Raw genomic sequence first — 114,421 nt, 5'->3', positions numbered from 1 at the left:
GCACGCCAGGACCCGTGAGGCATGGGACCTGCGGTACCACCCGACAACGCGCCGCATAAGGCACCATCTAGGAGTGAACCGTGCCGAACTCGCCGAAGTACTCCGCACCGCCCGAGCCCGTGTGCGGCCACAGGACGTCGGCCTGCCCGCGGGGATACGCCGCCAGGTGCCCGGCCTGCGCCGGGAGGAAGTGGCCATGCTCGCGAGCCTGAGCGTCGACTACGTGGTACGGCTTGAGCAGGGGCGCGGGCCACGGCCTTCGCGCCAGGTCATCGCCGCGCTCGCCCAGGCCCTGCGGCTCGACGACGACGACCGTGACCAGCTATTCCGGCTTGCCGGCCACGAGCCGCCCCAGGCCGGACACATCGCGACGGTCGTACGACCGAGCGTCTTCCGACTGTTGGACCGCATGGCTGATCTGCCCGTGCTGGTGCTGTCGGCCAAGGGCGATGTGCTGGCCTGGAATCCCCTTGCGGCGGCGCTTCAAGGCGACATGTCCGCCTGGCCGCAGCGACAACGCAACCTCATCTGGCAACGTTTCCTCGGGAGCAGCCGCTGCCTGGCCGCCGCGGGCCCCGACGAGGACGACGCCGCCGCCCGCGCCTCGGTCGGCACGTTGCGTGCCGCCCACGCCCGTTACCCCAATGACCCAGATCTGGCACAGATGATCACGGAACTACGTCGTGGCAGCCCACGATTCGACGAGCTCTGGCGGGAGGGGCGATCCTCCCCATGGCGTACCGCGGCCAAGAGCATCAGGCATCCCACGCTGGGGACGATCACCCTCGACTGCGACGCCCTCCTGCTCCCGGACAGCAGCCAGACCGTGCTCGTGTACTCTGCCGAGCCGGGATCCCCCGAAGCCACGGCGCTCGACCTGCTACGGGTGACCGGCCTGCAGAATTTCTGAGGCGCAGCCGACACGTCCGCGAAAGACAGAGGCCGCAGGTTGCACGCAGGTCTGGAGACGGCGTCCACCGGCTGCGAGCTCGGAACAGCAGGATGTCGACGGTGCTCGGCGTGTGACCGTGGTGGCAGACGTCGCCGCCGGCCGCGGCCTGGCTGAGGGCTGCTCCAATCACTGCCGCAGCCACGCCACATGTGTCACCCTGGTCGTCAGCCGTACGCCCCACGCCAGACCGCTGCCGCACTCAGGGACCAATGCGTCTGGGGTCGGCTACGGCAGGATCTCAGCTGTCTAGCGTTGGTCGAGGCGGAGTGCTTCTTTGCGGGCCTCGGCATGGATGGACCGCTCGCGCTCCAGCCACGCCGGGTTCTCCGCTTTCAGCGCCTCGATCTCAGCGGTGGTGAGCGGTCCGGTGATCCCACCCCTGATCAGGCCGGAAGTGGAGACCTTGAGCTTCGCGGCGATGACCTGCTTGGGGTGTGGGCCGTTGCGTCGCAGGTCAGCGAGCCAGGCGGGTGGCGTCGACTGCAACTCGTTCAGCTCGTCCCTGGAGACGACACCCTCCTGGAACTCGGCGGGAGTAGCCGAGAGGAGGACACCCAGCTTCTTGGCCGCGGTCGCGGGCTTCATCGTCTGGATGGTCTTCGATTTGGGCGCGGTCATGGCGCCAAGAGTAGTCAGTCGGAACGGGTTCCCCTGACATCGCTACCCTGAGAAGGTGACTGATAGTGAGACCGGCAGGGTGTTTCGGCTGGCGTACGTGCCCGGGGTGACACCCGCGAAATGGGTGAACGTTTGGACCGAGAGGATGCCCGGCGTGCCGGTTACCCTGGTCGCGGTTCCCGCCGCCGAGGTGGTGAAACTTTTGCGGAATGGCGACGCCGACGCCGGATTCGTCAGGCTGCCGGTCGACCGGGACGGGCTCAGCGTGATTCCTCTCTACATGGAGACCACGGTGGTCGTGGTGCCCAAGGACCATGCGGTGGCCGCCGCCGACGAGGTGGCGATCGCCGACCTTATCGACGACGAGGTGTTCCATCCTCTGGACGACACCATCGAGTGGGCGGTCCGGCCCGGGCTGTCCGCGTTCACCCGCCCGGCCACAACGGCGGACGCGATCGAGCTGGTAGCGGCCGGCGCCGGGCTTCTCCTGGTTCCGCAGTCGCTGGCACGCCTCCACCACCGCAAGGATCTCACTTACCGGCCGGTGCCGGACGCGCCGCAGTCTCAGGTCGCACTGACCTGGCCCACGGACGCGACCACTGACCTGGTGGAAGATTTCATCGGCATCGTCCGCGGCCGAACAGTGAACAGCTCGCGGGGCCGTACCCCCGCCTCCCCTGCGAAGAAACCGGCACAGCGGCAGGCACAGAAGCCCGCACAGAATGGCTCCAGTCGCCGGGCCACGCCGGCCGGCCGTAAAAGGAAGGGCCACCGGCCTCGGTGACCTGCGCAGCCCCGAACCTCCGGTTCGGCCCCGCCACGGCCGAACTCATTGTCGTCAGACACCACCAAAACGCCCCGGCCATGATCGGCTCGGGGCGTTGATGCTGCTCAGCCGTTGTGGTCAGGGGCGGGGTCGAACCGCCGACCTTCCGCTTTTCAGGCCGGAGACCCACCCGCTTCCTGAGACGCGACTACGTCCCGCCCCATCGACGCCGATGCCCTGGCAATTCATGTCTTGCGTGGATGAGACGCGGGCCGGCTCCCCCGCGCGCCTGCACGGCGTGCGGGGGAGCCGGGAGGTTGGTCAGCGGCTGAACGATTTGGTCCTGCGATTTACCCAGGTGCCGCGCTCGCCCCAGTACGTCGCGGCGGTCACAGTGAGTCTGGTGTCCTCCCTGTAGTTCGTCAGGTATACGCACCTGCCGCCCGAGTGGCCGTAGTAGTTGTTCTTGTCAATGAACGCGATCGTCGGCTTACCGACGGCGGTAACCGTCACTTTAACCTGGCGGGCGCCCTCGGAGTCGTACGCCCGCGCGCAGAACTTGTTCTTGCTGTCGCTGTAGGAGATGGCGCCATCGCTAACGTTCCACGAGAGGTCACTCGCCATCGCCGGCTGCGTCATCGCAACACTTGATGCGACCAAGGCAGCACCGACCACAGCGACCTTGAGCAGATTCCTCATCATAATTTTCCTTCCGTCCGGACAGATCCTGATTCCGCCCGAGACGGAGCCTGCGTCAAGGCCGCGTCCGACGAAAGACGTCTTGAGCACAGTTCGTCGGCTGGTCGCGCAAACGTCGATCGCCGGCCGCCGGTTCGTCGAAGATCTAGCCGCCGACTAGCGGCGCCCTAGCGCCCCGCAAGCGCGGCGGCCATGCCGTTCGGCACACCTTGCGCACCTCTTCCGCGGCGGTCTCGAAGGCGTCGACGGTCGCGAGATCACCGGGTACGGCTCTGCCTAGCTCAAGAGACAGAGGTATTACGTCCGCTTCCACGTCGCGCGTGAGCACGAGCGCGTCCAACACCCACTACCAGTCTCTTAGCCTGACTACCGGCTCCCTGAGGAAGAGCCGCACCCATCTCGGAACTTCGCCTGAAGGTCGGGGAAGGCGTGTCAGCACCGCGCTAACCACGCGCTAATGGCCGGGTCGACAATCATCGCAACCGTCACATCGGCATACGAGGAGGCAAGACGTGAGCGTGCTCATCGACAAGCTGCTGGCGCTGGTGGTTCCGGAAGAGCAGGCGTCGGCGATCTGCGGGTATCAATACAAGTGCTTCGGCATCAGCTATTCCAGGAGGCTGTGCTGCTCATCCTCCGGCGACAACTGCGGGCCTTGGATTCGGGTCGGCACCTGCTAGAGATCAGGCGGTGGCGAACCCGCGGCCGCCGTGTCCGTGGCCTGGCAAAAGTAGCCGCAGGTGGGCCTGGGTGAGGTCACCGCTGGTGGCCAGATTCAAGTCCCCACGCCCGCGCGTGCTCATCGGCGTGTCGTGGGAAGAGGCATGCCCCTGAGCAGTGCTCGTGACGGTGTCGGCCAGTCACGTGATCACTGCTCAGGGAGTCTGCCGGGCCATGAAATCTTCGGGGGAAGTCATGGACATCATCGCCGCCTGCAAAAAGCGCCCCGTCCATATCGCTTCCGTTCCAGCGGTCGTGGGGATCGCTCTCGCACAGGTTGGTCGCTGAGGAATCTGACAGCGCCGCACGCTATACCGGCGAAATACCGACGTTCCCTACGCTGACGAATCCTCGCCTCGGATCATGCTGAAGGAACCTCGTGTCCCGTCCAGTGCTCGTAGTAATCGTCGCCCTGATGCTGTCAATGCTCCCCGGCGTCTCCCACGCCGCTGCCCCAGGTGTGGTGGGGACTGCGGGAAACCTCATGCGGGAGGTGGAGCCACGGGCCGACGGAATCAAGCACGTCGACACCAAGGGGCTGATCTCGGGGTTGCAGGCCCTCAACGCGAACACGTACGTCTACCCGATGGCCGGCGACAACGTGCACTGGGAGGACCTGCGTAACGAGTTCCTGCCGGCCGCCGCGGACGCTGGGATCAACGTCTGGGTTCTGGTGTATTCGCCGAGCCAGGCGGTCTGTTGCGTCTCCCGGCCGTACAAGCACGACTACGTCGCATGGGCCCGCGAGCTCGCCACTCTCTCCAAGAGCCACCCGAACCTGGTCGCCTGGACAGTGGACGACTACGGCTACGACCTCAAGACGTTCACTCCGGCGTACGTCAAGGAGATGCGCGCGGCCGCCAGGGCGATCAACCCCTCGTTGAAGTTCGTCCCCACGGTCTACTACAGCCAGTTCACCGATGCGTTCATCGCCGAGCAGATCCCGCTGCTGGATGGGGTGATCTTTCCCTTCCGGGACGAGCCGCACCGGGACACGTCGTGGACGTGGAGCCTGTCCTACCAGGTCAAGCAACTCACCACGCGCCTTCCCGACACCGACGTCTATCTGATGCCGTACGCTCACCCGCTGAGCCACGCCGCCCAGAAACCGACGGTCGCCTACGTCGAGGCGGTCACCAAGAAGGCACTGGAGCACGTCCGCACAGGGGAACTCGCCGGGGTCGTGCAGTACAAGCTCCCCTTCCTGTCCCGTGACTCCGGATGGACGCGCCCGGCGACCGACAACCTTGCCCGCACCGGCAATGGGCAGCTCAGCTTCGTCGTCCAGGCCGACACCGCCACCAAGGCCGGGATGTGGTGCAGCGCCTCGCGGCCGGTCCAGATCACGCCCGGCGCGACCAAGCGCACGGTGAGTTTCTGGCACCGCGACAACCGCGGATCCACAAGCCCTGCCGGCTACCACATGAAACAGCTCCTGCTCAACGGCAAGGTGGTGTGGGAGCGGGACGTCGCTGCCGACAATTACGCGTGGGGGCAGGCCACGATTGACCTGACGGCCAAGCTGGCCGGGTCGACGAGTGCGACGCTGCAGTGGCGGCTGTACGAGCGCAAGGGCGTGGGCAACAACTTCGTCGACGTGCGCGTGGACGACATCGTGGCCACCGGCCTGCAGCTGAGCGACCCCGGTGTGGAGAACGCCGCCACGTGGACATCCGGCCTGGCTCGGCAGGGCGGTCCGGTCTACTGCTCAGCCCAGGTCTACCACCAGAACTATGGCGCCGATCTCGGCGCGCGCATCACCAAGCTGTACGCCGGATAGTCACGACATCCTCGGCGGGAGCCCCTTCCTGGGTTCAGCCGCCCGGAGATCTTCCCTGGAGATCGAGAATGGCTTATCCGAGGTACGGCAACGCCGTACCTCGGATAGTGCGCGATTCGCATCCGCATCGAACCGGCTACTGTTTCAGCAAAAGCTGACCCAGTAAAATCTGAAGCCATCGGATGCGTCAGGGTTAAGGTTAGCGAGATACCACTTCTCTCCTTTCCGTACGGGAATTGTATAACAAGACGGACTCCCCTTTATATTTACGGCTATGATCGCCCCGGTATTCTGATCCTCTTCTAGCACGAAGATGTAGGGCGCATTGCTCCCGTAATACTCGCCTGTATAGGTATTCTCGATAACCAAGATGCCGTCGTGATCTACATGGACATAGTCTGTTGAACCTCTATTGAATACGGGTTCAAGCTTGATCGCTTCCTCGAACAACGCTGTGAGATTGGCTTTTCCGAAGACCGTCGCATTATGGTCAACCTGCAGGTTGCTCCGAGCGTAGAGGTCGCCTTGAGCGGTCATGCTCCCGGAGACGTTGAGCGAGGACTGCGCGGCCAGGTCTCCGTTGACGATCAAACCGTTGGAGCCGACAGTCGTGAGCTTGTTCGCGACCTTCAGGTCATCGAGGGTGGGGTTGGTGATGGTGACGGTGATGGTGGCGCACCGGTAGCTCGTGTCGAAGCCGGTGGTGACGGACGCCCTGAGGGTGAAGGTGGTGTCGTTGAGGATCTTGTCCCTCGGGATGGTGTAGGAGGTGGCGGGTCCTTCGTAGAGGGTCGTGCCGTCGCCGTCGTAGAGCTGGAATTCGCTGCCGTTGCTCTCCCAGGTCAGGTAGACCTCGTCGCCCGCGTTGAACTTCGTCCTGGGGACGGTCGGCCTGTCCGGGGCGCCGGCCAGGAAGTTGTGCAGGTAGAAGACGGGCTCCGCGGTGTCCCAGGTCAGTTCCTGGGGTGTCTTGCGGGTGTATTTGCCGCTGGTCGTGCCGGAGGTTTCGGTGGTCGGGCAGGCGAGCGAGCTGCCGGGGGTGGCGGCGACGTTGCCGGTGATGCTGATTTTCAGCGGTGTGTCGATGAGGTCGAATCCCGGTATGGGCGGGGCCTGGAAGATGACGTGGTAGTAGTTCGTGGCCGGTTCGAGTCCGAGTTCCTGCCCGGTCTTCATTTGGGCGGAGGCGGGGCTCCATTTGCCGGTGATCGAGGATTGCGGGGGCTCGGTGAAGTACGCGCCTGCGTCGTCGGGTGCGCTGATCGGGACGGCGACGTCGATCTTGCTGCAGTAGATCTTCTGGCCGGCCGGGCTGGAGACGGTGATGTCGATGGTGTTGGCGGCAGGCTTGTCGGGGGTGCCTGCCTGGAGGGGCGCGGTGCTGGTGCTGTAGTGCAGCAGAGGGGCATCGGACATGGGACATGGCCTCCTTGGGGCGAGTCTCATCCAGACGTCCAAAGGGGATGTGAGCAACCGTGATGCGTGACGGTTCGGCCGAAATCCCCGTTGGTGACGCACCGCGCAGAAGATCACCCCCTAGATCCAATCGCCGGCATTGGAGCGTGACAACAGCTCACAAGGAGGCGATAAGGGGCGATTCAGTAATACTTTCTGCGTCTTGACACCCCTGTGATGTCGCCCGATCCAGCGCTACGGAGGTGCGCTCGACCAGCGTGACGATGGCCGAGTTCTGGTTCTTGCCGATGATGAGGTCACCTTCCCAGTGGCCGGGACGGCGCGGTCGTCGGCCTCGGCCGGCCGCTCGCTGATCATCACCATGGGCGTGCTGTAGCGGGGCTGGCGCTGCTGGGCCAGGCGGCGCGGCTTGCGCATGGCGCGGCCGGTGCGCAGCGCCTTGGTCAGCTCGCGGCGCAGCTCGCCGCGGCCTTGGACGTAGCGGGCTTGGTAGATGGTCTCGTGGCACACGTGCATCTCCGCCCGCTCGGGAAAGGTCCGGCGCAGGCTCTGGACGATCTGCTCCGGGTGCTCTTGATGTAGGCCCGTAACTCCGGGTTTTGTCCGATCTTGCTGGGCTTGGGGCGGGGCCGGCGCGCGTCGGCGCGAGCCTGAGCCGCGTGCGGCCGGTACCGGCCGTTGGTGGGATGCCCGTTGCGGCAGATCTCCCGGCTGATGGTCGAGGGCGCACGGCCCAGCTCGCGCGCGACCTCCCGGATCGACGCCTTCTCCCGCACCCGGTCAGCGATGTGAATGCGCTCGTCCTCCCGCAGGTAGCGGGACACTGATCAACGGCACTCCACCTCGATCGTCACCCGAAGTATTTTCCAAGCACGAATCCGAGTCCGAGAAACACTGCGCCGACGATGATCTCGACCGCCCAGTCATCCTTTGTTCGCCTCCAGAAAGATGGATGATCAACGTAATAGGAATTCACTAGCCGAACCACCGGCGGAGCGAACTTGATAGGCGCCAGGAGACCCTGAAATTTAAGAGTCGGCCAGCGTACACGCCGCCGACCAGGCCGTCGGCAGATCGCCTGAACTCCCCCCACCACGCCACGGCAAAGCGTGTCTGCCTTGAGCACTGTCACAGATGCTGTCGTCTTCGATAGATCCACCTTCACGGCACGGCCGTCATCAGCTACCCCGGCTATCGAGAGAGCACCCATGTCGCCCGGCAGGTCAGCGAAGTCATCACGGGTGCTTGCGATGAACGTGTCATCACACTCGATGATCAACGCTCCGAGTTCAGACACGGCTTCCGCAATGTCTTCCAGGTCATCGCGAAACAGACGCAAAGCACCTAAGTCGAAAGTTTCGGCCTTGTCGCGAATCCGATTCACTGCCACGTACGAAATCGTCTCCGATCCGCCACCTCGCCGCCGCAATGTGACCCAATTGAAGCGCACCCAGAGGATGCCCCACGCTCGCCATGCCCACCCCAAGATGACCGCCTGACACTCTGACCTCGCCCCGCCATCCGCCGGCGCCACAGTGCAAGGCACCAGACCACATCTCTCCGCCAGTGCGGAGAAGCTCAAGCCACCAGACCTAGAGACATCTATCCGCGACAACTCCAAGGGGGATGATCACAGGCGGGCGCTCTCCGTGAAGAGAACGCCTTGGTGAGAAGTGGAGCTGCTTAAGGGCACCGAACCCAGACCTACGCATTACGAGTCCTCGAACCGCCTACTCCGAGGCGTCCGTGAGCGTTCGCCCGTGTCCGTAGGGCCAGGTCAGGCACCGTCACGGACTGCCCCGGACACGAGTGATCGCAGGCGAAATGCAACGGGAACTGCAACGGGGCAGGAGCCGTCACCAGAGTCATTCGGGGGCAAGTGGACCCGTATCGCAGGGCCGCCAGGCCCGAGAAACGGAAGCCGCGCGGCAGAGGTTGAACTCCTCCGCCATACGGCGGACTGCCTTTCATCACCCAGCATGCAGGATCCTCATGGCCTCAAGCACATCAGAGACAACATGCTCCGCGGAGTGCTCCTCACCGGCCAGGTGCCACGGTCAACCCAGATCGTCCGCAGCCCTGCCGCATTCCCTCCGGCGATGTCGGCGACGAGGTTGTCACCAACCAACCAACCAACCCCCATCGGCGAGGTTCATCCCACACCGCTTGGCAGCGATCTCGAACAACCCGACATCCGGCTTACGGAGGCCCTCGACGCCTGACAGCGCGTACGCGTCAACGGCAACGGCATCGGCCTGTCCTGTCCTGTCCTGTCCTGTCCTGTCCTGTCCTGTCCTGTCCTGTCCTGTCCGCTGGAGCTTAACAAGGGCAGAGCACGGGCGGTCTGTGCCGGTGCTGCTCCTTGGTGAACCTGCTTGCAAACGGGAGCCGGCCAAGCCGTTGAGCTGTCCTCATCCTGGTCGAGCGGCAGACGGTGAGTGATGGCGTGTGCTCACGCACGTCGACGTTATCCGGTGGCAAGGGGCCCCGTGCCACCGGGCCGCAAGGCCCGAGGAGCGGAAGCCCTGCGCTGTCAGCGCTGCTGTCACCTCAGCCATGGTCACCTGGTGGCAAGGACCGACGGAGGAGGGCCTTGCCGGCGATCGCCCCAGCCCGAACGACGGGCGCCGAAGTCCGCGATCGTCACGGCGTCAGCCAACCGACACCCGGATTAGGAGAGCGGAGGCCGGAAGGGCTCGGCATCCCACCTGGCCTGCGAGGATGCGGCGAGGCGGATGGCGATGGTCCACCGCAAAATACACACCGCCCGACATGTTGAGCGTCTCGAAGGACGGTTCCTTATTGCGCAAAGAGTACAAGTGAGCCAGACCCTACTTTTCGACTCTCTTCAAACGTTCCTTTATCCTAGCTCGATCCTCGCTCGGCTGCGGATAGGCAAGTAATGCTTCGAGTATGATGGGCTCATACTCGGCCACGGCAGCCTTAAATTCTCTCCTGGTCTCGATGCTGGCAGTGTCGATCGCATTGAGTGATTGCCATAGGAAATATTCGTGACTGTATGATTTCCCATCGAATTCTAGCGGCTCAACGCCTTGCTCGGTCGCTGCACACACCAAAGCGCCGAGACTCAACAATGCGAGAACATGCCCCTCTAAATCACTAGCATTTCGCGATACGTTGAGCATGCGCCAATAGTATCCCTTGGATTTCTCCAGGTCGCCTAATTCTTGTGCGATCATCCCTAAGGTGTTAAGTGCGAGAACCTTCTCCCTCGCGTATCTCTCGTCAACCTCTCCGACCTCTTTGAGAAACTTCGTCAGAAGCTTCCTCGACCTATCGAAGTCTTCATGGTCTTCGTATGCAGCGTAGCCACGATTGAAGAGGTCCTGAAGCCTGTCCATGCGTGCGCCTTCTCCTTAGGTGGAGGTATCCCGAATAGGCGTATATCCGCGATTGCGAACGAAGGGCATTTCGGAGCCTTGCTGATAGGATTTAAAGCTCGGAAACGGCACGCCGGGATTCACCTCCCGCCGCCTTTTCACCCTTTTTGAAACTTCACGATAAATGTCGCCCGGCGTTAGCATTTGGGCTCTTCCTGGTACGCCATCCCGCAAAACTCTAATAATCTCTCCAGTAAATTCCGTATATTTCTCTCCAGGGAAAGCCATTGCTACCCTGGTTGCACTTGAAGCGGTCAGCATGCAGGATCCCTGGGACGCCGAACCATCTAAGGCGTCAGTGTCCGAGGTTGCGACGGAAGCGGCACCGCTATAGCAACAGTCTAAGATCACAATCGTTTGTTCGCGGAAGTCTCGGATCGGCGTGCCGTTACTATAGACTTCAAATCGCCTGCAAATCCTTTTCTGTAGGGAAGCATATCGGAGGCCCTCGTCGAAATCTTCTATATCCTTAAGTGCGAAATAGAGATCTCTTCCTGGGGGTACTATGGCACCGTGTCCAGCAAAATAGACAAGTAGCATGCCTGTCGCCTTCTTGGCGATTTTGGACACCTCGCGAAGTATTGATTTTGGGTCTTCGCGGTTGAAAAGATGTAAGCAATTCTGCTCAGGGAGCCCCAGTACCTCTTTGTCTGTCAGTATGCGGCCTAAATCCTCAAGATTTTGCTCAACCGCTTTAAGGGCCGGGAGTTCAAGTTTTGCTTCTTTCAGCGAAGTGCCGATTAAGATTGCATAGGAGGAATCTACGTTAGAGATCTTCATGATCTTTGGTAGCCGCCACTTCTGTTGCGTCGCTACTTTGCGCGGCCCGCAGGATCGATTGAATTATTTCTGTCTCTTTCGAATCATAGGGGAGATCGACGAATATCTCTTCCTCCTGATTTTTCTTTTTGACGTATATAAATATGCGAGGTTGAGAGTTGTTGCGAGACCTTGATTGCCTCCAAGCCAAAATAGAAGTAATGAGCGCACCCAGTCCGGTGACATTATCAAGAGTCGCCTGTATGGTATCGGCGATGCCCATGTCTTCTGGGCGGGCAAGGGGAGGGGAAAGGCTAACATCTGGCCCGAGATGATCTCCTTGCAGCCAGGCAGGTAGGCCGTCTTCCTGGTCGAAATCCTCATCCTCGACGGTGACGAGCACTTGCAGGAAGTGGCGACTGCGACTATCCGATTGGCGATCACGTGTCATGAACGACATATACACGATAAGTGGGACTAATGGCTAGTGCGGTGACCACGAACGTTCACCGGGTTGGTTGATCACGCGACTCGGGTTTTGGGGCGTCCCCATCGGCGTTGTTTCTCGCTTCGGACCCGGGCGCGTTCTCGCCGTTGTGCGGCCAGCACGTCGGGATGGCGGGCGTTGGCGTTGCGCCAGCGCAGATAAGCCTGGAGTCTGCGGGCCAGCACGATGTGATTGGGATGGTTGGAGCCACCCATCACGAAACTTCGCAACGGGCCGAACTGTGCCTCGATCGAGTTGGCCCAGGACGCGCTGGTCGGGGTCAGACACAACCCGACCTTGTTCTTCTTAGCCCAGGCGCGGATCGCGGGCGTCTTGTTGGCCGACAGGTTGTCCATGATCACGTAGATCGGGGCGCAGTCCGGGCGTGCGGCCCGAATCGACTTCAGCGCGGCCAGGCTGTGATCTGCGCCCTTGCGCCGCCGCGCGATGCCCCACAGTTGATCACCGCCCAGGCTGTAGCAGCCGTGAAAGTAGCGGATGCCGTGGGTGCGTGAGTAGGTGGCCGGCAGCCGATCCGGTCTGCCCTCCTTGGCCCAGCCGCTGCCATGACAGGGCCGGATCGACAGTGGCCCAAACTGGTCGAAGGCGAAACACCGGTTCGGGAAACGGCTGGTGACCTCCTCGATCCGGTCCAGTTTGGCTTCCCGCTGCGGATCGGTGGACTCCTTCCAGGTGCGGGTCCGCTGGAAGGAGATCTTGCCGTGGCGCAGGATCTGCCGCAGCCGATCCCGGCCGATCCCGACGATGCGGTCGGGGTTGTCGGCCAGGTAGGCCAGCAGCTTGCGGATACTCCAGTGTGTGAACGGACGGCCCAGTCTCTCTGGGCGCGTCAGGGCCGTCTGGGTGATGAACTCCACGTCATCGGTGCTGATCAGGCAGGGACGGCCACCCGCCCATCTAGGGTCCAGGGCGTCCAGCCCTCGGGCGTTGAAGGCGTGGATGACATCACGGACGGTGTCGTCGTCGGCCGCGACCAGATAGGCGATCGCCGCGGCCGTGGTTCCGCTGGCGGACGCCATGATGATCAATGCTCTGCGCACCCGGATCGAGCCGTGGTTACCTCGCCGTACCAGGCGTTGCAGCGCCTGGCCTTCGGCGTCGGTTAATCGCCGGGCTCTGACGGGTTCAGCCATGTGCTGCTCCATGTGTCGGTACCGATCGGGCCGGTACCGACAGTGAAGGAGCGCATCAAACAGCGCAAGCCGTACGGCCTGCAATGACCCGGTGAACCTAAGTGGTCACCGCACTAGGCTACTTCGCCGCACGTGGGCGGTGCTGGCCGCGACCGGCCGAAGAGCCTGGACATGGGCCGGCTCCCGACCTCCCAGCGCTACAAACGCCACGACCGGCGCTGGAAGCGATACGAGAAGCAGCTGCCCGGCCACCGCGTCCAAATCGACGTCAAGTTCATCGAGCCCATCGCCGGCGTCACCGGCCGCAAGGGCGGCCGCAACAAGTACTACCAGTTCACCGCCATCGACGACTGCACCCGGCTGCGAGTCCTGCGCATCTACCCCCAGCTCAACCAGAAGACCGCCATCCAGTTCCTCGACTACCTCCTGCAGCGCCTGCCCTTCAGGTGCAGGTCATCCAGACCGACAACGGCGCGGAGTTCCAATCGGCCTTCCACTGGCACGTCCTGGACCGGGGCATCGCCCACACCTACATCAAACCGCGGACCCCACGCCTCAATGGCAAGGTCGAACGCTCACACCGCATCGACGCCGAGGAGTTCTACCGAATGCTCGACGGCGTCGTCATCGACGACACCGAAGTGTTCAACGACAAACTCCGCGAATAGGAGGACTACTACAACTACCATCGACCCCACGGCGGCCTCGGCGGCCAGACCCCTTACGAACGCCTCAAGCAGAAGACCACGACCCAGGCGTAAACGATCATCGTCGGTTGCACATCCTCACGACTTCGTTACTCCTGGAACAGGCTTGCGACAGTCTCCGCACATTCGCCGCTAGATCGTCGGTCCGCCCGAACGATCCCGAACGATGACGCCATGCTTCGCTACGGCCGCCAGGTATGCACCAACGATGGCCACACGTTGGGGGTTGTCGTCAGCGTTGTCGTCAGGCACAACCAAAAACGCCCCGGCCATGATCGGCTCGGGGCGTTGGTGCTGCTCAGCTGCTGTGGTCAGGGGCGGGGTCGAACCGCCGACCTTCCGCTTTTCAGGCGGACGCTCATACCGACTGAGCTACCTGACCTCGGTGGTGACACCTACCAGCGGTCCTGACGGGACTTGAACCCGCGACCTCCACCTTGACAGGGTGGCGAGCACTCCAAACTGCTCTACAGGACCTCGTTGTTCGGCTTGCTTAGCCTACCAGGCTTTCGGACGATGTTGACCTGTCCGATCTTCTGGTGAGCGTGAGCTCGCCGGTGCCCCCAACGGGATTCGAACCCGTGCCGCCGCCTTGAAAGGGCGGTGTCCTAGGCCGCTAGACGATGGGGGCTCAGGACCGGAGTCCTGCGTCCGTGACGCCTCCGTCGGGGACCTGTTGAAGCATAGGGGACTTTGCCCCTGATGCCAAAGCGGTTAACCCTACTTCGGTGTCGCGGTGCTTTCGAGTGGTCCCGTTGGCGACGGGGCGCTCGATGGCTCCGGGAAGATTCTACGCTCTGGCGCGGTCTCCACGTGACGTTGGATCTGGACGGATTGCTCGCCGAGTCCTCCCATCGTGATGTCGTCCCAGGCCTCAAGGCGATGGGTCTCCTTGTCGAAGTAGAGAACGGAGGCGGTGACCGGGGTCGGCTCCTCGTGTTCGAGGGCGCGCAGGCCGGCCCCGCCGGTGGAACCCTGGACCAGGACGCGGGTCCCGGTGGGCAGCACCTCGGTGGAACGGGCATGAGCGTGACCGGCGAGGATGGTGGGCACGACGCCGGAGAAGCCCTTGCCGATCGTGGAATCGTGCACGGCGACGAGGTCCACGGGAGCGGGGAGCCCGGCGTGGCGGCGGCCGAAGTCGAGCAGGCCGGCGGGGTCGGAGTCGACGGCCACCGACTTGTCAGGGGTGAACCTGGGATCGCCCAGCCCGTAGATGCGCAGGCCGGCCACGTTGGTGGTCTTGTCGTCGAGGACCACGGCGTTCTTCTGCCTGGCCACCGCACGCTCGGTGGCCTTGGAGTCGTGGTTGCCCCGGACGAAGACGTACGGCACGTCGAACCGTCCGATCTCCTTGACGAAGTTGTCCTCGGCCCTGGTGCCGTGATCGGTGATGTCCCCGGTGTCGAGGATCATGTTGACCTTGAACTGGGTGGAGACGGAGCGGATGAGGTTCCAGGCGATCGGGTTGATGTGGATGTCGGAGACGTGGAGCACCCTGATCGAGGTCGGGTCGGCGTCGTAGACGGGCAGGGCCGAGACCGTGTCGTACAGCTGGGAGACGTTGGTGACCAGTTTGGTGAGCTGGAGGCGGTACGACTCGAAGCGGGTGACGATCGACTCGGCGCTGCCGACCAACGAGGGCGCGCCCGCGAGCAGACCCGTGTAGCGCGGCTCCACGAGGGCCTCGGGACGGAAGCTGGTGACCACCGCGGCCCCTGTGCCCGCCATGGTCGTCACGGCGGCCAGGAGGGTCAGCAAAGCCGTCTTGACCCGTCTGAAGACGACCAGGCCCGCGATGAGGGCTCCGCAACAGGCGAACAGCAGCGAACGGATCACGAGATCCCTGATCCCGTCGCGCAGGTTCTCCTCGATCAGGCCCGGCAGCCGGTCGGCCAACAGGGGATCCTCGATCATCTGCTTGGCCTGGTCCTGGTTGATGTTCTCCAGCGTCGCGCGCAGCCGCAGGGGCGCGTCGTGGGTGTCGAACAGGAGCGTGCCGAGGGGGTGCGCGTCGACCACGGTCTGTCCCGACCAGGCCGGCCGTACGGAGAGGCCGAGGTCGACGGGGCCGATCGACGACTGGACGCCGCCGCTGACCGCGATGCCCAGCCAGGCGCCCATCCCGGCCACCGCGACGATCGTCAGGAACTTGGAGGTTCGGCGGACCACGCGCCGCTGGGCGGTACGGCGCGCGGTCTCTTTCGTGCGATTCAACGTTCGTTTGAGGTCCATGCACCTTCCTGCCTACCCCGGCTCGGCACCCGAACCACTCGCGAAGAGGCAGAATGGCGGGTGTGATCGAGGTGTCGCGGGAGAAGTTCGAGGAGCTTGTGGCCGAGGCGTTGGACACGATCCCCGCCGAGTTGACGCGACTGATGGACAACGTCGTGGTGGTGGTCGTGGACGACCCTCCCGAGCCCGATCTGCTTGGCCTTTACACCGGGATCCCCCTCACCGAGCGCGGCGACTGGTACGCGGGAGTTCTGCCCGACCGCATTGAGATCTACCGCAATCCGACCTGTGAGATCTGTGACACGGATGAAGATGTGGTCAAAGAGGTGCGGATCACCGTAGTTCATGAGATCGCCCACCATTTCGGCATCGACGATGAGCGGCTCCACCAGCTCGGCTGGTGAAACGGTCACTGTTTGCATCTTTCTGGCTTCGTTCGGTTGCGAACCCGACTCGGCTCCGGCACCGTAGGTCACACGGCAGATACATTCAGTCAGGTTGGTCTGCAAGTAGCGGAGTCCTATGGCGGCCACGAAGCCCGACAGGCTGCCCGGGAGGCATCGCCGTGCACCCGAGCGCCAAGCTAGATACGGCGAGGTCATCGCCATCCGAGAGTTCCGCGCGCTCTGGTTCGGCCAGGGGCTCTCCCTGCTCGGCGACCAGTTCGCCCAGGTCGCGCTGGCCGTACTCGTCTATGACCGCACCCAGTCCCCACTCGCGACGGCGGCCGTCTACGCGCTGACGTACCTGCCGCCGATCCTCGGCGGGCCGTTGCTCGCCGGCCTCGCCGACCGGTATGCGCGGCGGCGCGTCATGATCACCTGTGACGTCCTCAGGGCGCTGCTCGTGGCTCTGATGGCGGTGCCCGGGATGCCGTTCGCGGTGCTCTGCGGACTCGTCTTCTGCGTGGTCCTGCTCAGCGCCCCGTTCTCGGCCGCGCGGGCGGCCCTGTTGCCGGAGATCCTGGAGGGCGACCGCTACGTCGCCGGCTCGGCGTTACAGAACATGACAAACCAGGCAGTGCAGATGCTCGGATTCGCCGCCGGGGGCGCGTTGATCGCGGGGATGGGCCCCTACCGGGCCCTGGCGCTCGACTGCGCGACGTTCCTCGCCTCGGCCCTGATCCTGGTCTCAGGGGTACGGCGGCGCGGCGGGCCGGAGCGGAGCGAGGGCGGCCAGCCGTCCATCTGGACGATGACCAGTGCCGGAGCCAAACTCGTCTTCGGTGACCGGCGACTGCGCACGCTCGTGCTGTTCGCCTGGCTGTGCGGCTTCTACATTCTTCCCGAAGGGATCGCCGTGCCGTACGCCGCCACCTTGAGTGACGGCTCGATACCGGTTCCGGTGATCACCGGCCTGCTGATGGCGGCCATGCCGACCGGAACCGTGCTGGGGGCCTTCCTGTTCAGCAGGTTCGTCTCCCCTTCTGGCCGGCTGCGCATGATGGGGTGGATGGCGGTGCTCAGCTGCGCGCCGCTGATCGCCTGCGCCATGCGCCCACCGCTGGCCGTGGTGCTGGCGCTCTGGATCCTGTCCGGAATCGGTGGCGCGTATCAGCTCGCCGCCAACGCGGCTTTCGTGCAGTGCGTTCCGGCTGCCCGGCGTGGTCTGGCCTTCGGGCTGGTCCAGTCGGGCCTGCTGGCCGCCCAGGGCATCGGCATCCTGATCGGCGGAGCCGCCGCCCAGGAACTCGGCCCCGAGCCCGTCGTCGCCCTGGCCGGGGTGGCCGGGGCGACGGCAGCCGTCCTGCTGGCCGTACTTTGGACCGAGTCACGTGGTGCGATCATCGCGAAGGTTCGCGCCGAGGCGACCACGTGATCAGAACTGCGGCCGCTGGTCGCTCGACGGCGGGGGTACGGGAGCGTCGACAGGCTCGCTCCAGTGGTTGTTGTTTGACGTTCCCTGGTGCTGCTGCCAGGGCGCCTGCCCGGACTTCTGCTTGTCGACCAGGTCCTGCACGATCGAGGAGTCCTTGTCCTCATCCGGCAGGAGCAGCCAGCCGATCGCGTAGATCCCCACGCCGAGCCCTCCGAAGAAGGTGGCGATCGCCAGGGCGATACGGATGATGTTGGCATCGACACCGATGTAGTCACCGACTCCGGAACACACACCGGCGATGACCCGGCCCCGACGAGTACGGCGCAGCTTCTTGACGTTCGTGTTCTCGTTCATGTCTCCAGACTGCCCCCAAAAACCGCTGCCGCACATAGGGATTCCCCCTGGCCCGACCCTGGCCCATCCCCTTACGCCCCGACCCGCCCTCCGGAGGTACGGCCGGCGTCACGGTTGAGGTGTGTCGCCCCTGGGCCCCAGTGCCAACCGGCCGACGCCATGATCACGGCTGGGTCTCGGTGTCCCGGTCTGTTCCCAGCAGTGCGGTAAGTTATCCTCACGACGAAAACACCGTCGCCTGAGACGGAGGGCACTCTGTACCCTTCACTCAAAGGGGCGTTAGCTCAATGGTAGAGCTGCAGACTTTTAATCTGTAGGTTCAGGGTTCGAGCCCCTGGCGCCCCACCCCCTTGACCTGCTGTCTTTCGCTGCGCGGGAAAGATTCTTTCCGATCGTGAGACATGGATGAGTCACGTTGGTCAGGCCGCTATCCTGCGGACGTTTCGAGTGGTCTTGCGTGCCCGAGCCATGACCAGCCGTGCGGTTGCTGTGGCGGCCTGGTGGTAGGTCTCGGGGAGCACCGAGGTGTAGATGTCCGCAGTCACCACGATGCTGGAGTGCCCGAGCGTGTGCTGCACCACCTTCAGATTCGCGCCCGAGGCGAGAGCCAGGGTGGCCGCCCCATGGCGGAGGTCGTGGAGCCGGATCGGCGGAAGCCCGCTGACCCGCATCAGGAAACGGAATCGGACGGTCAAGTAGTCCGGTCGTAGCCAGGACCCGTTCGGCCCGGTGAAGACCGGTCCCAACTCCCGCCAGCCCTCGCCCAACTTCTTGCGTTCGACCTGCTCGTGCCGACGCAGCAGGCGGGTGGTTTCAGCGTCCAGGGCGATGGTTCGCCGGCTGGCAGCGCTTTTCGGCGGATATGCGATCAGCTCAGTACCGGTGTGCATGAGTTGCCGGGTCACCGTGAGCTCGCGCCGGTCCAGGTCGAGGTCCACCCAGCGCAGCCCGGCGGCCTCTCCGCGGCGTAGCCCCCGCAGTGCGAGCAGCCACCACAACGCGTACAACTGGTCTTGTCGCACGAAGTCGAGGAAGACGGCCAACTGCTCAGTGGTCCACACGGCTACGGCGGGCCGTTCCCCGGTGCGCTGCCAGGCCGCGACCCGGCGGTCGGTCGCCGGGGTGAGGGCAGCCGGATCAACCGGGCCGGGTTGGATGCGATCAGACCTTCGCGGACGGCCGCGTTCAGTGCGGCGCGCAGCGTCGCGCGGATCCGGTGCAGCGTGGAGGCCGCGATCGACTCCCCGTACCGGTTACGGCGCTCCGCCAGCGCAGTGAACATCCGCGCCACGTCCCGGCTGGTCAGCTGTGACAGCTCGATCGGGCCCAAATGCGGAATCAGATGCAGCCGTACATGATCGGCGTAGCACCTGCGCGTATTCGGCCGCAAACCCTGCTGCATCCCCAGCCAGCAACACAGCCACCGCGCCATGATGAACCCTCCGCCCGCCGACCCGCCCTGATCCGCGACGATCACCTGCCGGCCCGCTTCCTGCGCCTCCCCGGCGCTGGCAAACCCGCCGCGCCGCATCCGCTCCCGCCGTCCGGCCAACCCGACGACCTGCGGGAGAAGTTCTCCACCGTCAGTCTGGTCTGGGCCGACGGTGGCTACGCCGGACGGCTGGTGACCTGGGCCAAGCACGTTCTCGGTCTGGCCGTCACGATCGTCAAGCGCAACGACGACAGCCGCGGCTTCGTCGTTTTGCCCCGCAGATGGGTGTAGAACCGGCGCGGCTGCGGCGCGCACGGGTGTCTTCCCGCCGACCGGTGCGCACCCCGCCGGTCAGGGACGGTCAGCAGCAGGTCGACGACTGGGTCTGCCCAGCGCCCGGCCTGGCGCTGCTCCGGGCACTGATCGCCTCCACCGAGGCCGCAGACATCTGAACGCTTCAGCCCGGGATCTTCCCCGAGAATGCCGCCAGCCTGGCCCTGCACGCCCGCGCCGAGTTCCGGACGATCGGCGTACGCAGACGAACCGAATCTGCCCTGTGGGCTTGACCTTGACGCTGCGTCAGCCCTCCATGCTGGCTGTCATGAGCATCCCGCCAACAAGCAATCAGGTCCAGGGGCCTGCGATCCACATGCAGGGCCTGAAGAAGTCGTACAACGAGCTGCGTGTCCTGCGCGGCGTGGACTTCGACGTGGCACGGGGCAGCCACTTGCGTGTCTTCTGCGAGTAGGCGGTCCGGTTGGACGGGCCCCGGGAGGGTGCTGGAACACCCCTCCGAGGCCGCGCCCGCTACAGCAGAGCACGGCGAACGGAACCCGATCCGCGAAGTCGTCCGGGGAAGACCCTGTGGAGCTCGCCGAGGAGTCTCTTCGGAACACCCGGAGGGTCAGTGAGTCGGTCCGAGCGGGAACGGCTGACCAACGCCATCGATGGCGGCACCCGGGCGACAAACCGTAACGAGAGAATGGATATCCGAATGACAGCCAATCAGGGCCGCGGCAACGCCTCCGTGAGCGGTGGTGGTGACGATCTCGAGCACGGTGTAGAGGAAGGCTGGGGAAAGCTCGCTGACGCGTTCCGCGCGAACTTCGAGGCCCCCGGCGAGGTCGGTGCGGCGTGCAGCGTCTACGTGGGCGGCCGCCCCGTCGCCAACCTGTGGGGCGGGCTCGCCGATCGCGAGGCGAACCGACCGTGGCGCAAAGACACCATCGTCCAGGTCGCATCCACGACGAAGGGCGCTACCGCGATCTGCGCCCATATGCTGGCACAGCGCGGTGAGCTGGATCTGGACGCCCCGGTGGCCCGGTACTGGCCGGAGTTCGCCGCCAACGGCAAGGAACAGATCAAAGTGCGCTGGCTGCTGTCACACCAGGCCGGTCTCCCGCTCGTCGACGGGCCGCTGACGTTCGAGCAGGCGTGCGCGTGGCACCCGGTCATCCGTGCACTCGAGGCGCAGAAGCCGCTGTGGCAGCCGGGCACCGAGCACGTCTACCACGCCATCACCTACGGATTTCTGGTCGGGGAGGTCGTGCGCCGAATCACCGGCAAGTCACTCGGCACGTTCTTCGCCGAGGAGGTGGCCGCCCCGCTCGGGCTGAGCGCCTGGATCGGGCTGCCCGAGGAACACGAGGAACGGGTGGCCCGGCTCCACTACGCCGCTCCGTTCAGCGTGGAGGAGCTGCTCGCCGGGATGATCGCGACGACCGGGCTCGATGCGGACACGGTCACCGCATGGGTCGAATCCATGTGGAGTCCGGGCTCGATCCAGATGCGCGCCGGCGAGCTCGGCGGCGCCTTGGACAACACGTCCGACTATCCCAGCACGCGCGCCTGGCGCGCGGCGGAGTTCCCGGCCGCGAACATGCTCGCGGACGCGCACTCGCTGGCGCGGATGTACGCCGCCACGGTCAGCGACGTCGACGGGGTGCGGCTGCTCGATCCATCAACGGTCGAGAGGATGACAGCCGTCCAGACCGACAAGACGCAGATGTACGGACTGCCGCCGGGCCTGGACATCCCAGCCGACCGCTCCTTCTACATGTCGATGGGGTTCTGGCGAGCATGCCCTCCGGCGCCGATGGTCGGGCCGGGGTCGTTCGGCCACCCGGGCTCCGGTGGATCGATCGGCTTCGCCTACCCCGATGCCGGTGTCAGCTTCGGCTACGTCACCAACCTCTGGAACTTCCGGCCCGACGACCCGCGGGCGTCGAACCTGGCCAAGGCCGTCCGGTCCTGCCTTGGTTGACGACAGCCCTCGCGTGACGGAACTCCAGGCGACGCTGCAGGAGTTGGCAGACCGGCATGACATCCCCTGCGCCGTGGTGGGCGTCGCCGAGAACCGACAGATCGAGGCCGCCGCCATCGCCGATCGCCATGATGCTGCTGTTCGTCTACGTGTTCGGCGGCGCGATCGACGCCGGGTCGGTCTCGTATGTGAACCACGTGCTTCCCGGCACCTTGCTCATCACTATCGCGTCGGGCATCGCCTACACCACACTCCGGCTCTTCCTGGACATGAAGAGCGGCATCTTCGAGCGGTTCCAGTCCATGCCGATCGCACGGTCGTCGGGTGCTGTGGGCGCACGTGCTGACCTCACTGATCGCCACCCTGATCTCGCTCGTCGTCGTGCTCGTCGCCCTCCTCATGAGCTTCCGCTCGTCGGCGGGAGTGCAGGCGTCGCTCGCGGTCGCCGGCATCCTGATTGTGTTCACCCTGGCGTTGACGTGGATCGCTGTCATTCCCGGCCTGACCGCCAAGACCCCCGACGGGGCGAGCGCGTTCTCCTTCCCGCTCATCTTCCTGCCGTTCCTCAGCTCGGCGTTCGTGCCACCGACACCATGCCCGGCCCGGTGCGCTTCTTCGCCGAGCACCAGCCGGTGACATCCATCGTCAACACGATCCGCGCCCTGTTCACCCAGCAGCCAGTCGGTACCGCCATCTGGATCGCCCTCGCCTGGTGCGTCGGCATCGTCATCGTTGCCTACATCTCCTACCGTCACAGGATCTCCTGAGCCGACGTCAATCGGGTAGAGCGAGTTGAGGGCAGAATCAATGCATGCTGACGATCGGTCAACTGGCGGCGTATGCCGGCGTCACGGTGCGGGCGGTGCGGCACTATCACCAGATTGGACTCCTGCCCGAGCCGGAGCGGGATGCCTCAGGTTACCGGCGGTATGGCGCAACGGCAGTCGTGTCCCTCATCAAGATCCGCACCCTCGCCAACGCTGGCGTGCCACTGTCTCAGATCGGTCAGATGCTCGAAGCCGACGCATCGGCCTTTGCCGAAGCGGTCCAAAGGATCGACAGCCATCTGCGCGAGGAGATCGAACGGCTTGAAACCAGCCGCAAGCAGATCGAGCAGCTCGCTGCCGGGGACAGCCTGGCGCTTCCGCCGGAGGTGGTCGCCTTTCTCGATCGGCTTCGGGAGATCGGGGTGTCAGAGCGGGTGATGGAGGGTGAGCGGGACGGGTGGATCCTGGTTGCGGCTCGCTGGCCCGATCGCATCCGCGAGGTTATGCCCGGAAAACACGCGCAGCTCGATGACCCGCAACTCGTTCGGCTCTATCGGGTCCTGTCGGAGATGTCTGAAAGCGACGCAGGCGACGACCCGCGTCTGGAGGAAGCCGCCGACATCTTGGCCGGCCTGGCCGAGCAGGCATACACCTCCGGCGAGATCAACCTCGGCGACGTGTCGCACGACGATCTACCGTTTGACCTTCTGGACGCACTTGCCGTCGAGTACGACCCGCGGGCGGAGCGGCTTCTGGACCTGATGCGCGAGCGTGGCTGGGCCAGTTGGACGCGGCCGGAGCGGCTGGCGGCGCCGCCCGACTAAACCGGGCGTCGGGGTTCTCGGCCGAGGCGACGATCGCCATGGTGCCCGTCAGCGACCATGCCGAATGATCGCCACCCGAGCAAGCAATCAGCTGCCGGTCGCAATCCCGCGGTCGGCCAGGATCCGGTAGACGCTGGTCACCGAAGGATGAGCGCCCTTGTGAGCTGCTACTGATCCGTCGCTCCGACAGCCGCAATGAGGCCCTACCCGGCGGCGCCACAGACCGCGGCGAGTCCATCCCCCGGGCGGCCATCCGCGAAGAGACCGGTATCACCGTGATTTCGGATGCGCGGGACAAGGATTCGGCTTCCTTGTGCGGTCCATTTGGTGAACAGGGCGTACTCCGGCTGGAATACGCCCTGTATGGCGATACATATCGCGGTGGCCGTGCGTCCTATCCGCTATCCGCGTCTCAGGCCCGTCGGCGATCGGATGGTGTATGGCACGCCTGACCAGTCCTCGACTTCACGCTGGAGCCGCGAGTCCTTAGCCGCAGTGAACGCCGTTGAGCGCGCGTCTGGCCACGCCCGCCTGCGCGACGACGTCGATGCACGAGTCCTCGGCAGAGATGTATACCGGTCCCGCGTAATACTTATAGAACCCCTCGTCGTAGTCGTAATGGGACGGTGCACCCGTCAGGCTCACACGTACCATCTTGAGGGTTTCTGCGCCGTAATAGCTGCCATAGCCGTAGGTGAGCGCGCAATTCTTTCCTGTGCCGGCATTGTAATGAACTTCGAGGGTGCCTCTCCTCGTGCCTCCATCCATGACGCTATACGTTCCGACCCGGCTGTAGCCGCTTCCGCAGGGGCCGGCCGCGCTGGCGGGCGAGGCGGTGACCACGGGCGAGGCGAGAACTACGGCCGCGCCGATTGCGGCGGCAACCTTGCTACGAATCTGCATGCGCTTCTTTCTGTTGACCAAGGGACGCCGCCTGCCATGAGGCATCGCGAGCTCGCGCGGGGCAGACGGTCCGCAGGAGCAAAGCAGATCAAACCTGCCCACGTCTAGTGTTTCGGGCACACTTCGTGATCATGACGACACATGGCGCGTTCAGTCGGACAGGCCGCGCATGCTCCACCGCGCTCGGCGACAGCTTGAGCAGCGCCGCGCACAGATGATGGCAGCGCGGGCGTCGAATCGCGGAAGTCGTACGGCATCGCAGCCGGTCTGCGCTCCCGGTGCCCGCCCGTCTCGAACGGTGGCCGCATGCCCAACGACCGCACCACTAACCTACGCTTGGTCAACGGTGACGCCGGTAGTTCGTCAGGAGGCATCGCTCGCGTTACGGCGCTGGACAGGCGGGGCCGTCTCACGCGTATTCCCCTCCGGGGGGCGACACCACTTGGTGTGGCGCAGGACGATCTGCTCGGGGCAGACGGCGCTGAGGAATCGGCCGACGCAGGTGGCATTCGAGGCCGCAACGGTCGCGTTGCGCGCTGCGACTGACGAACTCCCAGACCAGCCGGTCTTGGTCGTGACCCAGACCGCGAACGAGCGATCTCTGAAACTCGCCGCCCGTCTTGGCTTCCGCCCCGTCAGCACGTTCGAGGAGTTCGGCGCTGAGCACCGATCAGCGTGATCCTTTCAGGCTGTAAGGCCATCTGCTCCGGGTTGCGCAGGAACGCCACGGTCGACAGCGAGATCATGTTCGCCGTCGTCTCGTGGCCAGCCACGAGCAAGGAGCCGCAACGGACCACCGGGGACCGACAACATCGGTGGATTCAGACTCGACCCGTCCCCTCACGGGCGAAGTGCGGTTCCGCCGCTTCCAGTCGCGGTACCGAGATGCCCAACCGTCGCGCTTCGGCGAGGGTGTCCCGGCAGACCTCACGCGGCTCCTCGGCGTCGGGGTCGGAGTGCGCCGTGAGGCTCACGCGCGCGGGCGCGACATGAGCGGTCAGCCAGGCGAGCACGGGTGCCGTCAGCCAGGTGGGCGCCCGGAACGGCAGCACACCGCCCCGGTGCCGTCGCAGGTCGAGGCCGCGCGCCTGGAGGAGCGGCAGCAGTTCGCGGCCGGCCAGCAGCGCCTCGCGCAGGTCGCCCGTTGCCCCGGCCAGTTGGGACAGGGATCCCAGCCGCAGGCCCTGCGAGAACATGCCGACATCCGACGCGAAATGGACCCACAGCCAGCCGCGGAAGTCAGGCCGCTCCTTGATCCGGAGCCCGGCCTCGCGAAACGCCTGGCGCACGGCCCGTTCCCGGCTGGTCGGGGGCCGGTCGAGTGTGCCGAAGACGACCGACGGCAGCAGTGCCCCGTGGAGTACGCCGTCCGCGCCGAAACCGCCACCGGCCTGGGGAAAGCCCCAGGCGATCTGGTCGGCGGGGAGTGCGCCGATGGCGGCGAGCGGCTCGGTCCAGAGGTTGCCGAAGATCAGCACCGTGGCCTGGCCGACACGCGGGGCCAGGAAGGCCGTCGCGCCCGCGAGGCGATGGTGGGGCACGCTGAGCACGATCAGGTCGAAGTCGTGGTCCGGCTCCAGCGCCTCGCGGTAGCGCACCGGCCACTTCTCGACGACGCGCTGCCCCCACACTCGGCGCCGCATATCGAACAGGTCGAGGTCCACCGCGTCCCCGTACGTCGCCGCGCGACCCGGTCGGACGTAGAACTCGACGTCATGTCCCGCCTGTTGCAGAACCCAGCCGTAGATGGTGGCGATCACGCCTCGGCCGAACATCAGGATCTTCACGCTGCACCTCGTGGGGTACGATCGATTTGGAGGTCATCTCCACTTTTCAAAAAATATGGAGGTCATCTCCACTTGTCAATGCGAGGGAGCGCATGATCGCCGACAAGCCGCTGCGGGCCGACGCCCAACGCAACCGCGATGTCCTGATCGCCAAGGCACGAGAGGTCTTCGACGCCGGCGACTTCTTCGACCTGCGCTTCGATGACTTCGCCCGCCTGGCAGGGGTGGGCACCGGCACGCTGTACCGCCACTTCCCCACCCGGGAGGCACTGGCCGAGGCGGTCTACCACGGGGAAGTCGCCGCGCTGTGCGACCGCGCCCGCCAACTACAGGCCACGCTGCCCGCGGCGGAGGCTTTGGCGACCTTCCTACGCGGCATGGTCGACCACATAGATGCCCACGAGGGCCTGGCCCGGACGCTGGCCACGCTCATGGCCGATCGCTCGGGTGCCCTCGCCGAGGGCGGCCGGGCGCTGGAGCAGGTTGTCACCGACCTGGTGGCCGCCGCCGTGCGGGACGGCACCGTTCGCGACGACGTGGATGCCGGTGCCGTGATGATGGCGCTGCATGGCATCAGCGCGGCCCATGACCGCCCCGGTTGGCGGGCCGAGGCCGACGATGTCATCACCCTCATGCTGGACGGGCTGCGCCCACCCGCTATGACAAGGTGCGACACGAGGTCGCACGCCGCGAGCGAAGGATCCGGTTAGTGATACGGCGGCGACGATACGGTCCGGGGGTGGTCACCCGGCTGATGCCGGCTACACCTGTGAAGTTTCAGGATGCGTGCGAGAGCCTGTGCACTACCACCAAGACCACCTTCAAGTGACCCAGCCGGCCGCTGTCGTCCGTTCGCCCTGGCTAGGGAGCGCCGGACAGCTCAGAGATGGACAAGCGCAGCCACGCCCAGAGTCTTGAGTTCGGATCCTCCAGATCCAGTTCGAACTCCTCTGCCAGTCGCGTCATCCGGTAGCGCACGGTGTTGTTGTGCACTTGCAGGCTCGCAGCCATCGCGGAGATGTTCGTGTTGTGGACGAAGTACGCGAGCAGCGTCGGCAGGTAGTCAGTGCCGTGCTCCTGGTCATGTCGTCTGAGACGGTCGATTCCATCGTCGAAGTGCAGGCCTGCGTCGGCGACGAAGTGACCGATCTTCAACAGGCTGAGCGGTGCCCTGTGATCTTCGTACATCCCGGAGATGTGTTGGGTGTCAGGCCATGCGCCCCTCCTATACAGCTTGCCCAAGTAGTGCAGCGTCTCCAATGCCTCGTCCTTGGACTGCGCCACCTGCTCGATCTTCGGCGCGATGCTGCCAACGGAGGCGATGAGGGGACACGTTGTGATTGTGTGCGCGTAGGTGCAGATCTCCTCGATCACCCGCCGTTGCGTTGCTCTGGGGTTCGCGCCGTCGGCGGGCAGTAAGGCGTAGACCACCGAGTCGATGACCGCGCTGTGGCTTGTTCCGAACTGGACATTGCAGATGGTCGTGATCAGATGCAGCAGACGTCGGACCTCCCGAACCGCGTCGAGGTTTCCGCGCTCGGGCCGAACGATGCTGAATGCGGCGACCGCGATCTCGTGGGCGCCATCCAGCCCCAGTTGGGCGGCTGCGAAGGGAGCGCTGGGCGGATCGTCCACGAGCGTGCGGATCAGATCGCTGCTACGCCGTTGACCAAAGTCAGATTCTGAACGCGCATGGAGCATATGCAAACCCGCCAGGTCCCCCATCCTGTCCAAGGCCTGCAGCGCGGCTGCCCGCTTCTCATCGCCGGGGTCGATGACCCAGATGGACCCGAGCAGTTCTCCGCCTGCCCGCACTGCCAACGCGAGTCGGTCCATCCCTGCGTAGGGGGAGGGCATGACCAATGCGTTGTCAGAGGCGTAGACCTTTTTGAAGCCCGGGTCGAATGCGGGGGGCTCGGCCTCCTGCAGGGTCAGGGTAGTAAGGCGCCGGATCTCGTCGATCGGCTGTCCGGGCAACGTCGAGTAGCCGACGACATTGCCGAACGTGTCCACGATGCTGGCTGCGCCGTCGGTGATCGATGCGATGGCGTTGGCGAATGCGTACAGGTCACCGAGCCGGACCCCTGACACGGTGTCGACTGCGGCTCCTACGACGGCAGATCTCGCGAGGGCGGCCAGACGGGCCCAGTCGGCGTCGTGGGGGGCGACCAGCATCGCCATGCTGTGCCTGTCGGCGGCTGAGCCCAGGAGTTGGAGGTTTGCGCTATACGCCTTCACCACGACGGCCGCGGCGTTTCCCGCAGCAGCTCGCTGCAGGAGTGTGTCGAACTCAGGCGAGCCGTAGGTGCAGCCGACCGCGAGGATGATGCGCCCGTCCAGGCTCGTCCAGTCGTCGACGGGGTCGTAGAGCATGACGTCAGTGACGGGCCGCTCGGTGGTGTCCGAGCGGGGGTTGGCGTGTACGAGGTCGGACTGCATGAGTCTCACGCAGTCGGCCAGGCGAACGATCGATCTCGCTTCGTCAGAGCCGTGCGTCACGCTGACCGCCGTCGACTGTCGCGGATGCAACCCACCATCAGCCATGGGCTTGGACGCTAGCACAATCATGATGCGTAGTTTCTGGACATTTTTACATTTACCTTGGATGTGACGAAAGTCATTGTTGGGGCGGGCCAACCCCACATTCACCAGAGAGGTACTACGTGAAGTTCAAGGACCTGCGGACCCTGGCCTCGGTACAGGCCCCCGCCAGATCCGTCTCCGAGCGCCTCGAGAGGAGCTGCTTCAGTGTCGAAGACGTCCGCCGCATCGCGGCCCGCCGGCTCCCCAAGAGCATCTTCGACTACATGGAAGGTGGGGGAGAGGACGAGGCCTCGCTGCGACGCAACCAGGAGGCCTACTCCGACTGGTCATTCGTCCCGAGGTGGGGCTCTGTTGCGAACCTCGACATCAGCAGCTCGTTGCTCGGCGGACCGGCTTCCATGCCCCTGTACCTCACACCCACCGGTGGTACTCGCCTGTTTCACCCCGAAGGCGAGATCGCAGTGGCCCTGGCAGCACAAAAGGCAGGCCTGCCCTTCGGACTCGCGGGCCTGAGCAATACGCCCATGGAGGCCGTCAGCGCTGCTGCGCCCTCGTTGCGCCGGTTCTTCAACTTCTCCCTCACGACCGACAAGGGCCTGCTCCAGGCGCTCGTCGACCGGACGGCAAGCGCCGGCTACGAAGGTCTGATCATCAACGTGGACTGCCGGGCGATCGGGCACCGCGAGCGCGACTACCGCAATGGATTCACGGCTCCGCCGTCGATCCGCGGCAAGACCGTCATCGAAGGGGCGCTGCACCCTCGATGGGCCCTGCGCTTCCTGGCCAGTGACGCGATCGCCTTCCCCAATCTGAGCGGCGAGGCCTCGACCGGCCCGCTCACGAGCACGCCGGACATGTGGCGCTCACTCCTCGCCGGCAGTTACGAGCCAACCGACTGGAGGGACATCGAGGACCTGCGCGAGCGATGGCGCGGTCCCATCATCGTCAAGGGCTGCGTCAGCGCCGATGACGCCCTGGTCGCCGCTGGAATCGGCATCGACGCCGTCCAGGTGAGCAACCATGGCGGCCGCCAGCTCGACCACATGGCCGCACCGCTGGACGTCTTGCCCGAGATCGTCGACAAGGCCGCAGGCCGCGTGGAAATCATCGTCGACGGTGGCATTCGTCGCGGCACCGATGTGGTGAAGGCCCTCGCGCTCGGGGCTGATGCCTGCGCCATCGGCCGGCCCTACCTCTACGGCGTGGCGGCCGCCGGGCAGCCCGGCGTGGAGCACGTCCTCAACCTGTTTCGCGCCGAAATCACCAGAACGATGATGCTCCTCGGCGTCACAAGTATCAAGGAACTGCGGACCCGAGGCAGGGACCTGCTGCGACACCGTAGCGACGCACCCGGCCCCCGGGCACGCCCCACAAGCACCCACATTTAGGTCCGCCATGCAGCACCAAGTGCAATGGAAGTTTCAGATGAACACCCTCTTCACCATCAAGCGCCCTAGTCGCCTCCGGGCCGTCGTGGCCACGGCCGTCGCGCTGCCCCTCCTCTCCTTGCTCGCAGCCTGTGGTTCAGGTACCGACAACAAATCGTCGGCGTCGGCGTCGGCGCCGTCCATGGCTGCCGACTCGAAGGCTGCGGGACTGCTGCCCGGCTCGATCAAGTCCAGCAAGGTCCTTCGGGTCGCCATCCCCACCAACGAGCCTCCCACGCAGTACTACAAGGAGGGTACGAAGGAGATGACGGGGATCAACCCCGACATCGCTCGCCTCATCGGTGACGCGCTCGGCGTTGAGGTACAGATCGAGGTGGCCAACTTCGACTCCATCATTCCGGGGCTCGCGGCGGGCCGATACGACATGACGGTCTCGTCGATGACCCCCACCGCGGAGCGGATGAAGGTCCTCAACTTCGTCGACTACCTCTCCATCGGCAACTCCATCGCTGTCGCGAAGGGCAATCCGGTCGGCATCAAGGACGAGCACGGCTTGTGCGCGAAGCAGGTCGGTTTCCTTACCGCTTCCTACCAGCTGACGACCCACGTTCCCAAGTACAACAAGGAGTGCGCCAGCAAGGGCGAGAAGGACATCACCACGTACCAGTACCAGGACACTCGTCAGGCCATCTCTGCCCTCACGAGCGGACGACTCGATGCGGTGCTGGCCGACTCGCCGATCATGGGCTACGCGGCGACGCAGAACCCGCAGATCCAGGTGGTCGCCAACTACGGCGTGGACCCCGTCGGTGTGGGCATGCCGAAGTCCTCGGGCCTGATCGATGCAGTCGGTCCTGCCGTGGCCGCCGTGATCAAGAGCGAGGGATATGCAAAGGTGCTCAGCACGTACGGCATCGAAAGCGCAGCAATCACCGACGCTCGCGTCAACTTTGCTCAGTAGTGGTGCCTGACATGCAGAAGCAGTCCAGGTCCCCAGGAACGGTCACTCCCGATGCGGCGGTTCGTGATGCCACGGACGAGGCGACCACGGTGGTGCCGCTCAAGCACAACGTCCGGCTGGCCGTAGCAATCGTGCTGCTTGTCGTGGCAGCAGCTGTCGCCTTCAGCGTGGCGACCAACGAGAACTACCGATGGGGGGTCGTTCGCTCCTACCTGTTCAACGATCAGATTCTGGCCGGAGCCGGCCTTACGCTCCTGCTGACCTTGATCTCCATGACAGCCGGCATCCTCCTGGGCACGGTCCTGGCGATCATGCGTCTCTCGGCCAACCCCATCGTCAGCACGCTGAGTCGCGGCTACATCTGGTTCTTCCGCGGTACACCGCTGTTGGTGCAACTGATCTTCTGGTACAACATCGCCGCGCTGTACCCCATCATCAGCATCGGAGTCCCCTTCGGAGGGCCTTCGATCGGGATCGCCTCGGCCAACCAGCTCATCACCCCGCTCGGGGCGGCCCTCCTAGGCCTCTCGCTCAACGAGGCTGCGTACATGGCGGAGATCATCCGAGGTGGAATCGGATCGGTCGACCGCGGTCAGACCGAAGCCGCACGAGCTCTGGGGATGAGCGGCGGCAAACTGATGCGGCGCATCGTGCTACCCCAGGCGATGCGGGTCGTGCTACCCCCGACGGGCAATCAAGTCATCTCGATGCTCAAGGGCACCTCGCTGGTCAGCGTGCTCGCGATCTCCGACCTGCTCTACTCCGCGCAGATCATCTACGCGGCGAACTATCAGACGATCGCGCTGCTCATCGTCGCCAGTCTCTGGTACCTGCTCATGACGACGATCTTGTCCTTCTTCCAGAACAAGATCGAGCGCCGCTACGGCCGCGGATTCGACACACCACCGCGGCGTGTACGCCACAAAACGAGGACGGCCTCATGAGCACCCCGATGGTGGCAGCCCAGAACGTTCGAAAGAACCTAGGCTCCACGGAGATCCTCAAGGGCATCAACCTCGAAGTGGCCAAAGGTTCAGTTACCTGTCTGATCGGGCCGTCGGGTTCAGGCAAGACGACCTTCCTGCGGTGCATCAATCACCTGGAGAAGGTCGATGCCGGGCGGCTCTACGTCGACGGGCAGCTCGTTGGCTACACCGAGCGCAACGGGAAGCTCTACGAGAAGAAGGAGCGCGAGACCGCGAAGTCGAGACTCAGCGTCGGCATGGTCTTCCAGCGCTTCAACCTGTTCCCGCACATGACTGTGCTCGCGAACGTCGTAGAGGCGCCGATTCAGGTGCAGCGTCGTCCCCGCAAGGAGATCACCGCCGAGGCTCAGACGCTTTTGGACAGGGTCGGGCTCGGGCACCGCGGCGACGCGTACCCCCAAGAACTTTCCGGTGGCCAGCAGCAACGGATTGCCATCGCCCGGGCACTGGCCATGAAGCCGAATCTCATGCTGTTCGACGAGCCCACCTCGGCTCTGGACCCCGAGCTGGTGGGGGAGGTCCTCGACGTGATGCGCGACCTCGCCGAGGCCGGTATGACCATGGTCGTGGTCACCCACGAGCTGGGCTTCGCCAAGCAGGTCTGTGACCAGGTGGTGTTCATGGACGACGGTGTCGTCGTCGAGAGCGGCCCCCCCAGCCAATTGCTCGACTGCCCTCAGCACGAACGGACTCAGGCTTTCTTGTCCAAGGTGCTCTAGCCACCCCACCCACGACGCCGAAGGCTCCACATGTCGATCCAGACGATCAGCACCGACCTCGCTCCGCGCCCGGCAGGTCCCTACTCCCAGGCCATCGCCGTCAACGGATTCGTGTACACGGCTGGTCAAACCCCTCACCATCCCGTGACCGGAGAAGCGATCGGCACGACGATCGAGGAACAGACCCGGCAGACCATCGAGAACCTGAAGGCCGTCCTGGCCGCCGGCGGACTCGCTTTGACCGACGTCGTGAAGGCGACAGTGCACCTCCACGAACCGGAGCGTGATCGCTCAGGTTTCAACGCCGTCTATGGGGAGTACTTCAGCTCCCCCTACCCGGTACGCACCACCGTCGGGTCCTTCCTCGGCAACTTCTTGGTGGAGATCGACGTCGTGGCCGCTATCCCTGCGACGCAAACGACGACGACCAAGGCAACGCCCCGGGGGTAGTCCGGCCAATCCGACATGTGGGAGTGGGGCGACGGGGGCATTTTGCGGTTTTGTCGCCCCGGCCAAGGCACTCCGGGCAGGCGACATGAGCCAGGTGCGAGCCAACCCCGACGACTGGTAGAACCGCGATCTCGTGACCCGTTGGTGAGCACAGCTGTCTCATTCGGTGAGCTCTGAGAACGACGGCATGATCGGCACGTGGGTCTTCTACCACTTGCTGACCACCTTCGACTACGCGTGCCGGTGTGGCGGGCCATCTCGATGGCCGAGATCAGCAAGACGATGGCCAGGATGGGGATGAGGACCAGGTTCGGCATGACGCCGAGCAGGAGGCGGCCGAGCAGAGCGCCGGTAATGGAGCCAGGCGATGACAGATGCTCTTTCCGAGCACGCACGTACGGGGTCCCCGTAGTTCTCAGGAAATTTCGGGCGGATATGTTGACCTGCGGTGATTCTGATCAGTGCGTGACCATGCGGGCGGCGAGTTCCTCCGCGCTGGGCGTTTAGGTTGCACGTCCCCTGGATCGACCCGACCCACCCGGCCTGACGAACGGCCTGGTGTCAGCGGCTTCACCGATCAGAAATCCTCCGCCACGTCGTCAGTTCTGGTAGCCCCTCGCACCGGTGGAAGGATTGATGACCATGACCGACGCCAGACTGCTGGGCGCCGACGAGGCCACGTTCATCGCGGCGGTCCGCTCAGACGACACGGCGAGTTTCGCACTCCTCACGGAGCGCCACCGCCGTGAGCTGCAGGTGCACTGCTACCGGATGCTCGCGAACTACGAGGACGCCCAGGACATGACGCAGGAGACGTTCCTGCGAGCGTGGAACAAGCGGGAGTCGTTCAAGGGCCATGCCGCGCTGCGGACCTGGCTGTACCGGATCGCGACGAACGCCTGCCTCGACTTCCTGGAGAAGCGCAACGACCGCACACCCATACCATCCGAGCTGCCGGACCCCGGCTCCGAGATGCTGTACCTGCAGCCGTACCCCGACCGGATGCTCCCGGAGGACCCGCAGGAATCGGTGGTGGCGCGGGAGACGATCGAGCTGGCGTTCATCGTCGCCGTCCAGCACCTGCCACCGCGGCAGCGGGCGGTGTTCATCCTGCGCGACGTCCTAGGCTGGCCGGCGTCGAAGGCCGCCGACGCCCTCGAGCTGACCGTCGCATCGGTGACCAGCGCACTGCAGCGGGCGCGCGTGACGATGCGTGAGCAGCTACCCGACCGCCGCCTCGACTGGCGGAGCCCCGCCACCCACGAGCTGTCGAATGACGAGCGCGGCGTGGTGAAGTCGTATATCGACGCCCATGAGCGCAACGACCTCGACGGGCTGATGTCCCTACTGCGCGACGACCTGCGCTTCGCGATGCTGCCCGAGCCGGGCACCTTGATCGTCACGGCCAAAGACGCGGTGGACGGCTGGGTCTCCGCTGGGCTCTTCCAGCGCGGCTACGACGACTGGCGCTGCATCGCCACGACGGTCAACCGCATGCCTGCCGCCGCGCTGTACCTCCGCACCCCCGGCGACCCGGAGTACCGTTTGTTCACCATCGCGGTCCTGCACATCGTCGACGGGAAGATCGCCGAGCTCACCGGATTCGACGCCACCGACAAACCATGGCTGGGCCTGCCCCCGACACTGTGATCAGACAAGTCCCCATCGTCGACGAATCCAGCGCACGGGCCGCCATCACCGAAGTCACCGCGGAATGAGCACCCCGACCAGCTGAACACCAACGCGACAACTCGAACACCACCGCCCCGCCGGCGTTGCCGGCGGGGCATCTTTATGCCCCGAAGAACATCGTCATGATCAACGACGCCGTCGTCCTCATCTCCAGCGAGTCGGTCAACAGCTCACTCGGAACGCAAGGAAGGGCCGGGAAAAGGTTCCCTCATCGCCGAGGGTCACGGTGAGCACGCCAGGAAGGATTTCGACCCGGCCTCACGAGCCGAGCATTTTGGCCCGTGCTCATCGCCTCGTCTCGTATCGAGTCAGCACCACGCCGCCGGGAAACGTCCGCGTCTCCACCAGGGTCAGGTTCACCCAGCTGTCCAGCGCCGTGAAGAACGGCGTGCCGCCGCCCACCAGGACCGGGTAGGTGGCCAGGGCGTACTCGTCGATCAGCCCGGCCCGCATGGCCGCCCCGGCGAGCGTTGCGCCGCCGATGCCCATCGGGGCGCCGTCCTCGGCCTTGAGCCGGGTGATCTCGGCGACCGCGTCGCCGGTGACCAGGCGGGTGTTCCAGTCGACCTTGTCGACCGTCGAGGAGAACACAACCTTCGGCGTGTCCCGCCAGTTCCGCGCGAACTCGATCTCCGCCGGGGTGGCGTTGGGCTGCTGGTCGCCGGTCGGCCAGTAGGAGCTCATCGTCTCCCACAGCTTGCGCCCGTACAGCGACAGGCCGCTCGCCCGCTCCCCGTCGAGCCACCACTGGAACAGCTCGTCGCTCGGCGGCCCGCCCCAGCCGATGTCGTCGCCGGGCGCGGCGATGTAGCCGTCCAGGGTCACGTTCATGCCGAAGATCAGTTTCCGCATCGTGCCAACCTCCCGTGAGTCGATCTCACACGTACAGACGGGCCCGGCGCGGAAACCTAATCGGTGCGCGATCTGCGTCCGCAGATGGTCCCCCGGGTTCCGGACTCAGCACGGCGTACCCGGCGGGCTCGAGCACCACCCACCGGATCTCGATTTCACCCTCGCACGGGCAGCGGCGCACCATGGCCGACTCTCCCCGACCGCTGTTGCAGGTGGCCGGGGAAGGCCTTCCCCGGCCACCTGCAACAGCGGCGATCGCTGCGCTGGCCGGGCCCGTGAGGGATGGGTCTGGGCGACCAGCTCGCGCAACGCGTCGTAGAGGCTGGAGGGCATGGTGTGGGCGCGGTTGACCACCACGGCGTGCAACCGGTAGCCGAGCGTCCAGGACACGGTGCACTCCCACGTCAGCCTGGGCAGGCGTCCGTCGACCCGCTCGGGCAGGACTTTTCCGAGCGCGTCGAGCACGCTGTAGGTCAGGTCGCGGACCGAGCCGATGTAGGGCATGGAGCCCAGGACCAGCACCCCGGCGTCGGGGTCGTTGAGCCGGCGCAGCGCTGAGGCTCAGGATCGGAACGTGTACTCGTGCCGGTCGAAGTCCAGCGTCCAGGCGTACTCGGCGAAGAACGCCTGCGAGAGCAGCCCGTCGATCGTGACGCCGCCGAACCGGGACCAGGGCGCGGTCCTGCCGGGAGCGACCGACATGAGGTGCCCCGGCTGCTCCAGCGCCCCCAGCCGCAGGGGATGGGCCGCCTTCAGGTGGGTGGCGGCGAGGTCGGCGCGTGGGATTCCCCACGAGCGGTACTGGGATCTGGTGGCCAGCACGGCCGCCTGCCGGGTCGTACCGTCCTCGTCCTCCAGCACGTGGACCAGGCCTGAGTCGACGAAGAAGGTCAGGTCGCGGTGGTGGCCATAACCGCCCCTAGCGAACATGAAGTGGTCGCCCCACAGGTAGAAGGGCACGCGGGTGCCGTCGGGCGGGGAGCGGTGCCCGCACGGGGCGAGGAGCAGGTGGCCGGCCGGGGTGTCGATGGTGGGCAGGAAACGCCGCAACAGGCAGGTGCCCATGATCACGAGATCTTGGGGGCCGGTCAGGGTGGGGACGACGTCCACGGGCACGTTCGTCAGCATCGCGCCGCCGAGGGCCAGCTCGCGGGCGATGCCGGTGCGGACCGGCGTACGGGTGACGCCGTGGAAGCGGCGCCCGTTCGGCACGGTCTCGATGCCCGTCGCCGCCGCCCGCTCGGTGCCCATCACCAGGAACGTGCCCCCGGTGTCCAGGTGGAGCAGGGTCCGGTGGCCGTTCAGCGTGCCTTCGACGGCGGGCAGGTACGCGGCCAGCGGGTGGTCGCCGAACGGGAGCCGGACGGGCTCGGCCGCCTTCACCATCATCGGGTGGTCGCGCCGCAGCGCCAGATCGGGCGGGATGCGGCGGCGCCGGCGGCGTAAGTGCTCGCAGGCCCGGTCCACCTGGTCCAGGTGCAGCCAGGCGTGCGCCACCGGCTCGTCGAGCGCGCGGAGCCGGAGCCCGCCCGCGAGGGACTCGTAGCGGGCCAGCGCCCGCTCGAACCGGCCGCGTACCAGGTCGGCCAGAACCAGCAGGTTCTGGTCCCCTGCCTCGGCCGCCAGCCGCGCGGCCTCCTCGACATGCCCCGAGGTCCATGCCCGCCGCGCCTCGGTGGGTCGTGATGGCGTCATTCCGGCTCCTGTCCCGGCTCGTCCGCGAGCGTGCCCGGGCCGGCGTCGAGCGCGGCGGCGAGGATGGCGAGCAGCGGGATGACAGCCCGCGCGACGACCTCGAACGCGCCCCGCCGCCGCTGCGTGATCAGTCCGGCCCGCTGCAGCTCGCGCAGGTGGTGGTACAGGTGGCCGGTCGAGCTCTCGCCGCCCAGCGTCTCCTGCAACTCGGCCCGGCTGCGGGGCCCGCCGACGAGCGCCGCGAGCAGCGCCAGCCGCCGTTCCAGCGCCGCCAGACGATCCTTCACGTAACCTCCTCCGCTTTTCCGTAATTACGGAAAAGCGTACGTAGGTGGTGACGTGCCGTCAAGCAGTGGGTGAGCGGCGTATGCAGCGTCTCGGCGGGCTCAGCGGTACGGCACCAGGCCAACGCGGCCAGCAGCGACGGCGACCGCGGAGCGGGCTACGGCTGCGGCGGTTTGCTGGCGCTGTTGGTGTGGTTGAAGGCGGACCGGTGGTTGGGGTGTGTCCCGAAGTTGGCCGATGTCCCGGGGGTGGCCTCCGAGGCTGCCTGCCCGTGATCTGAAGGTGGCTCAGGTGACGCTGTCGCGGTCTGCGGTGTCTCCACGATAGCGTTCACCCTCAATCCATTGCAACGAACAGATGAGCGTTGTTGCATTAGATTCTGAAACCATTGCAACGAATCACCTACCTACACCTGCGACGATGGCCAGTGCACGCAATGAATCGGTTGCCTCATCTGGAAATGCAACGTAGTGTTTCCCTCATCAGAAACAACAAGCCGAAGGAAAACACGATGCAGAAGTTCGACACCCCCACCCCGATGACCGCCATCCTCGACATCCCCGCCGGCCGCATCCAGCTCATCGCCGCCGACCGAGCCGACACCACAGTCGAAATCCTCCCCGCGAACGCCTCCAAGAGCCGCGACGTGAAGACGGCGGAACAGACCGAGGTCACCTACCGCGACGGCGTCCTGCAGATCAAGGCCCCGGAGGCGAAGAACCAGATCCTCGGCCCTTCCGGATCCATCGAAGTGACCGTCCAACTGCCCGCCGGCTCCCGCATCGAAGCGAAGACGGCCCTCGCCGAGTTCCGAGGCGTCGGACGACTCGGCGACATAACCTTCGAAGGCGCGCAGGGCTCGATCAAGCTCGACGAAGCCGCGAGCGCCCGCCTCACCCTCCAGTCCGGCGACATCTCCGTCGGCCGCCTGAACGGCCCCGCAGAGATCAGCACCCAAAAGGGCGACCTCCACATCACCGAGGCCGTGCGCGGCACCCTCACGCTACGCACCGAATCCGGCGAGATCTCCGTCGGCGCCGCCCGCGGAGCCTCCGCCACCCTGGACGCCGGTACCACCTACGGCCGGATCCACAACGCGCTCAAGAACACCGACGGCGCCGAGGCCGCCCTGACCATCCACGCGACCACCGCCTACGGCGACATCACCGCCCGCAGCCTGTAAGACAAGCACCCCTCAGACGCGGCGACCCCACCCGTTCAGGTGAATTTCGTACCAGTTCCAAAGGAGCACACCACCATGTCCACCACCCTCACCGACCAGGACCGCCCGGAACTGCAGAAAACCATCGAGGAAATGGTCGATTCCGGCTTCACCGGGGTGACGCTGCGCGTCCACGACGAGCAGGGTGAGTGGATCGGCAGCGCCGGGGCGGCCGAGCCGGGCGGGACCGCGAAGCCCCCGACGAACGGACACGTCCGGATCGGCAGCAACACCAAGACCTTCACCGCGACCCTCGTCCTGCAACTGGTCGCCGAGGGCAAGATCGAACTGGACACCCCGGCGGATCACTACCTGCCCGAATTCGGGCTGGACCGGCGGATCACAGTGCGGATGCTGCTGCAGCACACCAGCGGGGTGTTCAACCACACCGGCGAATACTACGACGACGGGACGTACGCACCGGGGATCCCCGCCACGACCGCGGGCCAGGAGTGGGTGGACAACCGATTCCACACCTACCAGCCCGAAGAACTGGTACGGCTGGCGCTGTCCAAACCGGCACGGTTCGAGCCGGGAACGGACTGGAGCTATGCCAACACCAACTACGTGCTGGCCAGGCTGCTGATCGAGAAGGTCACCGGCCGCACCTACGCCGAGGAGATGCAGCGGCTGATCCTGAGGCCGCTCGGCCTGTCGGGCACCATGGCGCCGACCACCCAGACAGAGATCCCCGAGCCGCACGCCCACGCCTACTACCGCTACGAAGAGGACGGCGAGCAGAAGACGATCGACGTCACCCGCCAGAACCCCTCCTGGATCTCCAGCGGCGGCGACATGATCTCGACCACCCAGGACCTGCACACGTTCATCTCCGCGCTGCTGGGCGGCAAGCTCCTGCCGCCCCCGCTGCTGGCCGAGATGTGCACGCCGGAGCCCAAGGTCGGCTACGGCCTGGGGGTGTTCGTGCAGAACACGGGCGAAAACGGCGGCACCGTCATCACCCACAACGGCGGCATGGCGGGCCACGGCGCGCTGATGTACAGCACACCCGACGGCAGCAAAACCCTGACCGCCTCACTGAACTACGTCGACGACGCCGCACTGTCCCTGGGCGAGGCGTTCCAGAAAGCGACGCAAAGGCTCGTCAACGAGGTGTTCGGCGGCGGGCAGACCGGATCGGCTGACGAGACGGCCGAGCCGGCTCAGTAGAAAGGGTCGAGCGGCGTGGACCCGCACGGACCCAGCTCGCTTACCCTGGCCGGCGCCCGCCGGCATGGACGACCAGGTCCACCCGGACCACACGCTGCGGCAGGTCGACGTCGAAGTGCACCCGCAGGGCCGGACGATCGAGTACCACCGGGCACAGGACGTCAAGGCGGTGGTCGTCGGGGTCGATGTACGGCTCGTAGCCGTCCATGGGGTCGGTCATCGGGGCCTCCTTGTGCGTCGCGTCGGACGGGCGTCAGCCACGGGGCCGACGGCAGCGCCGGAACGACAAGCCCCGCTCGACCTGGGAGTTCACAGATGAGCACGATTGAGAAACCGCCTTTGGGGAACATCGCTACAGCGGTTATCGGTGAGACTGATCTTGAACGGTGGAGCATCCCGGCGAGGACGTGACCGCCCGGGGTCCCCGCCGTTCTGGCGACCGGTCAGTGACGGGGGCACCAACGGGTGAACATGCGCTGGTCGTCGCCTGCGCCGAGGCTGAAGGGCAGGGCGACGCAGCCGAGGGGAAGCTCTGGCCGGGGTGTGGACAGCGCGGGCCGACATGGTGCGCATGGCGTCATGGCCGCCCCGGCGGCTTCCCAGGTCAGGTCGTGCGGAGGCGGTGATCGGCGTGGGTGCAGGAGCGAGGGGGAACCCGGCCATGGGCGAGGAGATCGTGGACCGGTCGGAGGGTTTCGGCGAGCGTCTGCTCGGCCTGCTGCTGGACAGGGCGCGGCTGATGCCGCCGCAGCTGATCGCCCCGCTGGTCGCGGAGGAAGTGGCCAGAGTCGGCGGCCGTGACGTCTCCATCCTGCTCCAGGACTACACGCAGGAGCTGCTGGTGCCGCTTCCGGGCAAGAAGCTGTACGTGGGCCAGCCCGAGCCGATGGCCGACTCCCCCGCCGGCCGGGCCTTCCTCCGCATGGAAGTCGTCGAGGTGCCACAGGCCCGCAGCATACGAATGTACCTGCCCCTGCTGGACGGAAGCGATCAGGTGGGGGTGATGGCGCTGACCCTGGACGCCGTCACCGACGACGACCGGCGCCTGCTGCGTCGGCTCGCCGCCCTGGTCGCCGACATGCTGGTCACCAAGAACTCCTACACCGACCAATTCTTCCTGGCCCGGCGTCGGGAGCCGATGACCGTGTCCGCGGAGATCCAATGGAGCCTGCTGCCGCCGCTGTCGATGTCCGTGCCGCAGGTCGAGGTGGCCGGCATCTTGGAGCCCGCCTACCACGCCGCCGGCGACAGCTTCGACTACGCCCTGAACGACAACATCCTGCACGTGGCCGTGATCGACGCGATGGGCCACGGCCTGGACGCCGCCTCGATGGCGACCATCACCATCGGCGCCTACCGGCATGCCCGGCGCGTGTTCGTCAGCCTGGCCGAGAAGTACGCCTTCATGGACGATGCCATCTCCCAGCAGTTCGGGCCCGACCACTTCGTCACGGCGCAGCTGATGCACCTGAACATCACCACCGGTGAGCTGGAACTAGTCAACGCGGGCCACCCCGCGCCGCTGCTGATCCGCGGTGGCCGGGTCGCGCACAGGCTGGAGAGCACGACGACGTTGCCCGTCGGCGTCGGCGGTGAGGTGCCCCGGATCGCAGGACACATGCTCCAGCAGGGCGACCGGGTGCTGTGCTACACCGACGGCATCATCGAGGAGCGCGTCGCCGGCGGGGAGCTGTTCGGTGAGGAACGTCTCATCCGCTGCATCAACCGTCTGGGGGAAGAGTCATCAGAGGCGCTGCGGGCGGATCTGCGTCGGCTCTCCCACACGCTGAAGCGGGAACGGGGTGGGCGCACCAGCGACGACGCCACCCTTTTCATGATCGAGTGGCACGGGGGCGCCGCCGACCACCTCGCGGTTGTTGACTGAGCGTCTCGACGTCAACCGAGTCCGCACCGGCCGGCGCCGCCCACGCGGACGACAGCCCGAGGTGCTGTATCGCGAATTGCTGGCGACGCTGCTGCCGGGAGCGGCCCCGTCGACCGGCTGCCGCGGCTGCTGCGCCGATGTCCGGATGAGGCCATGCGATGGAGCTGTTTGCGGCCCTGCTTCCGGGGGCGGGAGTGACGAAGCCGGCTGTGCCGTACTGCTCGCTGGGCCTGGACCTGCGGCTTCGCATCGGCTCAGGAGAGGTGCGTGCACTGCCTGGCCCTGGCGGGGTGGGTAACCGATGAGGTAATGGGTGATCCGCAAAGAAAATGAGGTGTTCTTCCCGTTTATTTTGGTCCGACCTGACATTTCGTGTTCATTGTGAGTTTTTGCAAGAGTTCTTAGCGTCAGCGGCATGGGCCCGCAGGGCCCGGCCGGGAGGCGCAAAAGATGGGGTTCGTACGGACGAAGACCACTGGGTTCACCGCGATCATCCCGACGCGGAAGGACCCATGGCAGGCGCTCTTCCTGCGCGACGACCAGGTCGCGAAGATCGACATACAGGGCCTGATGTTCGAGGGGCCTCTGGCAGAGGCGTACGGGACGGATCTGGCGGGGCTGCCCGAGCCGTTCGCCAGCTGCACCGATGCGGCCTTCCAGCTCGGCGACCGCGGTGTCCATCGCGAACGCACCCTTTTCATCGCCGGGGACCTGTGCCTGGACTGGCTCTGGGGTGTCGGCCCCCAGTACACCGGACCGGTCACCGGCCTCCCCGACTTCGGGCCCTTCATCCCGCCCGCCTACCGCAGCGAGGTCGATGTCGCACTGCAGTTGCCGGGCGAGTCGGTCGACTCCCGGCGGACCCTGCTGTTCAAGGGCGACCAATGCGTCCTGATCCGTTGGGGCCATGGAGTGGAGTACGAGGGACCCATCACCGGGTTGCCCGACCAGGGATGGAAGTCGCTGCCCAAGCAGCTGAGCGGAGACTTCGACCACGCCGTCCACCTGGCGTCGGAAGACCAGCAGGAGACCCTGTTCATCAAAGGCGACCAGGCGATGATCTTCCACTGGCATATGGGCTGGCGGACGAAGGGCTCATTCGCGCAGGTGCTCAGCGGGCTGGGTTTCCTGCCCGCGCCCTATCGGACCCCCCGGCTTCCGGCCGCCGGCCGTTTCATCGGTACCACCGGCGACATGCGGCTCGACCTGCGGGTCGACCTGGAGGGCGAGCTGCCGGTCGTCAGCGGGGATTTGTTCGTCGTCAGTAGCGGCGGGTACAGCAACTCCTTCGTGTTGAACGGTGGCCAGGCCGTCGCCCTGCCCGCCGCCATCAGCGGCACCGCGACGTTCGCGTTCCGCGCCGCGAGGCAGGTGTCGGTGGCGGTGGACAAGCTCGCCCCCGGCGGCACCGCCACCGCCACGATCAGCGAAACGGACGGCACCAGCACCGTCTACACCTGCTCCTATGTCTCCCGGTTCCTGCGGACCATCGACTGGGAGGTCGACGCCATCGCGGGCACCAAGCTGGCCGGCCAGTACGCCACCACCGCCGACCCCCGCCCGCCCGGCCTGGCCAAGCGGGTGATCACCGTTCAGGCGGTCTACGCCGAGGCCGGGATCGAACTGCGCACCTCCGGCACCCCCAATGAGGTCGCCGTAGGCGCGGCGGGCGAGGACCTGATGTGGTCCAACGCCGAACTGCACGCCGCGATGCTCAGCAACTTCAGCGGCCACGAAGACACCGAACAGTGGAAACTGTGGAGCTTCATGGCCACCCGCCACGCCGACAACGACGGCACCCGGGGCATCATGTTCGACGCCGGAGCCGGAGACAACTTCCAGCGGCAGGGGATCGCCCTGTTCTACACCGACCTGCACCAGCAGGGGTACGCCGGAACCCGCAAGGAACTCCGCACCCACGTCCACGAGATCGGCCACGCCCTCAACCTGTACCACTCCTTCCAGAAGAACCTGGCCCGTCCCCCACAGCCGCTCGGGCCGCGCCAAGGCGCCGGCGACCTGTCGTTCATGCAGTACGTCGACGGATACGAAGGTCCCAACGGAGAGAAAGGCGAGGAGGCCTTCTGGGCGGCGTTCGCCTGGCGGTTCACCGACAATGAGCTGCGGCATCTGCGCCACGGCTTCTACTGGGACGTCGTCATGGGCGGCTTCGCCTTCGGGCAGAACGCCGCCGACCGCCCCGCTGCGCAGCCGATCGATCTACCCCCGCCCGGCCGATCGGGACTGCGGCTGGAGTTGTCCGGACGCGACACCTTTTCCCACGGGGAACCCATCGTCACCGAACTCAAGCTCTCTCTGGACGGCAGTACCCCCCAGGCCGACGCCTTCCCCAACATCAATCCCCGCGGCGACAACCTGACCATCCTGATCACCGACCCGGCCGGAGCCGCCGGCCCCTTCCGTCCGATCGCCCGCGCCTGCGGCGACCACGACCGCCGCGTCACCCTCAACGCCGACACCCCTGCCCTGTACGACAGCGCCTACCTCGGCTACGGCGCCGACGGCCTCACCTTCGCCCAGCCCGGCACCTACCGGCTGCGCGCCGTCTACCGGGCCCCCGACGGCTCCACCGTCACCTCACCCGAACACGCCATCGAGGTCAGCCCGCCACGCGACGACGCCGACCAGGAGGCCGGCGACCTGCTGATGGGCTCCCAGCAGGGCACCCTGCTGGCCCTGCTCGGCTCGGACGCCCCGCAACTGCAAGAGGGCAATGACGCCTTGGACCAGCTTCTCGCCGACCACCCCGACCACCCACTGGCCGTGTACGCGCTGATGGTCAAGGGCACCAACGCCGGCCGCCACTTCCTGACCCTCGGCGAGAACGGCATCGACGTCCGGCCCGCCGAAACCACCACCAGCATCGAACAACTCGGCACGGTCGTGGCGACCACCCTCGATGAGAGCACCGACGCCGGAGTCGACAACATCACCCTCAACGCCACCATGCGCCGCCTGGCCCGCGCGCACGCCCGCGACGGCGACCTCCACCAGGCCGACGCCGTACTGGACCAGCTCGTGGACACCTTCCGCGACAAGGACGTCCCCCCGCCCGTCCTGGCCACCATCGCCGAACAAGCCGAAACGACCCGCATCCAGCTCCACGACCAGGCCTGACGGCCCCCGCACACCCACGCCTCGTCCGCATCGCCCGGCGCCACCGCAGACGGTGAGACCTCATCTGCGGTGGGCCGGCTCACGGTGCGAGCGAGATCGACCCCGATCTCGGCGGCCAGCCGCTCCAGGGTGCCGAGGTCGGCGATGTTCAGTCCGTCGGTGAAATGGTGTTACTGGATGGGGACCTGGAGATCGCGGAACGGGCCGATCTGGACCTTGAGGGTGTCGGCGGTGTCGGGCAGGGCGAAGAGGTTCCAGAACTCGCGGGTCTGGCCCGGTGCGAACTTCTCGGTGCTGATGCGGACGCCGGAGACGTCTGTGCATGCGCAGTAGAGGTCCACGCCGTCGTCGGTGGGGACCTCCAGGCGGCCGGGCAGGTACTGGCGGCGGGCGGCGACATCGGTCACGCGGACGTTGCTTGCGGCCTGGTACTTGTACGCCTCCCAGTCCTGGGCGCGGTGAAGGTCGTTGAACCAGGTCTCGGCCGATCCCTCATTGGTGATCTTGTAAGTGAGCAGGCCGAGACCGCCGGGCAGCCGGCGCAGGCCCGTGACCTCCATGGCGATGGGCTGGCCGTCCGCCTTGGTGGTGCCGGTCAGGCCGGTCGCGCCGGGAGAGGTCGTGGCCACCGGTTCCTGGGCGGCGGGCTGAGGTTTGGGGAAGGTCACCGTGACTCGGCGGTTGCGGCGCTTGCCCTCATCGCTGTCGTTGTCGTACAGCGGGCGGCGCGAGCCGTACCCCTCGGCCTCGAAGCGGACCCCGTCCCGGGACAGCAGCGCCGACAGGGCGCGATGCACCGCCTGGGCGCGGCGCAGCGACAGTGGGTCGTTGATGGCGTCGTTGCCGGAGGAGTCGGCGTGGCCCGCCACCGTCACCACTGTGGCGGGGGAGGCGTCGATGAGCTTGGCCGTGCGGGCCATGATCGACTTGGCTTTGGGAGTGAGGGTGGCCTTGTCCACCGCGAACAGCACGTCGGAGGAGAGGTTGACCTGCAGGTCCTTGCCGTCGTCGGCGGTCTCCTCCGATTTGTCCAGGGACTCGGAGGGGAGGATGAGACGGCGGGTGACCGGGGTGACGGGCTCGGCATCGGGGTCGGGAAAGTCACCGGTCGGAGCTTCGTCGCTGATGGGCACGTTGAGCATCGGCGGGCCCACGGGGGTGACGACGGTGGTCGTCGCAGGGTTGCCCGACGGTGCGGGCAACACCGCGTAGACGATGATCGACTGGCCGGGGTCGATGAAGTAGCCGAGGCCGTCGCGGTCCTGGTCGCTGCAGAGGCAGGGGGACTGGGCGGGTTTGTACGGCAGGAGCCAGGTGCGGGCCTGCGCGTCGAGGACGCCGATGCCGGAAGCCCACTTGATCTCGCCGAGGGGGCGGGTAGGATCGCCCATCTCGCCGGCCCAGGACAGGTTCTTCTCGGTGCCGGTGTTGGACAGCCGGATCTGGGCGATGAGGTGCTTGCCCTTGACACGGTTGAGGCCGACGACCTCGACCTTGAGGTTCTCGGTCATGGTGCTGCGGGTTTCGGCCAGGGCCGGCCGGGTGTCTTGACCCGATGCCGTGGCGGTGGCGGTGGCGGGCGGAGCGCTGGTGGCCGGGGCACTCGACGTCGGCGCGGTGGTGGTGGGCGGGGGTGCGGCTTCCTTCATCGGCAGCACCCCGCATCCCGCTGCGAGCGTGAGTACAGCGGCCAGGGCCAGCGTCCGGTTCGGCATGGCAGAGATTGTGTCATGTCCGAAATGGCAGAACATGGCCGTGGTCCTCAACTGCGGTTGATGAGGTCAGAGCTGCCCGCCCCCGGGCCGGAGGGGGTGGCGAGCCAAACTCGAACTGATCTCCCGCCGACAACGGGAGCTGGAGCGCCGACGTCTCTGGCTGCCCAGGGCCGTCTCCTTCACGCGCCCCTTTCGCCGCCATGCTGGAGAGAGAATCCCGAACATGACCTTTGGCATCGGACAAACGCTCGAGACCGCCGAGCTCAGCGCGTTGCCGAAGGGTCGCCATCGCTCCGTTGCATCGTCCTGCCATTGAGCAGCATGGTGCCGAGGGGTGTGAGGGTGTGGAGGACGGTGTTGCGGTGACGGCTGGTGGCGATCAGACCGGCCTCCCGTAGCACGGTGGCGTGCTGACTGGCGCTGGCCGAAGAGATGCTCAGGTGGCGGGCGATCTGGCCGGTGCCACGGCCTTCGGCGATGGCTTCCAGCACCGCGGCCCTCGTTGGGCCGAGCAGTGCGGCCAGTCGGCGATGGGCCGACCCTTGCGGCGACGTCCACAGGGCCAGCGCCGTACCGGGATCGGGAGACGTCGGCAGCACCAGGGTGAAGGAGCTGTGCTGATCGGCGGGGATCAGCATGCTCAGATCGTGGGAGAACACCGACACGTAGATGTCCAGGCCGCGTCCGCCCAGGTGAACGTCCTGTCCCTGCCTGGGTAACGGGACATCGAGGTAGGGCGGCCGCCACCGTCCGCGCGTCCGCTGTCGCTCCAACAGGCCGGAGAGGCCGTCCGTGGCCAGCCGCATGGCGGCATGAACCGTTTCGGCATGCAGGTGAGTGTGAATCCGGTCCCAGTACGGCGCCACGGTCGCCTGGTGGCAGGCGCGTACCGCCGCCATCAGCGCGAGGCGTGCCTGGCGGTCGTTGTCGGCGAGGCCCCGTACGGGCGCGGGAAGGATGTGCCGGTTCGGCAGCGCTTCGAGTTCCTCGCGCACCCAATGGTCCGGCGCCGTCCGCACCGTGTCCAGGGCCTCGTCGATGTCGGGCGTGTGCCCGGCCAGGGCTGCCAGATCGAAGGGGATCCGGCTGGCGGGCGTGAGGAACCGCATGACGCACGCGCCGGCCGGGCTCAGGCTCCGCAGCGAGCGGCGTCGCCATTCACCCTGGACCGCCCCGTGGTCGGGCCGGTGCAGCGCGCACATGGCGAACATGGTCTCCGCCAGGGGACCCAGTGGCCCGCGTACCCGGACATTCGCCAGATCGTCGCTGCTCAGGTGGAAGCGTACGTCTCCCGGTGCTCGGCGCATACTTCATCTTACGCGGAATTTCAGGCAGGCCTGAAAAACGTTGCTCCCTTGGTGAGATTCCTGCAAAGGTCAGTGCGTGAATGTCGATAAGGATCAAATGGTAGCCCTTGTCGTAGGCGCTTCGTCGGGGGTGGGTCGCGCGACTGCCGAGGCTTTGGCGAAAAGAGGCCACGCCGTATTCGGTTCGAGCCGTACGCGGCTTCGCGTGAACAGCCCGGGTATTACTCCGGTCGAGCTCGAAGTCGGCAGCGAGCACTCGGTCAATTCGGCTATTCAGCACGTCCTGAAGTCGACGAACCGCATTGATGTGGTCATCTACTGCGCGGGCGCTTATGTGGCGGGCGCTGCTGAGGAAACGTCGGACGAGCTCGCCATCGCTCAATTGGAGACCTATTTCATTGGAGTCCACCGCGTGGTGCGCGCGAGCCTGGCGACCATGCGCGAACAAGGCAGAGGGCGGCTGGTTCTGATGAGCTCCAGCGCCGCCGTCGCCGCCATTCCCTTCCACTCCCTCTATTCCGCGAGCAAGGCCGCCCTCAACCACTACGCTGACGCATTACGCTACGAGGTCGAGCCCTTCGGCATAGAAGTGACGTGTATAGAGGCCACCAGCGTGCGCACGGGGGCGGTGGACACCATGAGCACGGGCAAGCCGATCCGCGCCTACGAACCCGGGCGAACGCGGGTCATCGACCGCTTCCGGCAACTCCAGCTCGACGGCCACTCACCTGAACCTCTCGCCCAGGCCATCGTGCATGCCGTCGAATCTCGGAAGATGCGCCACGTCTATCGCGTCGGACCGCGGGCTCGGCTGCTGCCGGCATTGCGTTCCGTTCTTCCCAGATCTGTGTTCCGTCGTATCTACGGTGGATTCTTCGGTTTATCGCGAGCTCGGTGAACCCAGGAGGTGCTTGCGCCGGCCGCGTAGGGACCGGGTAGCCGTCGTCGCGGATGCCCGCTCACCGTGGAAGGCGCGACTCGCTGTTCCTAGTGCTGCGGGCTCACCGTCCACGGCCGGAGCTTGTCGGGGTTGCGTATCGCCCAGATGTGCTTGATCCGGTCGCCTGCGACCTCGAACGCGTACACCGATACGGTGACGCCGTCTTGCTGGGCGATCAGGCCGGGCCGGCCGTTGACCGTACGCTCCAGGAACGTCAGGTCGCGGAGCCTGTCTTCGAGATGGACCAGGGAGCGCACGATCTGCTCGGCACCTTCGACCGGGCGGAGCACGGCGCCGGCGACGCCGCCGCCGTCGGCGATCGCCGTGGCGGCGGGGTCGAGCAGGGCGATGAGGGCGGCGATGTCCTTGGCTTCCCAGGCCTGCTTGAAGTCGCTGACGATCCGGGCCTGCCGAGCCGCCGGGGTCGCAGGCGCCTGCACGGCACGGATGCGACGGCGGGCCGAGGAGGCCAGTTGACGACAGGCCGCCGGCGTACGGCCGACGATCTCGGCCACTTCGGCGAAGGAATACCGGAAGACGTCGTGCAGGACGAACGCGACGCGCTCGGCCGGGGTCATCGACTCGAGCACGACGAGGAAGGCCATGGTGACCGACTCGTCGAGGGTGATCCGGTCGGCCGGGTCGACGGTGATGCCGTCCGGTCGCCCGCTGATCCACTCCGTGGGTTCGGGTAGCGGCTCGGGGATCCACTCGCCCACATAGGTCTCTCGCCGGGCCCGTGCCGAGGAGAGCACGTTGAGGCAGAGGCGGCCGGCGACCGTGGTCAACCAGGCGCCGGGGGATGCGATGGCGTCCTGCTGCTGCCGGGACATGGTGCACCAGCGGGCGTAGGCCTCCTGGACGACATCTTCGGCGTCGGCCAGGGAGCCGAGGAGCCGGTACGCGAGATTGATCAGCTGACGCCGCTCCCCCATGATCGCGGCCAGGCCCGGACCGAGCCGGCCGTCTCCCGGCTCGGATGGGGTGGTCATGGTGTCCTGGCCATCGTGCACTGACTCCCTTGGTTCGGGTCTGCTCTCGCTGGTTCGACAAGACAGCGCAGTGAACTGTGAGGTCGGCCCGTCGCCTCACATTCCGCGGTGCTGTGTTGTCGGACTGGCGAGACACCATCCAGCACGCAGGAAACTACCCCCCGGCAGGTATGCGGATCGCCGTCGAAAACCCGCGGCGGGACACGTTATCGCCCCCGCGGCGGCCACTCCGTCAGGTCGCAAAGCCTCAAGAACCGCTGATGTCGAGAAGGAAAGGCCTCGCCATGTCCACGCCCGAACCCCAGCATGCGGGCGAAAGTCGTGTTCAGCGGCCCTCGGCCCCGGCTGGCCACTCCATTGTGGAATCAATTGCCGCCTGCGACTTCGAACCGAAGCCGCTCACAAACGCCAGGAGAATCTCATGACCATTCCAGATCGATTCGACGAGAAGGCTGAGATGCAAACTCGAACGACCACAACCTTCCAGCACGCGACGGCCGACAAGCCGGCCACCGTCGCACGAAGCGGCTGGAACCGGAGCCGGATCCGCCCCGTCGCCTTTTGGGTCACCACGTTTGTAATCGTCGCCGAGTTGGCTGCTGGATCGGTGTGGAACCTTGTGCCGATCGAATGGGTGGAAGCCCAGTTGCGACACCTGGGATACCCACCCTTCTTCGCCTATATTCTAGCCGTGTGGCAGGCCGGTGCGGCCATCGCGATCATCGCGCCCAGGCTCCCGCTGATCAAGGAATGGGCGTACGTGGGTACCTTTTTCCTGTGGTCGAGTGCCGTGGCGTCGCATCTGATAGTCGGCGACGGTCTTCAGACGTGGGGAGTGCCGCTGGTGTTCGGGACGTGCGCCATCGCGTCGTGGGCGCTGAGGCCTGCCGACCGTCGGCTCCCGGAGACGCGGCTCCGCCGGGACCGCCCTGCCGAGGCTGGACAGGATGGGGCCGGTCCGCCGGAAACCCGTGCTCGCGCTTGGGCCGTTCCGATCGGGCTCCTCGTTGCTCTGTATGCCGTTTCGTTCCTCACGCTGCCCGCGGCCGAAGCCATGACGCACGAGTGGGCAGTCGAGCTCGGCTGGATCAACGAGTAGCGGCCTTGCGACGTTGAGGGCCGAGCGCGGGTGGCGTTGATCGTTGGTGTGCGCCGGCCTACTGCCTGCCTGCCCCGGGCTGCGGGAGGTTGCGTTTGCTGATGAGGGTCAGCACGAGTGCGATGGTGATGATGGCCAGGACTGCGGAGCTGTAGAGGACGGCGGATGCGCCGGAGGCGATGGCGTTGCCGAGGAGGTCTTCGATGGTGGCGCGGGCGGTGGCGGGGGTGAGGTCGAGGACGCGTTGGACGTCGCCGGTGGCGGCGGCGGTGAGGACGGCCTCGCGCGATGCGGCGGGCAGGGGTGGTCCGGCGGCGACGATGTCGGCGATGCGGGTGGTGTAGACGGCGCCGAGGACGGCGGTGCCGATGCCGGCTCCGATGGACGCCAGGCTGGTGATCATTCCGGCGACCATGCCGGCGCGTTCTTTGTCGGTGACGTTCATGGCGACGGCCATCACCGGTGCGCCGGCGATGCCGCCGCCGATCCCCCAGATGATCAGGGGGATGGTCAGCAGCCACGGTGAGACGGCCGGGGTGAAGGCCAGTGCCAGCAAGGCGGCGCCGACCGCTTTGCAGGCGTAGCCGCCGGCGATGACATATCCGGGGGCGAATCGGCTCAGGAGTTTGCCGCCGAGCATGCCCGCTGCCATCTGGGCGACGAAGACTGGTGTCAGCAGCAGGCCGCTCTGCGTGGGGTTCAGGTGCAACGACCCCTGGAAGTACTGCACGAAGTAGACCGTGCCGCCGACGGTCAGGACGCGGGAGATGAAGACCGCCAGGGCGGCGCCGGTGAAGGCGGGTTTGCGGAACAGGGCGATGTCCAAGGTGGGCGCACCGACCCGGGATTGGAGCAGGAGGAAGGCGGCGAGCAGGACGACCGCGACCGTGAACTGCGTCAGCGTCGCAGCCGATCCCCAGCCTTGGTCCTCGCCGCGAAGCAGCGCCAGGTTGGCCAGGGCGAGTGAGGCGATCAGCAGCGCGGTGCCCGCCCAGTCGATCCGGCCGTGAGAGGCCCGGGGGGAGGTGTCGGCGGGCAGGACGCGCAGGCAGATCACGAAGGCCGCGACACCGATCGGCACGTTGATCAGGAAGATCGCGCGCCAGCCCAGCGTGTCGACGAGGGTGCCGCCCAGCAGCGGGGCGATCAGGCTGGCCGCGGTCGCCGCGCTGCCCCAGGTGGAGATGGCCATGTTGCGCCGCTCCCCCTCCAGGTGCTGAGAGAGCAGGGGCAGCGCGTTGACCATCAAGATGGCACCGCCGATGCCCTGTACGGCGCGGGCGAGATCGAGTACCACGATGGTCGGCGCCGCACCGCAGACGATCGACGCGGCGGTGAACAGGGCGATGCCGAGCAGGTACATGCGTCGCCGGCCGATCCGGTCGGAGAGGCTTCCCGCGACCTGGGTCACCGCACCCATGGTGATCACGTATCCGATGAGCACCCACTGGATGCTCGCGAGTGTTCCGCCGAGGCCGGCCTGGATCGCGGGCAGGCCGACGGTCACGATCGTCATGTCGATCACGACCAGCGCGGTGCCGGCGATGACCAGGCCGAGAATCGCGCGACCCCGAACGGCCGTCGGGATCATCGGAGAAATCCGGGGAGATGCGTGTTGGTAAGGCTCACCTAAGGAAGGGTGGCGCACACCGACCACTAAAGTCAACGGTGTGTGAAGTTTAACGGCGGCTATGCTCGGACGGTGCCCCACGATCCCGACAAGGCCGACGTCACCGGCACCGACAGCCCACGCCGCCGCCGGCGGCCGCTCACACGCAACGGCCGGCCGACGCTGACCAGGGACCTCATCGCCCAGACGATGCTCGACCTCGCCGGCGTCCACGGCTTCCCGGCGGTGACCATGCGGCTACTCGCCGAGCATCTCGGCGTGACGGTGCGAGCCCTCTACAACTACGTCGATGACCGCAGCGAGATCGTGGCCCGCGCGGTTCAGCTGTTCATCGAGCAATGGCCGGCCCCGCGGCCGGACCCCGCGGACTGGGAACACAGCATCCGCGAGTACGGCGCCGCGCTGCGCACCGTCTACCGGCGCTATCCACGCGCCCTGCTGGTGTCGATGGACGAGCAGATCGACGACCTCGCGATCCACCAGGACCGCCTTACCCACACCGACGCCTTCCTGGGCATGCTGCGCACCATCGGGCTGGGCATCGCCGAGGCCCAGATCGTGCACCGCGATCTCGCGCTACGCGTCTTCGCGTTCGTCCTGCTCGTGGACTACCGCCAGGACCAGGGCGAGCCGGTCATGCGGCACACTCCCGTCCCGCCGCTCTGGCTGCAGGCGCACCCCGGCCTCGCCGTTCCGCACCTGCGCGAAGCGGTCGCCGCCGCTCCCCTGATGACCGTGGACGAGGCGTTCGAGCACACCATGGACGGACTCGTCGTCACCGTGCGCGACCTGCTGGCCACCGCACAGCACCTCCACTAGCCCATGTTCACCGACCACAGGAAGCGGCCGCCCTCCAGCCATTCGAGCTGGACGCCGTCCTCCAGCGGGCCGATGGCCCGCCCGTCCTCGGCCAGCGCGGGTGCGGCGGCGCTCCAGCCGAGCCGTCCGGCGGCGCCGACCGCGGCCGCGCTCAGGAGAAGGTTGCGTCGGGACATCATCGCCATGGGGGCTCCCTGTTGGGTTGGCGTAACGCGATGAGACGACCACATGTTCAAACGTTTACTAAGCGCCGATAGCCGCATGACATGTATGGCCTGTCAAGGGCCCTGCCTTCTCGATGGATACGTTTGCGCAGGAAGCCTGGTGGAAAGCCGTTTTTGGGCGGGAGATCTCATCCGACGGAACGGGTCGGCAAGTTGACGCCGTCTCACCCAGGCAGAACTATCATGCGTAAGCGGTTTACCAGCAGATTGCATCAGTGGAGGTGGGATGGTCCGGCGTGCGTCGTCCGACGACGGGGAGCGGCCGGCGACGATCCGCGACGTGGCCGCGCACGCGGGGGTGTCCGTGGCCACGGTCTCCCGGATCCTGTCCGGCACCTACCCCAGCGCGCCCGCCACCCGCAGCAAGGTCATGCGGGCCGTGCGTGAGCTCGACTACGTGGCCAACGCCAATGCCCGCGGCCTGGCCGGCGCGAGCAGCCGCAGCGTGGCCATCATCGTCACCTCCGTGGTCTCCCCCCACTACGCCCACGTCGCGCAGGGCGTGCAGACCCAGGCCGCGCTCGAAGGCAAGCTCTGCATCATCGGCACCACCAACGGCGGCCCGGAACGCGAGCTCGCCACGGTCCAGCTCATGCGGCAGGAGCACGCCGAGTGCGTCATCCTCGTGGGCAACGTCGTCAACGACGAGGCCTACCGCGAACGCATGGGCGAGTACGCCCGCGCGCTGGCGGCGGCCGGCTCCCAGCTCGTCCTGTGCGGCCGCCCCGCTCTCGGCCCCGACGTGCCCGCCCTGGTCATCGAGTACGACAACACCGGCGGCGCCTACGCCATCACCAGCCACCTTCTGTCGGCCGGCCACCGCCGCATCCTGTTCCTCGGCCGCCGCGACGGCTACACCACGCCGGGCGCCCGCGTCGCCGGCTACCGCAACGCCCTCGCCGACTTCCATCAGCCCCACGACCCCGGCCTGGAGGTCGACGGCAAGATGGAGCGCAGCGAGGGCTATCGGATGATTCGCCAGCGGCTCGAATCCGGGCCGCCCGACTTCACCGCCGTCTTCGCCGGCAACGACCTCATCGCGGCCGGCGCCCGCCAGGCCCTGCGCGAGCACGGCCTGCGGGTCCCCGACGACATCTCGCTCGTCGGCTTCGACGACCTGCCCTCGGCCGCCGACATCGACCTCACCACCGTGCACGTGCCCCATGAGGAGCTCGGCCGCACCGCCGTACGGCTGGCGCTCGAACGGCGTCAGGACAAGTCGGGGATGAGCGAGCACGTCATGCTCGGCACGCACATCATCGTCCGCGACTCGGTCCGCCCCCTCAGAGGCGCCGGCCAGTAGGGCGTCTCGCCTCGTGGAAACGCTTACCTGTTAACCGCCTCTTCAGCCTGTCGCTACGCGCTTGATCTGCAGATCATGATGTGTGTCCATCAGGGAAGCGTTTGACTCAGAAGCACGTACAAGGTCATTGGTTGGCCGCGTGCTCCTTGGCCAGTTCAGCCGCGACCTGGTCACCGCCGGCCTGGCGCCACTGGGCGACGACGTCCGGCCACGCCGACAGCGGCTTGCGCCCGAACGTGATCGCCGCGATGCCGTCTCCGATGATCTGCCCCAGCTGGGCGCCCTTGCTCACCTGGGTGGCCGAGCGCAGGCCGTTGGCAGGGTCGCCGACGCTCTTGGGCAGGCTCGCCTTCTGCCAGTCGTAGACGGCCTTGGCCACGTCGGTATGGCCCGGCAGAGGTCGAACCGGCCGTCGATCTTGGTCAGGGTGGACAGGTTCACCGAGCCGAAGCCGTCGCTGATCGAGGCGACCGTGCCGTTGTGGAAGTAGCTCTGCATGTCGGTCGAGCCGACGGTGAGGCTGTCGGGATAGTGCCCGGCCTCGGCCGCTCCAGCGGGATCCCGTAGATCTTGCCGCCGATCCTGCCCATGCCCTGCCAGGCGGAGGTCGGGATGTTGGCGAGGTTCGGGTACTCCTTGACCGCGTCCCCGCCGACGTACTCCGAGAGGTCGGCGCAGCGTACCTGGACGAACTCGGCGGCGTGCGGCAGCGACAGGTTCGTGAACATGATGATGTCCCCGAGCCGCTGCCTCCCGGCCACCCGCTCCTGGCCCTGCCCAACGTCCTGGTCACCCCGCACCTGGCCGGCGCCCAGGGACGGGAACTGCGCCGCCTCGGCGAGTTCGCCGTCGCCGAAGTCAGCCGCTTCCTCAACGGCATGCCCCTGCTCGGCCGCGTGGAGCCGAAGCAACTGCCCTACATGGCCTGACAACAGCATCCGGGTCCCTGTACGGCGTGCCGCAGCGCCCGCGAGCAGGCGTGTGGCCCGGCACCCGCCCGGGAAAACCGGCCTGCCGGCATCCAGGAGATCCCATTTTCGCTGAGATCGCCTCCGTGTCGCTGTCACACAATCAAGGGGCGCGACGGATGCAGGCCGTACGCCTATCGTTGAAGATCAAGTGCACAGACCGCTCGCGGCTTTTCAGAACAGTGCCTGAAAAGGAATGAAATCGAGCGAGAAACAATTCCCACGTGTCCGGCATCGGCCGCCGTAAATGTCGTCACCAGCAGACCGGAGAAAGCCTCGCACGCCGGTCACCGCCGTACAGCTGTAAATTTCTACTGGATCGTCCGGCCTTCTTGAACTGACTGCAGGGGAGACAGCATGGACCAGCCCACCACCGTGGTGATCGTCGGCGCCAGCCGGGGTATCGGGAAAGCTCTCGGTGAGCACATCGCCGAGCCGGGCCCGGAGGACATCACTCCGCATCGCGGTCTGGACCCCGGCGGGTGCGGATGTTCGAGACAGTTGTCGGTGAATGTGGTGATGGCAGCATGGAGCCACGAGAATGAGATCTGCCCGGCAGGCGACAGCCCGGGCGATCGCCTCATCGGTCGCCGTGTCACACGCGTGCAGGGCGAGAGCGATGCTGATGGTGTCGGGAAGTCGCGCCTCAGGAATGCTCGCGTGCTCGAACCTGAGACCCGACAACCCTAACTCCCGGGCCCGGGCCCGATTTCTGGCGATGGCATCGGAGTCACGGTCGATACCGATCATCTCGCACCTGAGCCCGCGGTCGACGGCGAGGTAATGGAAGGTCGCGAAGGTCAGGTAGGCATTGCCGCAGCCGAAATCAACCAGGCGGATCGGCTCGGCCTTGATCCACTCGGAACCAGACGACTCGGCGACGGCTCTGACGAACTCGTTGATCTGCCGGTATTTACGCTGCTGCTCCGCGCGCACCTGCCCTTTGCGGGTCATCCCGAGAACCGCCAGGAAATCTGCGTTCTCCGGAATCAATCGCTTCTTCTTCCGGTCGTGGGACAGTTCGGCATCGGCGGTCTCCGGTGTGACCACCGAGAGAAGCTTGCCGCGTTTGGTGCGCCGTGTCTGGATTCGACGGTCGGCGAGCTGCACAGTCAGATGGCGGAAAGAGGAACTCAACACCGCCGCAACAGCCGGGTGCGCGATCGAGTCGGCGTTGACGGTGTCGCAATGCTTCGCGTCGTAGCGCTGGATCTGGAGGGATCTGCGGCCAGAAAGCAGCACGGGCCGCATGACGATGCGCGACCACGGCTCTTCGTCGTGGGGTTGCGGGCCACTCAGGACAATCCGCACCAGGTCATCCGAGAACAGGTGCTCACGCAGCAGGTCAGACATGCTCACTGGTGGAGAAGGGTTCAAGCGAAAGCTCCGAGTCCCGGTCGGCGGGCAGGTCGATCATTGTAAGCACCGCATTTCACATCATGCGCACTTTTGCTATGTCAGAGTCGGCGCTTTCTGTAGTGGCCGGCGTCGGCTCGGCTGCGGTGTTGTCGGCGGCGCTGCGACCAGGCAAGGCGGGGTTCGGCGGCCGGGCGATGGCCATGGTCGGATGTGCCGGGAGAGCCGCGGGTACGCCGTTTGGACAGATCATCGGCCTACCGGCATCATGTCTGCCATGGTGAGCCTGCCCGACGATCTCAACGACGCTCTGGAGAGTGCCCTTGCGCGCTTTTCGGTGAACGATATGACGCAGGCCACCCGGCGGCTGATCCAGCAATATCGCGAGGGCTTTGATTCGGCCGATATCGTCCTGGGCTCCGAAATCGACGTCGCGGCTTATGCTGCTTATCGAATGCCGGCCACTTATGCGGCCGTCCACACGGCGTTGCGCCATACGGCCGCGCTGGCCCCCACGTTCGCCCCTCAGACGCACATCGACGTGGGCGGTGGAACCGGTGCGGCCGTATGGGCGGCCGCCGAGATCTGGCCTTCGCTGAAAGAGGTGAAGGTCCTGGAGCAGGCGCCGATGGCGGCGGCGCTCGGGGGACGGCTGGCACGACAGGCCGTCTCCCCCGTGGTGCGGACCGCGACCTGGAGCAGGGCGACCATCGGCAACAAGGTTCTGAAGGGTCCCAGCGACCTTGTCACCATGTCGTACGTGCTGGGCGAGTTGCCGCCGGCCGTACGAGACGGCGTCGTCCGATCGCTGGCGGCGGACACGTCCATGGTGGTGCTGATCGAGCCCGGCACGCCCGCGGGCTATGAGCGCATCATCGCGGCACGTGATGTGCTGATCGGCGAAGGGCTGTCGGTCGTCGCGCCGTGCCCGCACGACGGGGCCTGCCCGATCCCGCGTGGCAAGGACTGGTGTCACTTCTCGGTACGGCTCAACCGGAGCTCCCTGCACCGGCAGATCAAGACCGGCATGCTGGGTTTCGAGGATGAAAAATACTCGTATGTCGCAGCTTCGACCCAAGCATGGCCGGACCGCCCCGACCGGGTGATCCGCCACCCCCAGAAGCGCAAAGGGCTCGTCTCCCTGCAGCTCTGCACTCGTGACGACGGCCTGACCGACGAGATCGTGTCGAAGCGCAACAGCGACGCCTACCGAAGGGCGCGGAACATCTCCTGGGGAGACGCGTGGGACTCCCCGCGTGAGGACGGGGACCGCGGGCAGGGGCCGGAGGCATAGCGGCCTCCCCCGCCAAAACTGCCGTTATCCTCGGACGGCCCGCTCCAGCGACGTTCGATGATTGATCATCCAGGCCGCCGCCCGTGCCCGCCAGGCCAAGCCCCACAGCGGCGCCGGGTCGCGTGACTGAGGGGTGACGCCTGCTTCGATCGCCTCGGCGGCGCAATCGCGGATCGCGAATTCGATCATTCGATCGACCAGCGCGTCCCGCAAGGCCGCGGTCAGCTCGTATCCGTCGACGAACAGTCCCAGCTTCGCGGCACGAACCGGAGCGGCCGGTAGCTCCTGACCTCCCTCGACGTCGTCGCGGAGCTGAGCGTGCCACCACGCGCAGGCGGCGATCTCGTCAAGACGGTCGACGGGCCCGGCGCCCGGCGACCGTCCAGTCGATGAAGGCGATGGGCATGCCGTCGCGGACGACGGTGTGCCACGGGCCCGCGTCGCAGTGCCCGATGACCGAATCAGGGCCGTCGCGATGCATCCACCAGTCCTGCCACGCGGCGTCCTGTCCCGGCCGGAAGGTGGCCGTGGCGGAATGCAGGTCGCGCAGCAACCGACCAGGCGAAAATCATCGCGGCCGGCGAGGGCGGGGCACTGCTGACTGCCGACCCGGATTTGTACGAACGAGCGTTCTCGCGGTGACCGCCGACGGCACCTCGACGCTGACCGACGCCAGCATCGAGCCGGAGGTGATGCACACCATCGAATTCCTCAACAAGGCCGGCGGCGACATCGTCGTCCACGAGGGCGGGACCATCGAAGTGGTCGGCACGGACTCGCTCCGGAGCACCGGCTACGAAGTCCCCGTCGACCGGCTGGAGGCCGGCACGCTGGCCATCGCCGCCGCGATCACCGGCGGACGGATTCTGCTGGAGAACGCCCGGCTCTCGGATTTCCCGCACGCGTTCCTCAAGACATTGGGCGCATCCGGCACAAAAATGTGGGATAGCGCTGATGGACTGGAGATATCCGCGACGGCTGATATCACCGCCGTTGTTTTCGCCACCGGACCGCATCCGGGATTTCCGACCGACCTGCAGCCGCAAATGACCGCGCTGCTTACCCGGGCGCGTGGCCGGAGCGAAGTGTTGGAAGCCGTCTATCCACAACGAGCCACCCACGTGCACGGGCTGCGCGCATTCGGGGCCGATGTCGGCGAGGACGGCCGCCGTCTTATTATCAACGGTCCGCGCAAGCTGACCGCGGCGGATGTGAGTGGAGTCGACATCCGCTGCGTTACCGCGCTATTGTTGGCGGCGCTGACCGCGGAAGGGACCTCGCGCATATCCGGGATTTACCACCTCAACCGCGGATACAGTTCTCTGCTGCGGAAGTTGACCGGCCTGGGGGCGCGTGTCTCTTATTCGGAAACCGAAGCGGAGATGTAGCGTGTATGACCGGTGACTGGCTTGACAAGGCTGCGGCAGCGATCGGGCCCCGGCTCGACGAGTTCGTCGCAAACGGGGGGACACCCGGCGCCGTCGTGACCATGGGCGCCGCCGGAGAATCGCGGACCATAACGCGCGGCGCCATTGCCCCCGGCTGGGTCGATCTGCCCCCCTCGGAAATCGTGCGGTTCGACATAGCGTCGCTGACGAAAATCGTCGCCACCTGGGCGGCCGTGGGACAAACGGACGAGATCGACCTCGACGAGCCGGTCGGCACGTATTTCGACGAGCCTTCCCTGCCGGGTTCCGGCGTCACCGTCCGGCAGATCCTGTCGCACACCAGCGGTCTCATGCCGGCGACCCGTTTCGACCGGTACATCGGCACAGAGCAGGAGCTGGCGACGCTTCTGCTGTCGGAACCGCTGGAGAGCCCCCCGGGGACCTCCTACCGTTACATCAATCGCGGTTTCATTCTGTTGGGGCTTCTTCTGGAGCGAACGTTCAAGCGCCCTCTCGACCTTCTGGTCACGGAGCGGGTTTGGCGGCCGTGGTCGATGGAGGACACCGGTTACGGTCCGCTGCCGGCCTCGCCGACGGTGGCGCCGACCGAGATGAAGCTTCGCGGCACGCGTCCCCTGTGGGGGGTCGTCCACGATGAGAACGCGGGTCACATGGGCGGTGTCGCCGGGCATGCCGGAGTGTTCTCCACCGCACGCGATCTGGCCACGTTCTGTCAGCGAATTCTCAACCGCCGATGGGACGAGGGCTTCGACCGCTATGTGCGGGAGAGCACGCGCGTGCACGCCGGCGGCGGCGGCGAGCATCGAGGGCTGGCCTGGCTGCTGTCCGAAGACGGAAGAACGATGTACCACCACGGATTCACGGGCGGAAGCCTGTTCGTCTTCCAGCACCGACCGGCCTACGCCGTGCTGCTGTCGAACGCCGTGCACAACTCCAGGGAACGCCGAGGACTTTCCGCGCTGCGCGCCGGCATCCGAGCGCTGGCCGAGTTATGAGCACCTCCACGGGCATTCCACTCGGTCCCCTGACCACATTCGGCGTCGGCGGGCCGGCTGGGCGAGTACTGGAGGTCCGTGAGGTTGCGGACTTCACCGAATACGCGCTCAGCGGGCCGACCGTACCCCCTCTCATCCTGGGCCATGGCAGTAACGTCGTCATCTCCGCGGACCCCGAGAGCCGATCAGCCGGCTCCTTCTTTCTCAATCCCGTCGTGCCCGCCCACACCTGGGAACCGTTCACGCAGCGGGCGATCTCAGCTACCGGTCACGAGCCTCCCGTGCTGTCCGGCCCGGAGTCCCGCACGCGCACGAGCGCGGGCTGGCTCATCGAACACGCCGGATTCGAGCGCGGTCAGAGATTCGGCACCGCGCGCATCTCGCGCAAGCACACGCTCGCTCTGGTCGCCGAGGACGGCACCACCGCGGCCGACATCGATCTGGCCGCCAAGACCATCGCGCACCGGGTCCGCCAGACGTTCGGGATCGCCCTGGTGCCGGAACCTCGCTTCGTCGGTCCTTTCGAGCGATAGGAGAACCCCCTCTCCATGGAAACCGGCTCAGTCCCCTTTCCACTCCCCCTGCCTTCCGACCAGATCACCGGCCTGATCTTCGACCTCGACGGGACACTGATCGACACCCGATCGGTCAATCGCCTCGCGCTGACATCGATCCTCGCGGAACACGGAGTGAACCTCGATGGAGTCCCCCGCCCTCCCGAGGGGACCGCGTTCACCGACTGGGTGCGCCTGCTGACCGAGCACGGACGGCTACCGAAGAACGTCTCCCCCGAACGGTTTCAGGAGTACGGCGAGCAGGCCGTGATCGAGCGGGCGGCGATGGCACCGGCGATCGGCCCCACCGTGGCCCTGGCCAGATGGGCACACGATCGCCGGCTGCCGTCAGCCGTCGCCACGGGAAGCACCCGCCCCGTCACGAACGCGTTCCTGCGGGCGAACGGGCTCGCGGAGTTGTTCGCCGCGATCGTCACCCGTGAGGACGTGGCTCGCGGAAAGCCGGCGCCTGATCTGTTCCTCGCCGCGGCGCGGCGCCTGCGGGTGCCGCCGGTTACCTGCGTGGTGCTGGAAGACACCGACATCGGCATGGAAGCGGCCCGGAATGCCGGGATGACGACCGTGGACATGCGGCCCTACCGGGAACTCGCACCGAGGGCCGCGCGCTGATGGCCGCCTTAGCCGAGCTGACGGTCGCTTCCGTCAAGCGGTGGCGAAGGGCATGACGCGCGGATGGGCCATGTGGAGCCTGGGCGCCGTCGTCTACGCGGCTGCGATGTTCCATCGAACCAGCCTGGCCGTGGCGGCCGACCTGGCCGAGGAGAGGTTCGGCATCGGCCCGGGCGCGCTGTCGCTGCTGGCGGTGTACCAGTTGCTGGCCTACGCGGTGTTGCTGTTGCCCGCTGGACTGGCGGCTGACCGGCTCGGGCCACGCCGTACGCTCCTGCTGGCCATCGCGCTCGTCGGCGGCGGACAGATCGCCTTCGCCCTGGTGACGAGCTTTCCCCTGGGCGTGCTCGCCAGGGGGGTTCTGGGTTGCGGGGACGCGCTGACGTTCATGGGTGTGCTGCGCCTGATCGTGGCGTGGTGCCCGCCGAAGCGGGTGGCCTTGCTCGTTCAACTGGTGTCCGTGATCGGCATGGCGGGAAGCCTGATCGGCACCGTGCCGCTGTCGCTCGCACTCACCGGCATCGGCTGGACCCCCACCTTTCTGGGCAGCGGCGCCGCGACGGCGGTTCTCGCCCTCGTGGTGTACGCGGCGGTGCCGAAGGATCCGGCGGAGGCGGGTCAGGCCGGACTGACGTTGCGCGAGCTACGTGGCGAGCTGCGTACCGTCTGGCAGGTGCCCGGCACCCGGTTGGGCATGTGGATGGTCATCACCTCCTCCTTCTCCTTCGTGTCGTTCTCGACCCTGTGGGGATTTCCGTACCTGACCAGAGCGCAGGGCCTGAGCACCGGCTCGGCGAGCAGCCTGCTCACCTTGCTGATCATGGCGAACATGGCGATGGGCCCGGTCTTCGGCCAGCTCGCGTCGCGCTATCCCAGGTTGCGGGTACACCTGAACGCCTCGGTGATCGCGGTGGTGGCCGTGGTGTGGACGACCTTGCTGGCCTGGCCGGACAGGGCCCCCGCCGCGCTGCTGGTGGTCCTGGTGCTCGCGCTGGGTCTGTGCGGGCCGGCGACCATGGTCGGCATGGACGTCGCGCGCACCTCCAATCCCTCGACCCGGGTGGCCACGGCCGCCGCCACGGTGAACCTCGGCGGGTACGTGGCCGCCCTGCTCGTGATCCTCACCGTTGGCGTGGTCCTGCAATCCGGCCGGCAGTGGGGCCTGCCGACGGCCACCGCGTTCACGCTGGCCTTCGCCATGCAACTGGCCCTCTTTCTCTTCGGCGGGTTCCGCATATTCGGATGGGCCCGCAAGGTGCACGCTCGCGAAGGGCTTCCCCGATGACGACCAGCTTCTATGTTGAGAACCCCTACCCCATGCACGGAAACCACGGCGGCCTCTACGAGAGGGAGCTACGGCAGTTCTTCGCGCCGCTGGCGCCGCGCACCATTCTCGACGCCGGGTGTGGCACGGGCGCCATGTCCCGGCAACTGGCGCGGCAGTTCCCCGACGCGTCGATCGTCGCCGTAGACAGATCGACGGCCTCCATCGAGGTGGCCCGCAAGAGACACAAGGACATTCCCAACATCAGTTTCCGGGTCCACGACCTCGAAGCCGCCGTGCCGGAGCACGACGACACCTTCGACTTCGTCTTCTGCCAGGGCGTCCTCCACCACATGGCGGACCCGATGAGCGCTCTGCGGAACATCCATACGGCGAGCGCCAAGGAGATGACGGCCTACGTCTGGCTCTACTCCGAACACGGCAGGGTGGAGATCGCCCAGTTGCGCGAACTCCTCCGTCTGCTGACCCCGCCTGACGCCACGCGGGAAGAGAAGCTGGCCGTCCTCGAACTGACACGCCCGATCTACCGGCTCCTGCACGACGACGAGGAACGCGAACTGGAGGCGTGGAAGAGCGACGACCCCGGCTGGACACGAGCCGATGAGCGGAGAGCCCGCTTCATGGACCGCTATATCAATCCGCTCGCCGACCACTACTCCGTCACCGCGGCCGCCGATCTCTTTCGGAAGACGGGCTTCGACATAACCGCGGTGCCGACACTCGACTCGATTTCCTTGGAACCCGCCCTGCCCCAGGCGCTAACGTCGAACGTGCCCGACGCCGTCGAAAGGTACAGCGCCATGGAACTGGTGATCCGCCCGTGGGGAATCGGCTACCTTCTGCACAAGTCGAGGCACTAGCGTGAAGTACCGCCGGTGGCCGACCGGCTCGACCGTGCTGTACCGGTACGGCCGGCGCGGCAGGGCCCGCTTCGTCAACGTGGGCACCGTGGTCGACGACTCGGCCGAGGGCCTGGCGCTGTGGATCGCCCCTGGGTCCCCGATGATCCGGTCGGTGCCGGAAGACGGCGGCGATCTGCGCGATGTGCAGATCGACAAGCGTTTCGGCGTGCCGGTCGTCCAGGAACACGGCCACTGGCGAGGTCCCGGCATCCTCCGCTTCGTCCCGGCCCGCCGGGAGTGGTCCGTCTCATGGTTCTTCCACGACGACGGGTCCTTCCGGGGGTGGTACGGCAACCTGGAGGCGCCCCAGGTTCGCTGGGAGACCCCAGGCTCCCTGTACGGCGTCGACACGGCCGACCGCGTCCTCGACGTCATGATATTTCCTGACCGAACCGTCGAGTGGAAGGACGAGGACGAACTCGCGACCGTCGTCGACCAAGGCCTTTTCACGCCGGCCCACGCCGAACGGATCCGAGGCCACGGTCGGGCCCTGGCGGATATCGCCCGGCAGGGCCTGCCTCCTTTCGACGGCCGCTGGACGAACTTCGAACCAGACCCTTCGTGGCAGACTCCCTGCCTACCTCCCGAATGGAACGCCCCACACCGCTACACGGCCGATCTCTAGGCAGGGCGCGGGCGTGGTCGGAAGTCAGTACTGGTTCATCTTGGCGTCCAGGGCGAGCCCTGCGTCGATCACCTTCGCGGGAACCTTGATGCCCATCTGGTCCTTGGCGATCCGTCCGAGCGTGGGCAGGCTCTTGCGGTCCGGCCAGGTCTCGGGCTTCCACAGGGACGAGCGCAGGAACGCCTTCGCACAGTGCATGTACAGCTCTTCGACGTCGATGAGCACTGCCAGCCGCGGCCGCTTGCCCTGGACCACCAGGTCGTCGAAGAACGGCGCGTCCGACACGAGCGTCGCACGCCCGTTCACCCGCAGTGTCTCGTTCATCCCCGGCACGATGAACAGCAGCCCGGCGTGGGGGTTGCGCAGCACGTTGCGGAGACTGTCGAGCCGGTGGTTGCCGGGCCGGTCGGCGAGCACCAGCCGGTGGTCGTCAAGGACCAGCACCGACCCGGCCGGGTCCCCACGGGGCGAGACGTCGCAGATCCCGTCCGCGTTCGAGGTCGCCAGCAGCACGAACGGCGAGTGCGCGATGATCGTGCGCGCGTGCTCGTCGATCCGGGCGATGTCCTTGTCCCAGATGGTCTGCGGCGGCTCTTTCACGATCTCCCGGAGCTCGGCCTCGGTCGCCACCGTACGGATCTCAGAAGGATTCACCAACCGAATTATAAGGTAAGCCTAACCAACATGGCCTGTCGAGACCTCCGAGCCCGGCGGTCAGCGATCACGCCTGCGAGTCGTACGCCAGGGGTGCCGCCCCAGCGGTTCCTCTCAAGGGCGCCGTCGACCTGTCGATGCGGTGCTTAAGAATCCGATGGTGGGCAGGCAGTATCCCTCGTGGTCCCCGGCGTCTCTGACTGGGGCCCGCGCAGCGGATCAGAACATACCGCCGCCATACCCCATCTCACTAGGGTCCTTGTCCGATAGTGGCTGCTGAGCGCTTGGGGATGGCGGTCGGTGCCGAACGTGGTATGCACCGAATACGTCTGGTACGTCGATTCCGAGGCGGCTGCCGTCGCCTCCTCCTCATTACCCTCGTGCTCATTAATCCCTCTAGCCTGTGGAGATTTCATCGTGCCCCCAGCTTTGTCCCGACGCAGCCTGCTGAGATTTGGGGGCAGCGCAGCAGTCGCAGGAGTGGCCGCGTCCCTGGCCAACGATGTGCTGACGCCCGACGCCGCGCACGCGGCCACGTGGCATTCCCAGCTCGTCTACCCGGGTAGCGACGGCCGGCTCGTCTACAAGGCGGATTCGCGGGGCAAAGTGATCCCGGATTTCAGCTGGGCCGGCTACCGCAACGGCGAGGCGGCAATCCCCTCTGTTCCCGTCGTCAAGGAGATCGGCCCGGTCAGCGGTGACAACACCCCGCACATCCAGGCCGCGCTCGACGAGGTCGGCGCGATGCCGCTCAACTCCAAGGGCTTCCGTGGGGCACTGCTACTCAAGGCCGGTCATTACAACGTCGGCGGCGTGATCAAGATGAAGCGCGACGGGGTCGTGCTGCGGGGAGCCGGCAGGTGGGCCGACCCGTCGACCAACACGGTCATCACCGGCACCGCCGGTGCGAACGCGAGCACGGTTCTCTGGGTCGGCGGTACCTCTGGAGAATGGGACACGCGGGTGCCCGGCACCACAACCGGCGTCACCTCCAGCCTGGTTGAGACGGGTCAGCGCCGGCTCACCCTGGCCTCAACGACCAACCTCAAGGTGGGCAACAACATCATCATCTGCCATCCGCACACCCAGGAGTGGACCGACGCGGTCAACGACGGGGGCGTCAAGAACGATGCCCCGTGGAGTCCTGGCACGTTGCCCATCATGTACAACAGGTGCATCAAGGAGATCGTCGGCAACGACATCATCATCGATGCGCCCGTCTTCAACGATCTGCGGCGGTCCCTGTCCCAATCTTACGTCTACGTCTGGGACCAGGCAGGGCTGGTCCGCAACGTCGGCGTCGAGAACCTCCGCATCGACATGGGAAACCCGTCGACCTACAGCGAGGATCATCCGCAAAGCTGCATCATCGTCAGCCGGGCCGAGGACGCCTGGGTCAAGGAATGCAAGCTAGTGCAGTTCTCCATATCCGGCGTCTATGTGCAGCGCAGCACCCGGGTAACGGTCCAATCGGTAGAAGCCGGCTACCCATGCTCGCGGATCATTGGGGGAAAGCGCACCAATTTCTGCGCCGATTACCGGGCCCAGCAGGTCCTCTTCCGCGACCTCGTATCCACCTACGCACGGCACGCCTTCGGCGCCTCGGGAGCAAGCACCTGCTCGGGAAACGTATGGCTCAACGGGACCAACGAGAACGGCTACGCCGAGTCCGGCGGCCACCAAAAGTGGAGCCAGGGCCTGCTGTACGACAACATCAAGGAACTGTCGAGCCAGAGCGACAAGGCCTGGGTCCTGGGCCTATTCAACCGCGGCGACCAGGGTGAGTCGCACGGCTGGTCCTCGGTGAATAGTGTGGCGTGGAACTGCACGGTCGGCAACGGCAAGGAGGTGTGCGTGCAGACCCCGCCGACCGCCCAGAACTATGCCATCGGCACTACGGGTGCCGTCACCGGGAAGAACTGGTACACCAACCACCAGGCCGGCTACGTGGAGGGGACCAACAAGTCCGGCCTGGCGCCGAGGTCCCTTTACCTGGCACAGCTCGCCGATCGGCTCAGTGACTAAGCGCGTGTTTGAGAAGATCATTCAGTTCGGCGTGGCGGCGTGACGATGGGTGCCGACGGCGTCAGGGTGGCCGGATGCCCCTGATCGTTACCCCTCGGATCTGACCGACGCGCAGTGGGAGCTGATCGAGAAGCTCCGCAAGGACCCGCTGCTGTCGAAGATCCCCGCCGTCGAGCGCGACTCGGTGTACCTGCTGCCCGACACCAAGCCGCTGGGCACCGCCGCGAACCCGACCCCCCTGTCGATCTCGTGGGTGCTGGAGGACTACGTCAAGGCGCTCGCCGAGGCCGCGGACAAGGTCAAGTGACGTCGGTCGGCACCGACCGCCCGCCGGACGCCGCCCTCGTGCGGCGTCCGGCGAGCGTCCGGGTCCTGTGGCTGCTCATCGCGGTCATGGTGCCGGCCGCGCTCATGGTGGCGTCCGTCGCCCTGGGCTCGCGCGACGTCGCCTGGTCCGACGTCTGGGCCGCCCTCGGCGCCGCGGACGGCTCCCTCGAACAGGCGGCGGTCACCAAGCGGATACCGCGCACCCTGCTCGCGATGGTCATCGGCGCCGCGCTCGCGCTGGCCGGCGGCGTCATGCAGGGCGTGACCCGCAACCCGCTGGCCGACCCGGGGATCCTGGGCGTCAAGGTCGGGGAAGGCGTGTCAACACCGCGCCAACCACGCGCTAATGGCCGGATCGACAATCATCGCAACCGTCACATCGGCATACGAGGAGGCAAGACGTGAGAGTGCTCATCGACAAGGTGCTGGAGCTGGTGGTTCCGGAAGAGCAGGCGTCGGCGATCTGCGGGGATCAATACAAGTGCGTCGGCTCCCGCAATGCCTGGCTGGCTCGCCCCGTCAGCCCGCGGCCCGCCCGCCGCAGAACACCTGCTTGAGGAGCTTCTCCAGCGCCTTCGGGAACACCTGCGCTTGATCGATTGCGGCGTCCCCCATGGTGATCGAGGCGGTCATGGTCTTCTTGCCGTCGGGCGTGCTGTACATCAGCGCCCCGTAGCCATTGTTGCTGCCGTTGTGGTTGAGGACGGTGCCGACACAGCCCGGGCCCAGGTCCTGCACGTACAGCCCGAGGCCGTAGCTGCCGAAGAGGCCGGCGCTCTTGGGGTGCGGCTTGCGCATCTCGGCCAGCAGCCGGGCCGGGATGAGCTTGCCGCCCTGCAGTGCGGAGAAGAACGTGTGGAGATCCTCGGTGGTCGAGATCATCTCACCGGCGGCGGAGATCCAGGAGGGGTTCTGGCGGGTGACGTCGATCGTCTTCCACTGGCCGGCGTCCTCATACCGGTAGTAGGCGTGGGCGTGCGGCCTGGGCATCTCCGGCGAGGCGGTCGGCACCTTGGTGTGCCACATCTTGAGCGGCCCCAGGATCCGCCGCTTCATCTCCGTGGCATAGGAGTGGCCGGTGACCTTCTCGATCAGCAGCTTGGTCAGCACGTAGTTGGTGTTGGCGTATCTCCAGTTCGTCCCCGGCTCGAACGTCGCCGGCTTGGACAACGCCAGCCGTACCAGCTCCTCGTCCTGGTAGGTGTGGAACCGCTTGTCCACCCACTCCTTGCCCTGCCAGGGAATCCCCGGCACGTACGTCCCGTCGGGGTAGAAATCGCCGGTGTACTCGAACAACCCGCTGGTGTGCTGCAGCAGCATCCGCACCGTGATCCGCTGGTCAAGCTCGTAATCGGGCAGGTAGTCGGCCACCGGGCGGTCCAACCCGACCTTGCCGTCAGCCACCAGTTGCAGCATCAGGGTCGCGGTGAAGTTCTTGGTGGTGCTGCCGATCCGGAAGTGGCCGTTCGTCGGCGGCTTGGCGCTCTGGCCCAGCTTGCGCACCCCGGCGCTGCCGACCCACTCGCCCCGCTCATCGTTCACGCGCATCTGCATCCCGGCGTAACCGGAATCGACGAACTCCTGGATGGCCTTCTGCAACTCCGGGCGATCCTGCCCGGCGGCGGCCCTGCTGTCCGCGGTGGCCGCCGCGGGGGTGGCCGCCCCGGCCAGCAGGACGGCCGCCAGCGCCGTGACCGCCACTCTCCGGGACACCCGTGGCGTCCGGGCCCTGTTGTTCTCGACGGGGTGCAGGGATTCACTCATGGTCGTTCCTCTTTTCGCGACAGTACGTGTTTGGCGTGACTCGAAAGCTACGTTGCATTCGGAATTCAGTCAATCGATAGAAATATGTTTCCCCAGGTATCAGGGGGTAAATCGTTGCAATGACGCTGGACTCGAATGCAATCTTGAGTTGCAATGAATGGTGGCGAAGGCAATACTGGCGGCATGCCAGGAGGACGATTGACCCAGCAGGACCGCGAGCGCATCGCGGCCGGACTCGCCGACGGGCTCTCCTACGCCGAGATCGCCAGGCGGCTCGACCGGCCGACCTCGACGATCACCCGGGAGATCGGACGCAACGGCGGCCCCAGCGACTACCGGCCCCAGCAGGCGCACCAAGCGACGGCCCAGCGGGCGCGGCGCGGCACACCGGCTCCACCCCGTGCGACCGGATCGCCGGGCGACACGATGGAAGAGGAGCTCATCGAGGTAGCGGTCAGAACGGGGCTGCCGAGGATGCATGCGCGCGTGCACCTCGACCTGCTGCTGTCCGAGGACGGCAGGCGCACCGCGGCCGAGCTGAGCCACAGACTGAAGATCAGCCCGGCCTCCGTCTCCGTCGCCGTGAACTACCTGGTCCAACAGGGGTTCATCCGGCGCGAGCGCGATCCGCAGCGGCGTCGCGACATCTACGTGATCGACGACGACGCCTGGTACCACTCGATCGTGACCGGCAGGCGGCAGACAATCGAGACAGTGCAGGTCACGATGGCGGCGGCCGAGACGTACGGGCTCGACAGCCCCGTGGGGCAACGGCTGGCCAAGGCGGGGGCGTTCCTGGAGCGGGTCAGCCTGGACATGATCGAGTCCGCCGACCGCTGGCGCGCCCTCCTGACGTGATGGGACTAAAGCCACTGCCCCCTTTCTCCGGTACGCGGTCTGCCGCCGGCAACCACATCCTGACTCGGCCCGCTTTCCGGCAGATTCACCAGGCCCGAGCCTGACCGGCCACCCTCGCTGACAAGGCGATCTCCTATGTCGAGAGCTACGAATGCAGTCTCCGCGCGGATGCTTTATGTCGAGCCTGCAGTCGGGCGGCCCCATCAGGGGGGATCGCAATCTAGAAGATGCGTCGAAGAATGCGCTACTGCAATTCTCGTGTGCACAGCAGGCCCTCGCAAGAATTCTCCAGAGGCACTCCTGCCCGCTCCGCGTCAGATACGACGTCCGCCTCCCACCACGGTAGAGAGCTGGTCGTGAAAATGAGCAAGAGCGCTATGCAGAACGCCCGGACCCCGCTCGAATCCCAGGGCAGGGCGAATAGTCGGCGACCGCTGAGACGAGTGCCCAACACCAGCCTGAAAGACCAGGTCGGCGGGGTCTACTACATGCGGCGTGATCAAGTCGGATTCCTGCAGAGAATGATCGAGACGCATGGAGACATCGTCCGCATACGCCTGCTGGGCATTAAAATGATCATGATTAACAATCCCGACTACTTCGAACGCGTCCTCGTGCGGAACCATGAGAACTACGACAAGACGACGTTCCTGTTCCGCGCCGTGGAGCCGATTCTCCGTGGCGGGCTCATCGGAAATGTGGGCGGCGAGCCCTGGCGGCGGCAACGACGTATCATGCAGCCTTCCTTTCACCAGCCCAAGGTCGCGGGATTCGCCGAGAACATGACCGACGAGACAGGGCAGATGCTCCGGCGGTGGGACGACCGGTATCAGCCGGGCGACGTCGTCAACATCAGCACCGAACTCGGCCAGCTCGCGATGAGAATCGTCTTCCGGTCGCTGTTCGGCGCGCACGTCGGCTCGCGGGGAGACTCGATCGAGGAGATGTTCCTCGAGGCGAACCACATCGTGGGAAACTTCTTCCGCTTCCCGTTCCCCCCGCTGAGCTGGCCGATCCCGCCCTACCGCCGGCTGAATGCGATCATCCGCACGATGGACGGTTACGTCTCGGACGTCATCGACAAGCGGATCGGCAGCGACGAGGTCCACCACGACCTGCTCACCGCCCTGATGAACGCCGTGGACGAAGAGACCGGAACGGGCATGACCCCGCTCCAGCTCCACCGCGAGGTCCTGAACATCATCATCGGCGGGTACGAGACCACCAGCAACTCGGTCGCCTGGCTCGTCTACCTCATCGGCCAGCACCCCGAGGTGCAGGCGCGGCTGCATGCCGAGGTCGACGACGTCCTCGGCGGGCGCGTCCCCGCGTTCGACGACCTGCCGAAGCTCAAGTACACCAGGATGATCATCGACGAGACGCTGCGGCTGTACACGCCGGCGTGGCAGACCATGCGGCGCTCGATCGAAGAGGACGAGATGGGCGGGTACCACATCCCCGCGAAGGCCGACCTGTACCTCAACATGTACACGCTGCACCGCCATCCGGACTACTGGCCCGACGCGACCAGGTTCGACCCCGAGCGCTTCTCCCCCGAGCAGATCGCCCAACGGCCCAGACACGCCTACATCCCGTTCGCCAGCGGCCCGCGCAACTGCATCGGCAAGCACTTCGCGCTGACGGAGCTGACGCTCATCCTCGCGATGATCGCGCAGGCCTACCGGGTGGAGATCCCGGAGGAGAGCCAGGACGTCGAGATCGAGCCCTTGATCACGATGCACCCCAAGGGCGGCATCCACGCGCGGATGGAACGCCGGTGACCGCGCCGCCGATCCGGCTGGATCCGATCGCCCGTCTCACCTCGGCCAGGGGCGGCGCGCTGGTGGACCGCCATCTCGACGAGATCCTGCCGCGGGCCTTCGACGACCTCGCGCCGCTGGTCAACGAGCACGTGGCGGCGGCGCGCGAGCACCTGGACGCGTGGGTCCTGCAGCATGGGCTGGTCCGCAGGGAGAGCGCGCGGCAGCGGTTCGCGCACGCCGACTTCGGCTGGTTCGCCGCGGTCACCTACCCGACGGCGGACGAGACCGGCCTGTGCCTGATCGCCGACTGGTTCGCCTGGCTGTTCCTGCTCGACGACCAGTTCGACGACGGCGCCGTCGGGCGCGAGCCGGCCCGCGTCCAGGAGCTCATGGGCGAGATGGCGGCGGTCCTCCTCCACGACGGCGGCCCGCCCGCCGTCGTCCGTCCCGGCAGCCCGGCAATCGTGGAGTCGCTGGCCGACCTGTGGAGCAGGACGGTGCCGCACTCCACACCGGAGTGGCGTGACCGCTTCGTCGGCCACGTCGCCGAGGGCGGAATGGCGGCGTTCTGGGAGGCGGGCAACCGGGTCGCCGGCGAGGTCCCGGACGAGGCGACCTACATCGCCAAACGCCGGCACACCGGGGCGATCTACGTCTGCATGGACCTCATCGAGATCGTCGAGCGTTCCGTCGTCCCCGCGCCGGTATACGGCGACGAGACCTATCAGGACGCCCTGCGGTCGGCGTGCGACGTCGTCTGCTGGACCAACGACGTGTACTCGCTGGAGAAGGAACTGTCCCTGGGCGAGTACCACAACCTGGTCGCCGTGGTGGAGCACGCCCGCGGCCTTGACCGCGACGGATCGGTCTCCCACGTCGTCACCGCGATCTCCGAGGAGATCCGCGCCTACCAGGAGCGGGAGGGCCGGACCTTCGCCGAGTTCCCCGCCCACGCCGACGTCCTGGCGGCGAACTTCGCGGGGATGCGTTCGTGGATGCGCGGCAACCTCGACTGGTCGGCCCGCACCAAGCGATACCGCCGGGCGGACACGACGTCGGCCCATCGGCCCACGGACTACCTGGACGCCGGAGTCGTGCAGGCGCTGAGGTGACGACGGCACCCGCGCGCCTCACCAGGCGGGCGGGCCGGCCGGTACGCAGCAGGAGCAAGCCCGGTAAGCCATCGAGTCCAGGAAGAACTTGACGAGCGCCATGAGCACACGAACACCGCTCTTTCGGCCGGAGGCCCCGGCACCCGCCATCCCCCAGGGGATCGTCCACGCCCGGCGGCTCGCGCTGCCGACCCTCGCCCACTGGATCGACGGTCTCGAACCCACCCTGCGCGACATCTGCGCCTACCAGATAGGACTCCGCGACGAACACGGCGCGCCGACCGGCTCGGCGCACGGCAAACTCATCCGGCCCGCCTTCGGATTCCTGTGCGCCCGGGCCGTGGGTGGCAGCCTGACCGACGCCGTCGCGGGGACCGTCGCCGTCGAGCTGATCCACAACGCGTCGCTCATCCACGACGACGTCATGGACGGCGACACCGAGCGACGACACCAGGCCACCGTGTGGGCGCGGTACGGCGTCCCGATGGCGGTCCTGGCCGGCGACGCCCTGTTCGGCCTGGCCTTCGAGGTGCTCTCGACCCCCGAGCGCCCCGAGTCCATGGCGGCGAGTCACCACCTGGCCCGCACACTGCGCCACCTGACGGCCGGTCAGTGCGACGACCTGCGTTTCGAGCGCCTCGGCGTACGGCCGATCACCGCGTGCCTGCGGATGATCGAGGGCAAGACGGGGGCGCTCCTCGGCTGCGCGTGCCGGCTCGGGACACTGTCCGCGGCGGTCCCCACTGCCTGGAGCGACGGTTTCGAACGGTTCGGCGTTCACCTGGGGGTGGCGTTCCAGCTGGTCGACGACCTGCTCGGCCTCTGGGGCGATCCCCTGGTGACCGGTAAGCCGGTGGGCTCGGACCTGCAGGCGCGGAAGAAGAGCGCCCCCGTCGTGGCGGCGCTGACCGCGGGATGCGCCGCGTCCCGGCGGCTGGCCGACCTGTACGAGACCTCCGGCCCGCTCGAAATGGACGAACTGCACCTCGCCGCGTCGCTGGTCGAAGAGGCGGGCGGCCGCTCCTGGGCGCGGACGGAGGCACAGCGGCGCATCGACACCGCCTGGGAATGCGTCGCCGGCGTCGACATCGCCGATGAGGCGCGCCACGACCTGGAAGAGCTCACCACCCTCCTGCTCGACCGGGAGTGGTGAGCCGCTCAAGCTGTCCCCGGCCGCACCGAGCAACTCGCCGCCCGCTCCGTGACCGGCCGCAACGCCCTCCCCGCCGACTACGCCGGAGCCGCCGACCACCCGCCCCGGCACCCCGACAAGTGAAAGGCAGTCTCATGACCGACCAGCCTCCCGCCACTCCGGCCACCACCCTCCGCAAGTGGTTCGCGTACTTCAACGACCACGACAGCGAGCGCTGGGCGCGGTGTTACACCGAGGACGCGGTCTTCGAGGACATCGCGCTCGGGAAGACCTTCAAGGGACGCACGGAGCTGGCGGATTTCATGCGGGTCTGGGTGGACGCCTGCCCGGACACCCGCGTCGACATGGGCGAGGCGCTCATCTCGGGCAACCGGGCGGCCGTGCCATGGCGCGGCGGCGGGACCCTGACGGGCACCTTCTCGCACCTGCCGGAGACCGCGGTCCGGGGCAGTTTCATCGACAACCGAGCGCTGAGCCTGATGGAGTTCGACGAGAACGGGCTGATCGTCCGGCAGACCGACTACTACGACGTCCTCGCGGTGCTGCGGCAGATCGGCGTGGTCCCGGACTAGCGACGGGCACGGCGAACCGAAACCGTCGCACTGGGTGACTCCGCCGAGTTCGATCTCGTCGGCCCAGCCGGTCGCGGGTGGCGACGCTCGTCAGCGGCCACCAGACGGTCAAGACGTAGATGTCGCGGATTCCGACCAACTTTCTCCACCTTCCTGCGGAAGGCGCCGGGGATGAACCCAAACCGGCGGTGCTCGGCACCATGCAGGCGGGCGGCGACCTGGTCAAGCTCGGACTCCGCGACCGGTGCAGGCGGTCGTCTTCGCCTTTCGTACGGGCCTGGTGACCGTCCGGGACCGATCCCCGCGACGTCTGCCCCCCGAGCGAGGTACCCACCTCAGGGTGATGATCTCCGATGTCCTTCTCCGTGGCTTCATCGTCAGCCGGTTTGCCGAAGTGGCAACTCGGTTCGTGGTGGACTCGTCGTCTGTCGCATGATCGAGGGAAGAGGCGCAGGTCGCCGGCCGGGTCGATGGTGGCCGCACCTTGCGCGGAGGAGTCGAGGACTTTGGAGAATTGATGTCGTCATCTGTTCGGGAGCCTTCCCATCGCCTGGTCTCTTCTCCCGCCGGCCGAGTCCATCTGGTGGAGCAGGGTTCGGGGCCGTTGGTGCTGCTGGTGCACGGGTTTCCCGAGTCCTGGTACTCCTGGCGCCACCAGCTGCCGGTGCTGGCCGCGGCAGGCTTCCGGGCCGTGGCCATCGACGTGCGCGGGTACGGCCGCTCCTCCAAGCCCGAGGCTGCGTCCGCGTACCGGATGCTGGAGTTGATCGAGGACAACGTCGCCGTGGTGCACGCCCTGGGCGAGCGGACAGCGGTGATCGTGGGTCACGACTGGGGTGCGACCGTCGCCGCCAACTCCGCCCTCGTCCGACCCGAGGTCTTCAGCGCGGTCGGGCTGCTGAGCGTGCCGTACGCCCCGCGCGGCGGCCCGCGGCCCAGCGAGGTCTTCGCGCGGATGGGCGGAGCGCAGGAGTTGTACGTGTCCTACTTCCAGGAGCCTGGCCGGGCTGAATCCGAGATCGAGCCGGACGTCCGCGGCTGGCTGGCCGGCCTCTACGCCGCCCTGTCCGGCGACACCATGCCGCCCGCCGACGCCCCGGACCCGCACTTCGTCTCCCCCGGCGGGACGATGCGCGAGCGCTTCCCCGCCGGCCGGCTACCCGCCTGGCTCACCGAGCACGACCTGGATGTCTACGCCGCCGAATTCGAGCGGACCGGGATGACGGGGGCGCTCAACCGCTACCGCAACATGGACCGGGACTGGGCGGACCTCGCCGACTTCGACGGCTCCCCCATCACCCAGCCGTCGGTGTTCATCGGCGGCGCGCTGGACGCCTCCACCACCTGGCTGGCCGACGCCATCAAGGCGTTTCCCGCCACCCTGCCAGGCCTGGCCTCCGCCCACCTTCTCGACGACTGCGGCCATTGGGTGCAACAGGAGCGCCCCGAGCAGGTCAACGACATCCTGACCGGCTGGCTCGCCTCCTTGCCCGGCTGAATACCCCCGGAAGCGCTCGGCAGCCCATCGGCGGAAGCCTGCGTGCTGCTTTCGACCCGGAAACAAGAGAGGTGCGGGCCTCAGTGGACCTCGCACCTGCCTGCGTTCCGCATTGGGAAACCGATGGTGTCCGAGGTCCGAACGCAACGGCTGAGCGGCCGGCCGGCCCTGGGCTCGATCTCACCGGAAACGCCGGAAGAACGCGCGGACGTCGTCGATGAACAGGTCGGGTTCCTCCATCGCGGCGAAGTGCCCGCCTCGGTCGAACTCCGTCCAGTGGACGATGTTGTGGTCCCGTTCGGCGAGTCGCCGTACGGGACGGGCCAGGTCGGCGGCGAAGACCGCCACGCCGGTGGGCGTCGTCGGCGGCTCGGGGCGGGGCGGGCGGGTGGGGTGAGCGGCTTCCCAGTAGTGGCGAGCGGACGACCCCGCGGTCGCGGTGAGCCAGTACAGCATCACGTTGGTCAGCAGCCGATCGCGGGCGACCGCCTCTTCCGGCACGTCAGAGCAGTCCGTCCACTCTTTGAACTTCTCGGCGATCCAGGCGAGCTGCCCGACGGGGGAGTCGGTGAGCGCATAGGCCAGGGTCTGCGGCCGGGTGCCCTGGATCTTCGCGTAGCCCGACATCTCGGGTTCGGCGCTCATCAGCCGGTCGAGCCGTTCCCTGTCGCCGTCGTCGAGTTCGGCGGCTTCGGCCGGATCGGCGGGGGGTGGCGTCAGCAGCGTGTTGAGGTGGATCCCGACGACGCGGCCGATGTCGACGGCGGCCAGTTCCAGGGTGATCGCGTGTCCCCAGTCGCCGCCCTGCGCGCCGTAGCGGTGGTAGCCCAGGCGCCTCATCAGCTCGGCCCACGCGCGGGCCACGCGGTGCACATCCCAGCCGCCTTCGCGGGTGGGGCCGGACAGCCCGTATCCCGGAATGGAGGGAAGCACCAGGTGGAAGGCGTCGGCTGGATCCCCACCGTGGGATTCGGGATCGGTCAGCGGTCCGATCACGTCGAGGAACTCGACGATGGATCCGGGCCAGCCGTGGGTGATCAGCAGGGGCAGCGCGCCGGTCGCCGGGGAGCGGACGTGCAGGAAGTGCACTCCGGCGTTGTCGATGGTGGTGGTGAACTGCGGGAAGCGGTTGAGATGCGCCTCCTGTTCCCGCCAGTCGTAGCCGGTGCGCCAGTATTCGGCCAGCTCTTTGAGGTAGGCCACCGGCACCCCTTGGGCCCAGCCGGCCCCGGCCGGATCGTCGGGCCACCTGGTCGCGGCCAGGCGGGCGGTCAGGTCGTCCAGGTCCCGCTGCGGGATGCGCAGCACGAAGGGCCGGATCGCCTCCTCGCCGTGCCCGCTCATTCGGCGGCCTCGTCGTCGGGTGCGCCGGCGAGCGTGCGTGCGGCCGCCACCTCATCGCCGTCCCAGCCCCAATGACCGTCGCTGGGCTGCCTGCCCTGTTCGTCGATCCATCGGTGATGCGCCTCCCAGGCGGCCTGCTTGGTCGTCCCCAGTGCGGCGCCGATCTGTGACCACGAGGCACCGGCCCGGCGAGCCGATCGCACGCCGAGCTGACGCCCGTAGCCCGCCTTCCGTGCGATCACCTCCCCCAGCGCGAGCAATTCCAGCGTCTCCGCCCTGGTCAGGGGCTTCGCCTCGGGGTCGATCGGCAGGTCCTCGGAGTCGTCTTCGGGCGACGGCGCCAGGGCGTCACGGGTGCGCAGCACGTCATGACGCGCGGCTGCGGTCAGCAGCGTGAACTGACGCTCAAGATCTTCAGGCGTGGACATGCCCCCAGCATTTCGTCAAGCCAGCCTGACGTCAAGCCAGCTTGACGCCGATCGGGCACGGGATGACGACGCGAATCAGGGGTCGCTGGGGAGAACCGCCTGCGACGGGTGAGGGCAGCGGACGGCCGGCGCTACGTCCGCTCGGACCTCGGCAGCGCCGAACTACGGCGAGAGCTCGTCGAGTTGCCGCACGACCTCGTCCAGCGGAGCCGATGCGTCGATCTCGATCGTGGCGGAATTCCGCAGCAACGACTCGACTTCGTGGAGATCACGAAGGATCTTCTCGCGCTCTTCCGGAGACTTGCCGAAGGTGTTGTTGGTCCGGTTGGCGACCCGGTCGAGCAACACCTCGGCAGGCGCGCTCAGCAGTGCCACATGGTCGAACCACTGATAGAAGCCTGCCTGATTCCACGCGCAGCCGGCGACGAACAGTTTGCCTCGCCGGTGGCCGGTGAGCAGCGCGGTCATCGCGTCCTCGCGCCACACCCAGTCGCGAGTGCCGTCTGGAAGCCGGGCCCAATGGCTCCACTGGTCACCGTCGGCATCCACCGTCTTGTGCCCGCGCTCCCGCAGCGACTCCAAGGCGGTCGACTTCCCGGTTCCCGACATACCCGTGACCAGCACCCTCAGCACCCCCCAAAAATAACATCGCGGGTCCGGCGCAGGAATCGCCAATCTCGGGCGGGTCTCGGAGCAGATCGACGGGGACACGGCACCGGGCACCCTCGTTCGCACGAGGGTGCCCGGGTCATCGACGGATCAGCGCAGGTTGAAGGCGCGAGTGGTCGTCTGCTTGAGCGTGTTGCCCGCCTTGTCCCAGGCCTCCACCCTGAGGGTCACGGCGTCCTTGCCGACGGGGTAACGGGTCTTGGCGGTGTACGTGCCGTCCCTGTTCTCCTTGACGGACACAGGTTGGTACGTGGCGCCGTCGTCGGTGCTGGCCCACAGTTTCAGACCCGCGATCTCGGGCATCCGGGTGGGCGACGGCGAGTGGTAGGGAGAGACGGTGAAGGTGTGGGTACGGCCCGCCCGCACCGTGTTGGCGGCGTCGAGGGTGTCACCCAGGTCGTAGCTGACGAACACGACGGGTGCGGGCTTGCAGCGTTCCGCCGTGCCGTACAACCGCTCGAGGGAGCAGTCGGCGCCGGGAAGTCCTTCGGTCTTCACGGGGGTGGTGAAGGTCCACTCGGCGTCGTGCGTCGCGTTCTTGGCGGTCAGGCGGTACTTTCCGGCTCCTTCCGGGAGCGTGAAGTGCGGGAAGATGTCAGCGCCGAGCACGGTGTCGCGGGGGATCTCCTTGTCCTGCCGGTACAGGCGGACGTCGAAGCCCGGTTCGAAGGGACCGCTCCAGTAGTCGCCGTTGTACTGGCGGCCGCCCTCGGTCCCGTTGCTGAGCTCGAACTCCGCCCACAGGGCGTCGCCCCGGACGCAGATCATGCAGCGGAAGCTCCAGCCCAGGTTGGCGCCGGGCTTGGCCAGCTTGTACAACTGGTCCGAGCCGGTCGCGGCGCCCGGCGTGAACGGGGTGGTCGGCCACGACTGCCGGAGGCGGACCGGCTTGTCGAACACCTCCAGCGCCCACTGCGGACGCATCTCGTTCATCCCCAGCGGGTTGGCCATCTCCCACATGCCGTGCGAGCTGACGACCTCGCGGTCGAGGGGCCCGACCCAGTCACGCCGTTGCTGCGCGGTCAGCCGGGGGGTGCCCCACAGCGAGGGCTGCGACGACAGCGGCAGGACGTCGTCCACCTTCCAGGCGTACCGCCAGTCGCTGTACCGCTCGGGCGCGACGGTGTGCATGTCCATGTCGATCCGGGCCAGGTCCCGCTCGGTGAAGGTGTAGTGCAGGGAACGCGGGACGCGCTCCTCCTCGTACGGCGCGAAGGTGTAGGTGTAGGGCGATTCCTCGGTGCCCGTCACCTGGACGGTGACCGTCTTGCCCCCGGCGATCCGCTCGCGCAGCTGGTACGCCTCCCGTCCGGGCAACGAGACGTTGGGGATGCCGATGGGCTTGGGTTCTCCGGTGAACGGCTTCTGGGCGATGCCGAGCGGAATCGTGCAGCCGGTGCCGGCCATCGGGAAGTGCGCGACCGCGGCCGCGCCGGCGTCGCGGATCGGGCCGATCCGCTCGATCTGGGCGCCGCACGCGGGGCCGAAGATCCCGTCGGCCTTTCGCGCCTCCATCAGGACGAGCTTGCCGCGCAGGTCACGGCCGGCGATGTCCTCGGGCCTGCCCTCACCGACGTCGACGACCTCCAGGTCGCGGGTCCCGGTGAACGGCCGGAAGTCGGGGAAGGTGCCCTCCTGACGGTGCTCGCCGTACGCGTCGAAGGCGTGCATCGGGGCGGCCGGGTGCAGGGTGAGCTTGTCGCGGCCGCTTACGCTCATCGCGACCTCGGGCTGGCCGAGGGTGAAGCGGGAGTGGAAGCGGAAGGCGCCCTTGTCGACCGGCTTGGTGGGATTGGCCCACAGTCGTGCCCAGGATCCGATCGGCGTGTTCGTCCCCAGGGCACCCATGTAGGCGTCGCCGTTGGACACCGTCCGCTGGAAGGCGAAGGTGACGTCGTTGTTGAGCGGTTCCGCCGGTTTCGGGGTGGTGAAGCGGACCTCGGACAACTGCCGGGCGTCGAGGGTGATCTCGGTGTCCCCGGTGACCTCGATCTCGGGCTGGAACAGGAACGCCAGGTTGTACCTGTCGTCGTCGCCGGTCCAGTCGAGCACCTGGGTCACGCTGACGGTGCCCTGCGGCACGCGGGTGATCGTGGTTCCCACCTCGGTGAGGAGGGTGCCGCCGATGATGCCCTTGTCGCCGGACACGTCGATGGTGTCCTGCCCCCAGGGACTGTACGGCTTGCCGTCCCGGCCCAGCGTGTGGATGGTGAGCGTGGCCTTGGGCTGCTGCCGCACGGCGCCGGCGGGCGTGCGCAGCCGGACCCCGTCGGCGGCCGCGGTCACGGCGCCGGTGTAGTTGCCCAGGGCCAGGTCCTTGGGGTCGAGGGTGACCGTGGTGGTCGCGGTGCCGCCGCCCGGCACGGTGAGGGTCGCGTCGGCCAGGCTCAGCGCCGCCTCCACCGGGGTGCCGTCGGATTCGTGCAGGGCCGGGGTGAGCGCCAGGGTGATCGGCTGGGCGCCGAGGTTGGTGTAGGTCAGGCTCCGGCTGACGGGGTCGCTCCCGCCCTCGATCGCGGCGAAGTCGAGCCCGGCGGTCGTGGCGAAGACCTGCTGGGCGTGCGCCCTGGCCAGGTCGACCCGGCCCGCGCCCTGCTTGTACGCGCCGAGCTCGTCGTCCTTGGCGGTCGACATCACCGCCGCCTTGAGCTGTGCCCCGGTCCAGTCCGGATGCTGCTGGGCCATGATCGCCACGGCTCCCGCCACGTGCGGGGTCGCCATCGAGGTGCCCGCGGCGGCGGTGTAGTGGTCGTTGAGCGGGGTGCCCATCGTGGTGCCGGCGGCGCGCGCGGCGGTGATGGCGACTCCGGGCGCGGCGATGTCGGGCTTGAGCCCGCCGTCGACGCGCGGCCCCTGGCTGGAGAACGGGGCCCACTTGTCGTCCTTGTCCACCGCGGCGACGGTCAGCGCGGCGTCCGCCGTACCCGGGGAGGCGACCGTCTCGGTGCCCGAGGCGCCGAGGTTGCCGGCGGCGATGACGAACAGCGCGCCGCTGGAGCCGCTCAGCGCGTTGACCGCCTGGCTCATCGGGTCGGTCCCGTCGGTGGGGCCGCTGCCGAGGCTCATGCTGACCACCTTGGCGCCGCCGGCCACCGCCCACTCCATCCCCTCGATGGCCTGGGAGTCGAGTCCGGAACCCGTGTCGTCGAGCACCTTGCCGACGATCAGCTGGGCGCCGGGGGCGACGCCCTTGTGCGTGCCGTTCGCCGCGGCGCCGGATCCGGCGATGGTGGAGGCCACGTGGGTGCCGTGGCCGTGCCCGTCCCGCACCTCCTGGCCGGGGATGAAGGAGCGGCTGTCGGCGATCTTGCCGGCCAGGTCCGGGTGCGTGGCGTCGATGCCGGTGTCCAGGACGGCGACCTTCACGCCGGTTCCGTCGTGCCCGCCCGCCCACGCCTGCGGCGCGCCGATCATCGGCACGCTCTCGGCCAGGTCGGCCTTGACCTTGCGGTCCAGCCACACCTTGCTGATGTCGCCGCTCAACCGGGCGGCCCCGGTCTTCACGGGTACGGCTCGCACCGCGCTCCAGAACGCGCCCGCGTCCGCCTTGGTGACGTTGACCGCGGAGGCGTTGACGCTCTCCAGCGTCAGCGTGGGCTCACTGGCCGGGATCGCCTTGGCGGCCGAGGCGACGGCCGGGCCCGGCCGCTCCTTCGGGTACTGCACGATGACCGGCAGTTCCTTGGCCTTGTCGTCGGTGTAGCCGTGCTCGGCCAGGTATTTGACGTTGAACAGTTCCCGGTCCAGACGGCCGGCCTGGATGGCCGGCATCGCGTCGCTGGGCGTGACGTACACCGCGTCCGGGGTCGCCATGACCGACAACAGCGCTCGGGTCCCGTCGGCCCGGGGAGCCGGCTCGGGGCGCACGGCGTACTTGCCGGCCCCCGCGTCGGCCAGCCGCACCCGGTCACCGGTGATCAAGGTGACCGTGTGCGCGCCCCGGCCCAGCCCGGACAGCGCGACCGGCCCCGGGGTCCCCGTCTCTCTGACGGGCTCGGGCTCCTGAATGGCGGCGGTCGCACTGGCCGGGAGCAGCGGCCCCAGCATCAGCATTGAGGCCATGAGGAGTAATCCTCTGCGTGCAGACATGCGGAAGTGCCCTTTCGGTTGGGGGGTCAGACCGGCTCGAACCCGTCAGGCGTCTCGTCCGGAAACGCCTCTACCTCTGGCTCGTCGTCGTTGTCGGCCGGCTGGCCGTCCGTGGGGTCGATTTCGGACATGCCGCCAGCCTCACGCGTGCGGCCTCCCGGGACCATGGGGAGGTACCCCCGTTCAGCGGTACGGGTCCCGGCGGAGCACTACGGGGGTCACGTCCGGAGGTGGGTTCCCAGGGCGGCGCGCGAGCGCAGCCCGAGCTTGCGCAGGGCAGCCCCGAGATGCTTCTCCACCGTCCTCGGCGAGACGAAGAGCTGCTCGCCGATCTCCCGGTTGGTCAGCCCGGCCGCGGCCAGCTCGGCTATCTCCCGTTCCCGGGGGGACAACCCGGCGCCGTAGCCGTGCGGGCCACCGGGATAGCGCCCCTTCACCGGCACCCCGTGCCTGCGTGCCAGTTGCGCCGCGCGATCCACGTCCCAGCGGGCGCCGAGCCCGCCGAAGGCGGCGAGGGCCGCGCTCAGCACCTCACCGGCACGCGCGTCCCCCGCCTCGAACAGCCCTCCGGCCGCCCGCTCACGGGCCTGGGCCGCCTCGTACGGCGCGCCCAGCCGGTCATAGGCGGACGCCGCGGCCAGGAAGTGCTCGGCCGCGGACTCCGTCAGGTAACCGCGGGCGTGCGGCAGCGCGGCCTCGGCCATGGGCGCGTCCAGGCCGTCGAGCAGCTCGGCGAGTCGATCGACCAAATCCACGGCTTCGTCCCGCCGCCCCGCCGCCGTCATCGCCTCCGCCAGGGCCGGCGCCGCCCGCACCGCCAGCGGCCACAGGCCCTTGGTCCGCCAGATGGCGAGCGCTGGGACGATCACCTCCAGCGCGGCCGCGGCTTCGCCGTGTGCGGTGGCCAGCCGCAGGAACCCGGTCACCGACAGCGGGAGCAGTTCGTAGGCGCCCAGGGTCACAGCGCGCAGGACGACGTCGCGCAGATCGCGCCGGGCGGTGTCAAGGTCGCTGTGGGCCAGCGCCAGGCAGGCCGCGACCGTCTCAGGGGCGATGCGGTCGTACGGGCGCTCGCCGTACTCGTCGAGCAGCAACGCGGTCTCCTGCTCCAGCCCGTCCCACGCGCCCCGGCAGTAGGCCAGCAGCAGGGCGACCAGACGGCAGCGGGCCAGCGGCTCCCGCGAGCCCTCCGCACCCGCCGCCGCCCGCGACGCGGCGGTCAGGAGCCGGTCGGCCAGCTCGAAGTGCCCCGAGCAGCACGCGTTCTCCGCGATGGAGCGATAGGCGTTGATCTCCTGGCGATGCCGGGGGCGGCCGCCGGTCCGCCGCCTGACGTCCTCGGTCAGCGTGGCCCAGCGCGGATCGCCGATCCCGCTCAGCGAGGTCGCGATCTTGCCGAGCACGAAGACCTCCTCGACCGGGTCGCCGATGGCGGGCACCACCTCCAGTGCCCGGTCCAGCCATACGACATGCTCGGCCAGGGGCACCGCCGCGTCCATCGGCCGGCCTAGGGCGGCCATCACCCATGCCGCGAGCTCCGGCCGGTCGCCCAGATCGTCGACCGCCGCCGCGAACGAGCGCCGCTGCGTGCCGGGGTCGGCGCCGAGCCGCTCGTGCAGCAGGCCGATCAGGAAGTGCAGTTGCCCGCGCAGCGGTCCGGGCCGCTCGGGCTCCAGCGCCTCGGACAACAGGTCGATCACGTCCGGTGGCCGGAGCACCTGGCCGGCGGCCCAGCCGAGCCGTACCGCCAGCCGTACCCGTCGATCCGGCTCCAGCGGAGCGTTGCGCAGCACGTCCTCCAGGATCCGCACGGCCCCGGCGTCGTCACCCAGCTCCGACGCCTGCGCGGCGGCCTGGTCCGCGACCTCCACCCAGTCACGCAGCAGCCCCGCCTGGCGGAGATGGTGGGCTCGCTGCCCCAGCGAGCGCACCGCCCCGGCCGCGTGCGCGTGCAGATCCTCCCGCCGCCCCAGCGGGATCCCCCCGTACACCGCCTGCGCGGCCAGCATGTGGCGGAAGGCCACCGCCCCGTCCTGCTCGGTCAGCAGACCCGACACCAGCAGCTCGTCCACGCCGGCCACGGCCTCGGCCTTCGTCAACCCGCCCACCTGCGCCAGCACCGCGACCCGGACCGGCACCTGCAGCACCGCCGCGGCCGCCGCGACCCCACGCGCCGCCGCCGGCAGCCGCGACACCCGCTCGCGCACGGAGTCGCGAACTCCCGGCGGCACGTCCAGCTCCGCCAGCGCCTTGCGCGCCCACCGCCCGCTGCGCAACCGGATCAACGCGCCGCGCTCGCGCAGCAGCGCCATCAGCTCCTGTACGGCCAGCGGCAACCCCGACGACCGCTCGTACAGATGCGCGGAGAAGTCGGCGGTGACGTCCTCCTCGTCGAGGATCGACGCGGCGAGCAGGCCGGTCTGCTCAGCGTCCAGAGTCGTAAGGACGACGTGATCGTGGAAGACCGCGTCCGCGAGGCGTGCCGTGGTCTCCCGGATCTCGGGCCCCGCCTCCTCCCCCCGGTAGGTGAGCACCACCGACATCTTCTCCGGCAGGGCGCCCAGCAGGTAGGCGAGGAACTCCCTCGTCTGCTCGTCCGCCCAGTGCAGGTCCTCCACCACCAGGACCACCGGACCGAGGGCGCCCAGCGCGTCCGCGAGACCGCGGAACAGCCGGTGCCGTTCGGCCGCCCGGTCGTCCAGTGGCTCCAGCGCGGGCGGCAGCACCCCGGCCAGCTCGGGCAGCAGGCCGCGCAACGCACCGGCGACCGGCGACAGCTCGGCCCGCGCCAGCGGTTCGCCCATCCCGCGCAACGCCTCCACCAGGGGCCCCAGCGGGAACGGCTCCCGGATCCTCCTGGCCCCGCCGCCGAGGAACACCCGGGCGGCCACGTCGGGGTGCGCCGCCATCTCCGCGACGAGTCTGGTCTTCCCGATGCCGGCCTCGCCTTCCAGCACCACCACGGCGGGCGGGCGGCTCACCGCGGCCACCAGACGGCGTAACTCGTCCTCGCGCCCCACCATGACCGGCGAGACCACGCGTCCGAACGATGCGCCGTCCATCATCATCCGCCGCGCCTCCGCTCACCTGACCTGCCACGATCAGGATCATTCAACAGCACGCCCGAGCTGCGCCCCCGGGGCGGTACGGGTGCGGACGGCCACGGCACCGGTGACCGTGGAGTCCCGGACGTGTCCGGGCGGGCGGGGAAAGACGCACCCGATGGCGGCGCCGCCCCTGCGAGAGTGACCAGGAGCGGCGGCGCGGGAGACGCCATCGGCCACCCGCACCGTCGGTGCCGGTCATCGAGCGGCCCGATCCGGTGACGCCCGTGCGGGAGACCCGTCGAGCACCCCTCTCCCGCATGCCGTACGTGCGGGAGCGGAGCAGGGTCGGCCGCGCGGGTTCAGGCGCCGTCGGGGCCTCCGGTTTCCAGCAGGCGGCCCTCGGACAGTGCCAGCCAGCGGTTCACCCCGATCTCCGTGAGGAACCGCTCGTCGTGGCTGACCACCACGAACGCGCCTTCGTACGCGCTGAGCGCGCTCTCCAGCCGGCCGATGCTGACCAGGTCGAGGTTGTTGGTGGGTTCGTCCAGCAGCAGCAGCTGGGGAGCCGGTTCGGCGCACAGGACGCAGGCCAGGGTGGCGCGGAGCCGTTCGCCGCCGGACAGCGCCCCGACCGGCAGGTGCGCGCGGGAGCCGCGGAACAGGAAGCGGGCGAGCAGGTTCATCCGCTGCGCCTCCGGCATCCCGGGCGCGAACGCGGCCAGGTTCTCCGCCACGGTGCGGTCGAGATCCAGCAGGTCCAGCCGTTGGGACAGGTAGGCGATGCGACCGTCGGCTCGCCTGATCCGGCCGCTCACCGGCGCCAGCCCGTTGTCGATCATGCGGAGCAGGGTGGACTTGCCGGAGCCGTTGGGGCCGGTCAGCGCGATCCGCTCGGGTCCCCGGATGGTCAGGTCGACGCCGTCGCCGGCGAACAGGGTCTGACCGGCGTAACCGGCCTGCATCCGTTCGCCGAGGAAGACCGTGCGGCCGGCCGGGACGTTGGTCCCGGGCAGTTCCAGCGCGATCTTCTGCTCGTCGCGCAGCGCCCGGCTCGCCTCGTCGAGCCGGGCCTTCGCGTCGCCGACCCGCGCCGCGTGGGTCTGCCCCGCTCTGCCCGCCGACTCCTGGGCGCCGCGCTTCATGGCGCCGGCGACGATCTTCGGCAGGCCGGCGTTCTTGATGTTGCGGGCCGCGTTGTTCGCCCGGCGTTCGGCCCGTTCGCGGGCCTGCTGCAGTTCCCGCTTCTCCCGCTTGACCTCCTGCTCGGCGTTGCGGACGTTCTTCTCGGCGACCTCCCGCTCGGCGCGTACGGCCTCCTCGTAGGCGGTGTAGTTCCCGCCGTAGGACCGGAACTCGCCGGTGTCGAGTTCGGCGATGCGGTCCATCCGGTCGAGCAACGCCCGATCATGGCTGACCAGCAGCAGGCAGCCGTTCCAGGCTTCCAGCACGCCGTACAGCTGGTGGCGCGCGGCCAGGTCGAGGTTGTTGGTCGGCTCGTCGAGCAGCAGGACGTCGGGGCGCTTCAGCAGTTGCGCCGCCAGTCCGAGAGAGACGACCTGGCCGCCGCTGAGGGTGTTCAGGCGCCTGGTGAGGGAGACGTCGCCGAGGTCGAGCCGGTCCAGCTGGGCACGGGTGCGCTCCTCGATGTCCCAGTCGTTGCCGATCGTGGTGAAGTGCTCCTCGCTCGCGTCCCCTGACTCGATGGCGTCCAGCGCGCCGATCACCGCGGAGATCCCCAGGACCTCGGCCACGGTCAGGTCGCCGGCGAGCGGCAGAGTCTGCGGGAGATAGCCGAGCACGCCCTTGGCGGACACGCTCCCGCCACCGGGCCGGTACTCGCCGGCGATCAGCTTGAGCAGGGTGCTCTTCCCGGCGCCGTTCGGCGCGACGAGGCCCGTACGGCCGGCGCCCACGACGAAGGACAGATCCCGGAAGACCGGCGTGCCGTCAGGCCAGGAGAAGGACAGGGTGGAACAGATGATGAAAGCGTCGGACATGCGAGAGACCTCGTACGTGAGGCGGGCGCGCCGCAGCCGCCCAGCGAGAGACAGGGGATTCGTGAAACGACGACACGGCCACCGCGGCTGCGCTCCCGCGCGCCGTCCGGGGCCGATCACTTCCGGTCTCACCCGGAAATGTCGTCGTCACCTGCCATGTCTGGTCTCCCTGAATCCGGATCACATGCGCCTTCCACCTTAGCAGCCGAACGTCAGTTCCCCTGGAGAACGTGACCGACGGCCACGGGCGTACGAGCCAGTCCGCCGGCCGGTGCGCCAGGGCGGTCACCAGGGTGGTCACCAGGTGGGAAGGCGGGCTGGCCGTCGCCGGCGCGTTCCCCTTCGATAGATTCACGTTCGGACGAGCCGTCGTGACGGCTCGGCACGCCTGCCCGGAGGAGCGTTCGTGACCATTCCTGAGCTGATCGACGTCCATGCGGCGTGGCTGCCGCCGGAGGCGTTTCGAGCGATCGGTTCACGTCGCGTCCTCGTGCACGCCGACGGGCCCCTCGCCGAGACCGTGCGTGACGAGGTCGTGCACGCGTGCGGTCTGTACGGCGGCAGCGTGCCGCATCCGGTGTCGGACCAGGTCGGTGACCAGCAGGTCGATCTTGTGCTCGCGCTTTCCTCGATGGCGGCCCTGCCGGCCGTCGCGGAGGAGGTCCGGGGCGAGGCCCTGCGGGAGTTCGGACCGGACGCCTGCGGTGCCGAGGGTTTCGTGCTCGCCTGTCGCGACGGCGTCACGGTGGTGCTCGCCGACGAACCGGCCGGGCTGCTCTACGGCCTGTTCCAGGTGGTCCGGCTCGGCGAGTCGGCGTTCGGGTCCGCCCGGCCGGTGGAACGGCACCGGCCCGCGACACGACGGCGCATGATCGACCACTGGGACAACATCGACGTGCATCCGGTGATGGGTCAGGTCGAGCGTGGCTACGCGGGCGGATCGATCTTCTGGCAGAACGGCGCCCTGCGCGGTGACCTGACCCGGGTGCGGGCCTACGGGCGGCTGCTGGCCGCGTGCGGGGTGAACGCGGTCGCGGTGAACAACGTGAACGTGCACGCCGCGGAGGCCCGGCTGCTGACGGATCGGCTCGGTGACGTCGTCGCGATCGCGGACGCGCTGCGCCCGTACGGGATTCGGGTGCATCTGTCGGTCAACTTCGCCTCGCCCATCGCCCTCGGCGGGTTGCCGACCGCCGATCCCCTCGACGAGAGCGTGCGGGAATGGTGGGCGCGAACCACCGAGCGGGTCTACGCGACGATCCCTGACTTCGGCGGCTATCTGGTGAAGGCCGACTCGGAAGGGCAGCCCGGTCCGTTCGCGTACGGCCGCAGCCACGCGGACGGCGCGAACATGCTCGCCGACGCGGCGGCGCCGTTCGGCGGGGTCGTGCACTGGCGCGCCTTCGTCTACAACCATCGGCAGGACTGGCGCGACCGGTCGACCGATCGGGCCCGCGCGGCCTTCGACCACTTCGCCCCGCTCGACGGGCGGTTCCGCGACAACGCGATCCTGCAGGTGAAGCACGGCCCGATGGACTTCCAGGTGCGGGAACCGCTGTCGCCGGTGATCGCGGCCCTGCCGGCGACCCGCCTGGCGGTGGAGTTCCAGGTGACGCAGGAGTACACCGGCCAGCAGCGACACGTGTGCTACCTGGCCCCGATGTGGAGTGAGACGCTCGGGTTCCGCCCCTGGGGGGACGGCGGGCGGACCGTGGCAGACGTGGTCGCCGACGGCCCTGCGGCGGGTGGCGCCGGTGACCTGGTCGCGGTCTCCAACGTGGGCGACGATCCCTTCTGGACCGGGCACCCGCTGGCACAGGCCAACCTGTACGCGTTCGGCCGGCTCGCCTGGGCGCCGCGGACCGACCCGGTCGCCATCCTCGACGAATGGATCGACCTCACCTTCGTGCCGTCGGCGACCGGCGACCCCGAGCGGCTGCGGCGCACGCTGCACGAAATGATGGACGAGTCCTGGACGACCTACGAGCGGTACACCGCGCCGCTGGGCGTCGGATTCATGGTCCGTCCCGGGCATCACTACGGCCCCGACGTGGACGGGTACGAGTACACCCCGTGGGGCACCTACCACTTCGCCGACCGGGACGGCGTCGGCGTCGACCGGACCCGCGCCTCCGGAACCGGCTTCACCGGCCAGTACCCGCCGCCGTGGTCGGACGTGTACGAGTCGCTCACCGAGTGTCCCGACGAGCTGCTGCTGTTCTTCCACCATGTTCCGTACGGGCACGTGCTGCATGACGGATCGACGGTCGTCCAGCACATCTACGACACCCACTTCGAGGGGGCCGAGCGGGTGGCCGAGACCCGGCTGCGGTGGGAGAAGCTGGCGGGCGACGGTTTGGTGGCCCCGGAGCTGCACGCCCGAGTGAAGGAGCGGCTCGACGAACAGCTCCGCAGCGCCGAGGAATGGCGTGACCAGGTCAACGCCTACTTCTTCCGCAAGTCAGGGGTTCCCGACGCCCACGGCCGACGCATCCACTGACGATCCGGCGCGCGCCGCTCCGATCCGGCGCGTGCCGCTCCGATCCGGCGCGTGGCGCTCCGGGGCGGCACGTGGCGCTCCGGGGCGGCGCGCGCGACGGGTGCTCCTACTCGGTGAACTTCTCCTGAATCTCGGCGATCATGGGGCGGCAGTTCCGCAGGAGCGCGGCGGCGAACGCGAAGGCCAGCACCGCCAGCACCGCCTCGGAGGCGACGACGGTGACGCCGGCCGCCACGACCAGCAGGCACGCGTTGCCCACGGCCACCCTGGGGGAGCGCACCAGGAAGTACGAGGCCAGGCGGGCCACGTCCGCCGCCCGGAACGCGAACAGCGAAGTGATCGTCAACGCGTTGGCGATCCACAGGGCCGACGCCACCGCGATGAGGACCAGGAGCACCGCCCACCACCCGGGAACGCCGCCGGCGGAGAAGTGCGCGAGGTTCACCCCGATGATCGTCAGCCCCGCCAGCCAGGGAACCCAGATCGTCAGGACGCCTCGGACGCCTGCCCGGTAGCCCCGCCAGAACGCCGTCGCGGGGTGCAGGTCCGTCAGATCACGACGACGGTGGTGCAGCGCGTACAGCGCGGCGGAGAGCGCCGGACCGATCGGGAGCAGGCAGACCGCGGCCAGCGGGATGTTGCTGACGTCACGGTCCAGCAGGACGAGCCCGACGATGGTGGGCGCGACGGCGGCCAGCAGCAGCAGTTCGACGACCAGCAGGCTGTAGATCAGCGCGGCGGCGCGCGAGAGCGGTCCTTCGCCGAACCGCCGTGCGGCTGCTGTCTCGCTCATCGAGAACTCCTTCGCTCGCGGTGCCGGATCGATCAGCCGTGTTCCTTCTTGAAGCGCTCGTACGCGCCGTTGACCAGGTTCATGTAGGACGTCATGTTCTTGGCCTCCAGCTCCTTGACGTAGGCGTCCCACTCGCCGAGGTCGCGATCGCCGAGGATGAACTTGAGCGTCATCTGGGTGACGTAGTCCTTCAGCGGCGTCTCCCACAGGCTCGCCTGCTCGCGCTCCTCGTCGGAGAACGGGCGCGGAGGCTCCACCGGACGGGCCTTCCTGGTCTTCATCACCGCCTGGAACGCCAGCTCCTCCTCGGAGAAGGTCGATTCGAGAAGCTTGGTGGTCCCGCCGTACGCGAACACTCCGTTGGAGAATCCGAAGTCCTTCTGCAGGTGCTTCTTTCCCTCGGGATTGAGCCCGATGAAGTCGACGTCCGGCGCCAGCTTGAACTCACCGGACGCGTCCTTGGTCGACGTGACCCCTTCGACGCCCCACTTGGCGAACTCCTCGCCCTGGTCCGAGTACCAGAGCCAGTCGATGAACTGCATCATGGCGACGAAGTTCTTGCTCTCCAGGGCCTTCTTCGAGATCATGATGCCGTTCTCGAGGCGGTTGCCGTACTTGACCTCGCCGAGCGGTCCCGTCGGCACCGGGATCTTGGCGATCTTGGCGTCCGGGTTCAGCTTCTCCATCGGCGGCCGGTAGTCGTTGACCAGCGTCTGCGCGTTGGTGCCGGTCACGAAGGTCTTGCCGGACACGAACTTCTGCTTCGCGGCGTCGTCGGTCTGGGTGAAGCTCTCCGGGTCGAGCAGCTTCTCCTTCACCAGCTTGTTGAGATACACCAGCATCTGCCGGTACTGGTCCATGGCGCCGGTGAAGGCGAACTTCCCGGCGGTCGCATCCCACCTCGCGGGAAGGTAACCCCAGCCGCCGGGGGCGCCGTACGCCTGGCCGACGATGTTCAGCAGGTTGCCGCCCGGGGTGGGGATGCCCCACCTGTCGGAGAAGGGATAGAGGTCGGGATACTCGGCCTTCATCGCCTTGAGTACGGTGTACAGCTCCTCCCAGGTCTTCGGGACCTCCAGGCCGAGCTTCTCCAGGATGTCGGTCCTGACGGCCAGGGAGTAGTCGAGCCAGATCTCCTCATGTAGCCCGGGGAGCAGGTAGAACCGGCCGTCGGACTGCCGGAGCGTGTCCACGTCGGCCTGCAGGTTCCACTTGGCGACCTTGTCCTTGAAGTGGGGCATCAGGTCGAGGTGGTCGCTGACCGGAAGGATGGTGCCGGAGGCGACGAAAGGTACCTCCTGGCCCGGGTAGGTCTTCGGGATGATGAGCGGGGCGTCACCGGCTCCGATCACCAGGCTGCGCTTCTGCTCGTAGTCGCTGAGCGGCACCAGTGTCGGCGTGAGCGTCACCCCGGTCCGCTTGTTGAGTTCCGACCAGAACAGCCAGTCCTTCTTGAGCGGATAGTTCGGGTGGTTGAGGTAGAGGATGGAGAAGGTGAGCGGTGCCGTCGCCTTGAACTGGTCGCCGACGCCGTACTTGGCCATCGCGCCGTCCTTGTTCGGCGAGAGGTCCTTGCCCTGCTCCGGCTCGTCACTGCCGCAGCCGGCGATCGTGAGGGTGAACGCACCGATGGCGAGCAACGCCTGACGCCGGGAGACTTGGTACATGGGGGGTTCCTTTCCCAGTGGAATGGGTGGGGTGAAAGCGCGTGAGGTCACCGGGCAGGGGCTAGCCCTTGACCGCGCCGAGCATGACTCCTGAGACGAAGAACCGCTGGACGAAGGGGTAGACCACCAGGATGGGGATGAGGGTGAGCACGATCGTCACCGACTGGATGTTGGCCGCCGCCTGCGTCAGGTCGCCGGCCACGGCGCCGGCGTTCTCGGAGGTCGTGGCACCGGCGATGAGATTGCGCAGATAGACGGTCACCGGGAACAGTTCCGATTCGTTCATGTAGAGGAAGGCAGCGAACCAGGAGTTCCAGTACGAGACGGCGTAGAAAAGCACCATCGTGGCGATCACCGCCTTCGACAACGGCAGCACGATTCGCAGCAGAATGCCGTAGGTGCTCAGGCCGTCGATGGCGGCGGCCTCCTCCAGTTCGACCGGCAGGCCCTCGAAGAACGCCTTCATGACCAGGAGGTTGAACACGTTGATGGCGTTGGGCAGCACGATGGCCCAGATGCTGTCCTTCAGCCCCAGGCTGGTGACCAGGACATAGTTGGGAATCAGGCCGCCGGAGAAGAACATGGTGAAGAGGGCGATCGCGACCAGGGTCTTGCGGCCTCTGAGGTGCTTCTTGGACAGGACATAGGCGTAGCAGGTGGTCAGGACGATCGAGATCAACGTGGCGACGACGGTGTACACCACGGTGTTCCGGTAGTTCGTCCAGAACATCGGATCGGAGGCCACGATCTGGTACGTCGTGAGGTTGAACCCGCGGGGAATGAGGTTGACCTGCCCGGAGGCGATGTAGCTCTCTTCGCTGAACGAGCGGGCGACGATGTTGACGAAGGGGTACAGCGTCACCACCACGACGCCGGTCAGGATGACGGCGTTGACCGCCTGGAATATCCGGTAACCCCGGCTCGTAGCGAGTGTCACCACAGGCTCGTCCCTACTGTGCGGCGGGAGATCACGTTGGCCGACAGGACCAGCGCCAGCCCGATCAGGGCCTCGAACAGTCCGATGGCCGCGGCGTAACTGAAGTTGCCGGAGACCACGCCCACGCGATACAGGTACGTGGAGATCACGTCGGCGGTCGGGTACGTCAACGGGTTGTAGAGCAGCAGGACCTTCTCGAACCCCACGGCCAGGAACGTGCCGATGTTGAGGATCAGCAGGGTGACCACCGTCGGCAGGATGCCCGGGAGCGTCACGTGCAAGGTCTGCCGCCAGCGGCCGGCGCCGTCGATCCGAGCCGCCTCGTACAACTGGTCGTCGATGGTCGTGAGCGCGGCGAGATAGAGGATCGTCCCCCAGCCGACGGTCTGCCACATCTCCGAGGAGACGTAGATCGTCCGGAACCAGTCCGGTTGTTGCAGGAAGATGATGGTCTCGTTGCCCATCGTCCGCAGGATCTGGTTCACCGGCCCGTCGAGGGCCAGCAGCTGCATGGTGACGCCGGCCACGATCACGATCGACAGGAAATGCGGCAGGTAGGACACCGACTGGACGAACCGTTTGAGTTTGCGGTTCCGGATCTCGTTGAGCAGCAGCGCGAGCACGATCGGCAACGGGAAGCAGAACAGCAGGGTCAGCGCCCCCAGCACCAGGGTGTTGGTGAACACGGTCCAGAACGTCGGATCGCTCAGGAACATCCGCACGTAACGCAGACCCACCCAGGCCTCGCCCAGCACGCTGCCGCCGGGCTCGAACCGCCGGAAGGCGATCACGTTGCCGATCATCGGCACGTACCGGAAGATCACGAAGAATAGCAGCGGCAGAACGGCCAGCGAGTACAGCTGCCAGTCGCGCCGCAGCGCCGCCCGCCAGCCACCGCGGGGACGCCTACGACGAGTGGAACCGCGCTCCGCCCGGTCCTCCGACGGCGGGGTCGACGTCTTGGCCGTGCTCATCAGCCGGCCTTCGGAGTGATGCGGTCAACGTGCGCCACCGGCTGCAGCCGGCGCTGATGGCCGACCTCGCGCTCGGCGCCGACCAGGCGCAGCGGAACGGCCGCCAGCACCTCCGCGCTCGACCGGGCGAACCGCAACTCGACGTCACCGGGCTCCACGATGCGCCTGCCGTGCACCCCGGTGAACGACGTGACGTCGGCCGGAACCGTGAACGTCGCGCGCGCCGCCTCCCCGGGTTCCAGCGGGACGCGGACATAGCCGACCAGGCGGACCACCGGTCTCGTCGTCTGCGCGACCGGATCGTGCAGGTACAGCTGTACGACCTCGGTGCCCGCCCGTGCTCCGGTGTTCCGGACCGTGACCTCGACGGTCACCTCTCCGTCGACCGACCAGGCGGCCCGTTCGGCCAGGTCCGCCAGGTCGGCCGGCACCGGCAGGTCGCCGACCCGGTGACCGTCGGGCCCGAGCACGCCCGCGTCGCTCCACTCGAAGGTCGTGTAGCCCAGTCCGTGCCCGAACGGGAACGCGGGGGTCGGATCGATGTTCGACACCTTCGACCGGTGTCCCAGCCACGGCGACAGATAGGTCACCGGCAGGCCACCGGCGTCACGGGGCACGCTGACCGGCAGCCGCCCGGACGGGTTCACCACGCCGGTGAGCACCTCCGCCAGCGCCTGACCTCCCCGCTGTCCCGGGAAGAAGCCGTAGATCACGCCCGCGGCCGCATCGGTCTCCGGCCCCAGCGCGTACGGCCGGCCGGCGAGCAACACCAGGACGACCGGGGTGCCGGTCGCGAGCACGGCCCGGACGAGCTCGGCCTGCACACCCGGCAGGCGTAGATCGGTGGCGTCGCACCCCTCTCCAGAGGTGCCCCGCCCGAACAGTCCCGCCCGGTCTCCGACGGCGAGCACGCACACGTCGCTCGCCGCGGCCGCCGCGGCGGCGGCCGCGATGCCCGAGGTGTCGTCGCCGGTGATGTCGCAACCGGGCAGGTAGGTGAGATCGGGGATCGACCGGCCGAGGGCTTCGCGCAGCGACGGGAGGTCCAGCCCGAGTCCGTGGTCGGGGTGCGCGCCCACGTGCGCGGGGAAGGAGTAGCAGCCGAGCATCGCCATCGGGTCGTCGGCGACCGGGCCCACCAGGGCCACCCGCCGGTGCGCGGAGAGCGGCAGGATCCCGCCGGTGTTCCGCAGCAGGACGACCGACTCGCGCGCCAGGCGCAGGGCGACGTCCTGGCTGGTCTCGTCGTCGAGGCGAAGATTCTCGACGTCGTCGGGCAGGCTCTGCCAGTCCTCGTCGAGCAGGCCGAGCTCGGCCTTCTGGGTCAGCACCCGGAGCAGGGCGCGGTCGACCAGCACCTCGTCGACCGTGCCGGCTCGCACCGCCTCGATCAGGGGCGCTCCGAACGTGTCGACCGTGGGCAGCTCGACGTCGATGCCGGCCCGCAGGGCGAGCGCGGCGGCGTCCGACGCCTCGGCGGCGACGCCGTGCAGGCTCTGCAGGAACCGGATCGCGAAGTAGTCGGCGACCAGGATGCCGGCGAATCCCCAGTCGTCCCGCAGCAGCCGGGTCAGCAGGTCCTCGTCGGCCGCCACGGGAACGCCGTCGATCTCGGCGTACGAGTGCATCACCGACCGGGCGCCGCCGAGACGAAGGGCCATCTCGAACGGCGGCAGCACGATATCGGCCAGTTCCCGGGGTCCCATCGGGACGGGGGCGAGGTTGCGGCCGCCCCGGGACGCGGAATAGCCGGCGAAGTGTTTCAGCGTGGCGACGACGCCGGCGCCCTCCACGCCCCGCACGTATGCCGCGCCGATCGTTCCCACCAGGTAGGGGTCCTCGCCGATCGTCTCCTCGGTGCGGCCCCAGCGGTAGTCGCGGGTCACGTCCAGCACCGGGGCCAGCCCCTGGTGAACGCCGGCGGCGCGCATGGACCGGCCGATCCGCCCGGCCATCTCTTCGATCAGCTCGGGGTCGAAGGACGCCCCCCAGCTCAGCGGCGCCGGGTAAACGGTCGCTCCCCAGGCGGCGAAACCGGTCAGGCACTCCTCGTGAACCTGGGCCGGAATCCCGAACCGGCTGGTCGCCACGATCTCCGCCTGCGAGGTGGCCAGCGAACGCGCGCCGACGACGGGATCGATCGGTGCGGTCCCGAACGGGCGGGTCAGCTGGCCCAGCCCGTGCCGGATGACGGTGCTCCACTCCATGCTGCCCGCCAGGTCGGCCTGGTGCGGGGCGACGCCTCCGCCCGAGGCGTCGGCGCCGACCCACACCCCGACGAGCTGGGCGACCTTCTCTTCCAGCGTCATGAGCGGGATGAGCGCCCCGGCGCGTTCGGCGGAGGACAGCCGCGCGTCCCGCCACTGCGCGGTCTCACCGGACGCAGGGCTTGTGTCAATTGGTACGTGGCCCCTCATGCCATCCCTTCGGCCGAAGACGGCGCCATCCACGCTGCCAGCGGAACGCCACGCTGGGGGTGATCCTCGAAACTTTCGAGAAGAGCCGCTAATATTGCGGTAACATAAGGGGCACACTGGGGCGTGTCAAGAGAACCGCCACCTATCACTTCGCTGATCAGACCGATAAAGGCGAGCGACATCCCGCCTCGTCCGACTGCCGTGCGACGTCCGAAAAGTTTCGAGAAACTTACCGACGCACCCCCTGCTCGGCGTCGAACCCGGTCGGCGACGACCGCGACCGCCGCCGACGAGGAGGCAAGCGTCTCCGTGACGATGGTCCCCCACCCGCGCCACCGCCTGCACACCGGCCCGCCGCAAGATCACCGAAGCCTCGGCCCCCGCCGGCCGTACGGCGTCGAGGCCAGGCGACGCCGTACGGACGACCACTAGCCGTACCGAAGAAACTCCAGCGGCCGCGGGGTCAGGGAGCCTCGAAGCCCGCCTTGGTCAGCACGTCCGTCCCCTGCTGTGACAGCACCAGGTCGGCGAACTGCTTGGCCAGGTCACCGGCCGGCGCCTTGGACAGCGTGGCGATCGGGTAGTCGTTGATCGCCTTGTCGGCTTCGGGGAAGCCGATGCCCCGCACCTTGCCGGCCGAGGCGAGCACGTCCGTCTTGTAGACCAGCGCCGCGTCGACCTCGCCGAGTGAGACCTTGGTGAGGGTGGCCTTGACGTCCTGTTCCAGGGTGACGGGGGTGACCTTCAGCCCGGCCGCGGCCAGCGCCTTGGCCGCCGCCGCCCCGCACGGCACCTGCTCCGCGCACAGGGCGACCTTGACCTTCGGGTCGGTCAGGTCCTTGAGATCGTCGACCTCGGCCGGGTTGTCGGCGGGGACGGCGATCTCCAGTTTGTTGCGCGCGAACGTCGTCGGCGCGCTCGCCAGGGAGGCGTCGGTGACGGTCTTCATGGTGGCGGGGCTGGCCGCGGCGAACACGTCGGCGGGCGCGCCCTGGGTGATCTGCTGGGCCAGCGTGGCACTGGAGCCGAAGTTGAACGTCACCTTCGTGCCCGGGTGGGCGGCCTCGAACTCCTTGCCCAGCGCGGTGAACGTTTCAGTCAGGGAGGCGGCGGCGAACACCGTCAGCGTCTTCGCCTCGGCGACGGGAGAAGCGGAGCCCGGCGCGGCGGACGGGGACCCGGTGGAACCACAGGCGACCACGCCCAGCATCAGGGCCAGGGCGGCGGGGGCCGCGATCGCCCATCGGGTAAGACGCTTGAGCATCAAAGCACTCCTCAATCACTCGGGACGCGAGCGAAGCCGGGGGACCCGGCGGCGGTGAGTGCCGGCACTCACCCCGGCGTCACTGCTGCGAAACATCGTCACTAGTCGAACTCTACATTCGCAGATACTGGCATCACACCCCACGATTCATGGCAATGGCCATATGATCCAGCGCTGGATCATCTCAGATGCGAGATCAGAGCCAGACTCGACGTGGCAGGGAGAAATCTGCTGTGATGCGGATGTAACCGCCATGAGCGAACAGCCGTGATCTCGGCGTAACCCGCGTTTCTTACGTTTTCGTCGTTGGATCCACCCGGTGTGGCTGTGGCACCTCCGCTGCTCGGTGGACGGCGTCATAGGCCCCTGCTCAGCGGATTGGGACGTATGACGACGGTGAAGACGGCCTGCTCCTACTGCGGTGTCGGCTGCGGGATCGTCCTGAACGTGGACGCGCGGGGCCGGGTCGTGAAGGCATCCGGCGACAAGGAGCACCCCGCCAACGCCGGACGCCTGTGCACCAAGGGAGCCACCAGCGCCGACCTGTTCACCGCCCCTGGCCGGCTGGAAGGTGCGCTGCTGCGGCCGGACCGGGGCGCCGAGCCCGCTCCGGCGAACGTGGACGCGGCGATCACCGAGACGGCCCGCCGGCTGCGCCGGATCCTGGACGAGCACGGGCCCGACGCGCTGTCCTTCTACGTGTCGGGCCAGATGACCCTCGAAGCGCAGTACCTGGCCAACAAGCTCGCCAAGGGTTTTGTCGGCACCAACCAGATCGAGTCCAACTCGCGGCTGTGCATGGCCAGTGCGGGCAGCGGCTACAAACTGTCCCTGGGCTCCGACGGGCCGCCCGGCTCCTACCAGGACTTCGACCACGCCGATCTCTTCTTCGTGAGTGGCGCGAACATGGCCGACTGCCACCCGATCCTGTTCCTTCGGCTGATGGACCGGGTCAAGGCCGGCGCCAGGCTCATCGTGGTCGACCCGCGCCGTACCGCCACCGCCGACAAGGCCGACCTGTTCCTGCAGATCCGTCCGGGCACCGACCTGGCCCTGCTCAACGGGCTGCTGCACCTGCTGGTCGTGAACGGCGACATCGACCGGGAGTTCATCGAACAGCACACCGACGGCTGGGCGGCGATGCCGGAGTTCCTGCGGGACTATCCGCCCGAGACGGTCGCCGCCATCACCGGCATCCCCGAAGACGACCTGCGCCTGGCCGCGACGTGGATCGGCGCGGCCAGGGAGTGGATGAGCTGCTGGACGATGGGGCTCAACCAGAGCACGCACGGCACCTGGAACACCAACGCGCTGTGCAACCTGCACCTGGCCACCGGCGCGATCTGCCGTACGGGCAGCGGCCCGTTCTCACTGACCGGCCAGCCCAACGCCATGGGCGGGCGCGAGATGGGCTACATGGGGCCCGGCCTGCCCGGCCAGCGCTCGGTCCTGGTGGCGGAGGACCGCCGTTTCACCGAGGACCTGTGGAACCTGCCCCCGGGCACCCTGCGCACCGACGTCGGGCAGGGGACGATCGAGATGTTCTCGCGGATGGCCGAGGGCCGGATCAAGGCATGCTGGATCATCTGCACCAACCCGGTCGCCAGCGTCGCCAACCGCAGGACCGTCATCGCCGGCCTGGAGGCCGCCGAGTTCGTCATCACCCAGGACGTCTTCGCCGCGACCGAGACCAACGCCTACGCCGACGTGGTCCTGCCCGCCGCCATGTGGGCCGAGACCGAGGGCGTGATGATCAACTCCGAGCGGAACCTCACCCTGCTCCAGCAGGTCGTGGAACCGCCCGGGCAGGCGCTGCCCGACTGGCAGATCATCGCCCGGGTCGCCTGCGAGATGGGCTTCGAACACGCCTTCTCCTACACCAGCGCGCAGGAGGTGTTCGAGGAGATCAAGCGTGCCTGGAACCCCGGGACCGGCTACGACCTGCGGGGCGTGACCTATGAACGGCTACGCGAGACCCCCGTCCAGTGGCCCGCCCCGCCGGACGGCGATGATCGCAACCCCGTCCGTTACCTCAACGACGGCCGCAGCCAGACCCTGCTCGTACGGCCCGACGGCAGCAGCCCGCGGCTCGCCTTCGCCACCGCGAACGGCCGGGCCGTCTTCTTCCCCCGGCCGCACCTGCCCCCCGCCGAGTCGCCCGACGACGCCTACCCGTTCGTCCTCAACACCGGCCGGCTCCAGCACCAGTGGCACACCCTGACCAAGACCGGCAAGATCGCCAAGCTCAACAAGCTCAACCCGGGCCCCTTCGTCGAGATCAACCCGCTGGACGCCGCCGGGCACGAGATCGGCGAGGGCGATCTGGTGGCGATCGCCTCCCGGCGCGGCAGGGCCGTACTGCCCGCGCGCGTGACGGATCGGGTCATGCCGGGCAACTGTTTCGCGCCGTTCCACTGGAACGACCTGTTCGGCGAGTATCTCAGCGTCAACGCCGTCACCAGCGACGCCGTGGACCCGCTCTCCTTCCAGCCCGAGTTCAAGGTGTGCGCGGTCTCCCTCACCAAGGTCGCCTCGGAACCGCCCGTCGCGGTCCCGGAGCCCATCCCGGAGCCCATCCCGGCCGCCCAGGCGACCGCCGCGCCCGATCGAATCGCCGCGCTGGCCGGTCTGCTCGGGGTGGCCGACCTGACGCCACCCGTGCTCGCCGACCATGAGCGCCGTTACCTGGCCGGATTCCTGGCCGGGCTCGGCGGCACGCTGTCCGCCGGCACGACCGTGCCGGTCCTGCCGGACCACGCCCCCATCGATCCGGCGCACGCCCTGTGGGTCAACGGGACGCTGGCCGGCATGTTCTCCCGCGTCCTCGCGCCGCCCGCACAGCCGGGAGGCGGCGAACCGGCGAGCCCGACGCGCGACATCGTCATCCTGTGGGCCTCCCAGACCGGTAACGCCGAGGAGTTCGCCGCGACCAGCGCGCACCGGCTGACCGGCATCGGCCATGCCCCACGGCTCGTCAGCATGGCCGACTGCGCTCCGGCCGCCATCCCCCGCGACGCGGACCTGCTCGTGATCTCCAGCACCTTCGGCGACGGCGAGGCCCCCGACAACGGCACCGGATTCTGGGAGGCGCTCACCGAACCCGGCGCGCCGCGGCTCAACGGCACCCGCTATGCCGTACTCGCCTTCGGCGATTCCAGCTACGACGACTTCTGCGGCCACGGCCGCCGGCTCGACCAGCGCCTGGCGGAGCTCGGCGCCGTGCGCCTCGCGCCCCGAGTGGACTGCGAGCCCGACGACCAGCCGAGGGCCCTCGGCTGGCTGGAGCAGATGCTCACCACGCTCACCGGGCCCGCCCGCCCCACGCCGATATTCTCCAGCCCGGCGAGATCCGGCAGGCGCACGCCCAGTACCGTGACGCTGACCGGCAACCGGCTGCTCAGCCTGCCCGGTTCGGCCAAGGAGGTCCGGCAGTTCACCTTCGACACCGGCGGCGAACTGGCCTACCAGGCCGGTGACGCGCTCGGCGTGCCACCGGTCAACAGCGTCGGCCTGGTCGCCGAATGGCTGGCCGTGACCGGACTGGACGCCGAGGACACCGTCGAGATCTCCGGGCTCGGCCCGGTCCCCTTCGGCACGGCCCTGCACCGCCACCTGGAGATCACCAAGATCACGTCCGACCTGCTCAGGTTCGTCGCCGACCGCACCCGCGACCGTGACCTCACCAGGTATCTGCGGCCGGGGAACAAGGGCGAGCTGGCCAAGTGGACCTGGGGCCGGCAGGCCGTCGACGTCATCGGCGAACTCCCGGTCCGCGCCACGGCCCAGGAGTGGGCCGGCGTCCTCAAACGCCTGCAGCCGCGCCTGTACTCCATCTCCTCCAGCCACCTGGTCGACCCCGACGAGATACGGCTGACGGTCTCGGTCGTCCGCTTCGACAACCCACGCGGCGCCGTACGGCACGGCGTGTGCTCGACCTTCCTGGCCGACAGTCCCGAGCAGTCCACCGTGCCCGTCTTCGTGCAGCGCACCACACACTTCCGCCCGCCGGCCGACCCGGCCGTCCCGATGGTGATGATCGGCCCCGGCACCGGCGTCGCGCCCTTCCTCGGTTTCCTGGACGAGCGCCGGGCCCTGGGCCACCACGGCCGCAACTGGCTCTTCTTCGGCGAGCAGCGGCACGCCACCGACCACTACTACCGGGAAGAACTCGGCGCGCTGCACCGTGACGGCCTGCTCACCCGCCTCGACCTCGCCTTCTCCCGCGACCAGCGCGCCAAGGTCTACGTCCAGGACCGCATCCGGGAGCACGGCGTCCAGCTCTGGTCCTGGCTCCAGGACGGCGCCCAGCTCTACGTCTGCGGCGACGCCAGCCGGATGGCGAAGGACGTCGACCAGGCCCTGCACGACGTCGCCGTCACCCACGGCGGCCTCGACGACGAACAGGCCGCCGCCTACGTCAAACACCTGGCGACGAGCAAGCGCTACGTACGCGACGTGTACTGAGGCGGCGGCTCAGACGGCGCGGGCCGGCGAGACCTCGGACGGCCCTCCGGCGGCGGGCGGCGCGGACCACGAACCGGGCCCGTACGGCGCGGGCCTCCGTCGTGGGCGGTGCGCCGTCACGGCGCCGTGGGGCACATGGTGAAGGTGAAGGACTTGGACCTGGAGCCCGGCGAGGTGATCCGGTAGGTGACCGTGTGCGTCCCGTCCGGCGGCTGGAACACGTCCTTCGAGGTCACGTAGTCGCTGCGGCTGCCGGCCGGCAACCGCGACGAGCCGCTCTCCAGGACCTTCCCGTTGTAGATCCACTGGTAGGAGAACGCCGCCCCCGGCTGTGACGCGTCCAGCCCGACGCCGAAGTTCATCGTTCCCCGGTAGCAGGTGATGCCCTCGTCGTTGATTTTGGAGCTGCCCTGAGCCCGCACGTAGGCAAGGGTGAACGAGGCGCTCGACTTGGGCCTGCTCGTGCTCTTGGTGGGGGTGGGAGTGGGGGTGGGGCTCGGCCGGGTTGCCGGGCGCTTTCTGGTGGCGGTGGGCGTGGGCGTGGCGGGGGGCCGGGTGGTCGCGCGCTCCCTGGTGGGGCGGGACGTGAAGGTCGGCCGGACGGTCGGGCGCTTCGCCAGGGGTGTCCGCGTCTTTCGCGGCTTGGGCGTTCTGTGCTTGAACATGGTCGCCGAGAGGGTCGTCGAGGGGGTCGCCATCGCACCGGTGACGGCGGCGAGCTTCTGGGCGCCGGTCCCGATGGGCGAGTCGGCGTTCCACACGACGACGGCGACGACCGCCACCAGGGACGCGGCGAGCGCTCCGGCAACGCCGGCGACCAGCGGGAAGCGGCCTGCCGTACGTCTCGGGGCCGGGACCGGCGGCGGGCCCGGCACCGGTCCGCCGAGGAGTCGCAGGAGGACGTCGCGCATGGCCGGGCGGTTGCGCGGGTCCTTGTCCAGGCAGGCGTGCACGATCGAGCGCAGCGGCTGCGGCAGGTCCCCCAGCCGGGGTTCCTGGTGCAGGATGCGGTTGATGATCGCGGGCAGGGTGTCCTCGCCGAACGGCGGTGTGCCGGTGGCGGCGAACACGATGACGGACGCCCAGGCGAAGACGTCCGCCGGGGGCCCGACGTCGGCGCCCGCGAGCTGTTCGGGGGCCATGTAGGCCGGGGTGCCCATGACGGTGCTGGTGACGGTGGCCGAGGCGTCGGTGGCGCGGGCGATGCCGAAGTCGATGACCCGCGGCCCGTCCCGGCCGAGCAGCACGTTGGCGGGCTTGAGGTCCCGGTGCACGATGCCCGCCTGGTGGATGGCGGCCAGCGCGGTGGCGGTGCTGACGGCCAGCCGCTGCAGGTCCGCCCCGGCGTGCCGGCCCGCCTGCTGCAGGGAGGGCCCCTCGACGTACTCACTGACGATGTACGGCCGGCCGCTCAGCGACGCGTCCAGCACCTGGGCGATGCAGAACGGCTCGACCCGGCGCGCCGCCGCGATCTCCTTGGCGAAGCGGTCGTCGCGGGCGATGGCGTCGCGCAGGACCTTGACGGCCACGAGCCTGCCGTCGGGCGCCTGGCCGAGGTAGACGACGCCCTGGCCGCCCGCTCCCAGACGGCCGACGATCCGGTAGGCCCCCACCACTGCGGGATCATCTTCACGCAGGGGTTCGACGTGCGGCATGAGGGATGTGACTCCTGACACGGCCGGGGATCAACTCATGCACTTTAGCGGGATATATCCCTATTTGTGGGCCGGTTGCGATGATCCCGCAGCACGCCACCCTGGTGATCAACCGCCCGGTCCGGGCAGGAAATCCGTCACGTCACCTCGGCGGCCGGTGACTCCCGGTGGCCCAGCACGGTCAACGCGTACGGCGCCATCTCGGTCAGCGGATGGGTGGACTGGTAGGCACGACAGAGGGCCAGGGCGCCCTCCAGGCTGGTCAGCAGGAACAACGCGAGGCTGCGCGCCCGCGCCTCGGGGAATCCGTGCCCCGCGAGCCCGCGAGCCAGCGAGGCGAGCCAGGTGTCGTAAGCCTCGCGGCACGCCCTGGTCAGCGCCGGAGAGCCGGGTGCCGAGTCGAGGGTGACCGTGGTGATCGGGCACCCTTCGGTATAGCCGGAGGTCTCAAGGGATCTCGCGAAGTGCCCCACCATGAGGTGGACCCACTCGGACAGGCTCCCGGCGGCCTCGAAGGCGGCCTCGATCATGGCGTTGAACTCGGTGGTCGACGCGGCGATGGCCTCGGTGGCGATCTGCTCCTTCCCCCCGGGGAACAGGAAGTACACCGATCCCTTGGGCGCGCCACTGGTCTGGATGATCTCGGCGAGGCCGGTCGCCTGGTATCCCTGGCGGCACATCAGCGTCCGGGCGCTGTCGATGATCTGCTGGCGCGACTGCGAGCGTGCTCTGGGCACTGCGGCCTCCCTCTTCTCAGCCTCGGAGTCCGGCGAGCCCGGCGTCGCGGCTCCGCACCGGCGTGTAGCCCAACTCCAGGCGTGCCTTGGTGGTGTCGATCGTGCACTCCTGGCTGGACAGCCAGAATGTCATGTAGTCGAGCGGCGGGGCTCCGCTGAGGCGCAGACCGCGCCAGAGAGCCTCGCCCGCGCCGGTGAGCGCGCCGGCCAGGCCGGTGGGCAGCGAACGCCCGGGCGCCGGCACCTTCTGGGTGGACAGCAGTTCGGTGATGAAGTCGCGGAAGACGACCGGAGGGCCGTCCGTGACGAAGTACGCCTCGCCGGAGCGGCCCTTCCCGGCGGCCAGCACCAGCCCTTCGACGGCGTTGTCGACATGGGTGGTGTCGGTCAGGTGACGCCCGCCGCCGATCCAGGCGAACCGGCCTCCCCGCACCGCGGCCACGAGTTCGGGGAGAACCGTGGCGTCCCCTCGGCCCCAGACGAAGCGGGGGCGGAGCACGACCGTCTCCAGGGTGTCGTCGGCAGCGGCGAGCACGAGTTCCTCGGCCGCGGCTTTGGAAGCCGCGTAATGGGCACGCGAGCCGGGCCGTAAGGGAGCCGTCTCGTCGATGCCGACCAGCGGCAGGCCGTTCATCAGCGCGGCCTCGGTGCCGACGTGGACCAGCCTGCGCACGCCGGCCTCGCGGACCGCGCGAAGCACGTTCGCGGTCCCCTCGACGTTGTCGGCCCAGAACTCCTCCCGGCTGCCGCCGCGGGACGTGCGTGCCGCGGCGTGGAAGGCGATCTCGCTGCCCGACGCGGCCGCGCGCAGGGCGGTCACATCCGTGATGTCCCCCCGCACCGCGATCGCGCCGAGCCCGCCGACCTTGTCCGCCGCGGCGGCGCTGCGGGCCAGCGCACGCACCGTATGCCCGTCGGCGACCAGTCGCTCGACCAACCGCCCGCCGACGAACCCGGACCCGCCTGTCACGAAGTACTCGCCCATCTCTCCGACGCTCCATTCAAAGTAAGTATGTCAACCGACATAGTAACCACGCGCGGCTCGATCATCAACTCCCGCAACCATCAGACCCGCGTGGTCACCCGAGGCCGATCACCGGTTCACCGCGGAAAGGCGCGGGTCAGATCTTCGCCGCGGGGAGGCGGGCCGTGACGATGAGGCCGCCGCCCTCGTTCGGGCGGGCCGTGACGTCGCCGCCGTGCGCCTGGGCCACCGACCGGACGATGGACAGCCCGAGCCCCGCGCTCCTCGCCGTGACCAGCCGGTCGGGGCCGAGACGTTGAAAGGGCTTGAACAACGCCGGAATGTCGTACGGCGCCACGACGGGCCCGGTGTTGCCGACCTCGACCTCGACGTGCCCGTCACGGGTGGTACGGCTGGCGACCCGCACCCAGCCGCCGCCGTCCCCGACGTTGTGCCGGATCCCGTTCTCGACCAGGTTGTGCACCAGCCGTTCGAGGAGCAACGCGTCCCCGCTGGTGAGCGCCGGGCCGGGCATCTCATGCAGGGTGATCTTCGCCTGTTCCGCCTCGGCTTCGGCCCGTGCCACCACGTGGGACACCACGTCGGCGAGATCCACCGGGGACGGGTCGGTGACCTGGTGCTCGGAGCGGGCCAGCAGCAGCAGCCCCGAGATGAGCCGCTCGTGCCGGGTGTTGACCTCCAGCAGGCTCTCGCCGAGCTCCTTGATCTCGGGCGGCGCCGACTTGCGGTGCATGGCCAGCTCGACCAGCGCCCGGTTGATGGTCAGCGGGGTGCGCAGTTCGTGCGAGGCGTTGGCGACGAACCGGCGTTGCCCGTCGAAGGAGTGGTCGAGCCGTTCCACCATGGTGTCGAAGGTGTCGGCGAGTTCCTTCACCTCGTCGTCCGGGCCTTTGAGGGCGATCCGCTCGTGCAGGCCGCGGTCGGCGTTCGGCGCGGCGGAGATCCGCCGCGCCGTCTCGGTGACCTGACGGAGCGGGGCGAGCACCCGGCCCGCGACCCACCAGCCGCACCCCGTCGCCACCCCGCCGACCATGGCCAGCGCGACCCCGCCCTGGGTCACCATCGAGGTGACCGCCGCGTCGCGCAGCTCCGCCTCCTGATTCTCCACCCACTGGGCCGCATCCGCGCCGGTGAGCACGTAACCCTTCTGGGCGACGATCAGTCGTTTCTCCTTGCCGTCCCCTCCTCCGTATCTGCTGGCGAAGGTGTTCGAGATCTGCTGGGTGAACAACAGATAGGTGACACCGAGCAGGGTCAGGCCGGCGACGAGGAACAGCGCGCCGTACACACAGGTGAGCCGCGCCCGCAGGGTGAACCGCGTCCTTCCGCGGCTCATGCGATTCGGTATCCCGTTCCGGGCACCGTCTCGACGACCGGCGGCTCGGCCAGTTTGCGGCGCAGTTTGAGGATGGCGAGACGTACCGCGCCGGTGAACGGGTCGGTGTGCTCGTCCCATGCCTTCTCCAGCAGCCGCTCGGCGGAGACGACGGCCCCGTCGGCGCGCAGCAGTTCGCTGAGGACGGCGAACTCCTTCTTCGACAACGGCACGAACCGGCCGTTCCTGAACACCTCCCGGCGCGCGGGATCGAGGGTGATCCCGGCCCGCCGCAACACCGGCGGCACGGCGGGCCGCGACCGCCGCCCCAGCGCGATGACGCGGGCGGCGAGTTCGGCGAAGGCGAACGGCTTGGCGAGGTAGTCGTCGGCGCCCAGGGACAGCCCGGTCACCCGGTCGCCGATCTCCGCGGCCGCGGTGAGCATCAGCACCCGCGCGGTCGACTCCGACTCGACCAGTTCCTTGCAGACGTCGTCGCCGTGCACGAGCGGCAGGTCGCGATCAAGGACGACCACGTCGTAGTCGTTGACCGAGATCCGCTCCAGCGCCGCCGCACCGTCGTGCACGGTGTCGACCGCGTGCGAATCGTCGCGCAACCACTCGGCTATCGCGCCGGCGAGCATTCGCTCGTCCTCAACTACCAGCACCCGCATCGTGTCCTCGTACCCCTTCATCATTTATGGGCTGATCGTGACGCATGCCGGATGTGTTCGGCGTAAATGCGAGATGGAAACGCTGCGGAAACGGACCGCCGTGTTGCATCACCTCTGGAATGGCCGGACGACCGGCCACAGGACGAGGAGATGTTTCATGCGAGGACGATTCCTCAGCGCGGTGGCGGCGCTTCCGCTGGCACTGACGCTGACCTTGACAGGCTGCGGCGCGGGCGAGGGGACTGCCGCCCAGGTGCCGTCCGCCGCCGACGGCAGCGGCGCGAAGACCGCCGCCAGCGCCGCGCCGAGCCAGAACCCGCAGGAAATGGGACTCAAGTTCGCCCAGTGCATGCGCGAGAACGGCGTCGACATGGCCGACCCGGAGCCCGGCAAGCCGGTCACCCTGAAGCTGGACAAGGGCATCAGCGAAGAGACCATGAACAAAGCCCAGCAGGCGTGCAAGCAGTTCTCACCGATGGGCCTGGGAACGACCGGGGACAAGAGCCAGCGGGGCGAGAAGATGCGCGCCCTCGCGCAGTGCATGCGTGACAACGGCGTCGAGGAGTTCCCCGACCCCAACGCCGACGGCGCCCTGCTCATGAAGGGGCCGATCAACGAGGACCCTGACTTCGCCGCGGCGCAGAAGAAGTGCCAGATGCCGGATCAGGGAGGTTCTTGATGGGCGCGGCCACCCTTGACGACAACGCGGAACCGGACGGAGGTTCCGCCCGCTCGCGCCGCCGCCGTGGTCGCGGTAAGAAGGTCGCCGGGCTGCTCGTAGCGGTCGCCGTCGTCGGTGTGGCCGCCGCAGTCGTGAACAGCATGGGCCTTCTGGGCGGCGGCACCTCGGCGGACACGGCGGTCAGCGCCCTGCCCCCCGCCACCGCCCAGGTGACCAGGCAGACGCTCAACGACACGCGGGACTCCGACGGCGAACTCGGGTACGGCACGGCCTCCACCGCGAACAGCAGGAAGCCGGGCACGATCACCTGGCTTCCGGACAGCGGCGCCACGGTCTCCCGCGGCAAGCCGCTCTACAAGGTCGACAACGATCCGGTGGTGCTGATGTACGGCACGACGCCCGCCTACCGCGACCTGAAGGACGGCGTCGAGGGCCGGGATGTCGAGATCCTGGAACGCAACCTGAGCAAGCTGGGTTACGACGGTTTCACGGTGGACGACGAGTACACCTACGCCACGGCCGCGGCGGTCATGGAGTGGCAGGAGGACCGGGGCCTGGCGGAGACCGGCGTCGTCGAGCTGGGCCGGGTGGTCTTCGCCGACGGCCGGGTCCGGGTGGACAGCCTGGAGGCCGAGGTCGGCCAGCCCACCGCCCCCGGTCAGAAGGTGCTCACCCACACCGGCACCAACAAGGTGGTCACCGTCCAGTTGGACCCCGGCGACCAGCGGATGGCGAAGAAGGGCGCCAAGGTCTCGGTCACCCTGCCCGACGGCGAGGACGTGGGCGGCAAGGTCACCGACGTCGCCACCGTCATCGTGCCCGGGGAGGGCAACGAGGGCGCGGAGACGATGCTGGAGGTGCAGGTCTCCCTGAACAGCCAGAAGGCGGCCAAGGGCCTGGACCAGGCGGCGGTGGAGGTGACCTTCACGGCTGACCGGCGCAAGGACGTGCTCACCGTGCCGATCGCCGCCCTGGTGGCGCTCAGCGAGGGCGGGTTCGGCGTCGAGGTCGTCGAGAATGCCAAGACCCGCTATGTCGGAGTGGAGACGGGTCTCTTCTCCGGCGGCCGGGTCGAGATCTCCGGCGACGGCGTCTCCGAGGGCATGACCGTGGGGATGCCGAAGTGACGCCCCCCGTGATCGAACTGTCGGACGTGACCAAGTCCTACCCGGGCGGGGTCAAGGCGCTGGCCTCGGTGTCACTGAGGATCGAACGCGGCGAGCTCACCGCCATCGTCGGCCCGTCGGGGTCGGGCAAGTCCACGATGCTCAACATCATCGGCACCCTCGACCGTCCCTCCTCCGGAAGCGTCCGGATCGACGGGTACGACGTGTCGGAGCTGTCGGACAGCCGGCTGTCGGCGCTGCGGGGGACCCGGATCGGCTTCATCTTCCAGAGTTTCCACCTCGCCGCCAAGGTGCCGGCGCTGGACAACGTGGCCGAGGGCCTCCTCTACTCCGGCCTCAGCCGGGGCGAACGGCGTCGCCGGGCGGCGGTCGCGCTGGAGCGGGTCGGGCTGGGGCACCGCCTCGACCACGATCCGCACGAACTGTCCGGCGGTGAGCGGCAGCGCGTCGCCATCGCCAGGGCCGTGGCCGGCGATCCCCCGCTGCTGCTCGCCGACGAGCCGACCGGCGCCCTGGACTCCGTCTCGGGGGCGGGAGTCATGGAGTTGCTGCGTGACCTGAACACCTCGGGCACCACCATCGTGATCATCACGCACGACCGCGAGATCGCCGCCGGCCTGCCCCGGCAGGTGCGGATGCGCGACGGCCGAATCGTGTCGGACTCCGTCACGGACGTCACGGAGGTCGCGACACGGCGGAACGCCGAGTTCGGGGTGGCGTGATGGCCGCGATCGACACGCTCGACCGGCCGAGACTGGTCCCGGCCAGAATGCGGCCGGACGATGTGCTGCGGGTCGGCGCGGTGGGTCTGCGCACCCGGCCGTTGCGGGCGTTCCTGTCCGCGCTCGGCATCGCCATCGGCATCGCGGCGATGATCAGCGTGGTGGGCATCTCGTCGTCGTCGGGGGCCGAGCTCGACCGCCAGCTCTCGTCGCTGGGCACCAACCTGCTCACCGTCACCTCCGGCCAGACGCTGCTGGGCGAACCGGCCAAGATGCCGGTGGAGGCCGAGGCGATGATCGAACGCATCGACCCGGTGGAGGCGGTCTCCGCGGTCGGGCAGATCGAGGCGGCCAAGGTCTACCGGTCCGAGAACATCCCCAAGGCGCAGACCAGCGGGATCTTCACCTATGCCGCCCGTCCCGATCTGCTTCCGACCGTGGGCGCGACGCTGCGCAGCGGCACCTGGCTCAACGAGGCCACCCAGAACTTCCCGGCCGTGGTGCTCGGGGCGGGCGCGGCCCAGCGGCTCGGGGTGAGCACGGCGGGACCGGACTCCCAGGTGGTCGTCGGCGGCATCCGGTTCACCGTCGTCGGCATCCTCGACCCGGTGCCGCTCGCGGTCGAGCTGGACAGCGCGGCGATGGTCGGCTGGCCCGCCGCCGAGGCGAGGCTGGACTTCGACGGGTACCCGACCACCCTCTACACCCGCTCCGACGAGGCACAGCTGGAGGCCGTCCGCTCGGTGCTGGCCGGCACGGCCAATCCGGAGGCGGCCAACGAGGTGGACGTCTCCCGGCCCTCGGACGCGCTCGCCGCCAAGCAGGCCACCAGCCAGGCGTTCGCCGGTCTGCTGCTGGGCGTCGGCGGGGTCGCGCTGCTCGTCGGCGGCGTCGGGGTGGCCAACACCATGGTCATCTCGGTGCTGGAACGACGCCCGGAGATCGGCCTGCGCCGATCGCTCGGCGCGACCCGCGGGCAGATCCGCACCCAGTTCCTCGCCGAGTCGCTGCTGCTCTCCGCCCTGGGCGGGATCGGGGGGATCCTGCTCGGCACCGGGGTGACCACGGCGTACGCGTTCTCCCTCGGCTATCCGGCCGTGATCCCCGCCTGGGCCACGATCGGCGGCCTCCTGGCGACCCTGGCCATCGGCGCCGTTGCCGGACTCTACCCGGCGATCCGGGCCTCCCGTCTCTCCCCCACGGAGGCCCTGTCCACGCGGTGACCCCGGCCCATCGCGGGGCCCCCGCGGGCCGGTCACGCATACCGCGTGCCCGGCCCTCCCCGTCTCTGGCGGCCGTGGCGCATGGCCGCCGGCTCGCACGACATCGCTGCGCCGTACGGCGGGCCGTGCGGGACGAGAGCGCTCTGTTCCCAGCGGGTAGGGACCCTCCAAGCGGACAAAGGGACGTGTGTTCCCGCTGAGCATCACGGGCAATGACTTCGGGTATCTCCTCGGTGACGAAGTGGCCGTCTGGTGTCACTGTCGAGAGAGCCGGCATAAACCCCCTCTCTCCGCGTGGAGGTCAGCCTCATGGCTCCCGTTCCCCCAATCGGTGCGCATCCGCTGCTATTGCTGATCCTGCAACTCGGACTGCTGCTGTTCCTGGCGCTGGTGCTCGGTCGCCTCGCCGTACGACTGAAGATGCCGGCGGTGGTCGGCGAGTTGTGCGCCGGCGTCATCATCGGTCCGTCGCTCTTCTTCCAGGCGGCGCCCGGACTGGCCGGGTGGCTGATCCCGCACGAGGTCGCACAGTTCCACATGCTGGACGCGGTGGGGCAGCTCGGGGTGTTGCTGCTGGTCGGCATCACCGGCGCGCATCTGGACCTGAAACTGATCCGCAGGCAGGGCTCGGCCGCCGCGAAGGTCAGCGCATTCGGCCTGATCATCCCCCTTGGACTCGGCGTCGGCACCGGCCTGCTGCTCCCGCACGCGTTCATCGGCGGCGGGGACCAGACGGTCTTCGCGATCTTCCTCGGGGTCGCCATGTGCGTCAGCGCGATCCCGGTGATCGCCAAGACCCTCATCGACATGAACCTCATGCACCGCAACATCGGCCAGCTCACCCTCACCGCGGGCATGGTCGACGACGCCTTCGGCTGGCTGATGCTCTCGATCGTGTCCGCGATGGCGACCACCGGCCTGCAAACGGGCACCATCGCCCTGTCCCTGGCCTACCTCGTCGGCGTGCTCGTCTTCGCCTTCGTCATCGGCCGTCCGCTCGTCCGCAAGGCGTACCAGCTCGCCGCCCGCTCGTCGGAGGCCGGCCCCACCATCACCACCACGGTCGTCCTGCTGCTGCTCGCCTCCGCGGGCACCCACGCCCTCGGGCTGGAAGCCATCTTCGGCGCCTTCGTCATGGGCATCCTCATCAGCGAGTACGGCAAGCCGGACCCGGCCCGGCTGGCCCCGCTGCGCACCGTGGTCCTGGCCGTCCTCGCGCCGATCTTCTTCGCCACCGCGGGCCTCCGGATGGACCTCACCGCCCTCGCCCGACCTGACGTCCTGGGCTTCGCCCTGCTCATCCTCGCCATCGCCATCGCCGGCAAGTTCGTCGGCGCCTACCTGGGCGCGCGCGCCAGCCGCCTCACCAAGTGGGAGGGCCTGGCACTGGGCGCCGGCATGAACGCCCGCGGCGTCGTCGAGGTCATCGTCGCCATGGTCGGCCTGCGCCTCGGCGTCATCAGCACCGAGGTCTTCACGATCATCATCCTGGTCGCCGTCGTGACCTCGGTGATCGCGCCGCCCATCCTGCGGATCGCGATGGCCCGCGTCGACCAGACCCCGGAGGAGGACGAGCGCCTGCTGGCCCACCTGCAGTTCGAAACCCCCGTCAGGCCCCTTGAACGCGTGGGCTGACCAGAGACTCGCAGGGGTACGGCGGCGCGTGTCCGTACCCCTGCGAAACAACGTCACCTGAGCGGCTGGTCCTTCGTCTCCTTCAGGGCGAAGACGTAGACGAGGGTCGAGATCAGCGCGAGTGCGGACACGTACCACGGGAACAGGGCGGAGTTGTCCGCGTCCTTGAGCGCGGTGCCGATCAGGGGCGCGGTGCCGCCGAAGACGGCGACGGTCAGCGAGTAGGGGAGGCCGGCGCCCGCCGCGCGCACCCGGGTGGGGAACAGTTCGGAGTTGACCGCGGCGGAGATCGACGTGAAGCCGCCCAGGAAGACCATCCCGAGGCACTGGATGAACAGCAGGCTGGCGAAGGTGTTGTCGAGGGTGTTGAGCAGCGGCACGGGCAGCAGGGTGAACCCCAGGCCGAAGGTGATCAGCATGGGCTTGCGGCCGATTCGGTCGGACAGCATGCCGAGCAGGGGTTGCAGCACCATG

At 67.8% G+C, this 114,421-nt stretch carries 105 protein-coding genes, 4 tRNA genes and 1 pseudogene (1 of these 110 cut by a window edge); 56 read left to right on the top strand and 54 right to left on the bottom strand.

Going from position 1 to position 114,421, the window contains the following annotated elements; all coding sequences use genetic code 11:
* Positions 1-73: 73 nt before the first annotated feature.
* Positions 74-910 carry a helix-turn-helix transcriptional regulator gene (locus tag MBA17_RS31325; RefSeq protein WP_238500343.1) on the top strand — a complete coding sequence of 279 codons (837 nt, stop codon included), beginning with the start codon at positions 74-76 and terminating at the stop codon, positions 908-910.
* A gap of 288 nt (positions 911-1,198) precedes the next feature.
* Here the strand turns inward: MBA17_RS31325 and MBA17_RS31320 are convergent, their stop codons facing one another.
* Positions 1,199-1,570, bottom strand: a complete 372-nt coding sequence (locus tag MBA17_RS31320) for a DUF5997 family protein (protein ID WP_238500342.1) — start codon at positions 1,568-1,570, stop codon at positions 1,199-1,201.
* Positions 1,571-1,625: 55 nt separating this feature from the next.
* On the opposite strand from MBA17_RS31320, the gene MBA17_RS31315 reads away from it, so the two are divergent.
* Positions 1,626-2,354, top strand: coding sequence for a LysR family substrate-binding domain-containing protein (locus MBA17_RS31315; protein WP_238500341.1), 729 nt, complete (start codon positions 1,626-1,628; stop codon positions 2,352-2,354).
* A gap of 303 nt (positions 2,355-2,657) precedes the next feature.
* Here MBA17_RS31315 and MBA17_RS31310 read toward each other — a convergent pair whose 3' ends face one another.
* Positions 2,658-3,035 (bottom strand): hypothetical protein, encoded by a 378-nt coding sequence (locus tag MBA17_RS31310; protein WP_238500340.1) that lies wholly within the window; start codon positions 3,033-3,035, stop codon positions 2,658-2,660.
* Positions 3,036-3,547: 512 nt separating this feature from the next.
* On the opposite strand from MBA17_RS31310, the gene MBA17_RS31305 reads away from it, so the two are divergent.
* Together MBA17_RS31305 and MBA17_RS31300 are read left to right on the top strand one after the other, a co-directional pair.
* On the top strand, positions 3,548-3,715 hold the full coding sequence (locus tag MBA17_RS31305) for a hypothetical protein (RefSeq protein ID WP_238500339.1): 168 nt from the start codon (positions 3,548-3,550) through the stop codon (positions 3,713-3,715).
* Positions 3,716-4,134: 419 nt separating this feature from the next.
* Positions 4,135-5,535 (top strand): hypothetical protein, encoded by a 1,401-nt coding sequence (locus tag MBA17_RS31300; protein WP_238500338.1) that lies wholly within the window; start codon positions 4,135-4,137, stop codon positions 5,533-5,535.
* Between the two features lie 144 nt (positions 5,536-5,679).
* On the opposite strand, the gene MBA17_RS31295 is transcribed toward MBA17_RS31300, so the two are convergent.
* From MBA17_RS31295 to MBA17_RS31260, 8 genes and pseudogenes are all read right to left on the bottom strand, one after another.
* Entirely contained in the window at positions 5,680-6,951 is a 1,272-nt protein-coding gene (locus tag MBA17_RS31295; RefSeq protein WP_238500337.1) for a hypothetical protein, read from the bottom strand.
* A 238-nt stretch (positions 6,952-7,189) separates the two neighbouring features.
* Positions 7,190-7,769, bottom strand: a pseudogene (locus MBA17_RS31290) (IS30 family transposase); the annotation flags it as partial.
* A 32-nt stretch (positions 7,770-7,801) separates the two neighbouring features.
* Positions 7,802-8,341 (bottom strand): hypothetical protein, encoded by a 540-nt coding sequence (locus tag MBA17_RS31285; RefSeq protein WP_238500336.1) that lies wholly within the window; start codon positions 8,339-8,341, stop codon positions 7,802-7,804.
* A gap of 600 nt (positions 8,342-8,941) precedes the next feature.
* The gene (locus tag MBA17_RS31280) at positions 8,942-9,094 is read right to left on the bottom strand and encodes an HAD hydrolase-like protein (RefSeq protein WP_238500335.1); all 153 of its coding nucleotides are present in this window, start codon (positions 9,092-9,094) and stop codon (positions 8,942-8,944) included.
* A gap of 688 nt (positions 9,095-9,782) precedes the next feature.
* A complete protein-coding gene (locus tag MBA17_RS31275) occupies positions 9,783-10,313 on the bottom strand; it encodes a hypothetical protein (RefSeq protein WP_238500334.1) in 531 nt (176 codons plus the stop codon).
* Positions 10,314-10,328: 15 nt separating this feature from the next.
* Positions 10,329-11,132: a caspase, EACC1-associated type gene (locus tag MBA17_RS31270; RefSeq protein ID WP_238500333.1), complete on the bottom strand. Its 804-nt coding sequence runs from the start codon at positions 11,130-11,132 to the stop codon at positions 10,329-10,331.
* Positions 11,119-11,562, bottom strand: coding sequence for an effector-associated constant component EACC1 (locus MBA17_RS31265; RefSeq protein WP_238500332.1), 444 nt, complete (start codon positions 11,560-11,562; stop codon positions 11,119-11,121). The genes MBA17_RS31270 and MBA17_RS31265 overlap by 14 nt, the downstream gene beginning before the upstream one ends.
* Before the next feature lie 71 nt (positions 11,563-11,633).
* Positions 11,634-12,752 carry an IS630 family transposase gene (locus tag MBA17_RS31260; protein WP_455432896.1) on the bottom strand — a complete coding sequence of 373 codons (1,119 nt, stop codon included), beginning with the start codon at positions 12,750-12,752 and terminating at the stop codon, positions 11,634-11,636.
* A gap of 446 nt (positions 12,753-13,198) precedes the next feature.
* Here MBA17_RS31260 and MBA17_RS31255 point away from each other — a divergent pair, with 446 nt between their 5' ends.
* Positions 13,199-13,420 (top strand): hypothetical protein, encoded by a 222-nt coding sequence (locus MBA17_RS31255; RefSeq protein WP_238500330.1) that lies wholly within the window; start codon positions 13,199-13,201, stop codon positions 13,418-13,420.
* A 347-nt stretch (positions 13,421-13,767) separates the two neighbouring features.
* Here the strand turns inward: MBA17_RS31255 and MBA17_RS31250 are convergent.
* The 4 genes from MBA17_RS31250 to MBA17_RS31235 form a co-directional block, all read right to left on the bottom strand.
* Positions 13,768-13,841, bottom strand: a tRNA-Phe gene (locus MBA17_RS31250).
* Between the two features lie 20 nt (positions 13,842-13,861).
* Positions 13,862-13,936 (bottom strand) — tRNA-Asp (locus MBA17_RS31245).
* 81 nt (positions 13,937-14,017) lie between these two features.
* Positions 14,018-14,090, bottom strand: a tRNA-Glu gene (locus tag MBA17_RS31240).
* An 89-nt stretch (positions 14,091-14,179) separates the two neighbouring features.
* Positions 14,180-15,694, bottom strand: coding sequence for a metallophosphoesterase family protein (locus MBA17_RS31235; RefSeq protein ID WP_238500329.1), 1,515 nt, complete (start codon positions 15,692-15,694; stop codon positions 14,180-14,182).
* 53 nt (positions 15,695-15,747) lie between these two features.
* Between MBA17_RS31235 and MBA17_RS31230 the strand changes: the two genes are divergently transcribed.
* Together MBA17_RS31230 and MBA17_RS31225 are read left to right on the top strand one after the other, a co-directional pair.
* Complete coding sequence (locus MBA17_RS31230) at positions 15,748-16,098, top strand: metallopeptidase family protein (RefSeq protein ID WP_274386214.1); 351 nt, start codon at positions 15,748-15,750, stop codon at positions 16,096-16,098.
* A gap of 118 nt (positions 16,099-16,216) precedes the next feature.
* Positions 16,217-17,512 carry an MFS transporter gene (locus tag MBA17_RS31225; protein ID WP_238500328.1) on the top strand — a complete coding sequence of 432 codons (1,296 nt, stop codon included), beginning with the start codon at positions 16,217-16,219 and terminating at the stop codon, positions 17,510-17,512.
* On the opposite strand, the gene MBA17_RS31220 is transcribed toward MBA17_RS31225, so the two are convergent.
* Positions 17,513-17,866, bottom strand: a complete 354-nt coding sequence (locus tag MBA17_RS31220; protein ID WP_238500327.1) for a PspC domain-containing protein — start codon at positions 17,864-17,866, stop codon at positions 17,513-17,515.
* A 273-nt stretch (positions 17,867-18,139) separates the two neighbouring features.
* On the opposite strand from MBA17_RS31220, the gene MBA17_RS31215 reads away from it, so the two are divergent.
* Positions 18,140-18,211, top strand: a tRNA-Lys gene (locus MBA17_RS31215).
* Positions 18,212-18,285: 74 nt separating this feature from the next.
* On the opposite strand, the gene MBA17_RS31210 is transcribed toward MBA17_RS31215, so the two are convergent.
* The gene (locus tag MBA17_RS31210; protein ID WP_238500326.1) at positions 18,286-18,927 is read right to left on the bottom strand and encodes a site-specific integrase; all 642 of its coding nucleotides are present in this window, start codon (positions 18,925-18,927) and stop codon (positions 18,286-18,288) included.
* 2 nt (positions 18,928-18,929) lie between these two features.
* The gene (locus MBA17_RS31205) at positions 18,930-19,196 is read right to left on the bottom strand and encodes a hypothetical protein (RefSeq protein WP_238500325.1); all 267 of its coding nucleotides are present in this window, start codon (positions 19,194-19,196) and stop codon (positions 18,930-18,932) included.
* 24 nt (positions 19,197-19,220) lie between these two features.
* Here MBA17_RS31205 and MBA17_RS31200 point away from each other — a divergent pair, with 24 nt between their 5' ends.
* The 6 genes from MBA17_RS31200 (at position 19,221) to MBA17_RS31175 (ending at position 23,152) form a co-directional block, all read left to right on the top strand.
* Positions 19,221-19,589 carry a hypothetical protein gene (locus tag MBA17_RS31200; protein ID WP_238500324.1) on the top strand — a complete coding sequence of 123 codons (369 nt, stop codon included), beginning with the start codon at positions 19,221-19,223 and terminating at the stop codon, positions 19,587-19,589.
* A 26-nt stretch (positions 19,590-19,615) separates the two neighbouring features.
* Positions 19,616-19,750 carry a hypothetical protein gene (locus MBA17_RS49765; RefSeq protein WP_274386272.1) on the top strand — a complete coding sequence of 45 codons (135 nt, stop codon included), beginning with the start codon at positions 19,616-19,618 and terminating at the stop codon, positions 19,748-19,750.
* Between the two features lie 110 nt (positions 19,751-19,860).
* Positions 19,861-20,046, top strand: a complete 186-nt coding sequence (locus MBA17_RS31190) for a P-loop NTPase family protein (protein ID WP_238500323.1) — start codon at positions 19,861-19,863, stop codon at positions 20,044-20,046.
* A gap of 246 nt (positions 20,047-20,292) precedes the next feature.
* Positions 20,293-21,561, top strand: a complete 1,269-nt coding sequence (locus MBA17_RS31185; RefSeq protein WP_238500322.1) for a serine hydrolase domain-containing protein — start codon at positions 20,293-20,295, stop codon at positions 21,559-21,561.
* A gap of 128 nt (positions 21,562-21,689) precedes the next feature.
* Positions 21,690-22,328 (top strand): ABC transporter permease, encoded by a 639-nt coding sequence (locus tag MBA17_RS31180; RefSeq protein ID WP_274386213.1) that lies wholly within the window; start codon positions 21,690-21,692, stop codon positions 22,326-22,328.
* 44 nt (positions 22,329-22,372) lie between these two features.
* On the top strand, positions 22,373-23,152 hold the full coding sequence (locus MBA17_RS31175; RefSeq protein WP_238500321.1) for a MerR family transcriptional regulator: 780 nt from the start codon (positions 22,373-22,375) through the stop codon (positions 23,150-23,152).
* A gap of 486 nt (positions 23,153-23,638) precedes the next feature.
* Here the strand turns inward: MBA17_RS31175 and MBA17_RS31165 are convergent, their stop codons facing one another.
* Together MBA17_RS31165 and MBA17_RS31155 are read right to left on the bottom strand one after the other, a co-directional pair.
* Positions 23,639-24,076, bottom strand: coding sequence for a hypothetical protein (locus MBA17_RS31165; RefSeq protein WP_238500320.1), 438 nt, complete (start codon positions 24,074-24,076; stop codon positions 23,639-23,641).
* 800 nt (positions 24,077-24,876) lie between these two features.
* Positions 24,877-25,842: a ketopantoate reductase family protein gene (locus MBA17_RS31155; RefSeq protein ID WP_238500319.1), complete on the bottom strand. Its 966-nt coding sequence runs from the start codon at positions 25,840-25,842 to the stop codon at positions 24,877-24,879.
* 92 nt (positions 25,843-25,934) lie between these two features.
* Between MBA17_RS31155 and MBA17_RS31150 the strand changes: the two genes are divergently transcribed.
* Positions 25,935-26,552 carry a TetR/AcrR family transcriptional regulator gene (locus MBA17_RS31150; protein ID WP_238500318.1) on the top strand — a complete coding sequence of 206 codons (618 nt, stop codon included), beginning with the start codon at positions 25,935-25,937 and terminating at the stop codon, positions 26,550-26,552.
* A gap of 151 nt (positions 26,553-26,703) precedes the next feature.
* Here MBA17_RS31150 and MBA17_RS31145 read toward each other — a convergent pair whose 3' ends face one another.
* Positions 26,704-28,386 carry a PucR family transcriptional regulator gene (locus MBA17_RS31145; protein ID WP_238500317.1) on the bottom strand — a complete coding sequence of 561 codons (1,683 nt, stop codon included), beginning with the start codon at positions 28,384-28,386 and terminating at the stop codon, positions 26,704-26,706.
* A gap of 119 nt (positions 28,387-28,505) precedes the next feature.
* Between MBA17_RS31145 and MBA17_RS31140 the strand changes: the two genes are divergently transcribed.
* The 6 genes from MBA17_RS31140 to MBA17_RS31115 all read left to right on the top strand — a co-directional run bounded on the left by MBA17_RS31140 (position 28,506) and on the right by MBA17_RS31115 (position 34,540).
* Positions 28,506-29,774 (top strand): alpha-hydroxy acid oxidase, encoded by a 1,269-nt coding sequence (locus tag MBA17_RS31140; RefSeq protein ID WP_238500316.1) that lies wholly within the window; start codon positions 28,506-28,508, stop codon positions 29,772-29,774.
* Between the two features lie 37 nt (positions 29,775-29,811).
* Positions 29,812-30,735: a transporter substrate-binding domain-containing protein gene (locus MBA17_RS31135; protein WP_238500315.1), complete on the top strand. Its 924-nt coding sequence runs from the start codon at positions 29,812-29,814 to the stop codon at positions 30,733-30,735.
* An 11-nt stretch (positions 30,736-30,746) separates the two neighbouring features.
* Entirely contained in the window at positions 30,747-31,679 is a 933-nt protein-coding gene (locus MBA17_RS31130; protein ID WP_238500314.1) for an amino acid ABC transporter permease, read from the top strand.
* On the top strand, positions 31,676-32,440 hold the full coding sequence (locus tag MBA17_RS31125; protein WP_274386212.1) for an amino acid ABC transporter ATP-binding protein: 765 nt from the start codon (positions 31,676-31,678) through the stop codon (positions 32,438-32,440). The genes MBA17_RS31130 and MBA17_RS31125 overlap by 4 nt, the downstream gene beginning before the upstream one ends.
* Positions 32,441-32,470: 30 nt before the next feature.
* Complete coding sequence (locus tag MBA17_RS31120) at positions 32,471-32,890, top strand: RidA family protein (RefSeq protein ID WP_238500313.1); 420 nt, start codon at positions 32,471-32,473, stop codon at positions 32,888-32,890.
* 642 nt (positions 32,891-33,532) lie between these two features.
* Positions 33,533-34,540: an RNA polymerase subunit sigma-70 gene (locus MBA17_RS31115; RefSeq protein WP_238500312.1), complete on the top strand. Its 1,008-nt coding sequence runs from the start codon at positions 33,533-33,535 to the stop codon at positions 34,538-34,540.
* A 327-nt stretch (positions 34,541-34,867) separates the two neighbouring features.
* Here MBA17_RS31115 and MBA17_RS31110 read toward each other — a convergent pair whose 3' ends face one another.
* From MBA17_RS31110 to MBA17_RS31095, 4 genes are all read right to left on the bottom strand, one after another.
* The gene (locus MBA17_RS31110) at positions 34,868-35,434 is read right to left on the bottom strand and encodes a dihydrofolate reductase family protein (RefSeq protein WP_238500311.1); all 567 of its coding nucleotides are present in this window, start codon (positions 35,432-35,434) and stop codon (positions 34,868-34,870) included.
* 105 nt (positions 35,435-35,539) lie between these two features.
* On the bottom strand, positions 35,540-35,938 hold the full coding sequence (locus tag MBA17_RS31105; RefSeq protein WP_238500310.1) for a hypothetical protein: 399 nt from the start codon (positions 35,936-35,938) through the stop codon (positions 35,540-35,542).
* A 57-nt stretch (positions 35,939-35,995) separates the two neighbouring features.
* Complete coding sequence (locus MBA17_RS31100) at positions 35,996-37,129, bottom strand: retropepsin-like aspartic protease (RefSeq protein ID WP_238500309.1); 1,134 nt, start codon at positions 37,127-37,129, stop codon at positions 35,996-35,998.
* Complete coding sequence (locus MBA17_RS31095) at positions 37,126-37,416, bottom strand: helix-turn-helix domain-containing protein (RefSeq protein WP_238500308.1); 291 nt, start codon at positions 37,414-37,416, stop codon at positions 37,126-37,128. Before MBA17_RS31095 ends, MBA17_RS31100 begins: the two co-directional genes overlap by 4 nt.
* Positions 37,417-37,925: 509 nt before the next feature.
* Here MBA17_RS31095 and MBA17_RS31090 point away from each other — a divergent pair.
* The gene (locus MBA17_RS31090; protein ID WP_238500307.1) at positions 37,926-38,597 is read left to right on the top strand and encodes a DUF4097 family beta strand repeat-containing protein; all 672 of its coding nucleotides are present in this window, start codon (positions 37,926-37,928) and stop codon (positions 38,595-38,597) included.
* 75 nt (positions 38,598-38,672) lie between these two features.
* Positions 38,673-39,806 carry a serine hydrolase domain-containing protein gene (locus tag MBA17_RS31085; protein ID WP_238500306.1) on the top strand — a complete coding sequence of 378 codons (1,134 nt, stop codon included), beginning with the start codon at positions 38,673-38,675 and terminating at the stop codon, positions 39,804-39,806.
* A 40-nt stretch (positions 39,807-39,846) separates the two neighbouring features.
* Here MBA17_RS31085 and MBA17_RS31080 read toward each other — a convergent pair whose 3' ends face one another.
* Complete coding sequence (locus MBA17_RS31080) at positions 39,847-40,026, bottom strand: hypothetical protein (RefSeq protein ID WP_238500305.1); 180 nt, start codon at positions 40,024-40,026, stop codon at positions 39,847-39,849.
* Positions 40,027-40,467: 441 nt separating this feature from the next.
* Between MBA17_RS31080 and MBA17_RS31075 the strand changes: the two genes are divergently transcribed.
* Complete coding sequence (locus MBA17_RS31075; RefSeq protein WP_238500304.1) at positions 40,468-41,691, top strand: PP2C family protein-serine/threonine phosphatase; 1,224 nt, start codon at positions 40,468-40,470, stop codon at positions 41,689-41,691.
* 450 nt (positions 41,692-42,141) lie between these two features.
* Complete coding sequence (locus MBA17_RS31070; protein WP_238500303.1) at positions 42,142-44,829, top strand: zinc metalloprotease; 2,688 nt, start codon at positions 42,142-42,144, stop codon at positions 44,827-44,829.
* 170 nt (positions 44,830-44,999) lie between these two features.
* On the opposite strand, the gene MBA17_RS31065 is transcribed toward MBA17_RS31070, so the two are convergent.
* Together MBA17_RS31065 and MBA17_RS31060 are read right to left on the bottom strand one after the other, a co-directional pair.
* Entirely contained in the window at positions 45,000-46,544 is a 1,545-nt protein-coding gene (locus MBA17_RS31065; protein WP_238500302.1) for an OmpA family protein, read from the bottom strand.
* A gap of 263 nt (positions 46,545-46,807) precedes the next feature.
* The gene (locus tag MBA17_RS31060) at positions 46,808-47,851 is read right to left on the bottom strand and encodes an ArsR/SmtB family transcription factor (RefSeq protein WP_238500301.1); all 1,044 of its coding nucleotides are present in this window, start codon (positions 47,849-47,851) and stop codon (positions 46,808-46,810) included.
* A gap of 76 nt (positions 47,852-47,927) precedes the next feature.
* On the opposite strand from MBA17_RS31060, the gene MBA17_RS31055 reads away from it, so the two are divergent.
* A complete protein-coding gene (locus MBA17_RS31055; protein ID WP_238500300.1) occupies positions 47,928-48,749 on the top strand; it encodes an SDR family oxidoreductase in 822 nt (273 codons plus the stop codon).
* Positions 48,750-48,838: 89 nt separating this feature from the next.
* Here MBA17_RS31055 and sigJ read toward each other — a convergent pair whose 3' ends face one another.
* A complete protein-coding gene (gene sigJ, locus MBA17_RS31050) occupies positions 48,839-49,783 on the bottom strand; it encodes an RNA polymerase sigma factor SigJ (protein WP_238500299.1) in 945 nt (314 codons plus the stop codon).
* 421 nt (positions 49,784-50,204) lie between these two features.
* Here sigJ and MBA17_RS31045 point away from each other — a divergent pair, with 421 nt between their 5' ends.
* Positions 50,205-50,882: a DoxX family protein gene (locus MBA17_RS31045; RefSeq protein WP_238500298.1), complete on the top strand. Its 678-nt coding sequence runs from the start codon at positions 50,205-50,207 to the stop codon at positions 50,880-50,882.
* Between the two features lie 58 nt (positions 50,883-50,940).
* Here MBA17_RS31045 and MBA17_RS31040 read toward each other — a convergent pair whose 3' ends face one another.
* A complete protein-coding gene (locus MBA17_RS31040; protein WP_238500297.1) occupies positions 50,941-52,473 on the bottom strand; it encodes an MFS transporter in 1,533 nt (510 codons plus the stop codon).
* A 111-nt stretch (positions 52,474-52,584) separates the two neighbouring features.
* Between MBA17_RS31040 and MBA17_RS31035 the strand changes: the two genes are divergently transcribed.
* The gene (locus MBA17_RS31035; RefSeq protein WP_238500296.1) at positions 52,585-53,331 is read left to right on the top strand and encodes a TetR/AcrR family transcriptional regulator; all 747 of its coding nucleotides are present in this window, start codon (positions 52,585-52,587) and stop codon (positions 53,329-53,331) included.
* Here MBA17_RS31035 and MBA17_RS31030 read toward each other — a convergent pair.
* The gene (locus MBA17_RS31030; protein ID WP_238500295.1) at positions 53,328-53,516 is read right to left on the bottom strand and encodes a hypothetical protein; all 189 of its coding nucleotides are present in this window, start codon (positions 53,514-53,516) and stop codon (positions 53,328-53,330) included. The genes MBA17_RS31035 and MBA17_RS31030 overlap by 4 nt on opposite strands.
* 265 nt (positions 53,517-53,781) lie before the next feature.
* On the opposite strand from MBA17_RS31030, the gene MBA17_RS31025 reads away from it, so the two are divergent.
* Complete coding sequence (locus MBA17_RS31025) at positions 53,782-54,858, top strand: LacI family DNA-binding transcriptional regulator (protein ID WP_238500294.1); 1,077 nt, start codon at positions 53,782-53,784, stop codon at positions 54,856-54,858.
* Positions 54,859-54,982: 124 nt separating this feature from the next.
* On the opposite strand, the gene MBA17_RS31020 is transcribed toward MBA17_RS31025, so the two are convergent.
* Positions 54,983-55,237: a type 2 periplasmic-binding domain-containing protein gene (locus MBA17_RS31020; protein ID WP_238500293.1), complete on the bottom strand. Its 255-nt coding sequence runs from the start codon at positions 55,235-55,237 to the stop codon at positions 54,983-54,985.
* Positions 55,238-55,559: 322 nt separating this feature from the next.
* Between MBA17_RS31020 and MBA17_RS31015 the strand changes: the two genes are divergently transcribed.
* Positions 55,560-55,787 carry a Rossmann-fold NAD(P)-binding domain-containing protein gene (locus MBA17_RS31015; protein ID WP_238500292.1) on the top strand — a complete coding sequence of 76 codons (228 nt, stop codon included), beginning with the start codon at positions 55,560-55,562 and terminating at the stop codon, positions 55,785-55,787.
* Positions 55,788-56,000: 213 nt separating this feature from the next.
* On the opposite strand, the gene MBA17_RS31010 is transcribed toward MBA17_RS31015, so the two are convergent.
* Positions 56,001-57,179 (bottom strand): class I SAM-dependent methyltransferase, encoded by a 1,179-nt coding sequence (locus tag MBA17_RS31010; protein WP_238500291.1) that lies wholly within the window; start codon positions 57,177-57,179, stop codon positions 56,001-56,003.
* Positions 57,180-57,459: 280 nt separating this feature from the next.
* Between MBA17_RS31010 and MBA17_RS31005 the strand changes: the two genes are divergently transcribed.
* A complete protein-coding gene (locus MBA17_RS31005; RefSeq protein WP_238500290.1) occupies positions 57,460-58,476 on the top strand; it encodes a small ribosomal subunit Rsm22 family protein in 1,017 nt (338 codons plus the stop codon).
* 24 nt (positions 58,477-58,500) lie between these two features.
* Here the strand turns inward: MBA17_RS31005 and MBA17_RS31000 are convergent, their stop codons facing one another.
* Both MBA17_RS31000 and MBA17_RS30995 read right to left on the bottom strand, forming a co-directional pair.
* Positions 58,501-58,665 carry a hypothetical protein gene (locus MBA17_RS31000; protein WP_238500289.1) on the bottom strand — a complete coding sequence of 55 codons (165 nt, stop codon included), beginning with the start codon at positions 58,663-58,665 and terminating at the stop codon, positions 58,501-58,503.
* Positions 58,666-58,822: 157 nt separating this feature from the next.
* Entirely contained in the window at positions 58,823-59,029 is a 207-nt protein-coding gene (locus MBA17_RS30995) for a hypothetical protein (RefSeq protein ID WP_238500288.1), read from the bottom strand.
* 85 nt (positions 59,030-59,114) lie between these two features.
* On the opposite strand from MBA17_RS30995, the gene MBA17_RS30990 reads away from it, so the two are divergent.
* The 7 genes from MBA17_RS30990 to MBA17_RS30960 are packed head-to-tail and all read left to right on the top strand — an operon-like array spanning position 59,115 to position 64,876.
* The gene (locus tag MBA17_RS30990; RefSeq protein WP_238500287.1) at positions 59,115-59,864 is read left to right on the top strand and encodes a hypothetical protein; all 750 of its coding nucleotides are present in this window, start codon (positions 59,115-59,117) and stop codon (positions 59,862-59,864) included.
* A 5-nt stretch (positions 59,865-59,869) separates the two neighbouring features.
* A complete protein-coding gene (locus tag MBA17_RS30985; RefSeq protein ID WP_238500286.1) occupies positions 59,870-60,880 on the top strand; it encodes a serine hydrolase domain-containing protein in 1,011 nt (336 codons plus the stop codon).
* On the top strand, positions 60,877-61,413 hold the full coding sequence (locus tag MBA17_RS30980) for a hypothetical protein (RefSeq protein ID WP_238500285.1): 537 nt from the start codon (positions 60,877-60,879) through the stop codon (positions 61,411-61,413). Before MBA17_RS30985 ends, MBA17_RS30980 begins: the two co-directional genes overlap by 4 nt.
* Positions 61,414-61,428: 15 nt before the next feature.
* On the top strand, positions 61,429-62,064 hold the full coding sequence (locus MBA17_RS30975; RefSeq protein ID WP_238500284.1) for an HAD family hydrolase: 636 nt from the start codon (positions 61,429-61,431) through the stop codon (positions 62,062-62,064).
* A gap of 52 nt (positions 62,065-62,116) precedes the next feature.
* The gene (locus MBA17_RS30970) at positions 62,117-63,349 is read left to right on the top strand and encodes an MFS transporter (RefSeq protein ID WP_238500283.1); all 1,233 of its coding nucleotides are present in this window, start codon (positions 62,117-62,119) and stop codon (positions 63,347-63,349) included.
* Complete coding sequence (locus tag MBA17_RS30965; protein ID WP_238500282.1) at positions 63,346-64,209, top strand: class I SAM-dependent methyltransferase; 864 nt, start codon at positions 63,346-63,348, stop codon at positions 64,207-64,209. The genes MBA17_RS30970 and MBA17_RS30965 overlap by 4 nt, the downstream gene beginning before the upstream one ends.
* A gap of 1 nt (position 64,210) precedes the next feature.
* Positions 64,211-64,876: a DUF402 domain-containing protein gene (locus tag MBA17_RS30960; RefSeq protein WP_238500281.1), complete on the top strand. Its 666-nt coding sequence runs from the start codon at positions 64,211-64,213 to the stop codon at positions 64,874-64,876.
* 24 nt (positions 64,877-64,900) lie between these two features.
* Here MBA17_RS30960 and MBA17_RS30955 read toward each other — a convergent pair whose 3' ends face one another.
* A complete protein-coding gene (locus MBA17_RS30955; protein WP_238500280.1) occupies positions 64,901-65,530 on the bottom strand; it encodes a pyridoxamine 5'-phosphate oxidase family protein in 630 nt (209 codons plus the stop codon).
* A gap of 480 nt (positions 65,531-66,010) precedes the next feature.
* Between MBA17_RS30955 and MBA17_RS30950 the strand changes: the two genes are divergently transcribed.
* The 3 genes from MBA17_RS30950 to MBA17_RS30940 are packed head-to-tail and all read left to right on the top strand — an operon-like array spanning position 66,011 to position 68,287.
* The gene (locus tag MBA17_RS30950) at positions 66,011-67,555 is read left to right on the top strand and encodes a hypothetical protein (protein ID WP_238500279.1); all 1,545 of its coding nucleotides are present in this window, start codon (positions 66,011-66,013) and stop codon (positions 67,553-67,555) included.
* Between the two features lie 49 nt (positions 67,556-67,604).
* On the top strand, positions 67,605-67,862 hold the full coding sequence (locus tag MBA17_RS30945; protein WP_238500278.1) for a substrate-binding domain-containing protein: 258 nt from the start codon (positions 67,605-67,607) through the stop codon (positions 67,860-67,862).
* Positions 67,859-68,287, top strand: coding sequence for an iron chelate uptake ABC transporter family permease subunit (locus MBA17_RS30940; protein WP_455432891.1), 429 nt, complete (start codon positions 67,859-67,861; stop codon positions 68,285-68,287). The genes MBA17_RS30945 and MBA17_RS30940 overlap by 4 nt, the downstream gene beginning before the upstream one ends.
* A 114-nt stretch (positions 68,288-68,401) precedes the next feature.
* On the opposite strand, the gene MBA17_RS30935 is transcribed toward MBA17_RS30940, so the two are convergent.
* Complete coding sequence (locus MBA17_RS30935; RefSeq protein WP_238500277.1) at positions 68,402-69,646, bottom strand: serine hydrolase domain-containing protein; 1,245 nt, start codon at positions 69,644-69,646, stop codon at positions 68,402-68,404.
* A 198-nt stretch (positions 69,647-69,844) separates the two neighbouring features.
* Between MBA17_RS30935 and MBA17_RS30930 the strand changes: the two genes are divergently transcribed.
* The 6 genes from MBA17_RS30930 to MBA17_RS30905 all read left to right on the top strand — a co-directional run bounded on the left by MBA17_RS30930 (position 69,845) and on the right by MBA17_RS30905 (position 76,602).
* Positions 69,845-70,504, top strand: a complete 660-nt coding sequence (locus MBA17_RS30930) for a GbsR/MarR family transcriptional regulator (protein ID WP_238500276.1) — start codon at positions 69,845-69,847, stop codon at positions 70,502-70,504.
* Positions 70,505-70,866: 362 nt separating this feature from the next.
* Positions 70,867-72,285 (top strand): cytochrome P450, encoded by a 1,419-nt coding sequence (locus MBA17_RS30925; protein WP_238500275.1) that lies wholly within the window; start codon positions 70,867-70,869, stop codon positions 72,283-72,285.
* Positions 72,282-73,379 (top strand): terpene synthase family protein, encoded by a 1,098-nt coding sequence (locus MBA17_RS30920; RefSeq protein WP_238500274.1) that lies wholly within the window; start codon positions 72,282-72,284, stop codon positions 73,377-73,379. The genes MBA17_RS30925 and MBA17_RS30920 overlap by 4 nt, the downstream gene beginning before the upstream one ends.
* A 100-nt stretch (positions 73,380-73,479) precedes the next feature.
* The gene (locus MBA17_RS30915) at positions 73,480-74,532 is read left to right on the top strand and encodes a polyprenyl synthetase family protein (RefSeq protein ID WP_238500273.1); all 1,053 of its coding nucleotides are present in this window, start codon (positions 73,480-73,482) and stop codon (positions 74,530-74,532) included.
* Positions 74,533-74,666: 134 nt separating this feature from the next.
* Complete coding sequence (locus tag MBA17_RS30910) at positions 74,667-75,104, top strand: nuclear transport factor 2 family protein (RefSeq protein ID WP_238500272.1); 438 nt, start codon at positions 74,667-74,669, stop codon at positions 75,102-75,104.
* A gap of 583 nt (positions 75,105-75,687) precedes the next feature.
* Positions 75,688-76,602: an alpha/beta fold hydrolase gene (locus MBA17_RS30905; protein WP_238500271.1), complete on the top strand. Its 915-nt coding sequence runs from the start codon at positions 75,688-75,690 to the stop codon at positions 76,600-76,602.
* A 180-nt stretch (positions 76,603-76,782) separates the two neighbouring features.
* On the opposite strand, the gene MBA17_RS30900 is transcribed toward MBA17_RS30905, so the two are convergent.
* The 6 genes from MBA17_RS30900 to abc-f form a co-directional block, all read right to left on the bottom strand.
* The gene (locus MBA17_RS30900) at positions 76,783-77,946 is read right to left on the bottom strand and encodes an epoxide hydrolase family protein (protein WP_238500270.1); all 1,164 of its coding nucleotides are present in this window, start codon (positions 77,944-77,946) and stop codon (positions 76,783-76,785) included.
* Positions 77,943-78,374, bottom strand: a complete 432-nt coding sequence (locus tag MBA17_RS30895) for a hypothetical protein (RefSeq protein ID WP_238500269.1) — start codon at positions 78,372-78,374, stop codon at positions 77,943-77,945. Before MBA17_RS30895 ends, MBA17_RS30900 begins: the two co-directional genes overlap by 4 nt.
* Positions 78,375-78,536: 162 nt before the next feature.
* Positions 78,537-79,007 carry an AAA family ATPase gene (locus MBA17_RS30890; RefSeq protein ID WP_238500268.1) on the bottom strand — a complete coding sequence of 157 codons (471 nt, stop codon included), beginning with the start codon at positions 79,005-79,007 and terminating at the stop codon, positions 78,537-78,539.
* A gap of 126 nt (positions 79,008-79,133) precedes the next feature.
* Positions 79,134-83,105, bottom strand: a complete 3,972-nt coding sequence (locus tag MBA17_RS30885; protein ID WP_238500267.1) for a S8 family serine peptidase — start codon at positions 83,103-83,105, stop codon at positions 79,134-79,136.
* Between the two features lie 245 nt (positions 83,106-83,350).
* Entirely contained in the window at positions 83,351-86,170 is a 2,820-nt protein-coding gene (locus MBA17_RS30880) for a helix-turn-helix transcriptional regulator (RefSeq protein ID WP_238500266.1), read from the bottom strand.
* A 368-nt stretch (positions 86,171-86,538) separates the two neighbouring features.
* Positions 86,539-88,176, bottom strand: coding sequence for a ribosomal protection-like ABC-F family protein (abc-f, locus tag MBA17_RS30875; RefSeq protein WP_238500265.1), 1,638 nt, complete (start codon positions 88,174-88,176; stop codon positions 86,539-86,541).
* A gap of 230 nt (positions 88,177-88,406) precedes the next feature.
* Here abc-f and MBA17_RS30870 point away from each other — a divergent pair, with 230 nt between their 5' ends.
* Both MBA17_RS30870 and MBA17_RS30865 read left to right on the top strand, forming a co-directional pair.
* Positions 88,407-88,586 carry a hypothetical protein gene (locus tag MBA17_RS30870; RefSeq protein WP_238500264.1) on the top strand — a complete coding sequence of 60 codons (180 nt, stop codon included), beginning with the start codon at positions 88,407-88,409 and terminating at the stop codon, positions 88,584-88,586.
* Positions 88,583-90,676 carry an alpha-glucuronidase gene (locus tag MBA17_RS30865; RefSeq protein ID WP_238500263.1) on the top strand — a complete coding sequence of 698 codons (2,094 nt, stop codon included), beginning with the start codon at positions 88,583-88,585 and terminating at the stop codon, positions 90,674-90,676. The genes MBA17_RS30870 and MBA17_RS30865 overlap by 4 nt, the downstream gene beginning before the upstream one ends.
* Before the next feature lie 106 nt (positions 90,677-90,782).
* On the opposite strand, the gene MBA17_RS30860 is transcribed toward MBA17_RS30865, so the two are convergent.
* The 5 genes from MBA17_RS30860 to MBA17_RS30840 form a co-directional block, all read right to left on the bottom strand.
* Positions 90,783-91,469, bottom strand: a complete 687-nt coding sequence (locus MBA17_RS30860; RefSeq protein WP_238500262.1) for a YesL family protein — start codon at positions 91,467-91,469, stop codon at positions 90,783-90,785.
* A gap of 32 nt (positions 91,470-91,501) precedes the next feature.
* Positions 91,502-93,136, bottom strand: coding sequence for an ABC transporter substrate-binding protein (locus MBA17_RS30855; protein WP_238500261.1), 1,635 nt, complete (start codon positions 93,134-93,136; stop codon positions 91,502-91,504).
* A 61-nt stretch (positions 93,137-93,197) separates the two neighbouring features.
* Entirely contained in the window at positions 93,198-94,073 is an 876-nt protein-coding gene (locus MBA17_RS30850; protein ID WP_238500260.1) for a carbohydrate ABC transporter permease, read from the bottom strand.
* Positions 94,070-95,047: an ABC transporter permease gene (locus MBA17_RS30845; RefSeq protein WP_238500259.1), complete on the bottom strand. Its 978-nt coding sequence runs from the start codon at positions 95,045-95,047 to the stop codon at positions 94,070-94,072. Before MBA17_RS30845 ends, MBA17_RS30850 begins: the two co-directional genes overlap by 4 nt.
* Positions 95,047-97,464, bottom strand: coding sequence for a beta-xylosidase/alpha-l-arabinosidase (locus MBA17_RS30840; protein WP_238500258.1), 2,418 nt, complete (start codon positions 97,462-97,464; stop codon positions 95,047-95,049). Before MBA17_RS30840 ends, MBA17_RS30845 begins: the two co-directional genes overlap by 1 nt.
* Before the next feature lie 309 nt (positions 97,465-97,773).
* Between MBA17_RS30840 and MBA17_RS49760 the strand changes: the two genes are divergently transcribed.
* Positions 97,774-97,896, top strand: coding sequence for a hypothetical protein (locus MBA17_RS49760; protein ID WP_274386209.1), 123 nt, complete (start codon positions 97,774-97,776; stop codon positions 97,894-97,896).
* Between the two features lie 31 nt (positions 97,897-97,927).
* On the opposite strand, the gene modA is transcribed toward MBA17_RS49760, so the two are convergent.
* Positions 97,928-98,728, bottom strand: a complete 801-nt coding sequence (gene modA / locus MBA17_RS30835) for a molybdate ABC transporter substrate-binding protein (protein WP_238500257.1) — start codon at positions 98,726-98,728, stop codon at positions 97,928-97,930.
* Positions 98,729-99,115: 387 nt separating this feature from the next.
* Here modA and MBA17_RS30830 point away from each other — a divergent pair, with 387 nt between their 5' ends.
* The gene (locus MBA17_RS30830; RefSeq protein WP_238500256.1) at positions 99,116-103,192 is read left to right on the top strand and encodes a bifunctional nitrate reductase/sulfite reductase flavoprotein subunit alpha; all 4,077 of its coding nucleotides are present in this window, start codon (positions 99,116-99,118) and stop codon (positions 103,190-103,192) included.
* 116 nt (positions 103,193-103,308) lie between these two features.
* Here MBA17_RS30830 and MBA17_RS30825 read toward each other — a convergent pair whose 3' ends face one another.
* From MBA17_RS30825 to MBA17_RS30805, 5 genes are all read right to left on the bottom strand, one after another.
* Positions 103,309-104,847 (bottom strand): serine/threonine-protein kinase, encoded by a 1,539-nt coding sequence (locus MBA17_RS30825; RefSeq protein ID WP_238500255.1) that lies wholly within the window; start codon positions 104,845-104,847, stop codon positions 103,309-103,311.
* Between the two features lie 137 nt (positions 104,848-104,984).
* Positions 104,985-105,584 carry a TetR/AcrR family transcriptional regulator gene (locus MBA17_RS30820; RefSeq protein ID WP_238500254.1) on the bottom strand — a complete coding sequence of 200 codons (600 nt, stop codon included), beginning with the start codon at positions 105,582-105,584 and terminating at the stop codon, positions 104,985-104,987.
* Between the two features lie 16 nt (positions 105,585-105,600).
* Positions 105,601-106,569 (bottom strand): NAD-dependent epimerase/dehydratase family protein, encoded by a 969-nt coding sequence (locus tag MBA17_RS30815; RefSeq protein ID WP_238500253.1) that lies wholly within the window; start codon positions 106,567-106,569, stop codon positions 105,601-105,603.
* Positions 106,570-106,705: 136 nt separating this feature from the next.
* Positions 106,706-107,905: a sensor histidine kinase gene (locus MBA17_RS30810; protein WP_238500252.1), complete on the bottom strand. Its 1,200-nt coding sequence runs from the start codon at positions 107,903-107,905 to the stop codon at positions 106,706-106,708.
* Positions 107,902-108,558: a response regulator transcription factor gene (locus tag MBA17_RS30805; protein WP_238500412.1), complete on the bottom strand. Its 657-nt coding sequence runs from the start codon at positions 108,556-108,558 to the stop codon at positions 107,902-107,904. Before MBA17_RS30805 ends, MBA17_RS30810 begins: the two co-directional genes overlap by 4 nt.
* Before the next feature lie 157 nt (positions 108,559-108,715).
* Between MBA17_RS30805 and MBA17_RS30800 the strand changes: the two genes are divergently transcribed.
* The 5 genes from MBA17_RS30800 to MBA17_RS30780 all read left to right on the top strand — a co-directional run bounded on the left by MBA17_RS30800 (position 108,716) and on the right by MBA17_RS30780 (position 113,947).
* A complete protein-coding gene (locus tag MBA17_RS30800) occupies positions 108,716-109,237 on the top strand; it encodes a hypothetical protein (protein ID WP_238500251.1) in 522 nt (173 codons plus the stop codon).
* Positions 109,237-110,367 (top strand): peptidoglycan-binding protein, encoded by a 1,131-nt coding sequence (locus MBA17_RS30795; protein ID WP_238500250.1) that lies wholly within the window; start codon positions 109,237-109,239, stop codon positions 110,365-110,367. Before MBA17_RS30800 ends, MBA17_RS30795 begins: the two co-directional genes overlap by 1 nt.
* Positions 110,364-111,089, top strand: a complete 726-nt coding sequence (locus tag MBA17_RS30790; protein ID WP_455432890.1) for an ABC transporter ATP-binding protein — start codon at positions 110,364-110,366, stop codon at positions 111,087-111,089. The genes MBA17_RS30795 and MBA17_RS30790 overlap by 4 nt, the downstream gene beginning before the upstream one ends.
* On the top strand, positions 111,089-112,312 hold the full coding sequence (locus tag MBA17_RS30785; protein ID WP_238500249.1) for an ABC transporter permease: 1,224 nt from the start codon (positions 111,089-111,091) through the stop codon (positions 112,310-112,312). Before MBA17_RS30790 ends, MBA17_RS30785 begins: the two co-directional genes overlap by 1 nt.
* Before the next feature lie 309 nt (positions 112,313-112,621).
* Complete coding sequence (locus tag MBA17_RS30780; RefSeq protein WP_238500248.1) at positions 112,622-113,947, top strand: cation:proton antiporter; 1,326 nt, start codon at positions 112,622-112,624, stop codon at positions 113,945-113,947.
* A gap of 53 nt (positions 113,948-114,000) precedes the next feature.
* Here the strand turns inward: MBA17_RS30780 and MBA17_RS30775 are convergent, their stop codons facing one another.
* Positions 114,001-114,421, bottom strand: partial view of an MFS transporter gene (locus MBA17_RS30775; RefSeq protein ID WP_238500247.1) — the 3' portion only. The gene runs 881 nt beyond the window's last position; the window shows 421 of its 1,302 coding nt (coding positions 882-1,302); its start codon lies off the right edge, out of view; its stop codon occupies positions 114,001-114,003.

It is taken from the genome of Dolomitihabitans soli (assembly GCF_022213955.1).
GTDB lineage: Bacteria > Actinomycetota > Actinomycetes > Streptosporangiales > Streptosporangiaceae > Streptosporangium_A > Streptosporangium_A soli.
This window is presented reverse-complemented; position numbering and strand designations above follow the sequence as displayed.

Bases quoted from the DNA above. Each gene is read 5' to 3' on its own strand.
- MBA17_RS31060 (WP_238500301.1), bottom strand. From the start codon at position 47,851: ATGCGCCGAGCACCGGGAGACGTACGCTTCCACCTGAGCAGCGACGAT.
- MBA17_RS31000 (WP_238500289.1), bottom strand. From the start codon at position 58,665: ATGATCGAATTCGCGATCCGCGATTGCGCCGCCGAGGCGATCGAAGCA.
- MBA17_RS31070 (WP_238500303.1), top strand. From the start codon at position 42,142: ATGGGGTTCGTACGGACGAAGACCACTGGGTTCACCGCGATCATCCCG.
- MBA17_RS31235 (WP_238500329.1), bottom strand. From the start codon at position 15,694: ATGGACCTCAAACGAACGTTGAATCGCACGAAAGAGACCGCGCGCCGT.
- MBA17_RS31295 (WP_238500337.1), bottom strand. From the start codon at position 6,951: ATGTCCGATGCCCCTCTGCTGCACTACAGCACCAGCACCGCGCCCCTC.
- MBA17_RS30840 (WP_238500258.1), bottom strand. From the start codon at position 97,464: ATGAGGGGCCACGTACCAATTGACACAAGCCCTGCGTCCGGTGAGACC.
- MBA17_RS30825 (WP_238500255.1), bottom strand. From the start codon at position 104,847: ATGCCGCACGTCGAACCCCTGCGTGAAGATGATCCCGCAGTGGTGGGG.
- MBA17_RS30910 (WP_238500272.1), top strand. From the start codon at position 74,667: ATGACCGACCAGCCTCCCGCCACTCCGGCCACCACCCTCCGCAAGTGG.
- MBA17_RS31090 (WP_238500307.1), top strand. From the start codon at position 37,926: ATGCAGAAGTTCGACACCCCCACCCCGATGACCGCCATCCTCGACATC.
- MBA17_RS31220 (WP_238500327.1), bottom strand. From the start codon at position 17,866: ATGAACGAGAACACGAACGTCAAGAAGCTGCGCCGTACTCGTCGGGGC.
- MBA17_RS31045 (WP_238500298.1), top strand. From the start codon at position 50,205: ATGACCATTCCAGATCGATTCGACGAGAAGGCTGAGATGCAAACTCGA.
- MBA17_RS31145 (WP_238500317.1), bottom strand. From the start codon at position 28,386: ATGGCTGATGGTGGGTTGCATCCGCGACAGTCGACGGCGGTCAGCGTG.
- MBA17_RS31230 (WP_274386214.1), top strand. From the start codon at position 15,748: ATGGCGGGTGTGATCGAGGTGTCGCGGGAGAAGTTCGAGGAGCTTGTG.
- MBA17_RS30845 (WP_238500259.1), bottom strand. From the start codon at position 95,047: ATGAGCACGGCCAAGACGTCGACCCCGCCGTCGGAGGACCGGGCGGAG.
- MBA17_RS30800 (WP_238500251.1), top strand. From the start codon at position 108,716: ATGCGAGGACGATTCCTCAGCGCGGTGGCGGCGCTTCCGCTGGCACTG.
- MBA17_RS31280 (WP_238500335.1), bottom strand. From the start codon at position 9,094: ATGGGGGTTGGTTGGTTGGTTGGTGACAACCTCGTCGCCGACATCGCC.
- MBA17_RS31175 (WP_238500321.1), top strand. From the start codon at position 22,373: ATGCTGACGATCGGTCAACTGGCGGCGTATGCCGGCGTCACGGTGCGG.
- MBA17_RS31270 (WP_238500333.1), bottom strand. From the start codon at position 11,132: ATGAAGATCTCTAACGTAGATTCCTCCTATGCAATCTTAATCGGCACT.
- MBA17_RS31065 (WP_238500302.1), bottom strand. From the start codon at position 46,544: ATGCCGAACCGGACGCTGGCCCTGGCCGCTGTACTCACGCTCGCAGCG.
- MBA17_RS31135 (WP_238500315.1), top strand. From the start codon at position 29,812: ATGAACACCCTCTTCACCATCAAGCGCCCTAGTCGCCTCCGGGCCGTC.
- MBA17_RS31130 (WP_238500314.1), top strand. From the start codon at position 30,747: ATGCAGAAGCAGTCCAGGTCCCCAGGAACGGTCACTCCCGATGCGGCG.
- MBA17_RS31260 (WP_455432896.1), bottom strand. From the start codon at position 12,752: ATGGCTGAACCCGTCAGAGCCCGGCGATTAACCGACGCCGAAGGCCAG.
- MBA17_RS30975 (WP_238500284.1), top strand. From the start codon at position 61,429: ATGGAAACCGGCTCAGTCCCCTTTCCACTCCCCCTGCCTTCCGACCAG.
- modA (WP_238500257.1), bottom strand. From the start codon at position 98,728: ATGCTCAAGCGTCTTACCCGATGGGCGATCGCGGCCCCCGCCGCCCTG.
- MBA17_RS30915 (WP_238500273.1), top strand. From the start codon at position 73,480: ATGAGCACACGAACACCGCTCTTTCGGCCGGAGGCCCCGGCACCCGCC.
- MBA17_RS31185 (WP_238500322.1), top strand. From the start codon at position 20,293: ATGACAGCCAATCAGGGCCGCGGCAACGCCTCCGTGAGCGGTGGTGGT.
- MBA17_RS31110 (WP_238500311.1), bottom strand. From the start codon at position 35,434: ATGCGGAAACTGATCTTCGGCATGAACGTGACCCTGGACGGCTACATC.
- MBA17_RS30815 (WP_238500253.1), bottom strand. From the start codon at position 106,569: ATGGGCGAGTACTTCGTGACAGGCGGGTCCGGGTTCGTCGGCGGGCGG.
- MBA17_RS31275 (WP_238500334.1), bottom strand. From the start codon at position 10,313: ATGGACAGGCTTCAGGACCTCTTCAATCGTGGCTACGCTGCATACGAA.
- MBA17_RS31080 (WP_238500305.1), bottom strand. From the start codon at position 40,026: ATGACCGACCCCATGGACGGCTACGAGCCGTACATCGACCCCGACGAC.
- MBA17_RS31105 (WP_238500310.1), bottom strand. From the start codon at position 35,938: ATGCCCTACATCGGCTCGGTCCGCGACCTGACCTACAGCGTGCTCGAC.
- MBA17_RS30935 (WP_238500277.1), bottom strand. From the start codon at position 69,646: ATGAGTGAATCCCTGCACCCCGTCGAGAACAACAGGGCCCGGACGCCA.
- MBA17_RS31040 (WP_238500297.1), bottom strand. From the start codon at position 52,473: ATGATCCCGACGGCCGTTCGGGGTCGCGCGATTCTCGGCCTGGTCATC.
- MBA17_RS31030 (WP_238500295.1), bottom strand. From the start codon at position 53,516: ATGGCGATGATGTCCCGACGCAACCTTCTCCTGAGCGCGGCCGCGGTC.
- MBA17_RS30980 (WP_238500285.1), top strand. From the start codon at position 60,877: ATGAGCACCTCCACGGGCATTCCACTCGGTCCCCTGACCACATTCGGC.
- MBA17_RS31310 (WP_238500340.1), bottom strand. From the start codon at position 3,035: ATGAGGAATCTGCTCAAGGTCGCTGTGGTCGGTGCTGCCTTGGTCGCA.
- MBA17_RS30965 (WP_238500282.1), top strand. From the start codon at position 63,346: ATGACGACCAGCTTCTATGTTGAGAACCCCTACCCCATGCACGGAAAC.
- MBA17_RS30860 (WP_238500262.1), bottom strand. From the start codon at position 91,469: ATGAGCGAGACAGCAGCCGCACGGCGGTTCGGCGAAGGACCGCTCTCG.
- MBA17_RS31075 (WP_238500304.1), top strand. From the start codon at position 40,468: ATGGGCGAGGAGATCGTGGACCGGTCGGAGGGTTTCGGCGAGCGTCTG.
- MBA17_RS31115 (WP_238500312.1), top strand. From the start codon at position 33,533: ATGACCGACGCCAGACTGCTGGGCGCCGACGAGGCCACGTTCATCGCG.
- MBA17_RS31100 (WP_238500309.1), bottom strand. From the start codon at position 37,129: ATGACGCCATCACGACCCACCGAGGCGCGGCGGGCATGGACCTCGGGG.
- MBA17_RS31005 (WP_238500290.1), top strand. From the start codon at position 57,460: ATGGTGAGCCTGCCCGACGATCTCAACGACGCTCTGGAGAGTGCCCTT.
- MBA17_RS31150 (WP_238500318.1), top strand. From the start codon at position 25,935: ATGATCGCCGACAAGCCGCTGCGGGCCGACGCCCAACGCAACCGCGAT.
- MBA17_RS30805 (WP_238500412.1), bottom strand. From the start codon at position 108,558: ATGCGGGTGCTGGTAGTTGAGGACGAGCGAATGCTCGCCGGCGCGATA.
- MBA17_RS30895 (WP_238500269.1), bottom strand. From the start codon at position 78,374: ATGTCCACGCCTGAAGATCTTGAGCGTCAGTTCACGCTGCTGACCGCA.
- MBA17_RS30795 (WP_238500250.1), top strand. From the start codon at position 109,237: ATGGGCGCGGCCACCCTTGACGACAACGCGGAACCGGACGGAGGTTCC.
- MBA17_RS30780 (WP_238500248.1), top strand. From the start codon at position 112,622: ATGGCTCCCGTTCCCCCAATCGGTGCGCATCCGCTGCTATTGCTGATC.
- MBA17_RS31225 (WP_238500328.1), top strand. From the start codon at position 16,217: ATGGCGGCCACGAAGCCCGACAGGCTGCCCGGGAGGCATCGCCGTGCA.
- MBA17_RS30970 (WP_238500283.1), top strand. From the start codon at position 62,117: ATGACGCGCGGATGGGCCATGTGGAGCCTGGGCGCCGTCGTCTACGCG.
- MBA17_RS31180 (WP_274386213.1), top strand. From the start codon at position 21,690: ATGATGCTGCTGTTCGTCTACGTGTTCGGCGGCGCGATCGACGCCGGG.
- MBA17_RS31320 (WP_238500342.1), bottom strand. From the start codon at position 1,570: ATGACCGCGCCCAAATCGAAGACCATCCAGACGATGAAGCCCGCGACC.
- MBA17_RS31200 (WP_238500324.1), top strand. From the start codon at position 19,221: ATGATCGGCGTAGCACCTGCGCGTATTCGGCCGCAAACCCTGCTGCAT.
- MBA17_RS31120 (WP_238500313.1), top strand. From the start codon at position 32,471: ATGTCGATCCAGACGATCAGCACCGACCTCGCTCCGCGCCCGGCAGGT.
- MBA17_RS30810 (WP_238500252.1), bottom strand. From the start codon at position 107,905: ATGAGCCGCGGAAGGACGCGGTTCACCCTGCGGGCGCGGCTCACCTGT.
- MBA17_RS30830 (WP_238500256.1), top strand. From the start codon at position 99,116: ATGACGACGGTGAAGACGGCCTGCTCCTACTGCGGTGTCGGCTGCGGG.
- MBA17_RS31010 (WP_238500291.1), bottom strand. From the start codon at position 57,179: ATGTCTGACCTGCTGCGTGAGCACCTGTTCTCGGATGACCTGGTGCGG.
- abc-f (WP_238500265.1), bottom strand. From the start codon at position 88,176: ATGTCCGACGCTTTCATCATCTGTTCCACCCTGTCCTTCTCCTGGCCT.
- MBA17_RS31085 (WP_238500306.1), top strand. From the start codon at position 38,673: ATGTCCACCACCCTCACCGACCAGGACCGCCCGGAACTGCAGAAAACC.
- MBA17_RS30900 (WP_238500270.1), bottom strand. From the start codon at position 77,946: ATGAGCGGGCACGGCGAGGAGGCGATCCGGCCCTTCGTGCTGCGCATC.
- MBA17_RS30855 (WP_238500261.1), bottom strand. From the start codon at position 93,136: ATGTACCAAGTCTCCCGGCGTCAGGCGTTGCTCGCCATCGGTGCGTTC.
- MBA17_RS30985 (WP_238500286.1), top strand. From the start codon at position 59,870: ATGACCGGTGACTGGCTTGACAAGGCTGCGGCAGCGATCGGGCCCCGG.
- MBA17_RS31125 (WP_274386212.1), top strand. From the start codon at position 31,676: ATGAGCACCCCGATGGTGGCAGCCCAGAACGTTCGAAAGAACCTAGGC.
- MBA17_RS31025 (WP_238500294.1), top strand. From the start codon at position 53,782: ATGGTCCGGCGTGCGTCGTCCGACGACGGGGAGCGGCCGGCGACGATC.
- sigJ (WP_238500299.1), bottom strand. From the start codon at position 49,783: ATGACCACCCCATCCGAGCCGGGAGACGGCCGGCTCGGTCCGGGCCTG.
- MBA17_RS30925 (WP_238500275.1), top strand. From the start codon at position 70,867: ATGAGCAAGAGCGCTATGCAGAACGCCCGGACCCCGCTCGAATCCCAG.
- MBA17_RS30885 (WP_238500267.1), bottom strand. From the start codon at position 83,105: ATGGCCTCAATGCTGATGCTGGGGCCGCTGCTCCCGGCCAGTGCGACC.
- MBA17_RS31265 (WP_238500332.1), bottom strand. From the start codon at position 11,562: ATGACACGTGATCGCCAATCGGATAGTCGCAGTCGCCACTTCCTGCAA.
- MBA17_RS30785 (WP_238500249.1), top strand. From the start codon at position 111,089: ATGGCCGCGATCGACACGCTCGACCGGCCGAGACTGGTCCCGGCCAGA.